This window comes from Exiguobacterium sp. s183 (assembly GCF_018617655.1).
Lineage (GTDB): Bacteria > Bacillota > Bacilli > Exiguobacteriales > Exiguobacteriaceae > Exiguobacterium > Exiguobacterium aestuarii_A.
Genome location: NZ_JACSKN010000001.1, coordinates 343,380 through 458,722, shown reverse-complemented (window position 1 = coordinate 458,722; position 115,343 = coordinate 343,380). Strand labels below are relative to the sequence as shown.

Below are 115,343 nucleotides of genomic sequence, written 5' to 3'. Positions count from 1 at the left end.
CGTATCGATGACGAGGGGCGTCTGTTGATGATCGTATAGCTTATAGGCAACAATCTCATTGTTGAATAGGTCGATGATCGTGGAGAGGTACTTCGTCGTGCCTCCGTATTGGATGTAGGTGATGTCCGTCATCCACTTCTTATTCGGTCTACTGGCAGTGAAGTCTCGCTTGAGAAGGTCAGGGGCGATGACGATACTCTCACCCTGAGACTTCCATTTTCGTTTGGGTTTGATCCGACACTGGAGATGGTGCTTCTTCATGATTCTCTGTACGGTGTTCCGGTTTGCTGCCAATTCATAGGTTTGTTCTAACAGGGCCTTTATCTTTCGATGTCCATATCGATACTTTGTAAGCTTATATACTGCGACGATTGTTTGCTCTAGCACCGAAGGGTGCTTCACCGGTTCTCTGGCCCAACGGTAATAGGTTGCCCGCGGAACGTCTATCACACGTAGGATTGTCGTGACTGTATATTTGCTCCTCAGGAGCTCTACAACCTTTAGGACTACTTCTTTCTCAACTCTCTTTCGATCTCCATGAATTTTTTTAAGATTTCGTTCTCCGTCTTCAGGTGGGATAGTTGACGCTCTTTCTTGTCATCCTCGCTGGCGGAATCAGGACCGAGTCCGTAGGTGTACTGCTTACCGATCGGTTGGCCGAATCGATAGATTTCATTGGACCGATACCATCTCATCCATGTGTGAATCTGGAATTCATTTTTGATTCCGTGCTTCTCCATAATCTCTCTAGTCGTCAACTCACAACTTAGTTTGTCTCTCACCACTGCCCACTTCACTTCACTTCACTTCACTTCACTTCACTTCACTTCACTTCACTTGAATATACGTTTTTGCCCACGCAAAAACACCTCCGATGCCAGCACTTTTTTAAAGTGGACCACTGCGAAGGTGTTTTTATATTGTCTCAAAAATTTAGGTTAGCCCAAAGTTAGATTTTTTTATGTCCAATTTTTATGGGGCAGTTCACAAGAATTTGAGCTTTTTCATAGAATTAAATGATTTTTCTAAGGTGTTTAACTGTCTCTATCAACTTTTGTACAGCTAGCGATATATTTTATACGTCTTTTATTGGCGAGAGACGCCGCTTGATTTCGTTGATAGACAAGTAAAGCGTATAATTCCCGTATTCAAGAATCGAATTTAGAAAGAGATTCAGTTCTTCCTGAGATGTCACTTTTATTTTTAGGTGGTAACATCCTTCTCCTGATACACGATGGGCTTCCACTACTTCTTGGCGCTCGTTTAGAAATTGAATATACTTCTCATGATTGGACATTTTCATAATGCTTACAATATTGAAACCGATGAAGAAGATATTCGTTATTCATGATTCATCACACATGTGAAATATTTCGCTGAACGCTTTTATGCTGGAAAAATATTGAATGAAGAATCCGATCAACTATTTGAACAGATTGCGAACATCTACCCAAAGGCCATGAATGGTTCATTCAAAGTACGGGACTACCTTAAACAGTTGCACGGTGTGACAATTCCTAATGAGGAAATAGCTTATCTAGCCGTTCATATTCATCGACTGACAACTAATATGGATTTGAATAAACAATAACTTTCTTAATTACCTGGTTCTTTTTGACGAAGACCAGGTTTTTTCTATACTGAACAAAAAAATATCCATTTTTTATAATCGAGCAGCTACAGGCCGCATGACATATGTGTGTTTTTCACCACTGATTCGATTTCTTTAGGTCGGCGTGACGGGCTCCTTTAATAACTTTTTCAGAAAAGATAAAAGGAAAGAACAACTTTGCTCTTTCCTACAATTTCTAGCCCAGTGTTAGTAATTATTTATACATCGCACGTCTTCATGCTTGGTTTGGGGATGACAGGGTTTCTGTGGTTCGGATTCCGCTACAATCCAACGCCCTCGGCTGAATTGAATCCAAAGGACGATCGCCTTAAAGATGATGTCTAGACCGATGGCGATCCACACTCCTGCAATGCCCATCTGCATCTGAATCGCCAATACATATACTGCCCCAGTCCGGATCACCCACATACCGATCGTGGTCAGATACATTGGAAACTTCGTATTGTTCGCTCCTTGGAATCCACCGGTCAATACAAGGACGACTGCTAGGAAAGGCTGGAAGACCGCTGCTATTTTTAACGCGACATCGATGTCTTTGATGACTTGGGGATCGTCGGTGAAAAGTGAACCTGCCCATCCTCCGAAGAAGAATAAGACGACCCCGAATAAGGACATGAAGCCCATCGCCATGAACGTGCTCAATCTGGCATATTCTTTGGCGGTCTCGTGGTCTCCCGCTCCGATGTTGCGACCGACGAGAATGGTTGCTGCTGTCGCGAAACCATATGCCAACATATAAGAGAACACCTCTAGATTCCCTGCAATTTGATGCGCGGCGAAGGTGTTCGTCCCGAGTAGCACGATGAATCCGAAATACACGATCTGTCCGGCTCTCATGACCAATCGCTCGATAGCCGCCGGGCTTCCAAGGTTCACGAGCTCCAACTGGTGTTCGAGATCCGGTCTCCAGAAATCTTTCCTGAAGGCGATCACTTCCGTCTTACGAATATAGTTCATCAATAAGAGCGTCCCGACGAGCCGGGCGATGACGGTCGCGAGTGCCGCTCCGACGAGACCAAGTTCGGGAATGATCCAAAAACCGAAAATCAACATATAGTCGAGCACAATATTGACGACATTGATGACGATGCTTACCTTCATCGGTGATTTTGTATCTCCCGCACCTCGTAAGATACTACTGAGCACAAACATCAATGCCATCACGATCGATGGGATCCCGACAATTTTGAAGTAGATGCTACCAGCTTCTAAAACGTCATTCTCCACCCCCATCAACCGCAGGAGAGGCTCAGCGAAAAATAGCGTCACGACCCCAAAGGTCACCCCGACCACGACAGATAGGACGATGGCCTGCTGCGCGATATGTCTCGCGCGCTCGATTCGTTCTGAGCCTAAGTTATTGGCGACATAAACGTTTACTGCCACACCGATTGCCATAAAGACAGCAAAGTAGATGGCGAGGATGGCATTCGTCACTCCTACCGCTGACACTTCTGCTAGGCCGATTCTTGAGACGAACAGCGTATCGACAAATCCGAGCAACGTTTGGAAAAAATTCTCGGCAATCGCTGGTAACGCGAGTAGAAGGATGAATTTCATCTTGGTTTTTCGATCACCATGAGTGTCCAGCCGCTCACTTTCTATCATCTGAGTCCTCTCCTTCGAAAATTATGCTTACAACGATTACAGGAAAGCGACCCAACGAGGAACCATGGGTCGCTCATGGTCAATCTGAGACACGAATGACGAAAGGATAGGTGTGCACAGTCCCATGGAACTGGAATTCGGCCCAGACCTTGTATAGGCCAGGTTTATGGAAGACCGTCTCAAATTCCGTCGTATCATGAGAAGAAGGATGCACATGGATAAACTGTTCTCCGGCTTCATCCAAGATGACGACATGACCAAGTGCTCCAAGGTATGGCTCCGGGTTACTTTCTTTGGTGTCATAGCTGAAGACAGTCGGGACATGCGCTTTTAAAGAGTCAATCGACAGCTCGACGGTATGACCTTCGATCGTCTTCGTCAGACTCTCATCCACTTTAAGTGACGATTCGATAGAGGAAGAGGAATGATGATCAATCTGTAAGTGAACCGGCTTCACTTGATATGCCAGTCCCTTAGGCTGAATATCCACGAAGAGTTTATACGCCCCTGCCTCAAGTTGGACGGGGTGCTCGAATCGACCCTCACCCTTTTTAAACGGATGGAGGTGTCGGTACTCAGTTAGGTCTTCGTTCACGAGAATCAAATGGAATTCCTTTTCATGGCTGACTTCGAGTTCCGGGGCTTGCTGATGTTGATCCTTTAACTCGATACTGATTTTCCCGAATTCATATTTAGCTTTTACAGACACTTCATTTCCCGTCAAGTTCTTCATATGATGATGTCCATGGTCTTTCACGTTTAACACTCCTTTGTGTAGTCCTTGATCGCACCGTCACTCGACCTCCATTACTTGCAGCAAGAACAGCCGATTTTAACGGTCGCCTCCGTTACCTCGTAGCCAGTCTCTTGAATTGCGGTTTCAATCTCAGAAAGTGTGAGTTGGCTTTCATCGAACGTCACGTCCACCTCTCCCGCCGAAAGATTGACCTTCACTGATTCAATACCCGCTAACTTTCTAACGTGTCCTTCAATCTTATTGATACAAGATCCACAAGACATACCCGCTACCTGAAATGTTGATTTTTTCATTATATGTTCCTCCTGATTATTTAATTACCATACATGGGTAGGGTGTAAAAGTATCGATTTTTTTACACCCTCGCCACCTTATGTTCGTGTCCCTCATTGCGCGACACGCTTTCAACAGGTTCTGAGAGTGAGCTATCGTTGCTTATCGTAGCAACGTTAGAATCTCTTCTTTGTTGTTCTCGAAGCCAACAAAGTACTTCACTACTCTTCTTTTTCTGAGCATCCCTTTTTTGTAGAAGACAAACAGTGGTACGATTCGATTCCCTGATATCGCTACCATTTCTTGTTCAAGGTCAAGGTTCACACCCACATCTTTGTTCACATAAGAAACTGAGATTGTTTTTAAGTATTTTTTGGCATCCTGACAATCTGAACACGTCGGACGCGTGTAAAGTTCGAGCTGTAGATCTCTATCCATCCCAATTCCTCCTTTTATTTAATCATCGAAGGCTGGAATCGTTTCAAACGGAGTGCGTTCACCAGGACCGAGACTGAGCTTAAACTCATGGCCGCTCCAGCAAGAATCGGGTTCAATAAGGGCCCACCAAGTAGATAAACAATCCCCATTGCAAACGGGATACCCATGACATTATAGGCAAATGCCCAAAACAGGTTCTGTTTAATATTGCGGATGGTTGACTTGCTCAATTCGACAGCTGTAGGTACATCCATCAAATCGCTTCGCATCAAGACGATGTCTGCAGATTCGATCGCAACGTCAGTACCCGAACCGATCGCGATTCCGATGTCTGCTTGGGCCAAGGCTGGTGCGTCATTGATTCCATCACCGACCATTGCGACCTTCTTCCCTTCGGCCTGTAACTTCTTCACTTCGTTCGCTTTGTCTTCAGGTAACACTTCACTCAGTACCCGATCGATCCCGACCTGTCTCGCAATCGCCATGGCCGTACCTTTGTTGTCTCCGGTGATCATGGCTACTTCGATACCCATTCGTTGAAGTTTCTGAATGGCTTTACGACTGTTTTCTTTGACGGTGTCTGCGACAGCGATGATCCCTGCGATTTGTTGGTCAATCGCGATATACATCGGCGTCTTGCCTTGGTGTGCGAGTTTGTCTGAAGCGCCTTCAAGGACATCAAGTGAGATGCCGCGGTCTTTCATCAATTTTCTGTTTCCGGCAAGCAAGACTTTTCCGTCGATCAGTACTTCGATCCCGTGCCCTGGGATGGCTTCAAAACGATCGATATCCATGACACGCATCATTCTGTCCTCTGCCGCTCTTACGATTGCTTCGCCCAATGGATGTTCAGACCCTTTTTCAGCGGAAGCGGTCAAGCGTAACAACTCATCTTCTTGATGTCCATTCCCTGTCACGATATCTGTCACTTTCGGTTTTCCTTCAGTGATCGTCCCTGTCTTGTCGAACACGATCGTCTGGACTTTATGGGTCGTCTCCAAGGCGCCGCCACTCTTGATCAACACACCATTCTCAGCACCTTTGCCCGTACCCACCATGATTGCTGTTGGTGTGGCCAAACCTAGTGCACAAGGGCAGGCGATGACCAGTACTGAAATCGTGATCGTCAAGGCGAAGAGGCCGGTCTGACCGCCTAAATACCATGCAATTCCTGAAAGGATCGCGACGACGATGACAATCGGTACAAAGTATCCGGAGATGATATCGGCCAGTTTTGCGATAGGAGCTCGAGAGCCCTGTGCATCCTCGACCAATTTGATGATTTGAGATAGCGCCGTATCCTTACCGACTTTCGTGGCTCGGTATTGGATGATCCCGTTCTTGTTGATGCTGGCACCGATGACTTGAGCACCCACATTTTTTTCAACAGGGATACTTTCACCGGTCAGCATGGATTCGTCTACAGACGTATTACCTGATAGAACCACGCCATCCACCGGAATCTTCTCACCAGGCTTTACGATAATCGTGTCGCCGACGATGACTTCGTCGATTGATACTTCTAACTCTTGTCCGTTGCGGACGACCTTTGCCGTCTTAGGTGCCAGTCCCATCAATTTTTCAATCGCTTCGGATGTTTTACCCATCGACCGGACTTCAAGATATTTACCTAATGTGATCAGCGTGAGAATGACTGCGGCTGTCTCATAGTAGAGGCTATTCACGTATCCCTCATAACCTGAGAGGATAGCCATGGTAGCACCGACGCTATAGAAGAAGGCTGCGCTCGTCCCTAGTGCGACAAGTGAATCCATATTCGGATGCCCTCGGAACAATGTCTTAAATCCGACGGAGAAGAATTTCCATCCGAATAACATCACTGGGATGGTCATCATGAGCTGCAAGACAGCGAACAATTCTGGGTTCATCGTTGGATGCAATGCCATCGGTAGGGGTAGGCCGATCATATGCCCCATCGCCACATAGAGTAATGGAATCGTGAAAATCGCCGACCATACAAATCGGTTCCACATCGATTGAATTTTTTTCAGTTTCTTTTCTTTCTCGGTATCTTGACTATCCGCTAATTCTTGATCTTCTCTTGCCTCATATCCGGCGTTTGCCACCACTCGGATGACATCTGATACAGTCACCAGCTGAGGATCATATCGAATGACTAATTTTTCTGTCGCCAAGTTCACATTCGACTCAGTCACACCCACCATTTTCCTCGTGGCCTTCTCAATCGTCTGCACACATGAGGCACAAGTCATCCCTGTGATGACAAATGATCTTTGCTCGGTCTCGGTTGAGGCCTTGTAGCCAGCCTTCTCGACGGTCGTCTGAATATCCAGCGGCGAGATTTTCGTCTCATCGTAATGAATGCTCAATTTCCCAGTCGCTAGGTTGACGTTGGAGGTCACTACGCCAGGCAATTTTTTTGTTGCTTTTTCAACTGTCTGAACGCAGGACGCACAGGTCATCCCTTCCACGGCAAATGTCTTACTCTCCATATCGTCTTACCTCCATTATTATTGGGCTGATTCGACTTCGTAACCGACCTCGCCCACAACTTCTTTAAATTCATTCACATCTAGTCGTGTTTCATCGTACTTCACTTTTGCGATGCCTTTCTTTAAGTTGACTTTCGCACTTTCAACCCCATTCAGACCTTCAAGTGCTGACTCGACTTTGTTGACACAATGAGCGCATGACATACCTTTAATCGTTAAAATCGTTTTTTTCATCTTGAGTCTCCTCCTATTCACTACATTCATGACATCATTTCAAACTCAATGTCTGGATCCACAAGAATGGTCCTGACATCTGCATTGACCCGGGGTACAGGTGCATGGAATGTCCTCCACCGCTTCACTTTCCTTCATCTCAAGGATTTTTTTGAGATTCTCGATATCCTGTACACTCAGTGTCGCCTGTGTGATCATCGTTCCGATTGTGTTCCCGACATCCCTGTCACAGATATGATCGAGTAGATCGTGTAACGTCTCTCTGATGACGTCACCTTCAACGACGTTCGCGGAGTAGATGAATTTCTTCCCCTCGCTCTCGGTTGAGAGCATCCCTTTTTTCACGAGCCTTCCAATGAATGTCTTCGTCGTCGCAGGCTTCCAGCTCATCTTCTTTTCCAATACCTCGATGATTTCTTTACTGGTCACGTGCTTTTGGGCCCAAACGACACGCATGACTTCCCATTCTGAATCCGTGATTTGTTTTTCGACATGTTCAGCCATTTGTCTAACCTCCAATTTTAAGTTTACAATCGTAAACGTTTTATTTGTTTTCAGTTTACATTCGTAAACGTCGACTGTCAACCATTATGTTTTTGGGTTCGCTATTCAGTCTTCATTGGCTATATTCTTGTCTAGAAAACGCATCTGGATATCCTTCAGCAACGCTTTCAAATAGTAGTGCGAGCTGACGGCATCCCGGGCACCAATCGGCGGTGAACTTTAAGACTACAGGCTGCGTAGAGTGATTAACCATTTGCAAATCAGATAATTGAAATTTCGAAAGCATTTTTTCTCCTCTCTTTTCGTTTACATTTGTAATCGATTTGAGTTTACGAATGTAAACGTTATTTGTCAATCTATATATTCGTGTTCATTTTGTATGTTTTTTATTTTGATCTCATACAGCTTTAAATTGTTAACTACTGTCATCTCTTATATGATGTAATAAAACATAGTAGGAATTGTCTTAAGCGTTTTGTTGCTTAGTCGCTAGGATTAAATAGATGATTCGACTACTAGCTTACTATTGAGACATTCTCATAAGTAAAAAGTGTAGGAAGGTATACATTTCGACGTCGAAATGTATACCTTCCTACACCACAAAGTGCCAGTTTATGAGTGATTTTTTTTATAACAACTTGTATTTAAATGATTTAAATATAGGAACTACATATGCTGTATACAAAATAATAACCAAATGAGGGATTAGAATTGGAATCAAACGAGACCAAGGTGACGTCATTCCGCGTGTCACAAGAAGTGAAAGAACATATTCAGCGTTTAATGGAGCAACGTCAAATATCAACCAACCAATTATTCGAGCAATTAATATCATTGGCCGATAAACAGTCACCGGACCCCTTAGTCGTCAAGGAGAACGAATCACTCGAAGCAGCACTGAATCAAGTGCTTGCCCTGTTCAATGAACGAGCCTCTCGACTAGAAACGCAACAAAAAGAACATGAGCGAATCAACGCGCGATATAAAAATACCATTCATGACCTTGAACAAAGCGTAATTGCAGAAGCTGAACGACTTCAAGAGGAGTATGAGCGAAAGGTGTCGTCACATGAAATTGCACTCACTCAATTACAAGATCAAATCAACATGTCCGCACGAAGAAGTTCATTCTCAAGCTCCATTTGCTGGATACGGCGCTTAAGCTTCTCTTCTTCGCTTAGTTCGTCCTCTGGCTTCGTACGCCCACGGCGGTCCACGAGCGCCTCTGCCCCGCCCGTGTCATACTTTTTGATCCAGCCATAGACCTGGGCATAGGACACCTGAAATTGTTCCGCGGTCTGCTGGTAGTTGCGTCCATTCTCCAAACAATATTTCACGATCTCAAGGCGCTCTTCGAATGTAGTTTTTCTTCCTTTTGTCATAGCTCGATCCATCCCTTTTCTCGAATCTGTTAACTCGCTATGACTAGTATACTTCTTAATCCATTTACGAAGAACAGACCAATTACTGATCTGATACTTGGAGAGTACCTCCATTCTAGTGAACCCATCGAGATAGTCGCGGACGGCCGCGATTTTCAGTTCCTTGGTGTAAGATTTCCATGCCTTCGATTCCTTCAACGCATCGATCCCACCGGTATCGAATTTCACTTTCCACACCTGGAGGGTGTGCTTAGAGACGCCATGAGCCTCCATGATTTCCTTCCAAGTATATGTTTCTTCTTCCATCATGCGCAGCGCACTCAATTTTTGTTCGATCGTATGCCGACTTCTCGCCATAAAAAACACTCCCCAATAGAATAAACAGATTTGTTATTTCATCTGTCTACCTATTGGGGAGCATATCAATGTGGGCAGCGGGGCTTGGCGTTATTCTGTTATGCTGATACCATTTGGAACACCTTTCACTTCGATCGTTTCGATTAACTTGTTTTGCCCTTTGTCGATGATTGACACTGTATCTTCAAACATATTGGTTACATATACTTTCTTATTGTCCGGACTGGTTACGACTCCGTGCGCCCCTTTTCCGGTTATAATTTCAGCAGTTGCTTTCCTTAAGGCAAGTTCAATCACTGTGACGGAGTTAGATGGAGCGTCTTTTGTACCCTGGTTTGCCACATAGGCAAATTCATCATTTACATCAACATAAACCTGTGCCGGACCCACACCAACTTCGATTTTTTCAACCTTTTCAGTCTCAAGGTCCACTACAGCCAACGCATTTTCAGCATTTAAAGTGGCCACAAGGGTTTTTCCATCCGATGTGACACCTGCAGTAACGGGAACTGCACCGACTTTGATCCGTTTTTCTTCCTTCATCGTTTCTAGGTTCACCACACTGACTGTGTCTTCTCCCATGTTCGCAATATAAGCCTTCTGGCTATCGGCTGAAATCCTGAATCCATGAGGGCCTATTCCTGTCTCTACCGTATTGACAACCTCGTAGCTTGCCATATCTATGACAGAAATATTGTTATCCTCATTATTCGTCACGACCGCAAAGTTCCCGTTCTCAGTAAATACGATGTGGGCAGGGTGATTTCCTACTTCAACTTCCTTGATTAGTTCATCACTTTCCACATCAAAGAAAAGCGCTTTTCCACTATTCCCCTCTCCGTGGCCGCCCTCTTCTTCATGGCTTTCATCCTCTTCGTCATGGCCGCCTGTTTCCGGTACAAGGGTTGCACCAATGATTTTTCCATCTGGAAATACTTGGACATTATGAACAGAACCTTCCAGCTTAATCGTATTTATAATTGTGTTGGTTGCGGCGTCAATTTTGGAAATGCTTCCACCTTCATTTGCAGTATAATAATATTGGGCAGCTGTTTTCCCAGCCATTTCTTCAGTATTCTCCCCTTCTTGCTTCTCATTTTCTCCCACTGCTACAACAAGCTCCTTTTTGTTGGGGCCTTCATCAACTGCATTGTTGCCTGAACTACATCCTGCTACTACAACTCCCAGAACTCCCAGCATTAATAGAAAAATAAATATACTCATTTTCACTTTATTCATGTAAAGCTCCTCCTTTATCAATGTAAGGCAATCATAACAGCTGATTTTTGTATCAACTGTGATATATTTCACTTGGCAAATAAAAGGTTTTTAAAATCGTACAATTTGTTGAAATCCATTAAAACTGCATATTCTGCCTATAAGATAGAAGGTTTTCAAGTCATAAAAAAAGAACATGGCCTGCATTAGGGGCTGTTCTCTAGGGGATATTTGTAGTTGCTCATTTAAAGTAAAGACCAGCCAGTCCGGCGGCCGTAACTACTAGTGATCAGAAAATAAGGAAAGCGAACGGCGAGAGTTTTTTTCTTCCTTGCTTTTCCTTTTGATTCGAACAGCATGCCATAGAGCACCTCCATTCACTTTTTCCGCTTTTCCCTCACCATAGGGCTGAGAATGGTAATACAAACATTTTTATCCTCGATAAAGGATTCAAAAACATCCAACGACCTTGGTGGAGGCCCTCCTACATTGATTCCCTGCTCATCATACTTGCCTCCATGACATGGACAATAAAACTCGACTCCTTCATTTTCCTTCATGGACACTTCTGCGTTTCCTGCTGCACAGCCCAGATGTGTGCAGATAGGTGACATAATTAACAGAGAATTATCCTCCTTGTTTTTATTGATATACAAAAACCCTTCCATTTCCTGTTCAACCCACGCATCCTGAACCGTTGTTTTATAAAACACTTTTTTGGGAAAGTCACCTTTCTCCAGTTCACTGAGCGGGCCCAGGCTGGCCATTGCACTAGTATCCACTTTCTCTCTATTGCTGCACGCAGATAAACTGAGGGAAGAACTGATATAGCAAATAGACCCGCTGCTCCTTTAAGGAACTGGAAATGAATGTTCCCCTATTCACCTTCTCCATTTTAACCACCCTCCTATTTAACTTTTAATGTTAACCCTTAAGTTTGCAGAAATTTCATGCTTTCTAAAATATAGGCTTGGTTAAATTATGGAGATTCTGTTAACTTTCATATTTTAACTGCGAAAATGTAGTGAATGAGCTATTTTAATCATTTTTATCCATACTTTCTGCAAAATTTTTTACTATTGTTAGGATGAAAAACAACAGGAGGTATGGTTATGAAAAGAAAATTGCTTGCTTTGTTTGCATTTGCTGTCCTTTTCCTTGCTGTCCTTTTCCTTGCTGCCTGTTCCAGCCAGCAGAGCGGTGATATGGAAGGCATGGATCATGGAAATACGAAAAAGGAAGAAGGAACTAAAAATAAGGTTAATCCTGAAAAGGTTGATGGTGCTCAAACTGTAAGTTCCGAGACACTTACAGGGAACGAATTTACCATTGTTGCCAAAGAAGGAACACATCAGTTGAATGATCGTGTCAGTGTTAATGCCCTTGCTTTTAACCGCTCCGTTCCCGGCTCCCAGATAAGGGTAAAACAAGGGGAAAAAGTCAAAGTGAATTTGAAAAACGAACTTTCTGAACCGGTTTCCATCCACTGGCATGGAATTACTGTTCCAAATGAAATGGATGGAATTCCGGGGGTAACCCAAAATGCGGTTCAGCCTGGTGAGTCCTTCACTTATGAATTTACGCCTGAGAATCCGGGAACCTATATGTACCATACGCACCAAAACGCTGTAGAACAAATGGATAAAGGCCTCTATGGGGCCATTATTGTCGAGCCTAAAGAAAAAACTTATGATCGCGACTATACCTTGATGCTTGATGAATGGATGAGCAATCCCGAAGAGGAAAGCGCCGAAATGGAAGGTATGGAGCATAATAATATGAATAACAATAAAGAAGCAGAAGGCGAAAGCAACATGGACCACAGCAATATGAGTTCCGAAGCAGGCAATGAAGAAGAAAGCAAAATGGAGGGCATGGATCAAGGCGGCATGGGCGGCATGGGCCATGACATGAGTGCTTATGATATCTTTACGATAAACGGTAAAAGTGGGGATAGCATTGAGCCGCTGATGGTGAAAGAGGGAGAAAAAGTCCGCCTCCGTCTGGTCAATGTGGGTTTTATGTCCCACAAAATCCATTTGCATGGACATAAATTTAAAGTGGCTGCCATTGATGGGCAAGAGTTGAATGAACCACAGGAAATTAAGGACCAAGTAATCTCTATAGCACCAGGCGAGCGTTACGATATAGAATTTACGGCTGATAACCCTGGTGAATGGTTCATTGAATGCCATGGTGACATGGAAGGCACAGCAGGCATGAAGACTCTAATCAAATATGAAGATACAGAAGGGTCCACTGACACTTCTAACCAGGAAATGCAGCTCCCAGAGTTTAACTATATGAATTACGGTGTGTTTGAAGATGCTGAGTTCACACTCGAACAGGATTATGATGTTGAGTATACAATGGATCTTAATACAAAAATGGATGGAGAGGGGCAAGTATTTACCATCAATGGAAAGAACTTTCCTGAGACAGACAATATTAATGTTAAAGAAGGAGATCTTGTAAAAGTTACTTTAACCAACAGTTCGATGATGGACGACCACCCAATGCATTTGCACGGACACTTCTTTCAAGTCCTGAGCAAAAACGGCAAGCCGGTTGAAGGCTCTTCAATCATTAGGGATACCATAAATTTAAAACCGGGAGAAGAAGTTGTCGTAGCATTTAAGGCAGACAATCCTGGTAACTGGCTATTCCATTGCCATGATTTGCATCATGCTACAGCCGGTATGGTAAATATGGTGAAGTATGACGGCTTTACACCAAGTTTTACACCAGATCCGGATGCAGGCAATAAGCCTGAATAACAGGGAGATACTGCCTAAGCCCTCCTTGGGCAGCTATCCTTTCATAATAAATCGAATGAAAGGGCTGAAGTATGGCCATTTTAAAGAAAATCACAAAAAACGGACAGGTTACCATTCCCAGTCACATTACCAAATCAATAAGAATCAAAAATGGAGCATATGTGTTTATTTACGAAAAGAACCGCCGAATCATTATTAAAAAGACCCATCACGATAAGACCTTAAATCAATGCATATTTCGAAATGGCCGATTGTCCATCCCCATTGAACTAAGAAAGCAGCTGGAAATCAACCCAAGCACTCTACTTTCAATTGAAGCATCTTCAGAAGAACAAATGATTATAATTAAAATATCGGAGCAAGAACAACCTTTATGCAGTTCGATTTAAATCTGATTAAAGCATTAAGGAGAGGTTTTTAAAACACACAAAAACAGGCCCGCATCTACAACTGCGCAGCCTGTTTTTTGATTTTCTATAGTCTGATTAAGATGCCATTTTTCGGCATGCTTCTGCACACTTAAAGCATGCTTCCGCACATTTTTGGTTTTCACCCAACATACTTCGCCTATTTAATCGAGACACGTGCATTGTGCTCGGTAATTTAAATAACACCCTGTTCTATGGGCAACTTAGATGCTTACAGTCGCAATATGTCATTTAGGTTAGCTTCATATAGATCTGCCTTAATGAGTATTGCCCCGCGTAGGTCAGCCTTGGTTAAATCAGCGAAGCGTAGATTAGCATCAACTAGGTCGACATAGCTTAGATTCGCTTCAACTAAATTAGCGTCACTTAGATTAGCACCGCTTAAGTCAGCGCGCTCGCCACCTACTTCTTTGATTAGCCATTTTCTATGCTTAGTTAGGATGTCACTGAGTTGCGAAGGGGTCAATTGCTTCATTAGTGGTTACTCCTATAATTTTATCGTGATACACACTGATCACATCGAAGAGAATTGCTTTTTTGTCACAGTATCTCAACAAAAAACAGTAAATACCCATATGTTGAAGGTTAGACCTTCTCGATAGGTCCATTATAGTCGATGCGATAGTATCGATAGAGAGGAATAAAATACTTTCCGAATGAAAAGACCATGCCTCTACTGCCTAAGAAAAAATCATCCACACACACCTAACTATTGAGCAGCTACTCCTCTATCATGTCTGATCCTTTTCAATTTTTATCTACCGTTTCCTAATATCTATATTTATGTGATTTACATCTCGCTTAACAACTCCTCAACCATTCATAAGAGAAAAAATGTATACATGTATACCCATCGACAAGTATACATGTATACATTTTGAAATAATCAGTTATGTACTTGAAGCATGTTCGTATTGAAGAAGACCGTCATCTGTTTCAATCGTTCTCCTTCTCTCACCTCACAAAGGAGATCCATGCTTACTAACTCAAATACCCCAGAATCGATGTCCATCCGTTCAGGAAGTCTTCTAAGCAATACCTCTTTCGTCTCTTCAATCGTTTGCTGGTCCAATGTGTGACTCATTTGAATCATCCTCTCCTGTTGATAGCTCAACAATACCTTGAATCTGACCTCTCAACATCTCGGCTTGTTTAAAACAAGCCCAGGGCTTACGTAGGAAAAACGGTCATTTTCACCAAACACGCACTCTTTTTTCATTAATCCAAACATCGCAAATACACATTCATGAATAGACGGAACAACGTGATTTCTTTATGCCTTTGACTTCTCACCAAAACCATTTGTTTTCGCCACGCGACAACATTCCTTTTCCCGGATCCGAATTCTGGATTCAGGCGAGAGCATTTCCCTGGAGATGGACTTTTAAATCTAAAAGCACAATAACAAATTTATAGTAATCCCTTTATCTATTTAGTCCGAAATATGTGTACGAACCCATAAAAAAGAAAAAAAGACTTGGAGCGAACGAATCGCTACAGGTCTCCTTTTTTCTCTTAATCTAACGGGTTACACGCCAATCCCGAACCTTTTTACCAACTTTGCTTTTTCCACACCGCTTTTGGGCTATTTTGTTTATACGTAGTCACAACGACTTTCCCTGCTTTATCTAATACCAGTGTTGTTTTGGTCGGCGAGTGGTACAAAATCTTCGCGCCTGTGTTTTTATCTACGTACTTCGTTCCATATGCCATTGCACTGGCAAATTGTCGTTCAGTAATCCCCCGTTGTCCTGCTCGTTCTGCAGCATGTTTAGAAATCTTTTTAACCGCTTGCTTTCCTACCCACTGTCCAACTAAGCGAACTACAACTGCAATGATGATAGGCGCGAGCGGAAGCGCCATTACTTGGAAACCCGGATCTTTACTATGTTCAGATTCAATCAAACCTAATTCTGCATTATCATAGTAGATTCGAGCATCAAATTCTTCAAGTCCCTCGTGGTAATCAACAACATATTGTTCGAAATCGAGCTCGCTTTCGTCTTGCATGGCATAGCTAACGTTAGGACCGATTACACCGAACAAAAATACAGTTAAAATAACTCCAGTAATCCACTTGTACATACGCTTACTCCCTCTTATTCATATGTCTCATACATTTTTGAAGCAATAAATTCAATTTCATATGTTTCACCAAGCTCTTGTTTCAAGCGTTTAGTAAGGAATTCACCTTCACTATTATGTTGTTTCTCCTTGACCTTTCCGTCTGTAGTGAGTGTATCGGTTTCCCAGTCCACCCATTCCCCAAATCGACTAACCCAGTCATGAAAATCTTGCTTCAACGAGTCAGAAATCGGAAAGACGTCCAATTCCACATTGTAGTGGCAAACTGCACACCAGATCGGGTCCGCCCCAATATCCGCTTCTACCTTAATACGTTTTAAATCTTCACAATTACAAATGTTTTTCACCGATCGATTACCTCCTTAACTCTAAGTACAACCTTTCATTTTACGATTAATAAAATGTACATTATTTCCTGAAAATCCTTTTCTTGTTGGCGTCGATTTTACTTTCTCATACTCTACTCACCTCTACAACACCGATTTTTAATTTCAATAAAAATGAATAATTGGTCGTATCATAAATTCAAAAATACTCATAATAATCATATTTTTGGACGTTTATCGGGATATCTTCAAATCTAACTTTTTACTTCGTCAATAAGTGTATACCTATATGTAATCTAACGATCACACTTTTTCAGTCATGTATTTAAAATAAAACGGTAAGCGCCAAGTCTGTCTATCATCAAAAAGACGAACCTGACATGTACTACGTCAGACTTATAAAACGACATGAATCGCTACAAACTACGACCATGCTGATGCAACTGATTCCCCAGGATCATATCCACCGAAAATGCGATCACAACTACCATAAACACTACTGCGAAGAAAGAGACCATTAGTCTGCATCACATAAATTCCTCTAACGGTTGCACCCGTAAACTGGCCACTTGTTGATCAGATAGGCAGATCTACGTAACATTTTTCAGTTTTATGCCAGACAGAGCGCCGCTTCAGATCAAACGAAATGCATATCGTGTCAATTTAACTAGAGGGCATGATGGTCTCATTATCTACATTCCTAAAAAAGCAGAACTTAAGGAAACCTGGCATACATTTAAGGATATCTTACGCATTCCAGAACTATAAAAAAGAATGTCGCTACATCACATGCAAGGTTCTTTTTTATATACACCATACTAGAATTTAAGTGTAAACATTTCGACGTCGAAATGTTTACACTTAAGGTAACATGGTTAATATAGACGATGTTAAACTTTGTTCTAAATCTTCACACTGAACAAACACAATTATTCCTCCGATCCATCAATACCAATAAATACAATGGAGTTATCTACTTTTATCAGTGTCGTACATTATGAATTTAAGCGCTTTTGGAATTGAACATTATAATTTATAAGCCATTTTGATGACCTCCTACAAGTTGTAAACATCCTATTTGTACATCTTAAATTTCTATATACAGATTCCATGTCAATTCAAATACGAAATTGAACCAAAACCATATGATATACTAAAAAAAAATACCGTGGAGTAAATAGGATATGGCCTCAAACGAAACAAAAGTAAAGTCATTTCGTGTCTCTGAAGAAGTAACAGAACATATTCAACGTTTAATGCAAGAACGACACCTAACGACGAATCAATTGTTTGAAGAATTCATTCAATTAGCTGATAAACAATCACCAGACCCATTAATCGACGAAGAAAATGGTGTACTTGAAACTACACTTAATCAGATTACTTCACTCTTTCAAGAACGAGCGCTTCGCTTAGAGAAGCAACAAAAAGAAACTCAACGTATGACAATTCAATATACCGAAACGATACGAGAACTCGAAGACAGTGTTGTGAAGGAAAGTGAAGAGCTAAATCTAGAGTATGAAGCTAAAGTCATGCATCACCAGGAAGAGCTAGAGCAACTTCAACAGCAATTGGACCAACTACACACAGATAAACAAGACTTACTAAATGCACTAGAGACGGAGAAACAATTAGCGAAAGAGGAGCTAAAGGTTCATAAAAAGATGATTTTTGATTTGGAAGGAACCATTCGAAAATTAGAAGAGAGCCAAAAACAATTAAATCGCCAAAACCAAAGTTTAATGGATGCTGTAGATGAATTGAAAAGCAAAACGCGTCGGAGTGATCAACTCGAAGAAGAGAATCAAAAACTTCACTTAGAAGTGCAACTTCTTCGACGCGAGAAAGAAGCTTTTGAACATCGACTACAAGAACAGGTAGAGCTTGCTGTTCTTCGGGAGCGAAATCTTCAACAGAACAATTCTTAATTAAAAGGGCCGAAGAGAAGTCACATATTGACTATTTCTTCGGCCCTTTTAATATATAGACTGCGCTCTTTTAAAATAGATAGTTGCTTTTCTTAGGTTTTTGGGACTTCTAACTGGTTAGGCTTCATAGAATCCGCGTCTTCCCCCCATTTATATAAAAAATGACCCACCGTGGTCCGCATTTTAAAGAGGCGTGGTGGGTTCTATTACATCAAACATAGCAAAACACGTCAAAATTGTATAGCTAGTAGAGGGAACTTACTACAATTGTTTTTAGAAAAATCACTCATGCTTTGATCTCTCAATATCAATTTTCACACGAGAAATATACATATTTCTCGATACCCATCAAAAATGAACGAAAAGACTCTTTACTTTTCCGGATCCGATTTCTAAACCTAGGAAAGAGTAACGTGTATCATTGATCCTGTAAAACAAAAACATGTGTTTTCTTCTTTTAGTAACACATAAAAAAGCACCCAATCTACGTCACAAGTTGACGCAGATTGGGTGCTTTTTGTCCTGATGATACAACATCGTATTCAGATCTTATCAATGTGTTGATCGAATACAGTTAAATCATGAGGACGAATCGTCTTGAAAAACTTTCGAATCTGGCCCCTCTTCACGACTTCATATCGCTTCAAATGTATACAAAAGTCTAGGAGGGTATGCTGACGTATGAGTGTTTCCTGTTCCTCTTGGTTTACGATGTACAATTCAGCATCTGTGATGACCTCTCGAATATCCGTGTCATCGCTACATATCAACCCAGCGCTCATCAATCTCGCGGCAGCAAGACTATGCATTTCGCCCAAGTCACTCGTATGTTTGAGTGGCCGACCTTCTCTTTTTTTCTTTTCATCCAGTTGTTGGAATGCCAGGCGAACTTCCGTCAGATAAACGAGATAAAGGTCATATAGTTCATCCGTCGCGATCGATGCTTCCGATTCAGGATCGAATAGCACCCACTTCCCATCATGGATGAACGTGTCGACCCTTTCTCTTACCGAAGATGTCTTCAGTTCATTCAATACCTCTACATGGATAAGGACTTGTTTATAGAGACTATTGATCCAATCGAAAACATCGGCTTGTCGAAAACTTGCCGCATGAATGATGATGTTCGCATCGATGAACACCGGCTCCTTAATCATGGGCAGTGTCCTTTTGAAGACGACTGATTTCATCTTCCTGTAACGCTTGAGCCAACTCAGGTCGATAGACAGAGAGTTTATTGGCGGCGCTCAACCGTGTCATTCGATCTTCTTCTACTGCTTTGACGACTACTTGTTCATAGGCTGGAAATGATTCGAAGCGTTGAGCTTGATCCAGTGGACTCGGGGCAATCCCTAGTCTGCTTCGTTCCTCGCGCCAATCGGATTCCTGTTCACTTAAGTCAGTGAATCGATAATTGAGCTCTCGGAGTCGTCTTACAACCGATACGTATGGCACTTGGGCCATATCTGCCAAATAGATGATGGCAGACTTCGTATCATATCCATCCCTCAGCTTTTCCCAGACTTCTTTTGTCGTACTCTTCGGCAACATGATCGCAGCGGCGAATCGATCGGCTGCCCTTTCGTGATCGAATCCATCGACTTGCCACTCGCTTGCTTCAGACAAGTGCCATAGTTCATGAGCCGCGGTAAAGTAACGCATGCGCAGCGGTTGGTAGGAGTTCAATGCGATGAATTCTTCTCCTGACATATGCTTGATCGCGACGCCGTAATATGAGTCGTCCTCGACATATTGAAAGATGAGGTTCGCACGTTTGGCCAATACCTGCTCAATGTAAGCGCCAATAAAGACGTGACTGTCAATGACTTGCTCTAAAAAATCTGATGCAAACGCCTCTGCAGTATCTTCCGCAAATTTTGTAGATGGCTTCATCGTAAATCACTCTTCAGACCGACGTAATCTTCTATCGCAAATTTAAGGCGTTCAAGTTCCATTTTGGACCGCCGATTTGAAAGGGACCCGCGCAACTCGACAGTCATGCGTTCTTCTCTCATCGAAGCATCAGTTGTCAGTTCGTTGACCGATACACCCAATGCCTTGGAGATAGCAACGATACGTTGGGGTTGGATGACCCGGCTCTCATTCAACATATGACCGACCAATGCCTTGCTGACGCCGATTTCTTGAGCTAACCATTGTTGCGACTTTTGATTATCCTGTAGCCACAATTTTATATTGTTTGCGATAATTGTGTTTGAGTTCATAACGACACCTTCCTTCAAAGCAATTATAGCACTCGTTGTAGTCGACTACAAATTTAACTATATTAATTAGTATGTTTAATAGTTGATTGCTTAGAAGACATCGGAACCAAACGCACAAAAAAAGAATCTCTATAAATAGGATTCTTAAAAAAATCAGCATATATTCTTTCAAATTGAGTTTAAAAATTATTATTCATTCGAATTAAACCATTCAATTTGTATGTTCTCCAAATAAAAAATTAATGAAAGGATTCTATCAGCATATGCATTGATAAATAACTCCATTGTTCAAAAAAGGCATTACGATGGCAGAAATTGCGCAATTGATCGAGAAAATGTATGGGCATCATTATACGCCACAAACGATTTCAAACATGACAAAAGCGGTCTCAGAAACGGTGGATGCGTTTAATAATCGTCCCTTGCACAATCGCTACGTATGCGTGTATTTAGACGCGACATATATTGCCGTGCGTCGTGATACGGTGTCAAAAGAGGGCGTCTATATTGCGGTTGGTATTCGTGAAGATGGCTCTAAAGAAGTGCTTGGCTATACGATTGCCCCAACAGAATCGGCTTACAACTGGCAGGAGCTACTACAAGAGCTCAAAGACAGTGGTGTAGAAGACGTACTTTTATTCGTATCAGACGGCTTAAAAGGCATGGCAGACGCTGTGTTCAATGTGTTTTCAAAAGCAAAATATCAAGTGTGTCTTGTCCATGTGGCGCGCAATATTCTGCATAAAGTCCGTGTAGAAGATCGCAAGGAAGTGTGCGAGGATTTTAAAACGATTCACCAGGCAAAGGACGCCGAAGCAGCGAAAACAGCGCTTGAGACGTTCTGCGAAAAATGGGGAAAATCGTATAAAAAAGTCACACAAGGCTTACTCGAAAACCCGTATTTACTGACGTTTTACGGCTTTCCAAAGGCGATTTGGCGAAGCATCTACTCGACGAATTTAATCGAGTCGTTCAATAAGCAAATCAAAAAATATACAAAGCGCAAGGAACAGTTCCCGAACGAAGAATCGTTGGAGCGCTTTTTAGTGACGCAGTTCGAGGACTATAATCAACGTTTCGCCACACGTTGCCACATTGGCTTCAATAAGGCCCGTGCGGAGCTAGAAGAGATGTTTGAGCAGCTGCACGAACCGACAAACTCAAATCAACACTTCGAACAAGTACAATTGAATACACAGGTGATGAGCTCCTTGAACGGGTGAATCGTCATTTACACAAAAATATTGACAGTACCTATGATATTTCGTAACATTTTATATTTTTATTGATTTACAATATATAATCATCACTTTATTCGATAGTTTCTATTCTGCCTATTCAATGATTGTGCAGGTTGTCGACTCTCAAAATTTCTGTATGAAATGTGCCAACAGACATCGAGTCATAGATTGACTCAATATGTACCAACATTTTAGAGTTTCTAGTTTTTCGTCCGACAGTTAGATGAACAACTAATTTGTAATGTCATCTTGGGGCGAATATAGCACGTCTCAGGAAGAACGTCTGAAGAAGAAGGGAATTGATTTTAGAGTCGAGGACGAAAAGATTTACATTAAAGAGAAAAATTTAGACAAAGTAGCATCATGTTGCAGTTGACTTTACAGTTTATTGATTGATGGATTATAAAATTCAGCGCAGCACTCAAACGTGAACACAAAAAACTTTGACGCTTTCCCTCCGCCAAAACGGGAAACGTCAAAAACCCTGAATGAGCACTTTTTATCAAGTGTCTATCATTCAGGGTTCAGTTCAATCTCCTGGAGCGGCCATTTTTTACTTCGCGCCTTCGACGTTCATATGCTTACTACGAAGTTGTCCGCATGCCGCATCGATGTCTGTCCCGTGCTCGAGACGAACACCAGTGTTGACGCCACGCTTTTTCAAGATGTCGTAGAACGCCATGATGTCCTCAGGCGTGCTTCGCTCATATTGGATGTGCTCGTTGACCGGGTTATATGGAATTAAGTTGACATACGACTTGTCTTTGATGTCTTCAATCAAGTCGGCGAGTTCTTCCGCATGTTCCGGTAAATCGTTTACTTTCGAGAGCAGGATATACTCGAACGTGATTCGTTTGTTCGTCTTCTCGACGTAATAGCGAATCGACGGCATGAGTTTATCAAGCGGGAACGCCCGGTTGATTTTCATGATGCGAGTACGTAATTCATCATTCGGCGCATGCAGAGAGAGCGCCAAGTTGATCCGTAAGTCGAGGTCTGCGAACTTATAGATCTTATCCGCGAGACCACTCGTCGATACGTTGATCTTACGCGGAGCGATTGCGAGACCACGCTCATCTTTGACGACACGCAAGAAGTCGACCAAGTTGTCGAAGTTATCGAACGGCTCGCCGATACCCATGACGACGATATGGCTGACACGGTCCCCTTCGCCCTCTTCATCGAGGAAGTGTTGGACGGTCATGATTTGCTCGACGACCTCACCAGCCGTCAAATCACGAGTCTTTTTCAGCAAGCCGCTCGCGCAGAAGCTACAGCCGATGTTGCAACCGACCTGAGTCGTCACACAGACCGAACGTCCGTATTTGTGACGCATGAGCACCGTCTCGATGTAATGCCCGTCATGTAATTTAAGTAAGAATTTGACCGTTCCATCGCCCGCTTCTTGTTTGACGAACAGTTTTTGTGTCGAGATGACGTATTTCTCAGTTAAGTAATCGCGTACTTCGTTACGGACGTTTAGCGCGTCCATCGATTTGACTCGATCGATGTAGAGCGAGTCCCAGACTTGACGTGCGTGGAAGGCACCATATCCAGCTTCCGTGCACTCGTTTGTGAGCTGATCGAACGTCAACCCGTATATAGATGATTTCATTCTAACCTGTCCTTTCTCTAATCCGCATACGTACCATTGTAGCGGACGTCAGAGACGGGTGCAACTTACGAATAATCTGGAGGCGTCGGTCGTGTGACGAACTGTTCAAACGCATAAGCGACACGAATCAAATCTCGTTCCGCAAAGCTCGTTCCCGTGAACGATAGACCGAACGGGGCCCCGCTCTCTTTTCGTTTATAAGGGACCGTGATTGTCGGATGTCCCGCTTTCGCAGCCATGTCATAGTTCATGTCATGTGGCAGGACGATCGCGTCCAGTTTTTGCGCTTTTAATAGCTCATCCATTCCGTCCACTTTTGCGAGATGAACATCATCAATCCGTCGGTCGAGATAACTAGCTTCGACGAGACGCCCTGAACATGAATCCGATTGTTCAAAGAGGGTCTGCCCGTGCGGAATCGCTTCGAGGTGGTCCGCGTTCCATTCGATCAAGTCGGACAGTGTCTTAAATGGCACGGTTGTGTTCGCAAGATACGCCTCAATCCCAAGCTTGAATTCATCAAACAAAATATCTGCCTGTTCTAATGCCGTATGTTTCGGTAACGTGATTTCGACGAGTTCAACCTCGGCTTGACGCAACAATCGAAGTGCCTGTTCATACAAATCGACTTCTTCGTCTGAAATAGTTGGCTTGATAAATCCGACACGCATACCGACGGCTTGACGGACATCGAGACATGTCACATAAGGCGGTCCGATTGGAGTTTCCCATGTCGCAGGATCAGTCGAATCTTCACCACACATTGTCTGTAAGGCAACGACCGCATCACGGAGGGTACGCGCCATCGGTCCAGCCGTATCTTGAGAACGTGAGATCGGAATGATTCCTGAACGACTAATCAAGCCGACGGTCGGCTTGATTCCGACGATACTATTATGCACACTCGGGTGTACAATCGAGCCGCTCGTCTCAGATCCGACGGCAAGGAGTGTCAGGTTCGCCGCAACCGCCGAAGCCGATCCAGAACTCGATCCCCCGACATCTAATTGGTCGCCATAAGGGTTCTTCGTTTGTCCGCCAACAGCACTCCAACCGTTCGGCATATCTTCCGTTAAAAAGTTCGCCCACTCGGACAGGTTCGCTTTTCCGAGAATGATTGCCCCGTCAGCCCGTAATCGTTTTACGAGCTCGGCATCTCGACCTGCAAAATGATGTCGCATGGCGGCGGCACCTGCTGTCGTACGCATCAGACCGGCTGTCTCGATATTGTCTTTAATTAAGACGGGGATACCGAGGAGCGGTTTGCGTACTCCTTTTTTATAGGCCCGTTCTGCCGCCTCTGCCTCGAACAGGGCGTCCGGATTCACCTGGATGACGGCATGAAGTCGCTCATTATATGCAGCAATCCTTCCAAGGTAATACGCGGTCACGTCTCGTGCCGTGAATTGTCCTTCTTTATACCCACGATGTGCACGTTCAATCGTCAGCTCATGTAATTGGATTTGTTCCATCCTACATTCCTCCTTTATCTCTCCCACTTTATTCGTGCTCTATGCCTGATTTCCTTTTCGTATCGCCAAGTCTATGTGTTCTTGTTACACTTAAGAAAAAACAGGAGGTTCCTATGACGCGCTCCTACGTATTCGTGTTGCTCGCCGTATTCGGTCTATTTTTCTTGCAGTTATACGGAGAAAATGTGCCGTATGGTCCGTTCATTTCGATCGGGTTGATCGGATTCATCATCGTCTTGACGATTTTTCAGTTGAAGCGAAAACCGAAGCATTGACGAAAGTATTTTGAGGGTGGTATGATGCTCTCACCAACTACATATCGATATCAAGAGTGAACGAGAGATCTGGCTCCATGACTTCACAGCAACCTGCCACAGGCAAGGTGCTACGACCAGCAAGGGAAACCTTGGACGATATGACGAGAGCGCTCATGTCATCCGACGTGAGCGCTTTTTTGTTGAAATACGATTTGGAGGGAACGACAAGATGGAAAAAGCAACATTTGCAGGTGGCTGTTTTTGGTGCATGGTAACACCTTTTGAAGAACTACCAGGGATAGAAGGAATCGTATCCGGCTATATGGGCGGACAGATCGACAATCCGACGTATGAAGAAGTTAAAACGGGAACGACTGGTCATTTAGAGGTCGTTCAAATCACGTATGATCCATCTCTGTTCTCATATGAACGTCTCCTAGAACTCTATTGGATCCAGACAGACCCGACCGATGACGGTGGGCAGTTCCAAGACCGTGGGCCTCAGTATGCCCCAGCCATCTTCTATCACACGGAGAAACAACGAATCGCGGCTGAGGCGAGTCGAGACGTATTAGCAGCAAGTGGTCGTTTCACGGCACCGATTGTCACAAAAATCACTCCGGCGACGACATTCTTCGAAGCGGAAGAGTATCACCAGGATTACCACAAAAAGAATCCAAAACACTATAAAGAAGACCGGGCCATCTCAGGACGGGACACGTTCATCGAAGAGAACTGGACCGAAACCGTATAACGGTCATCAGACGCGGATTTTAGCATCCGCGTCTTTTTATAAGCCCAATAATCGGGAAAAGGCTATTAATGGTTCATACATCCGAAAAGGAGGACTCATACATGAAAACAAGTACGAAACTCATCATCAGTGTGATCGGCGTAGCCGTAATCGCCGTCGCCTGGTGGCTCATCTCACCGCTTTTCTTGACAGAGACAGTCGATGAAGGACTACCACCGACAGCTGTTGAGACGCCTGCTTCAGAAGAAGAAACAGAGGAAGAGACAACTGAGACACCGGAACCACAACCGAGTCAAACCGAAGTAGCGGGTGTGTTCATGGACGGGGAGAAAAATTATGAGACGACGGGCACGATTCGCTCCGTCGAGGCAGAAGACGGGACGTATCTCCGATTTGAAGAGTTTGAAACGACGAACGGACCTGATTTATTTGTCTATTTGACGAAGCCAGGACAAGAGACGTCCGAAGGGATTCGACTTGGAGCACTTAAAGGGAATACAGGAAACCAAAACTATTTAGTTCCGGCAGATGTCGATCTGTCAGAATATAGCACCGTAGTGATCTGGTGCCGTGCTTTTAGTGCGACGTTCGGGACGGGTGAATTGAGCGCGTCGAATGAATAACTGATATCAAACAGCCTGGACGTTTGACGTCCTCGCTGTTTTTTTGTATTAGAAAAATTATTTCTATCAGTTCTATCTATTTATTCATGCAATTCACGTGTTACAATATGGTAAAGTATGGAACTTTTTATAAGGAGGGTTTTTATTTGACTTCACATCAATCGACGTCATACAGCTCATATTTTTGGAAACGGTTTTGGATTCTTTTTCTGCCGATCGTGACGATTGGGATTTTATCTGAACCAATGATTGTAGAGAACACGTTTAAGAGTCTTGAAGATATCGGCGAGTTTGTTTTCTACTCGATATTCTATATTGTTGTAATCGGAGGCTTTACTGCGTTTGCCATTTCTTTCGTATGGAGAAGAAAATGATTGTTCCAAAATTGATGGTAGCCTGTTTATCTTCAATTGTTCTGAGTTTTTCTCTTCCAGTCTTCATGCCTGTGTTTGAAGATTTTACTTATTTTCAGAATGTTTTTATGTATGTGTTTTATGCCTCACCTATTATTTTCACTTATGGAATAATGACCTCTATTTTTTCGGAGTTTCTAAGTCAACGTATGACATTCAAAATCAAAAAAATAACTTCATTTTTGATGCACTTGATGTTTGGTGCCTTTTTCGTTTTCCCTTACGGCCTTATATTCGATTTGTCAGTATTTACAGAAGGAACCATTAATTTTGCAACTGTAATGGGAGTGTTTAGTGCTTTTATCTTTTTTGTGATAAATGAATTCATCCTTTTATATGTAAAAATGAAGAATCGATCTTAAACTATCTATTAAAATTTTCTCTAATAATTGATATCCTACAGAAACTTCAAACTGTCATACACCCTCTTTAAACTTAGAGTTTTCACCCTTTATGTAATGAGTAATTTTGGATGTTTATAATGACAATCGGTAGAATCCATATCAACTTCAACATGGACCCTGCCGATATTTAGTTTAAATTATTCGACCTACTTATTAGATCCATTCGCATATCGAGTGAAATTATCGAGAATTGCCTGCCAGCCTTGTCGTTGCAATTCAACCGGATTCATCGATTCTGTATCAAATACCTCGATCACTTTCGTCTGATTCCCTTCTGAAGCAAATGAAATTCTAACTCTCCGTTCATCGTCAAGACGATACTGAATAAGCTCATTTACTTTAACTTCTTCATACACTCCTTCAAAATCAAAGCCCATGCTTTGATCTTTTGCTTCCATCCGACTTCGAAATTTCCCGCCAATCCGTAAGTCGTTTTCCGCTTCGGTCGTATGCCAATCGTCAGACGCATGATTCCATTGTTTAATATGATCTGGGTCTGTCCACAGTTTCCAGACAGTGTCGATTGGTGCATCGACGACCGTTGATATCGTCACAACGTTTGATTCCATGATTCGTTTCCCCTTTATTCTACATTTTTCTAATCAATCACGAATGCGCTGCCCCTCCTATATGACGAACGCAACATGAGATTACTTCCCTATCGGTCACATCATCTCCTGCTCTCCCTTAATATCGGTAATCAAAAAAACCCTGAATGGCACGCTAGCACGAGTGCGCATTCAAGGTTCTTATCATTTCATCATTGAAATTTAGCTTTTGGCAATCCCAAGCATAAATCCGGCAACGACAATCAAGCCGATTCCCATAAAGACATAGACGCGTTCCTTTGTCGTCTTCTCCTCTTTTAAGAGATAGATCCCACCGAGTGTCGCCACAACGACGTTCAATTGAGATAAAGCGAAGGAAGTCGCAATCCCCACTTCTCCGCTCGAGACGAAGAGACCGAAGTTCCCGATTCCCCAGGCAATCCCGGCTAAAATATTCTTGAACGTACGTGGATCGATTTTCTTCACGTCCTTCTCACGGATACTGAAGAGAAGTGCTGCGATGAACATCCCGACCGATTGTGGAAGAATCGCGGTGATGCCTTCTACTTCAAAGTAGTTCGTCAAGACCGCATACGTGACGTAACCGATACTTGAAACGAATAAGACGAGTAACCCCTTTTTCAACGCACCGGCGCTATCTTTGTCTTTTTTCTGTTGATACGAAGTCATGGTCGCCCCGATGATAATCAAGACAAGCGCTGAGAACCCTAACCATAGCTCTGTCGTCGTCTGCCAGTCCCCGAGAACGATGACCCCAAAGAGAGACGTCCCGACGAGCTGCATTCCCGTACTGATTGGCATCGCTTTGGAGACGCTTAGGATTTGGAACGATTGGAACTGCAAATATTGACCGAGCGCCCAGAACGCCCCTGAGATAAATCCGGTCACGATGGCGAGTGTCGTGAACTCCGGTCGGAATACGAGGGCAATCACGGCCGCCATGATCATCGCCCCAATGGTCGTTCCGATTAACTGCTGAATCGGTTTTCCTCCCACTTTCGACACGATGAGTGGAATACTTCCCCACATGAGTGCCGGTAAGAGTGCCAAAAGAATCATTTCCATAAAGCACACCTGCTTTCTTAATATAACGTCTAACATGAAATTCCCACGTCTCCAATTTTATAAACCTAAATTGAAAAAGAGAATTGCCATGTCGAATACTACGATGATATAATGATTTCGAACGGGGCATTAGCTCAGCTGGGAGAGCGCTACGCTGGCAGCGTAGAGGTCAGGGGTTCGAGCCCCCTATGCTCCATTAATCTGTCACATCTCTTAAGAGATGTGACTTTTTTATTGATGCTCGGCGATTCAACCCCTTTGTGAACGGGTAATGAAAGATAGACTTTTTCATATAAGGGGGAATTTTGATGGAACGAACATCTGTAGAAGAAACATTGGCGAGCGTAATTGAATGTATGCGCGCATGCAACCATTGCTTCTCAAAAAGTTTACAAGAAGAGGATTTACACATGTTTACCGAATGCATTCGACTGACACGAGAATGCTCAGACATTTGTACGTTGGCTTTAAATGCCTTAGAAACAGATTCGGCCTTCTCTAAACCAATCGTTGCCTTGTGTGCTCAGGTATGTGATACATGTGCCGTCGAATGTGGCCGTCACTTGCATGACCACTGTCAGGCTTGTGCAAAAGCGTGCGAGCGCTGTGCCGAAGCTTGCCGTACCCTCGTCGCCGCTTAAGCACGACATTCGTCTAACTTTCTGTTAGACTTTTTTTATTGCAAAAGAAAGAAGGTAAATTATGAATCATACCATTCTCGCTCTCGATGTGGAGACCGCTAATCGAGATAGCCGTAGCATCTGCTCTGTCGGGTGGAGCATCCTGCAAAATGGAGAAGTGATTGAAACTGATCAACGACTCGTCAATCCAGAGGAAGACTTTGATATGGGGAACATACGGGTTCATGGCATTCGTCCGAGTGACGTATGGGATGCCCCTGCGTTACCGGAAGTACTTGCCTCTCTTTACCCGATTTTACGAGAAGTCGACCTCGTCATCGCACATAACGCCTCATTTGATATGGGTGCCTTAAGAAAGGCAATTTTGAAATATGATCTATTCGATTTCCCTACAATTGAGTACGGGTGCACTGTCAAATTGTCACGTAAACTGTACCCTGGACTCCCGAACCACAAGTTGAACACGATGGCAGAATATCTGAACGTGCCTTTTATTCATCATGATGCAGCAGAAGACGCTCGCGTATGCGCTCTACTCATGCGTGATATGATGCAGAAAACCGGCATTACAAGCCCGAGAGAGCTACATCGCTATACGTCCGTCAAAGCAGGAACACTCGCATATTAAACCGGTCATGAGCCCATGACCGGTTATTTTTTGAAAATCCATCGTTTTTGGACAAAGTAACTGACAAAAAAGAGAAAGCTGTCGACGATAATTTTTAGGATGACTTCTCCTTGCCTAAATAGAAGAAAAAGAAGATAGACCAACAATGCCGAGGTTGCCATCTGGACAACGACGAGCGAAAAATATTTGGAAAGTGATCGTCGCGCTTTTGAATGAAAGACGACTTTCCGATTGACGAAATAATTGAATAGAGAGGAGATAATTCGAGCGATGACCGTCGCGATGACGACATGAGCCGTATCGAAGTACGGTGATAATAAAAAGATAAAACCTGCATACATCCCAACGTCAACAAGAAATGAAGCGACGGACGATGCCGAATACATCAAAAACATACGATAGATTAAAATCGAATCTAAAATCGGTCTAAAATGGGATGAAACGTTTTCGTTTTCATATACCGTCTGGATGGTCGTCTGTTGAATCGGAACCTGTAACCGCTTTGTGAACGTCAGCATATTCATCTCGAACTCATATCGATTCCCCGGAATGTCAATCAGTTGTCGTGCGTATCGCATCGGGATGGCACGAAGTCCTGTCTGAGTATCTTTTAACTTCAATCCACTCCCGATCAACATGACGAGTCGTGTCGCCTGATTGCCGAATCGACTTCGGAGCGGAATCTTATCCCCACTGAAGTCACGGCAACCCATGATCAGATGATGCGGCTTACTCACCCCCTCCTCATACACATTGACGACGTCCTCAGGTAAATGTTGTCCATCGGCGTCAACCGTGATGACACCTAACTTGTCGGGATAGGTCTCTGCAATATGCTGTAGTCCAGTCTTCAGAGCTGCCCCTTTTCCTTGATTCTGTTCGTGCGTTAGCACTTGGTCAACAAATGATGCCACCTTTTCAAATATGCCTACCGTCGACTCATCACTACCGTCATTGACCACAACGATGGTCGAAAACCCGCTCGCCCTCAGCCTTTCCACGAGTGTGACGAGTGCATCGTCAGGGTTGTAGGCCGGAATCAAAATCGTATACGCTTGGCGTGTTTCTACTTCTTGCACTTGCATCGCCACCCCTCCTTCAATTCCCTTATACCCGAAGCAACGGATTCGCATTCTCAAAAAAAAAATGCACCAGTCCTGAGACTGATGCATGAACTCACCCGATGAAAATCAAGTACGACGAAACAAAGTACACGACAACGACGAGAAGCGAAGGAATGACGTAACGTACCTTCGACGTGACATTTTGTCGGAGAATGCTATACATGACGAGAACCGATAGAATCGTAATCCCGACCGCCGACACAAGGTGTGACGTCGATACGTCTGCCAAAATCGAACCATTACGATAGAAGACGTCCGACATGGCGATAATGAGCATGTTAAAGATGTTACTTCCGAGAATCGAACCGAATGCCAAGTTGACGTTTCGAAGCTTGAGCGCCATGAACACGGCAACCGCCTCAGGTAATGATGTCGATGCGGCAATCAAAAAGCTCCCAACGAAACTAGAACCGAGTCCCGTGACGACGGCAATTTGGTCTCCCGTGATAGAGAGTGCGGTCCCGGCTGCCATGATGACGACTGCCGCAATCAAAAATCCGAAACCAGCTCGTTTCAACGTGATATCTTCATACTTACTAACAACGACCTCTTCTTCCACTTCATGCTCAGCGACCGGCTCTTTCGGTTGCTTCCCGATATAATAAATCCCTATACCGTAAAGAATGGCAATTAGAAGTGCATCGACACCGATTCCGATAAACGTCATATCGACACGGACAATCAAGGCGACCAATGTCGTCACGGTCAGCAGAAGACCAAGTCCTGCCGTGTATAGATGATCACGGCTCGCATAGTTAAAGAGTTGCTTTTGACGGAAATACAAATCGAACATCGCTAAAATAAAAATATTGAACAAGTTAGACCCGAGCATGTTTCCGATAGCGATGTCTGGGTTATCAATCATGACTGCCGATATACTCGTCGTCACTTCAGGTAGTGACGTCGCTCCTGCCAACAAAACGGTACCGACGAGCATCCCGCCCATTTTTGACTTTTCTGTCATGACATCGGCGTAGGTGGACAACTTGATTGCGGCATAGACCGTGATGGCCGCAGCTAATAAGAAATAAACAAATACCATTTTTTCTCCTCCTTGGGTAAACAAAAAAGACCCTTTTATGGACGCCAAAAACGCCCATAAAAAGGTCTTGCGGACTTGTAAAAGCTCGATGGACCGAGTGCATGCGCACTGTAATGACGACCCATCGACCACGATCGTGGTCGCTACTCCCCTTTTTATCTTCCATTTGACTATAGCATGAACCTGTCTAGTTGACAATCGAGCGACGCATGATCGTGACAAAATCCGATGCGTCCATAGCCGTCCGATAACCAAGTTCTTGCATCGCGGCTAACTGAGGCGGTGGCATCGGATAAGTCCAACCCGCTCGCTCTAGTTGCTGTCGAAACGCCTCAATCTCTTCATCATTCACAGCCGTACGAGCAACAATTTCCTTCAATTCATATGCGGTTTGACAGAGTGGTGCCGTCTCTTGGACCCATTCATCATCGATAAAATGGGTGAGAATCGATTCAAAGAGTCTTGTCACTTTTTGATCTTTTGTATTTTTTTGTCCGTAAAATAAAGAATGAAGCTCCTGTTCATACAAACCGATGAGATCTGTTGAGCTACGAAACGGTTCGAACGCATGTAACAACTGATGATAGTACCAAGACTGATCTCGCATCGGACGTTTGAAACGTTGCCACACCGTCATCCCTTCCATCTCTAAATCATAGCGGATGGAACGAAGATTATGTAGCTTATCTGCCACGAGGAGTGCGACCTCATCGAATTGAAGAGATGAGATGTGCTCAAGAGTCATCTGTTTTCGTTGTTCCCATGTCTGATTACGGTTCTTCTCAGAAACGGCAAGTACAAGGCGTAATACGTCCGGACCAAATTTAGTCAAGATTTCTTGAGAATCCGTTTTCGTATCCTCAATTAAATCATGTAAGAGTCCAGCTGCAACGACCGTTGGTGGTTGGTGGTCCGTTTCGAGCAACAATGCAACCGAAAACGGGTGTGATAAATATGGAATCGATGACCCTTTCCGGTGCTGCCCTCCATGACGAATCGATGAAAAGCGAAGCGCTTCTTCTACAAGCGGGTTCATGGCAATTCCCCCTTCTTCCGGATGAAAACTCTTCTAATACATACCCGGAATTAGGCACAAATAACCTAATACCTTTCTTAAATTAGGTATATAGTCTTATCATTCTTCATAAATCATTTTCTTCGTCATCCCACCATCGACGACGAGATTGTGACCGTTAACAAAGTCATTGTTTCGGTCAATCAGATACCGTACCGCTCGGAAGATGTCATCCGGTTCGCCGACACGGCCAGACGGATGCTGACGATGGTCGACTTCTCGTAACGCTTCGTCTGATGTATGAATCCAACCCGGGCTAATCGCATTCACGGTTACTGGTCGATCACTCAATGAGATGGCAAGCGAATGGGTCAAACCGACAATCCCGCCTTTAGAGGCCCCATACGCATCCCAGTGTGGTTCATTTTGCAGAGCACGTGTCGAGGCCATATTGACAATGCGACCATATGACTCATCTTTGTTTAATTCCAAAAAGTATTTTGCACAAGTAAACGTTCCTACTAAATTAACGTCGATGACTCGTTTGAACGTATCGATTTCAAGTTCGTCAATCGGTTTGACGAGTGAGGCGACCCCCCCGTTGTTAATCAACACATGAGCATGTCCAAAACGTGACTTTACGTCTTCGAATACCCGCTTTAGCGCTTCGGTTTCCCCAAGATCAACTTGATAAAAGGACACCCCTTTTATATTCGGGTCTTCACCAATGTCCAATCCCACAACTTCATATTGATTTGCGAACGCATTAGCGAGCGCATAGCCAATCCCTTGCGTGACACCTGTAATAATCATAATGTCTTTCATCTGTTCATCCCTCCTAGAAGAGTGTATACCCGAATGTGGGTTACTCAGTCCACAGTTTACGATTTGAGGTCGTGATCACACTTGCCCCAGCGGCAAGGGCTGCATTCACTTCTTCCATCGTCTCAATCAACCCTCCTGCAAAAACAGGTATACCGGTCATTTCCTGTACTCGGCGGATATACTTCGGAACAATTCCTGGAAGGACCTCGATGTAGTCTGGTTTTGACCGTTCAATATGTCGGATGCTCTTATCCAATGATGTCGAGTCAATTAAAAACAACCGTTGTACTGTCAACACATGATTTTGTTTTGCCCGTACAATCACGTTCCCTTTTGTCGATATGATTCCCAACGGTCGATACGTTTGACAGACATACTCAGTCGCAAATTCATCCGCTTTCATTCCTTGGATTAAATCCATATGAATAAAGACTTTTTTCTGATGCTTTTCTAATAATTTAAAAATAGGTTCTAATCGACTCATATGAATTTCAAGTAAAACTCCTATTTCAAGTTCACTCGATAAAAATCGTTCTAAATCGCGCATATCACGTATCGCCGGCAAGATTGATTGACCTTGTATCATCCGATATTCCTCCTGTCTTCTTCCCATTATGCCGACAGCTATTTTCATAAATCAAGGTTTACTAATTCAATATAGCGGGAAAGTAATGTTAACTTGTTGTAGAGGGGGATTTTAGTATGGTCAATGAAGTTACTGTAAAAGTTGAGACACCGACACCGGAGCAACATCAGTCGTTGCGTGTGAAGGCGGGGATGCCTCGACGCTCAGATGAAAGTACGGTCAAAGGACTCAAGAACACGCTATTTGGGGTCTGTTTATATTTAGATGATGAGATTGTCGGGATGGGGCGTGTCGTTGGGGACGGCGGAATGGTCTTTCATCTAGTCGACATCGTCGTCGATCCAGAATGCCAAGGACTGGGTCTTGGTAAATTAATCATGGAGAATTTAATGGAGTGGATTCTAAAAGAGGCAGATGAGACGGCCATTGTCAGTCTAATTGCCGATATTCCTGCGGATGGCTTGTATCGTCAGTTCGGCTTTGATTATTCACGTCCAGAATCAGTCGGTATGGAGTATCAGTGGAATCAAATGGAAAGGTAACACTTCTAGGTAAAGGAGATGACTTATGGATGGATTGAACATCATCGTGTTGCTCGGACTGGCGCTCACGCTTATCTCCGTCTTCAGCCTCCTGATTGAACGTCTATACTTTCCAAGCATTTTAGCGTTTATCGCCATCGGTGTTGGGGTCGGTTTTTTCTGGGACGGAAACGAAGTATTCAAAATTGCCGGTGAAATCGGAATCATCCTTTTATTTTTCCTGCTCGGGTTAAAGTTTCCGTTACGCGAATTGTGGAAGCGAATGCGAAAAGTTTGGAAAGCAGGCGTATTAGACATCGTCCTATCGTTCGGCGTCTCATTCGGAGTCGCCTTGTTGTTTGGATTGGACTTTCCGCGCGCCTTCTTAATTGGTGCCGTTCTATACGCGACGAGCTCTTCGATCTCAGCGAAACTACTTGAGCGCCACTCCGAAAAACATGAAGATATTAAAGAATTCGTCCTAGCTCTACTTATTTTTGAAGATATATTCGCACCACTTTTATTGACGATTGCGCCATTCATCATTCAAGAGGAACCGGTCGCCATGACAGATATCGGGAAAGTATTCTCAGGATTTCTGATTTTCGGGGTATTATTGTTTATCGGATCGAGCTTTGTGTCGAAACAACAGAAGTTCTCGAAACACCTTTTACGTCAGGATGATGCGAGTATCGGGCTTATCGGACTCATTCTCTTCTTCGCCGGAATCGGTATGGTATTTGGTCTATCTGAGATTTTAGGAGCGTTTATTGCCGGAATCATGCTTGCGGATTTCCATGACGTTCGTCCGCTCAAACGTTTGACGGTCCCCGTTCGTGACTTGTTTCTCCCAATCTTTTTTATTTCATTCGGAATTTCAATCAACTTGGAGAAAGGTGTCATCGTTAACACCTTATTCTTTGTCTTGATTGTTTGGGGCGTCTTGTCGAAGTGGATTGTCGGTCGCGTCGGAGGAAGAATTTACGGGTTATCTCGTGTCCAGGCGAATGAGGCGGGGTTTTCTCTCGCTCCGCGTGGTGAGTTCTCCATCTTGTTTACCGCCCTTTCAAACGGGGCCATCAACTTGTTTGTCGGTCTTTATATTTTCGTGTCAGCCATTGTAGGAATCATTTTATTTCGATTCTCGGAATACTTGGCCGAAAAGACGGAAAAGACGCTTACAAAAGTATTACCAGAAAAGAAAAATGAAGAGTGAACAGGCGAACCGAATTTTCGGTCCGCCTGTTTTATCCTCTCATTCATTCTTACACTGTCTTTTTAGCATGTCGTTTTTTTCGCCAGATGAGGTATCCGATCACACTAACGAGCAACAGACCGTAAATCGTATAAGAATAGGCATCTAGGTAGGCAAGTATATCTTGCCAGTTCTCACCGACTTTCATTCCGATCAAGACCAAGAATGTGTTCCAAATCGCTGTTCCGGCAGTACTGAGAAGCAAAAACTTTAAGAATGGCATATTCGACATACCTGCCGGGATTGAGATGAGGCTTCGAACGACCGGCATCAATCGCCCAAAGAAGACCATCCACCCTCCGTATCGATCGAACCAAGCATCTGCTTTTTTGACATCGTTAATATCAAGCCGAATCCACTTCCCATATTTCTTCGTCCACTTTTCAATCTGTTCGACATCGAATAAGAGACCGAGTCCATATAGTAAAACTGCCCCTAAAATAGCTCCGACCGTCGAAGCTACAATGACGAGTGTAATCGACAAGTTTGTCTTCACAGCGAAGAACCCACCAAATAACAAGACTACTTCAGAAGGAATCGGCGGAAAGACGTTCTCAATGAAGATCATGAACGCGATTCCTATGTATCCGTATTGTTCGATTATCGAAATCATCCAGTCACTCATATCGCTGCCTCCATTCCCACACATTATACCCATCCTGTTTAAGGGATAACCACTGAGACATGCTACACTTATGAAAAAAGGAGTTGATTGATTTGGAAGAATTATTTCGTTGTCCGTGGTGCGGCACTGATCCACTCTACGTCCGCTATCATGACGAGGAATGGGGCAAACCTGTCCATGATGACCAAAAACATTTTGAGTGTCTGACCCTCGAGAGTGCACAGGCTGGACTCAGTTGGATCACGATTTTAAGAAAGCGTGAAAATTATCGCTCCGCGTATTCAAATTTCGATGTGAACGAAGTAGCTCGTTTTTCGGAAGAAGATATCGAAAGATTGATGACAGACAGTGGCATCGTCCGAAACCGCCGAAAAATCGAAGCATCCGTCAATAATGCGAAACAGTTCATCAAACTACAAGAAGAATACGGTTCATTTGATTCATACATTTGGTCATTCGTTGATCATGAACCTATCGTGAATGAATGGAATCGACTGGAGGATGTTCCTGCAACGACGGAACTGTCTGAGCGATTGAGTAAAGACCTGAAACGACGCGGGTTCAAATTTTTAGGGCCGACCACGGTGTATGCCCACCTACAAGCGACCGGCCTCGTCAATGACCATCTCGTCTCTTGTGCATTTCGATAAGTTAAGACCAGCTATCAAAAAAATCTTTACATCTCCCCTATTGTTGTGACAATATTTTGACAAAGTGATACTCTATCACTGAAAACGTTTTCATATTTTTTATCTTTCGGGGGGATGTAGATGAACGGAATTTTAGTGTCCATTGTCGTATACATGGCACTGATGGTCTTACTTGGGATCATCGCGTATCGAAGAACAAGCAGTATTGGCGATTATATGTTAGGTGGGCGGGCACTAGGTCCCGGTGTCGCGGCTCTATCTGCCGGTGCGTCTGACATGAGTGGATGGCTCTTAATGGGATTACCTGGTGCGATGTACGCAACCGGGATCTCAAGTGGATGGATTGTCATCGGGTTGACAATCGGCGCCTATTTAAACTGGTTGTTGGTCGCTCCAAGATTGCGCATTTATTCCTACATATCGGATGATGCGATCACGATTCCAGATTTTTTTGAGAAGCGTTTCAAAGACTCAAAAGGGTTGTTACGTTCCTTTTCTGCGGCCGTTACCCTCATCTTTTTTACGTTGTATGCGACGAGCGGGTTCGTTGCAGGTGGTCGACTATTCAATGCCGTCTTCGACATTGAATTCGTAACGGGTGTCATTATTCTCGCTTCGATTATCATTTTGTATACGTTCATCGGCGGATTTTTAGCCGTTAGCTGGACAGACTTTGTTCAAGGACTCATCATGCTATTCGCACTCATTTTTGTACCGGCAATCGCTATCATGGCGACAGATGGTGTGTCGAACGCATTAGATACGGTCCGGGATATCGATGAAGCGTTACTCAATCCATGGACGGGACAATCGCTCATTGGAATCATCTCTTTATTTGCGTGGGGTCTCGGTTATTTTGGTCAACCACACATCATCGTTCGTTTTATGGCAATCGGGAAATTGGAAGACATAAAAACGGCACGTCGTATTGGCATCTCATGGATGGTCTTCACCGTCGTCGGGGCGATGGCGACCGGATTGTTTGGGCTTGCCTACTACACGCAACAAGGGCTGACAATCGATAATCCTGAAAATATTTTTATTAACCTATCGGATTTATTGTTCCATGACCTGGTGACCGGGGTATTGTTGGCAGCTTTACTCGCTGCGATTATGTCGACGATCTCATCACAGTTACTCGTCTCATCTAGTGCAGCAACGACGGACTTCTATCAAAAATTCTTCCGTAAAGACGCTGGAGACCGTGAGCTCGTCATGGTCGGTCGAATCACTGTTATTCTCGTATCGGTCGTGTCAATTGTCCTTGCGCTCGATGCAGATGATACAATTTTGAACCTTGTCGGTTATGCTTGGGCAGGATTCGGTTCATCGTTTGGACCGCTCATTCTATTTAGTCTTTTCTGGAAACGGACGACTCGTCAAGGCGCCCTTGCCGGGATGTTGACTGGTGCATTTGTCGTCATCCTTTGGAAGAACTATGCTGCTTCATTGTTTGGAACGTTCGGAACGCTCTATGAGATGATTCCAGCATTCTTCCTGTCTGCACTCGCCATTTATGTCGTTAGTTTGATGACGCCTCCACCAAGTGAGGTCATTCAACGTGAATTCGACCAAATGCGTGACATGGTGAAAGAACATATTAAATAATCTTCTCGGCAGGTCTTCTTGACCTGCCATTTTTATGTACAAGGAGTTTTATAGATTTTTAACGAATACTATATATATTGAGATTAATTCCATTTTGAAAAGGAGATTTTTGATGAAACCCTTTAAAACCATCTCTCATCTCACATTCGCTTCAGGCCTAATTCTATTATTCGGTTGTGGTCAATCTTCATCGACAAATCAAGAACGCCCAGTTGAAACCGAAGAGCCAATCGTCGAGACACCTATAGAAGAGCCTCCTTCCGAACCTGAGCCAACCGTCACGACGGCATCCATCTATGCTATTGGTGATGTATTGCTACACGATTCGGTATACAACGCAGCCCGTGTCAATGACGAATATGTTTTTGACCCTTCTTTCGAACAAGTCGCACCGATTTTAGAACGAGCGGATCTCGCAATCGCTAACCAAGAGAGTATGATTGGCGGGAGCGAAATCGGGTTATCGAGCTATCCGGCTTTCAACAGCCCATTCGAGATTGGCGATGCTTTGCAACGTGCCGGAATTGATTTAGTCACGACGGCGAACAATCATACGCTAGATCGCGGGGTTCGTGCGATTGAGAATTCGATTGGTCACTGGAATGAAATCGGAATGCCTTACACCGGTTCCTTCTTATCTTCTGAAGATAAGGCAAACATCCGTACATTGACCGCGAACGAGATTTCCTTTTCCTTTTTAGCCTATACGTACGGAACGAACGGCGTGATTCCAAAACAGCCATACCACGTCAACTATATCGACCTCGAGCAAATGCGCCCTGAAATCGAGAAAGCAGAACAAACTACCGATTTGACCGTCGTATCCTTACATTTTGGAACAGAATACGAAACGTTACCGAACGAAAGTCAAACTGAGCTTGCTCAAACTCTTTCAGATCTCGGCGTCGACATCATCATCGGTCACCATCCTCATGTCCTACAACCACCGAAGATGCTTGAGGGAGCTGATGGCAATCAAACATTCGTCGTGTATTCACTCGGTAACTTCCTATCTGGACAACAAGGCGATGATCGCAATACGGGTGGAATCATTGGGATTGACGTCGTCAAAACGACGAAAGACGATGTTTCAACGTTCGAATTAAAAAATCCGATGTTTTATCCAACATTTACACAGAAATCATCAGAAGGACATTATGAAGTCGTCCCGTTAAAATCAGCAAAACCAGAGCTCTTCTCCCCTGTCAGCGAACATATGTCGCAATGGTTACCAGGGCTTACAATCGAACAATGATGACCACGAATATCTTTCGTGGTCATTTTTATTTTCAAAAAAAGGTTGCCACATTGTGTATTATCCCTTACACTAAGTCGTATATTTATAAATAAAAATTAATAATTATTCATAAGGGGTGCTTACATTTTGAAACAGAAACTCGTATTGGCTTACTCAGGTGGACTTGATACATCGGTTGCAATCAAATGGTTGGATGAACAAGGATATGATGTCATCGCGGTATGTTTAAATGTTGGGGAAGGAAAAGATTTAGAGAAGATTCAACAAAAAGCGATGAAAGTCGGGGCTAAAAAGTCAATCGTCATCGACGCTGTCGATGAATTCGTGAGCGACTTCGCACGCTACTCGATGCAGGCACATACGTTGTATGAAGGTGTATATCCACTCGTATCTGCTTTATCACGCCCACTCATCTCGAAAAAGTTGGTCGAAGTGGCACAAGCAGAAGGCGCAGTCGCTGTGGCCCACGGCTGTACAGGAAAAGGAAACGACCAAGTTCGTTTCGAAGTGTCCATCCATGCACTCGATCCATCACTTGAAATCGTTGCACCGGTACGGGAATGGAAATGGTCACGTGAAGAAGAGATTGCATACGCGGCAAAACACAATATTCCAATCCCAATCGTTCAAGAAGAACCTTTCTCTATTGATCAAAATATTTGGGGACGGGCGATTGAATGTGGCATTTTAGAAGACCCTTGGGCGGCACCGCCGGAAAGTGCTTATGAGTTAACAGCAGCACTTGAAGATACACCTCATGAACCGACTTATATTGAAATCGAATTCAAGAATGGGGTACCGATAGCCATCAATGGGAAGAACCAATCGTTCACAGATATTTTAAAAGAGTTGAATATCGTCGCCGGGGCGCATGGTGTCGGTAAAATCGACCACATTGAGAACCGTGTCGTCGGCATCAAATCACGTGAAGTATATGAGGCTCCTGGCGCCATGACGCTGATCACGGCCCATAAGGCCCTTGAGGCATTGACACTCGTACGTGAAGTGGCTCATTTCAAACCAATCGTCGAACAAAAATTGACTGAGACGATTTATAACGGACTGTGGTATTCACCTCTCACAAAAGCACTACTCGCATTCATCAATGAGACACAACAGACTGTCACAGGTACCGTTCGGATGAAACTCTTCAAAGGCCAAGCAATCGTAGACGGTCGTAAGTCACCGATTTCACTATATGATGAGGAGCTTGCGACATATACTTCGGCGGACACGTTTGATCAACAAGCCGCTGTCGGATTTATCAAGCTTTGGGGCTTGCCGACAAAAGTTCAGTCAGAGGTATTGATGGAAAAAGGAGCGTTCATTCATGAGTAAATTATGGGGAGGGCGTTTTGAAAAGACGGCCAGTGATTGGGTCGATGCGTTCGGCGCCTCGATTGAATTCGACGCTCAACTCGTCCTTGAAGATTTAGAAGGTAGCATGGCACATGTAATGATGCTCGGAGACCAAAACATCCTTTCAAAAGAGGAAGTCACTCAAATCCTTGAAGGATTACAACAACTCAAGCAGAAGGCCATCGCTGGCGAGTTGGCGTTCGAAGTATATCATGAAGACATCCATATGAATTTAGAGGCTTTGCTTCATGAAGAAATTGGACCGGTTGCCGGGAAAATGCATACGGCACGTAGCCGTAACGATCAAGTCGCGACAGACATGCATCTTTACTTGAAAGAACGTGTGAAAGAAGTGATTCAATTGATTGAATCACTTCAACGTGAGTTGCATGCACACGCTTCAGAAAACGTAGAGACGATTATGCCTGGCTATACGCACCTCCAACGTGCACAGCCAATCTCTTTGGCACATCACTTACTCGCCTATTTTTGGATGCTCGAACGCGATAAAGAACGCTTCTCAGACAGTTTGAAGCGAATTGACTGGTCTCCACTTGGAGCCGGTGCGCTCGCTGGGACGACATTCCCGATTGACCGAGCCCGTTCGGCTGAACTTCTCGGTTTTGATCGCGTCTATCCGAACAGCTTAGACGCTGTGAGTGATCGTGATTTTATTCTCGAATTTTTGTCGAACGCATCGATGCTTATGATGCACCTCTCACGCTTTTGTGAGGAGTTGATTCTTTGGGCTAGTGAAGAATACCGCTTCATTACTGTGTCCGATACATTCTCTACCGGATCGAGTATGATGCCACAGAAGAAAAATCCAGACATGGCTGAACTCGTACGTGGAAAATCGGGACGCGTCATCGGAAACTTGATGGGATTGTTGACGCTTATGAAAGGACTTCCGCTCGCTTATAATAAAGATTTGCAAGAGGATAAAGAAGGCATGTTTGACACGGTTAAGACTGTTCAAGGCTCACTCAGCATTATGGCCGGGATGATGAACGAATTGACGTTCCATCCAGACACGATGAAGCAAGCAACAGAGCGCGATTTTTCAAACGCCACTGAACTTGCTGATTATTTGACGGCTAAAGGTATGCCGTTCCGTGAAGCGCATGAAGTAACTGGGAAACTCGTCAAATACTGCGTCGATGAACGCTTATATTTACGTGAACTCCCAATGTCTGTGTTCCAAACACATTCTGACTTGATTGAAGAGGATGTGTATCACGCTTTGACCCCTGAACAAGCGGTCGCGCGTCGTAATAGTTATGGCGGTACAGGCTTTGATGCCGTTCGCGAACAGTTGAAAGAAGCTTCGGCATGTATGAATGTCATACCTTCTTCTTAATGACCCTTGTCTCAGTATGATTGCTGAGACGAGGTTTTTTTGTTGACCTAGACTCAAGAAATGACTTGCCAACTCTATAAACTCATGTTAACTTTTATATTGTTAACGTTAACTGAAAAGGGGTTTACATATGAAGATTCAAGACATGACTCAAATTGCCTTCGGGGCAGCACTCATCGCAAGTATCGGTTTCATCGAAATACCGATCGGACCCGTTCCGATTACCCTTCAAACACTGGCCATCATGACAATCGCCGGCGTATTCGGTGCACGAAAAGGATTTTTGGCAGTCATCGTCTACCTCCTACTCGGCTTGATCGGCCTTCCCGTACTGAGTGGTCAAGGAGGTCTTGCTCCCTTCGTTGGACCAACCGTCGGATATTTAATTGGATTTCCAATCGCCGCTTTCTTCATTGGCTGGTTCAGCGAGCGCCATCGCTCCTTCCCAGCATTGATTGGCTACAACTTGTTATTCGGTTTGGGGCTTGTATACCTACTTGGAAGCATCGGACTCGAGATCGTTCTCGGTATGTCGTTCATTGATGCGCTCAAGGTGAATATCCCGTTTATTCTTGGAGATTCACTCAAAGCCGTACTTGCTGCGATCTTAGCTGTGAAAATTTCTCAAAACGTTCAAGTTCGTCGTTCCTTAGCATCTTAAACGTTCGAACGTTTCGCCCGTTTCCATATGTGGAATAAATGAAGTATGGAAGGGGGTGTCCCTATGAGCGACTCGACGTTTAAAAAACGCTTACAAAAAGCGACCCACTTTTATCAACGCTCTGACAAAGGGCAACGTCAAGGAGTTGACAAGTCGTCTCATGAGAAACGTGACACAGAAGCATTTGAGCGCAGACTCCGCGAAGCAAAAGCGAAAGTTGGAGAGATTCAAGAAAACATTGACCATATCGCTAGACGTTAAAACCCCGTCCAAAGACGGGGTTTATTTTTTGCGTGGTCGAATGATGAGCGTGATGATAAAGAGAAGCGCTAGTGTGACAAGTAATATAAGTGAGGCTGTATTCCATCCGACTAAATTGAGCGCCACACTAAATGCGACCGTGACATAAAATCCACCTAATGCTTTTTTGACATGTTGCGAACTGAAACGTTGCAACTGTTTGGCTCCAAACGGAGATCCAATCATCGCACCTGCGATTAATGCGAGTCCATGCCAGTAATTCGTTTCAGCACCTGCCACGGCATAACTGATTACGCCTGATATTACGATGAGGAGAGCTGCTGAAATACTCGTTCCGACCGCTCGTTTCATTTCAGTGTTCAGTAGCTTGACTTGGAGCGGCGTCAATACAAAGCCCCCACTTACCCCCATCAAAGAAGAGATAAATCCTGCAAAGACACCGATGATCCCAAGTCGTGGTACAGAAGCTGTCCCGACACTCCCTTCGACATGCTGTTTCGACCGGAAGAATGAAATCGCAAAGTACGTAAGTAACGCAATGTAGACGAGTGAGATGATCAGTGTCGCGCCGTCCACCCCTTCTAAGTAAAAGACGAGCGGAGTGGCAATCCAAGTCCCGACAATCCCGAACACACCAATCCATAACGCGTGTGACACGTTCACGTTTCGTAAACGAATGTGCGAGATTGTCCCTGCCGTCGTCGAACCGAGCGTCAACATGAGACTAAGTGCAATCGCCGCACTTGCTTCATAACCGAAAACAAGGAGGAGTGGCGTGAGCAAGATGCCACCACCGATTCCGAAGAAGCCGCTCAATATCCCGATCAATGTACCGAGCAAGAGAAACTGTAATAGTTGTAATAAGTCCATTTTGCACCCTTCTTTCATTGTTCTCGTTTGCAATCATATCAAAAAGGGGCCCAATTGCGCCCCTTTGCTCACAATGATCGTTCTAGAAAATCGAAAATCTTTTGACGGTATTCGGTCTGGAATGATTGATACGATCCGACATGACCATCGTTTTCCGTCACCCATAGTTCGACACCATCCTGCGCGCTCGCAAGCTTTTCACTTTCTGAGACAGGAATCGCATCGTCTCCTTTACTATGAATCAATAAAATCGGTGCCTCGATTGATTTGATATCTTGAATCGGTGAAACAACATCCGCATCCAGTCCAGTGAACCAAGGGGTCACTGTCATGATGACGGGTGTGAATGGAACGTTCGGGAGATCACTCCATACGGGGAGATTTGTCTCAAGGTAGTTCCGTAAATCACTGAACGGACTGTCTGCGATGACTGCGGCTACCTCAACATCATCTGCCGTAGAGAGGGCCGTCGCCGCTCCCATAGAAATTCCGTAAAGTACAATCGGACCCTCTGATCGACCTTTTGCGTATTGGATGGCAGCTTGTAAGTCTGATTGTTCTTTCGCACCGACCGTTACCCGATCTCCTTCTGAAATCCCAGAACCACGAAAATCGAACGTTAAAAATTGATATCCTTGCTCATGAAACTCGGGAATCAACTCTTTTAACGGGAGATCTTCTTGTTCTCGGTTCTTTCCATACCCATGAGCAAATACGATTGTCGCACGTGGCGTAGGATGGGGAATCCACCACCCATACAAATCATGCCCTTCTTCTGATTGAATGGTCACGTTCTCATACTTCAATCCAAGTGACTTCGGCGTGTACGTCAACGTCTCTCGCTCAGGTGATGTTAATTGGTCACCGATATGTGCCGAGATCCCGCCAATTGCCAATCCGGCCACCAGTAAGATGACTAGAGTCGCAATACTCAACAGTTTCATCCAACGATTCATCTATTTCTTCCCCTCGATTCTACATTCATTATCTTAACCAGCTTCGAAGTGCGATGAGCGCATGTTGCACTGGCTCCCATGTATTAGCTGGAATCAAATAGCACGTCGCATCATTGATGGTAAACATATGAACATCTTTCTGTTTGACGATATTTTCACCGATTGCACCAAACGGATCACTATTTACATCTGTATGTTCAAACGTTCGCCACACACGTTCGCCTTGTTCGATTACAGCACAACCGAACATTTTTGTAGGACCATCAATCCCATACTCCGCATAGTGCCAGAGTGTCGTTGCTTCAAGTGGCGACCCGAGATGTAGAACACGTGCATTTCGTTCAATCATTCGCTCGATTGGTGAACCTGGACCGAAGCCAACGTCAATCGAGTGACCAGACACAATTGTTTTTGCCTCTTCACCCCATGCCGCGACTGACCACATCGGATGTGCACTTCGATAAACGTTCGGATAGTTCCGAAACAGTTCGGGGACACGCCCCATCCCACGGGTTGATGTCTTTTCTTTTTCATAAGGCGGCATTTCGGCACGAATCGTCTGCCACCACTCAACCGGAACAGGTGGTGCCTCCCATTCAGCCGGATCTGAATTGTCTCCGGTTTGGGTCGCCATCATAAGAAGTCCTGATGGTCCCACCACTTCTTGCAGTGCCTCGATTACAGTCTGCGCACCACCACATACCCATCCGAGTTTTGAAAGCGAGGTATGAACAAATAAAGACTCTCCTCGTTGAATTCCTGCTTCTTTCAAATGATTGATGAGACTTGACTTCGTCACCATCTGTTTCATTTCGATCACTCCACAATCAGCTGGATCGTTGACCCGCTTCTAGATTTTTTCACTTCGATTCGGGCATCGACGCGATCTTTCAATTCTTGAACATGACTGATGACCCCGACAAGTCGACCTGTCGCCTGAAGCGACATCAATAATTCGATTGCCTGGTCTAAAGATTCGGCATCAAGCGTCCCAAATCCTTCATCGATGAGCATCGTTTCAAGACTCACACCCCCGCTCAACTGTTGCACCACTTCTGCTAATCCAAGCGCGAGTGAGAGAGACGCTTTAAAACCTTCCCCTCCGGAAAGGTTTTGTACACGGCGTGATTGACCGGTGTACGCATCGAATACGAGAAGTTCAAGTCCGGACTTAGCATTCCCTTTTGCCGTCTCCACTTTTCGCTCTAGTCGAAACTGACCGCTTGTCATCTGGTCCAAATGAATGTTCGCCGCATGTAAAATCTGGTCAAAGAACGCCGTTTGTACATATGTTTCAAACGTCATCTTTTGCGGATTGATGCCTTTTCCGGTTTCTGCAATCAATTTGATCGTTTCTAACTTTTGTTCTTCTCGCGCTGTCTCCTTACGAAGTGTATTCCACTCGGAAACGATTTGCCGATGTCTAGACAAGGCTTCTTGTGAGGTGATGAGGTGTTCTGATGCTCGCTCGTATAGTTCCTTGGCTTCGTTCACCTTCGTTTCAATCAACTGAAGGTCAGGTTGTGCTACATTTCCTAATTTCCCCTCAATCATCTGGATGCGGTGTCTTAACCGGACGCCTTCCTCTTCTTCACGTTGTAAGTTCTCGCGGATATTCGCACGCTGATCGATTCGATCAGCTAGTTGTTCGTACCGCTCTTTGTTCAACTGTGCGACTTCTAATTGCTTATTCCAGGTCGTCTTTTGTGAATCGTATTGCTCCATCGCCTCAGCGAGTTGTTGGCGCAATAGAGTAAGTCGCTCTTCTTCTTTCCACGTTTCCTTTTTGACGATTTCAAAGTCATGGTCGAACGCTTCAATTTTTTTCGTAAGTATGGCGAGACGATGTTGTCGATTTGTCCGCTCGGTCTGTAACTCTTCTAATGTTGTTTCCTCTGTTTGACCGAGCGCGTTCAGTTTTTGCTGTATCGCTTCGAGTTCTGTGAGGACACGTTGACGTTCTTCAAATTGGTTACGTCGCTCTTCTTCAAGTTGTCTCATTTCACTGGTTAATTGACGAAGCGTTCGTTCATTCTCGAGACGCGTTCGCTCTTCACGTTGTAGACGATCCATATGCGCTTGCCATTTCTTGACTTCTTCTGATAATAATCCATCCACCTGAATATCTTTCGAAACCTCATCAAATTCTCGTCGTGCCTCTTCAAGCTGAGAATGGAGCGAACGATAATCGGATCTCGCTTCAATCAATTGAGTCGTCAATTCCTCAAGACGTGCCTTAGCCTCCCCTTCTTCTTCCATAGATTCAAGCAAGTCTTCGAACTGTGGGACATCATGGTGACGTGAACCACATACAGGGCAAGGCTCACCTTCTTGAAGGGTTTCACTCAGTTGTTTTGCCGCATTCATTTGTTCTTGTTGATTGTACTTCGCCATCACTTCTTGCTGGATGGCATGCAGTCGCTGCACTTCTTTTCCGGACCGCTCACAAGTGGCGAGCTGATTTGAAAACTCATTCACCTTCGTCTCAAGTTTGACCAAATACATCAATCGGTCGACATGTCGCTCCGCATCAACTGCACGTTCTTCAGGTTCAATCGACAACGTTTTCACTAATTGTTGTTCGTGGACTTGAAGTTCTTGGAGTCGAGCCTCTTTGGAAAAGGTGCTTAATTCCGTCGCACGCTTCATCAATTGTTCACGTAATGTTACGTATTCTGCCCGCTCTTTCATTCGGGGTAACATCTCATCAATTAACCGAAGTCGTTCTTGAAGGGATAAGATTTCTTGTTTATTCTCTTCAATTGCAGATTGCTGCTCAGATATTGAAGATTGCTTTTGTTGTAATTGTTCGAGTTTTTTAGAAGATGCTTGTTCTTCCGTCGTCAGTTGATGAACATGTTTCTTCATTTCTAATAATCGGTCATAGACTGGACGAATGTTCGCTGCTGCCTCTAATTGTCGCAACAACTCATGACGTTCGTTTCGTTCTGTCTCGCCTTTTAAAAATAAATCAAGAGCTTGCAAGGTTTCTTGCTGTTCTTGAAATAAACTGACAAGCGCTTTCGCTTGTTCTAATTCGGTACGCGCCTGTTCGAGCTTCTTCGAATGATCCTGTTTCTGTTCTGTTGCGGACTCAACAGTTGTAATCAAACGTTGTTCGCGCTCGTCTAGCCACTGATAGATTACATCAATCGATTTCGTCGAAATTTCTTCAATCGCTTCATCTTCGAGCTCTAACAACTTAAGTCTTGTTCGTTCGACTGCCCATTCAACTTGTTTCCGGTATGTGCTGAGACGTTCTGCCCACTTCTCCTGGAAAGCACGATACGCCTCCGTCTTGAAAATAGATTGCAAGATTTGTTGTTTCTCATTTGAGTTCGAATCGAGCAATTGTCTAAATTGGTTTTGAGGGAGTAACAAGATTTGACTGAATTGTTCATATGAAAGTTGTAAAATCGACTCGACTTCCTCTTGAACCTCGTTCACTTTTGTCGCGATCGGCTTCCAACCATCCTCCCATTCATAAAGAACGGCCTCATGTGGGATCGGTGTCTTGTTTTTCGGGTGAGGTTGTTGAGGTTGTCTCACGATTCGATAGTGGTCACCGCGAATCGTAAACGAAAAGTCGACCTCCGTCTTCAACTCAGGTTGTGCGAATTGACTTCTGAAATCACTCGCATTGCGCAGCGTCCCGCTGGCCCGTCCATATAATGCGAACGTCATCGCATCAAAGATGGTCGTCTTCCCTGCACCCGTCCGACCACTCACGACAAACATCGAGCGACCAACTAATTGTGTGAAGTCAATCGTTTCTCGTTCCGCATACGGTCCGAATGCTTGAATCTTCAATTCGACCGGTCTCATCTGACATCACCTTCTTCAATCATTTGTTTGACGGCATCCGAGGCCGTTCGGTCGTGTACAGCTTCAAAGAACTGTAGATACACCTCTTCGACGGATTGTCGTTCTAGCGTTTCCCGTTCAAATGTGGACGTCTGTTCTTGGCGTCGTAACAGCTCCAGTTCAAGATGAAGAATATTTGGATAAACGGTCCGAAGCTTTGCCATTGGATCAAAAAGTGCTTTGTCATCGGTCAACACGATTTTCAAATAATCATCGGTTTGTTGTTGTTGATAAAACGAAGGTGCGAGTAACTCATCCAACGTTCCTGCGAGCTGTCTCATGTCCCGTTCTGGCGTCAACGTTCGACGTCTACGCTTCCAGTGTCCGTCCCATTCCAAAATATCTACCGATTTCTCATGATTGACCTCAGAGAAAGAATATTTCATGAGAGAACCACTGTATGCAATCCGTTCTGAATGGATTGCATCACGATTATGTAGATGTCCAAGAGCCGTGTATGAGAACGGGTCATAGAGCCCTTTCGCGACCTGTCCGGCGGTACCGACCGATAACTGGCGCTCCGAGTCGGTCTCAAGTCCTCCTGCGACAAAACTATGGCCCACTGAGACCGCATTCTTCTCAATCGGTCCATATGCTTCAATGACAGCCTCTAATGCGTCATGGTGCGTGCGAATCGTTTCGTTTCCTAGTATGTGCCGAACACGTGCCGGCTCAAGAAACGGGATTGGGTAAAACGGAATTCCGGCCACTTCAAGTGGACCAGCATCTGGGTTTAATTTACCGATGATATGTAATCCTACTTGTCTCAACAATTTTGAACTATATTCGAGACGCTCCGCTGAGTCATGATTTCCCGCGATAGCGACGACCGGGATTTCTCGCTTCAACACCAACTCTCGCCACATCTCATCGAGCAAATCGACAGCCTCGACGGGTGGGACGGCCCGGTCATACAAATCACCTGCAATGATGACTGCATCTGGCTTCTCCTCATCGACGATTTGTAAAAACGAATGGAATAAAATATTTCGCTGATCTTCTGTCATATGACGACCATGAACAATCTTACCTAGATGCCAATCGGCCGTGTGAATCCATTTCATCACGTATCACCTCTCTTTCTTATTCTAGCATGACTCAATCGTTCGATTCGACGTCTTGACACCCGATTTTGAAACAGCGAAAGTAAAGAGAGAGGAGGTTTGTTCAAAATGAATTCATCGACGTGGAAAACGTTTTTCCAACTTTTTAAAATCGCGAACCCTCCTAAAGGATTGTTTGTGGGAGCTATTCTGATTTCGCTTCTTCAAGCCGTCGCATCGCTAGCGATTCCACTCATCCTGCAACGTGTCGTTGACCGTTGGAGTAGTGACCTGTTGACGCCTGAATGGATTGCATATTTTCTCTTTGCCTTTCTCGTCCAGGTCATCACGAGCGCGTTATCGATTTACTGGCTACATATTGTTGGTCAACGTGTTGTCGCCAATCTTAGGACGACATTGTGGGACCACCTCATCAAACTGCCCATCCCTTTTTATGATGGGATCAAATCGGGAGAACTCGTCTCCCGCTTGAACAATGACACAACGACGCTGCAACAGCTGTTGTCCGAGCAAAGTGTCCGCTTGTTGACCTCTTTCGTCTCGGTCATCGGTGCCGTCGCCATCTTGTTCACGCTCGATTGGCAAATGACACTCGTCATCTTGTTTTCAGTGCCGACGACGCTTGTCATCGTCATCCCACTCGGCCGAAAGCTTCGAGTGATTGCAAAAGAAACGCAACAGGAGCTCGGTAACCTGTCCGGATTCTTTGCGGAACTGCTCGGTGAAATCCGTCTCGTCAAATCGCAGGCGACAGAACAAATGGAAGTGCGGACCGGGAAAGTGAAAATCGAAACGTTGTTCGATTATGGAGTGAAAGAAGGACGAATTCAAGCCATTCTCATCCCTCTCCTTAACGTCACGTTGACGGGGATGTTGATTGCCATACTCGGATTTGGAGCGTATCGTGTCTCGACAGGGGCCTTATCGACGGGTGAACTACTCGCATTCATGCTCTATGTATTCCAAATCATCACTCCTCTGATCACCATGAGTGAATTTTTGACGAGACTACAAAAAGCTCGTGGCGCAACTGAACGAATCGCTGAATTATTAGATGTCCGTCCTGAACCGTACAGCACATATCAAGAATCCATCGAGCAGGCTGACCTCTCTTTCGAGAATGTGACCTTTCATTATGGGACGGAACCCGTTCTTCAAGGACTCTCTCTTCACGTTTCACCTGGCGCAACGACCGCCATCGTCGGTCGAAGCGGCGCCGGCAAAACAACACTTTTTTCGCTCGTCGAACAATTTTACACACCAACGGAAGGATCAATCCGGTACGGTAATCGCGATATTCAAACATATGCCCGGGATACATGGCGTCAAATCGTCGGTTATGTCGCTCAAGACTCTCCCGTCTTGTCGGGTTCTGTTCGGACAAACATCGTCTATGGTCTTCAACGTGAAGTAAGTGATGCAGAAATCAAAGAGGCGTGTGAAATGGCAAACGCATGGTCATTTATCGAAGTGATGCCGAATCAGCTCGAGACGGAGATTGGAGAACGTGGTATTCGCTTGTCAGGTGGACAACGACAGCGTCTTGCGATTGCCAGGGCATTGTTACGTAATCCGCAAATTTTACTCCTCGATGAAGCGACGTCGAGTCTGGATTCAGAATCAGAACGCGTCGTCCAGGAAGCGCTCGATCGCCTGATGGTCGGGAGAACCACACTCGTAATTGCCCATCGCTTATCGACCGTCAGACATGCCGACCAAATCGTCGTGTTAGAAGATGGACGCATCAGCGGGATTGGGAAACATGAACAACTTTTAAACGAGAATGCTCTTTATCAGCGTCTCGTCTCACAACAATTACTAGGAGGACAATCTACATGAAAACAATCGGGTTTATCGGTCTCGGGGTCATGGGCCAATCCATGGTACGAAATTTGATGAAGCATGGTTTTGACGTAAAAGCTTATACGAGAACGAAAGAGAAGGCTGCCTCGCTATTAGAGGAAGGTGTAGTATGGTGCGAAACGATTCAAGAGGTATGTCAAGATGCTGATGCCGTCATCACCATCGTCGGTTATCCATCAGATGTTGAGTCAATTTATTTCGGGGAGGGAAATATCCTCGACTCGGCAGAACCAGGTACGCTCTTGATTGATATGACAACCTCTTCTCCGAAACTCGCCGAACGAATCGCCGAAACGGCCATTGAACGGAGTCTTCTTCCGCTCGATGCACCGGTCACCGGTGGAGATATTGGTGCAAAAAATGGGACGCTTTCCATTTTGGTCGGTGGCGGAGAGTTCGCCTTCAATAAGGCAAAACCTTTATTCGAAGCAATGGGACAGTCCATTGAGCGGATGGGATATGCCGGGAGCGGACAATATGCGAAACTCGCCAACCAAATCGCCATTGCCGGAACGATGATGGGGAATGCGGAGATGTTCGCGTTCAGTAAACGAGCAGGACTTGTCCCCGAAGCGCTCATCCGTACGATTCGTGGAGGAGCAGCCGGTAGCTGGACGCTTGAAAACTTGGTTCCACGGATGATTGTTGAAGATTATGCTCCAGGTTTCTTCATCAAACATTTTATTAAGGATATGACACTCGCCATCGAGAGTGCAAACGAACTTCAAGTGAAATTACCTGGACTCGAACTCGCTCATCGACTCTATTCGATTCTCGAAGAAAATGGATACGGGGAGAACGGAACACAAGCGCTCATCGAGTATTACCTTCATCAAGACGTTTGAATCATGCCGTTTGTGGAATTAGTAGGAGTGAAGGAGGCGATTTTCGTGCCATGGAACATGAAAGACTATCCTGAATCACTGAAAAACTTCGATCCACTTGTAAAAAAGAAAGCCATTGATATTGCGAACGCACTGCTCGCACAAGGCTATTCTGAGACGAAAGCGATACCAATTGCCACTGAACAAGCGAAAAAGTGGCATGCGGATGCGTCTGAACAAGAAAAACAAGATTTTGAAGACGCCCCTAACCCGAAAAAGACAGATCAGCATTGAACGTAAACAACCGGTCGGATTATCCGACCGGTTGTTTTGCGAGATATGACGCCTTCATTTCTAGATAGAGACCTGAAATCGCCGTCTGTAAGTAAGGCGTGACAAAGATGTAAGCGAGTCCCCCAGTAAGAAGGACGAGCGCGTACCATCCGATAAAACTTGCGAATAGCTTTAACATCGTCTGTTTATGCCCTTTCATCATCAAACGACTCTTTCGCATAGCTTGGAACGCCGAGAGATCTGGTTCTTCCCGCATGATGAACGGTGTGATGCGATACGTCAAATAAAACCAGACGCCAGGCACAATTAGGAATAACATCAACACGTTCAGTCCTAAATAAAACACCGCGTAATAAATCACCGCTCGTGAATACTCTTTCAGGGAGCCGAACGCTTCAATCAATAAGCCGAACTTAGGCTTCTCGTCTTTAGCGACCTGAAGAAACACCCAATTCTTCCCGAGCTCGATTGGAGCGAGAAGGACTGTCGCCCCATACAATAGTGCCACAGAAGTCATGAGAACTTCAGGGTCATTCGTTGATAGGTCTAGACGTGTCGTGATCATCGCCTGAATGACCATGACGGTCAAAACGACGAGTAATGATATGCCCCATTTTCCAGAGAGCATTCGAAGCGCATATTGTTTGTAAACGGAAGATTGCATGAGTTCACCTACACTTTGTATTTTCTTTCATTATAGCAAAAAAACAGTCTTTCGACTGTTTTCCGCTTTGACTCATCCACGAAGTTGTTTAAATTTATCCCCATCCAACTGTCCGTTTGTTCGTACGCCATTCCCGACGTGTACCATGTCGACGTTGAGTCGTTCCTGTAAGGATGGCAAAGTTTCTGTCGTGATGCCGGCTCCAGGCAAAATAGTCATCTCTGCTTGCTCGTTCAGTCGGATCAATGTTTCGATACCTTCTAATGCAGTGTTCGCACCGCCTGATGTCAATAAGATATCGATTTCTGGGAAATCATTTAAGACATCCAGCGATTCAAATACATCACGCGACGCGTCGAAGGCACGATGGAACGTTAGTGCCATCTCACCTTTATGTTTGATGACTTCTCCTAAAATCCGCTCATCGATTGCCCCGTCTTTTGTCAATGCACCAAAGACGATTCCATTCGCCCCGAGTTCACGGCATAGACCAATGTCTGCAAGCATTGTTTCCACATCATCTTCGTTGAAATGGAATGAACGTGTATGAGGTCGAATCATGACATGTACCGGGATGGATACGTGCTCGATTACATTCCGAATCGTCCCGAAACTTGGCGTGATCCCGCCATTCTCCATATCTGCAATCAGCTCGAGTCGATCTGCCCCGAGTTGCTCCGCCTCGATTGCTTCAGATAACGTTGTGACAATCACTTCTACTTTCATACAATCGCTCCTTTTACGGCGCGAACTTCCAGTCCACGCCATGTTCGGCTAAGACGCCTTTAAATTCTTGTGGTTCCGGAAAATCTGAGATAATTGCCGTCACCTTTGAAAAGTCGCACACCCGATATCTTTTTTGTTGGTTCAACTGGGTATGGTCGGTTAATAAGAATGTCTCGCGACTTTGCGACATCACCGATTGTGTGATACTAGCGAGTCCGAAAGCATCGCACGTCAAACCAAGGGTTGAATCGACCCCCTCAACAGATAAGATGGCAAGATCAAACATATAGGTTTGGAGTTGTGCGAGAACTTGTTCGCCCGTCGTCACGAGATGTTTCGGATCGATTGTACCACCTAACAACTGGATCTCGCCACCGAGCACACCTTTCGCCCGTTGTTCAAACAACGCTTTGGCGACCGTTAGAGATGGTGTGACCACCGTCACATTTCGTCCTCGTAAACGAGACGCCACTTGTTCGGCCGCAACCCCATGACCGATATAGAGTAGCGTATCGTCCGGAATCAATTGAAATGCCGTATACGCGATACGGCGGATCCCATCCATGTTGGCGATGACAATCGGCTGAAAAGACATGCTCTGATGAAGAACCGCACCCCCGTAAACACGCTTGATACGATGCTCTTTCTCTAGTTCTTCTAAATAACGTCGAATCGATTCCCCTGATACATTCAATCGCTCAATCAATTCGCTCGTCTTCACTTTTCCTTCTCGTTCGATCCACTCGACAATTTTCTGTTTACGTTCTTCACCGATTAAAGACACGTCCCTGCCTCCTCCACTAAAATCTTTCCTTTTCTAGTGTAACGAACGCATGTAAATTTAACGTAAATTGAAAGTAAAGAACGAGCAAATCCAACATGATTTTGCTTCTTTTTTATGTAAATCAACAACAATGCACAAAAAAGGTACGTCTTGATCGGACGCACCTGAAAGAAATTAAGATTTATGCTTGCTTTGAAAAAGTGGGACTTTCGGTTCTTTCCCGGCTCGTATTCGTTGCCAGTTGGTACGATGTTTAATGATGATAAACAGGGCCAATGGAACGATGACAATCAGAGGTAACCAGTCTTTCGTCAATATACTGTAAGTCGTTGCCGTCACGAGACCTACTACAGCGGCAGCCATCGAGGAGAGGGATACCATACGTGAAATGAGGAGAGTCACAATAAACGTGCCGACGACGACAAAGAAGAACCACGGAAACGCCGCTAAAAGTACGCCGCCGCTCGTCGCGACTGATTTTCCACCTTTAAATTTCGCAAAGATCGGATAAGAATGTCCAATGACTGCCGGAATCCCGGCAAGAAGCAGACTCATCTCACTTCCGAATAAGAGTGGTAACAAAGCTGCGACTAGTCCTTTCCCCATGTCACCGAGTAAAACAAGGATCCCCGCTTTTTTGCCGAGAACACGAAACGTGTTCGTTGTACCTAAGTTGCCGCTCCCATGTTCGCGAACATCTACTCGATAACCGAGCTTGCCGATGATGAGCGCAAACGGAATCGCACCAAGTAAATAGCTTAAAATGATAATGATGATTTCTGTCATAAATGGCATCGCAATTCCCCTTACTTCATATATTCCGCAATATATCGATCATATGGCTGATTCAATGCGTGCACTGCTTTCGCATGTTCAGTACCGATATAACGTAAGTGCCACGGTTCATACATATAGCCGGTCTCTTTCTCAAACGCTTTTTGATAGCGAATGATAAAGCCATACTCGTGAGCATGTTCTGCTAGCCACTTTCCTTCAACCGTTTCACCAAGGCTTTGTGTGAGTTGATAATTGACAGAAGCACTCGAGACGTCAATTGCAAGACCTGTTTGATGTTCAGAATGTCCAGGTGGAGCGGAGTATTTCATCGCTTGCTCTTTGCCATCCCGTTCAACGTAAGCATTGAATAGCGTCACTTGATAACCGTATGAACGAAACGCACTCGTCCCTTTCAAATCGATACCAGACGCTTTTGCGTTCTTCATCAACTCTTCAATCGCACGTGCTGCCTCTTTTCGCATCTTCCGACGCTCACCGACCGCTGAATCGACAAAATCGATGTTGACCTCAACTAAGTCGCTCGGCTGATAATTAGCCGGCAATGCAATTTGCTTATTTACGAGAATCAACTCTTCTAATTCTAAGTTTGCGACACCATCGACTTCAATCGGTTGGACAGGTGTAGTCGGTTCTTCTGCTGCTGGCGGTGTCGGCTCAGCTGGTTGTTCTTCGACTTCCGGTTCAGACTCAGTTGTTTCTTCGTCTGTCGGTGACTCGGTTTCCACTTCCTGATTCGAGGTCGGTTCGTTTGGTTCTGTTTGTGGTTCATCTATTGTTGATGACTGTGTTGTTGGTTCTTTCGGTTCAACTTGCTCGTTTGTCGTACAACCGGCTAACATGAACGTCAAGGCGCCGCAAACCATCAAGACTGATGGATAACGCATGCGATTTTCCCCTTTCTAGATAACAAAAAGTACCGTCAAGATATGATACCATACTGACGGTACGAAGACAGAAGATTCTTAGACAGGATTCATGACGTTCATGTACATGTCATGCCATTTCGGGAACTCTCGATCGAGACGAATCGGTTTGAAATCTCCTCGTTTGACGACAACATGAGTCGTCTTGGCTGTTCCCACGAGTTCACCATCTTGGTTCGTCAACTCATAGCCATAAATCGTTCTGATTTTTGAGTATTGGTCGACCCATACGCGCACATGAACCGTATCGCCAAACGTTACGCTTCGCTTGTAATCCATCGATACGTTCGTCACCGGCGAAACGAAACCCGCTTCTTCCATGTCTTTGTATTCGACACCGAGCTGACGTAACAGTTCGGTGCGAGCAATCTCTAGGTATACTAAATAGTTGGCATGATAGACGATTCCCATCATGTCCGTTTCTTGATATCTAACTGGGATTTGAATCGTATGCATTGAATCATCCTTCTTTCCTGCTACTAGTGTATTATAGTTTACTCTTAATATCTACTACTAATAATTGTTGGAGTGAGGTCTCATTCTCTTTCTCCGACATGAGTCGGTACGATTGACGAGCGATTGACTCATCGATCACAGACAAAGCAGTCCGTGCATTTGCATGTTTGATTTCACTCAATCGAATTGATAAAGCTTCAATCGCTTGTTCGTCCAGCTCGTATCCAAATTGGTTCGCATAGTTCACAGCAATCTCGACTAGTTGTTCTTGCGAATAATCTTCAAAGTGAATCGTGCGTTTCATGCGACTACTTAGTCCAGGGTTCGATTCAATCAACCGCCGCATCGGACCTTCATATCCCGCAAGGACGACGACAAGGTTCTCTCCGTGTTTCGGCATTTCATCCACGAGTGTATCGATTGCCTCTCGACCGTAGTCATTCGCCCCACCATTCAGGCTATATGCCTCGTCAATGAGTAATACACCACCGAGTGCATCACGAATTGCTGCTTTCGTTTTTTGTGCGGTCTGTCCTACATAGCCACTGACCAAATCCGCTCGACTGACAACGTTGACATGTCCACGCTTCAAATAGCCTGTACGCTTCAACATTTGAGCATACAGATATGCAAAAGTGGTCTTACCCGTTCCACTATTCCCCGTGAGTGTCATATGAAGTTGGATGGGTGCCGTCTTCAGACCGAGCGCTTTTCGTCTCTTTTGGATGTTCACGAGTGCTTCAATCTCTGCCAATTGTGCTTTAGCATCGTCCATACCGACAAGGTCGTCCAACGATGCCGGGCTCGCATCCTCCTCGGGTTGATCAAAGTCTTCTTCGGTCAAAAGCGCCATCTCGTCTAGAGGGGCATCTGCACCGAAACGAGATCCTTTTTTAAACATCGCATCGAGTAAGATGTTATGAACGGTTCGCGCATTCCCGAACGTCGAATCGACGCGTTCACGGTCAATCCGTGTCAGAAGTGACCGTTTTGCTTCCTCCGTCAACACGTAATTATTTTCCTGTGCCACTTTTTCACCGATAGCGACTAATTCCTCATCCCGATAGTTTGGCAACTCGTAGTGATTCGATTCTGGGAATCGTGAGCGTAAACCAGGGTTCGCAAGTAGGAAATGACGCATTTCTTCTGGATAACCCGCCAGGATGACGACAAACTTCCCGGCATATTCGCCGCTCGTCATCGCTGCGACGAGCGTGTCGATTGCAGCTTGCCCATAGTCACTTCCGCTTGCTTCCTGACGTTTTAGTGCATATGCCTCATCGATGAACAGGACGCCACCTTCTGCTTCTTTGACTTTATTCATCACTTGTTCTTCCGTCTGTCCGACATATGCGCCGACTAGACTTGAGCGGTCTGCCTCAACGAGATCAGGACGACTGAGCAGGCCAAGTTCAAAGTAAATCTCTGCCATGAGTCGAGCCAGCGTCGTTTTCCCGGTTCCTGGATTACCTGTAAACACGAGATGAAGGGAGGGTTGGTGCTTTGATGAAAACCCTGCTTTTTCTCGTTCTTTTTGGAAGAGTAGGAAGCGATACCATGCTTTTACACGGTCCTTAATGTCATCTAGACCGATCATTTCCTCAAGTGATTCGATGGCGCTCGAGCGTGTCTCTGTTTTACGTTCCGGCAACAACTCACAGATTGTATCGAGACGCTCTTTGACGAGCACAACGCGTTCACCGAAGCGGCGAAACGCTTCTCGACTGAAGTAGTTCCCTTGCATCGATGCGAGCAAAGATGCCGTATCGTCCTCTAACGATGCGACTTCCTGCATCGCCTCGATGATTGCCTCGAATATCTTCTCGAGTTGCCCTCGCCATTCGGAATCCCGTAAATCAGACTTCGCCGACTCCACTTCATCGTGAAGCCTGTCGAGTTGGTCGAGTAGCGCAGATGTTTTTGACTCGTATTCCGTCAAAATTTGTACTTTCATCGAGGCGTAATCCGCTTCGCGAAGTGTCGGCCAATCGATTTGGAGCGCTTGTTTTGAACGACGCAACTGCTCGTTCAATTGAAACAGACGTAATTCCGGAGGTAACGCATTCATCGACTCTAATTCTTTCACCCAGCGGTTCAATAACGGGTCCATCGACTCCTTCTGCTCGAGTCGATGTGTAGCGAGCAATGTCAATGAACGAATCAATTCCTCTTCATGCCCAGTCGCACGTGACCAATGCGCATAAGATAAGAGCGCCGCCTCATTGATCTTTTCTCCAGCTTCCCAGTTCGTCAAATCCGTTTGAACTTGTTCAACTTGAATTTGTTTCATTCTGTTCTCCCTTTCAGACGACAAGGGAGCTGACATGATGTCTGCTCCCCATCGGATTATCTTGATTCAAAAGACGTCATCCGAATCGAATGGAATAACTTTCCGTTATTCCGCGATTCTGCCGCAAGCAAAATCCGTTCGTTCGCATCGACATAATATGTGACTGACTCTTTGTTTTCTTCTTCACTGAAAATGGATGGATAATTTTGAACCCACTCTTCCGGAACCGTTTCAGCCGATTCAGACTTTACATAAGCTTGCGCTGTTCGACCGACTAAATCCGTCTCGCCCTCACTCGATCCGAGCGTGCCATCATCTAGCCATTTACGAATCTGTTCATTCGTGGCGCGAGATAGGAATGGATGCGGTGCGACCGCTCCAGAACTCGTCTCTTGTCGCAAGACCTCTTCTCCATCTGGATTAAACTCCAAATACGTTTCTCCGTCCCATTCTGCTTTGGCGCCCACGTTTGGCCCCATGACGACTTCTGAGACAAAATGTCCGTTTTCATCATACGTGACAAGATACTCTCGTTCTTCGAGTGTTTCACCTTCTTTCGGAAGTTTTCGCTCTTGATACCCAATCACGACATTTGAGTAGAACGGTTCAACTTTTTCTTCCTCTTCACCATTCAGATTCATGAGTACGTAAAAATTATAAGCGAGTAATGCTCCGACAATGAGGATGCCGGCCAAAATGACCCAGCTCAACCTTTTTTTTATCTGTTGTTTCATAGCCTATCCTCCTCGTTTCTTCACTTACTATCCTACACTAGCTAAGAGGACAAGCAAAATATTTTTAACCGAAAAAAGGGTCTCATACGAGACCCCTCTAAATTATCCTAATTGATCTTCATCTTTCTTCTGTGCTTCGAGCCACTTGTCTCGCTCATCCGGTTCATCGGCCAAGTCTTTGAACAAAGCGATGATCATAAAGACGAGAACGAAGATGAATGGGAAGGCTGCGAGAATCGCAACAGCTTGCAGGGCATCCAACCCACCAGCGTAAAGAAGCACGGCAGCGATAGATGATTGGATCACACCCCATGTCATTTTAATACCCATCGGCGGGACAAGCTTCCCGTTTGAAGTAAGCATACCGAGTACATATGTCGCTGAGTCAGCAGACGTGATAAAGAATGTCGAGATTAGGAAGATTGCGACAATACTGAGTACTGACCCAAAACCACCAAACGTCTCGAATAACGCGAACAGTCCGACTTCTGTACCGATTTCGTTCACTTGTCCAATCAAGTCGTATCCACCGAACAAGTCAGCCCAGATAGCTGAGCCACCGAAGACGGAGAACCATAAGAGTCCGAACGATGTTGGGACGAGTAAGATCCCGATAATAAATTCACGAATCGTACGGCCTTTCGATACGCGTGCGATGAACGTTCCGACGAATGGTGACCACGAGATCCACCATGCCCAATAGAAAATCGTCCAGCCATTGATCCACTCACGTTCAACCGGCTCGAATGCGGCCGTACGGAAACTCATACCAGGAAGTTGTTGCAAGTATGTTCCGACGGTTTGTGTGAATAAGTCGAAAATGAACGCTGTCGGTCCGGCGAACATCGTCGCGACGAGTAAAACGATTGCCAAGAAAATGTTCGTATTACTCAAGATACGAATCCCTTTATCAAGACCCGTTGAAGCGCTGATCATGTAAAGTACCGTTACGACAGCAATGATGATCAACTGTGTCACGAAGGCGTTCGGTACCCCAGGGATGAGATAATGAAGGCCACCGGCAATCTGTTGAGCACCAAAACCGAGTGAAGTCGCTACCCCGAATGCCGTCGCAATGACCGCAAGAATATCGACCGTTTGTTTCACAGGTTGTTCGTATCGGTTATGGACGAGCGAACCGATTGTCTCCCCAATCGTCGCAGGGCGCCCTTTTCTAAACGTTGAATATGCGATTGCGAGTGCGATCATCGCATAAATTGCCCAAGGGTGGAAGCCCCAGTGGAAGAAGGCATAACGCATCGCAGTACGAGCGTCACCTTCAGGCGTCAAAGAAGAGAACGGTGGTGAATGGAAATGAAGAAGTGGCTCTGCTGCTCCCCAGAAGATGAGTCCAATCCCCATTCCGGCACTGAATAGCATGGCGAACCATGACAAGTAACTGAATTCAGGTCGGTCCGTATCTTTCCCGAGACGAATCGATCCATAGCGGGAAAAGATTAAAAAGATAGCGACGAGTAAAAATCCGGTCGCACTTAACAGGTAGAACCAACCCATTCCGTTTGAAAGCCACCCTTGTAACGTGCTCGTTACATTCAATAGGCTAGCATTTCCTAAAATGCTTTCGGGAAATAATCCCCAGATTGTGAATAAGCCAGTTATGATTGCAGAAATGACGAACACAGGCGTCACACGGCTTTTCCGTTCCATAAAATCACTCCTATTTAATTTTCTATTTTCATATACGTTTTCCACCCTAACATACTTTTTAAACAAGTCTCAACCCCAACTGTCTCTAAATGTGTCATTTACTGAAAAATAGATAGGTGTCTTGTCAAGAAGACGTTTTCCTCGGTTCGAGCGAGACAATCAACGTCTCATCCACCACATAATAAGGTCTTTTTGGAAGTGTTTTTAAGTAACCTTCCTCTCGAAGTCTTGTCAAATCTAGTTGCAGTGCATTTTCAAATTTCCGCAATGGCAATTTTTTCTCTTGATCCATATATAAGTCTAGGGCACGCTGTACTTGGTCCATCTCATAGATGACATCACGCTCTTCTTCCGGAACGATATGAAACGTCTCTTTCGACATATAGAAACGCTGCTTCGGGATTCCGGACAAGTGATGCTTCAATCGTTTGGTGTCAATCTCCTGTGTGTCATCTAGTAGGACGGTTCGATTTACGCCCTTTGGCAACGTCTGTTCATACTCGTGAATCGCATGACGTAATTCAGGTAACGAGATGTCGATTTCTCGATCAGGCTCCACCTCTTTTTGCTGTGTCAAACGCTTCCACCAACTCATACTCTTCTTTTCTTCCCGCTCCATAAGCACACCCCTCCCTGTCTTCCTGTTCCCGATTCTTTTAAAACTTTCACCATAAATTCGCATATTCATGAAAAAAACCTTCCTTTTTTCAAAGGAAGGTTTAATAAGCCGAAGCTTATTTAAGTTTGTTACGGAGAACCATTTGCAAGATTCCACCGTGACGGTAGTAATCAATTTCAACTTCAGAGTCGAAACGTGCGATGACTTTGAATTCTGTCACCGTTCCGTTTTCATGTGTCGCTTTTGCGTTCAAGATATCGCGTGGACGTACAGACTCATCGACTTGGATATCGATTGCTTCCTCACCAGTCAATCCGAGTGACTCTGCTGATTCACCCTCTAAGAATTGAAGTGGAAGTACACCCATCATAACAAGGTTTGAACGGTGAATCCGCTCGAAACTTTGTGCGATGACCGCACGAATGCCAAGGAGGTTTGTCCCTTTCGCAGCCCAGTCACGAGACGACCCCATTCCGTAGTCGTTGCCAGCAAGGACGACAAGTCCAGTACCTTGTTCTTTATACTTCATCGCAGCATCGTACATCGGCATGATCTCACCTGTTGGCCAGTAAGTCGTGAATCCACCTTCTGTACCTGGTGCGACTTGGTTGCGGATGCGAATGTTGGCGAACGTACCACGCATCATGACTTCATGGTTACCACGGCGTGAACCGTAAGAGTTGAAGTCAATTGGCTCTACCCCTTTAGAAAGGAGGTATTGACCAGCTGGTGTCGTCTTCGAGAATGATCCCGCTGGCGAGATGTGGTCAGTCGTGACCGAATCCGCGAACTTCCCGATGACGCGTAAGCCATTCAATGCATGAACTTCGCCCGCTTCTGGTTCGAGTTGTTCGAAGAATGGTGGGTTTTGGATGTATGTCGACTCATCTGAGAAGTCATACAAGTTACCTTCTGGAACGTCTAGCGCGTTCCAACGCTCGTTACCAGTGAAGACCGTTTCGTATTCTTTACGGAACGCTTCTGGTGACACGACGTCTTGTACGACCATCTTGATTTCATCGTTTGATGGCCAGATGTCTTTGAAGTACACTTCATTTCCATCTTTATCCGTACCGAACGAATCGTTCATGATGTCGAAGTTGACTGATCCTGCAAGTGCGTAAGCGACGACGAGTGGTGGTGACGCCAAGAAGTTCGCTTTCACGAGCGGGTGAACACGTCCTTCAAAGTTACGGTTCCCAGAAAGGACAGAAGATACGAGCAAGTCGTTCTCCGTGATTGTTTCTTCGACTTCACGGTCAAGTGGACCCGAGTTTCCGATACATGTCGTACAACCGTAACCGACTGTGTTGAAGCCGAGTTCATCCAAGTAAGAAGTCAAGCCAGCTTTGTCAAGATAGTCCGTTACGACTTTCGAACCTGGTGCGAGTGATGTCTTCACGTATTTCGGAACAGTCAAGCCGCGTTCTACCGCTTTCTTCGCAACGAGTCCGGCACCGACCATAACGTAAGGGTTCGACGTGTTCGTACAGCTTGTGATGGCAGCAATCGCGACATCTCCTGTGCTCATGTCGACGGCACCGTCTTCATAGTTGACAGTCGCCTTCTTCTCGAGTTCAGAACGGTCAAGTCCAAAGCCGCTATTCCCTGCTGGAGCGCTCAAGCTATCGATGAACGATGTTTGAACGTCTGAGAGATTGATTCGGTCTTGTGGACGTTTTGGACCTGCTAGTGAAGGTTCAACTTTTGACAAGTCGAGCGTCAATACTTTCGTGAACGTTGGATCAGCTTGGTCTGGCGTGTAGAAGAGATCGTTCGCTTTTGAGTATTCTTCAACGAGTGAGATCAATTCTTCAGAGCGACCAGTGGTACGCATGTAGTTCAATGTTTCCGTATCGACTGGGAAGAATCCACATGTCGCGCCATATTCTGGAGCCATGTTTGCGATTGTTGCACGGTCAGAAAGTGGCATCGTGTGAAGCGACGGTCCGAAGAATTCAACGAATTTCCCGACTACCTTTTCATGACGGAGCATCTCTGTCACGACGAGTGCTACGTCTGTCGCTGTTACACCAGGGTTCACTTCACCGATGATTTTTACACCGACGACTTCTGGCACTGGGAAGTACGATGGTTGACCGAGCATACTTGCTTCCGCTTCGATTCCTCCAACGCCCCATCCAAGAACACCGAGTCCGTTGATCATCGTTGTGTGCGAATCCGTTCCGACGAGTGAATCTGGATAAGCCACAGTACCTGATGCATCGTTTTTCTCGAGGACGACAGATGCCAAGTACTCTAAGTTTACTTGGTGAACAATCCCCGTTGCAGGTGGTACGGCACGATAGTTGTCAAACGCCGTCTGAGCCCAACGTAAGAACTTATAACGCTCTTCGTTACGTTCGAATTCAATGTCCATGTTTTTCATCAATGCGCCAGCGAAACCGTACGCATCTACTTGAACAGAGTGGTCAACGACGAGGTCGACAGGGATTTCTGGGTTGATTTTGTTCGGGTCTCCACCGAGGTCCGCCATCGCTTTACGAAGTGAAGCAAGGTCTACGACCGTCGGTACACCCGTGAAGTCTTGAAGTACAACGCGTGCCGGCTTGAACGGTACGTCAATGTCTTTCGAGACGTCGGCAGTACCCCATTTTGCCAAGTTCTCGACATGTTCTTTTGTAATCGCGCGACCGTCTTGTTGACGGAGTACCGATTCGAGAAGTACGCGAATCGAATAAGGTAAACGGCTGATGTTCGTTAACCCTTCTTCTTCTAACTTTTTCAATCGATAAAAATCATACGATTGCCCGTTCGCCTCGAACGATGTCCGAGATGCGAACGCGTCTAAAACATTCGTCTGTTCCATTGCAATTTCCCCCTTTTTGAAAGCGCCGACCACACGACAATGCGTAATCGCTTACTTTTCACATATTTATCATAATACAAGTATAGCGTGACGTAAAATACATTCCGTCACAAATTAGTCATAAGTAAAACTTATCAATTCGTTCAAAAGGGGATAAACGACAAAAAAACACCTCAAAACTGAGGTGTTTACAAATTATTCTTCTGTTCCAATCTCTTCGTTGACATCTAAAGCCTCGACGAGAGTCAAATCGTCCGCATGACGTTCAGCGAACCGCTCATACGTAAACTCGTTCGCAAACAGGAAGACCGGACGTTCCCAGCGGTCAGTGACGAGCATGTTCCGTGAGTCTTGGAAAGGTTTTAATGCTTTCAATTCTTTATCTTTTACCCAACGTGCAACGCTGTATGATACAGGTTCCATCCGGATGTCTACGCCATACTCATTGTTCAAACGATATTCAAACACTTCGAACTGGAGTTGGCCGACCGCACCGAGATAAATCTCATTGTATTCATTGCGATAAACTTGGATTGCCCCTTCTTGCGCGAGTTGCTCTACACCTTTGTGGAAGTGTTTCGACTTGAGCGAGTTGACTGGTGATACTCGCATAAACAACTCAGGTGGGAAAGTCGGCAATGCTTCAAAGGCGATCTTTTGCTTCGATGTCGTGATTGTATCCCCGATTTGATACGTACCTGAATCATAGATCCCGATGACATCTCCTGCGAACGCTTGGTCAACCGTCTCACGATCGTTGGCCATGAGCTGCGTAGACTGGCTCAATTTGATTTTCTTGCCTGTTCGTGTGAGTGTGACGTCCATTCCACGCTCGAACACACCTGAACAGATTCGAACGAATGCGATGCGGTCACGGTGCGCCGGGTTCATGTTCGCTTGAATCTTAAAGACGAACCCACTGAAATCTTCTGATGTCGGATTGATTGGACCGACGTTCGATTTACGCGCCTCTGGAGCTGGAGACATCTCCAAATAATGATTCAAGAACGCAGTCACACCGAAGTCAACGAGCGCCGTTCCGAAGAATACGGGCGTCAATTTACCGCTTTGGATCGCGTCTACATCAATCTCATTCCCTGCTCCGTCGAGTAGATCGATTTCATCGCGAAGATTCGTCAAGTTCTCTTCAGAAAGATGGTCACCGAGCACCGGGTCGTTTACTCCGTCCTCACTTAGTTGAAGGGTCGACTTGTCTCCGCGGAATAAATGAACTTCATTTTTCATCCGGTCATAAACACCTTCGAACTGCATCCCGCTGCCGATCGGCCATGTGATAGCAACTGAAGGCATGCCGAGCACTTCCTCAAGTTCTTCCATCAATTCAAGCGGGTCTTTGGCCTGACGGTCCAATTTGTTCATGAACGTAAAGATTGGAATACCGCGCATACGACAAACTTGGAATAGTTTCTTCGTCTGCGTCTCGATCCCTTTCGCGGCATCGATGACCATGACCGCACTGTCGACAGATGTCAATACGCGATACGTATCCTCACCGAAATCGTTGTGCCCAGGTGTATCCATGATCGACACGACTTTGTCTTGATAGATGAATTGCATGACAGACGATGTAACCGAGATTCCACGTTGTTTCTCAATTTCCATCCAGTCTGATTTGGCGTGTTTTGAATTTTTACGCGCTTTGACGGTACCCGCTTCACGAATTGCACCACCGTGCAAAAGTAACTTCTCTGTTAATGTCGTCTTACCCGCATCCGGGTGAGAGATGATGCCGAATATTCGACGTCTCTCGACTTCTTGTTTCAATTGGCTCATATACGATAGACCTTTCCTTTCTCGACTCACTTCATGCTTATTCTCGTAGCAACGCTATCTATTCTAACGAAATCGATTGAGTTCGTCTATCCTAACGAGACGTACGCCTTTTGCAAATGGATTCTTTTTTGTATACTAACGATGACAGTAAGTGAATGTATAGAACGGGGGAAAGACGATGCCAGAAAACTTGATGATGTATTTCATTGTATTCTGGGGATTCGTCATGATTGGACTCATGACGATTGGCGGGTACTTCATGTTTCGTAAGTTTTTAAAACGAATGCCGAAAGAAGACGGGCGTTCCCTTTTAGACATTGAGGATGATTATATAGAGAGAACACGTCACTTATGGACGCCGGAAACGCGGACTCTGTTAGATCGACTCGTTTCACCGGTTCCAGAACTATTTCGAGACGTCGCCATCCGAAAAATCGCAGGCAAAATCGGTCAGTTTGCCCTCGAATCTCGTGCTAAGAAGATGACGACCGAACTCGTTGTAAAAGGATATATCGCTGCAACGCCGAAGCGAGACCACAAATTCCTTAAAAAAGCGCTAGCCGAAGAACAAATCGACTGGACACCTTACGAACACTATTTTCAGCAGTAGACTCTTTCCATCCAGGTTAGAGTTTTTTTATTTTGTCGAATTGTGCATTTTGCCTATTGGGTCGAAAGTACCTTTTCTTCCAATTTTAATTATATAGACATAATGTTCAATATTTAGACAATATTGAAAACGCTTACAATAAATTGGTATGACCAATATTACAATAGTATTAGTGAATTCGACATGAAAAAAAGGCATGACTCCTCTCATTTTCACACCGCATAATGGATTTATCTTACAGCTTAGGAGGGATTTTATGCATGACGTGACGCAAGTTACTCAAACGACCAGTAGTCATTCCGCTCAGTCGATTACAGAACACGAGACGTTCCATCAATTGATGCGTGAAAAAAATCGTTTTATCGTTCCCGCTATCATCTTCTCACTTATTTTCTATTTCACGCTCCCTGTTTTGACAAGTTACACAACGATCTTGAATACAAAAATTGTTGGTGACATCACTTGGGCTTGGGCGTTCGCCTTCTCCCAGTTTATGATGACGTGGACACTGTGCGTGCTCTATAGTCGCCGTGCCCGGCGCTTTGATGCACTCGTGAGACAATTGAAGGAAGAGGTGAAATCATGAACTGGACAGCAATTGCCCTCTTTACCGCCATTGTCGGTCTCACCCTTGTCATTACATATTTCGCCGCTAGAAAAACGAAAACCGCCAGTGATTTCTACACGGCGGATGGTGGGTTGACTGGTTTCCAAAACGGTCTCGCAATTGCAGGGGACTATATGTCTGCGGCTTCCTTCTTAGGGATTGCAGGCATGATCGCACTCGCTGGATTTGATGGCTTTTTCTATTCCATCGGCTTCCTCGTTGCCTATCTCGTTGTCCTCTATCTCGTCGCGGAACCGCTCCGTAATCTTGGGAAGTATACGATGGCCGACATGATTGCCGCCCGTTTCAATAAGCCACGCGTGCGCGGTGTCGCGGCGATGAATGCCATCGTCATCTCTATTTTTTATATGATTGCCCAGCTCGTCGGGGCCGGTGCACTGATTGAACTATTGCTCGGTATCCCGTATACGACAAGTGTCGTTGTCGTCGGGATATTGATGACGGTCTACGTCGTATTCGGAGGCATGACGGCGACTTCATGGGTACAGATCACAAAAGCCGTCCTATTGATGATTGGGACAGCCATCATCTCATTTCTCGTCTTTGCACGATTCGATTTCTCAATCATGACGATGTTCAATGAAGTGAGCAAAGCCACACCGCTCGGTAGTGACTTCTTGAACCCAGGCAACAAATTCAAGCTCCCGCTCGATACGATTTCGTTAAATATGGCACTCGTACTCGGTACAGCTGGTCTTCCACACATCTTGATTCGCTTCTTTACCGTCAAAGATGCACCGACGGCAAGACAGTCGGTCGTATATGCGACGTGGATCATTGGAGCGTTCTACATTTTGACAATCTTCTTAGGTTTCGGGGCAGCAGCTTTTGTAGGACGAGACGCCATTCTCGCCGCGAACCCTGCAGGTAACATGGCGGCTCCTCTCCTTGCGCAAGTACTCGGTGGTGACCTCTTGTTCGCCTTCGTGGCAGCCATCGCATTCGCGACCATTCTAGCGGTCGTCGCCGGGCTCGTCTTGTCAGCCGCATCTGCTTTCGCTCATGACTTCTATGGTCACATTATCCGGAAAGGGGAAGCGACAGAGAAGGAACAAGTAAAAGCCGCCCGGATCGCTTCTGTGGCCGTCGCTCTCGTCTCGATGGGACTTGCGTTCTTCGCTCAATCGATGAACGTAGCGTTTCTCGTGTCACTCGCTTTTGCTGTTGCAGCAAGTGCGAACTTACCAGTCATTCTCTTCACGATTTTCTGGAGACGCTTTAACACAGGTGGTGCAATCTGGGGAATGGTCGTCGGTTTGTTCTCTTCTTTAATTTTGGTCGCAATCAGTCCGAACCTTTGGGCACCGGACGGGTCAGCCATTTTTATTGGAGAAGCACTTTTCCCACTCTCGAACCCAGGAATCGTCTCAATCCCACTTGGCTTCCTTGCAGCCATCATCGGTACGCTCGTCACGAAGTCCGACGAAGCCGCCGGAAACTACGAACGGATTCTCGTCAAAGCAAACACGGGAATCGATTCGGAGACGGAAGTGGCTGTCACAAAAGAATCGTAATTAAAAATGGAGCGGCCATGAGCCACTCCATTTTTACGTGATTGCAATTCGTTTATACTTTTGATACATCGCGATTCGCCATGGGACGATCATCCCCCAGGCAATCAAGTAGAACAATCCACCTGTTGAGAAGATATCGACTTCATGACCGACCCAAACTTTCATTGCCGTACGAATCGCAAGTAGCGCGAACACGACGATAAAAAATGCTTTTGAGCGTGACAAGTATACTTCTCCGTCCCGTTTTTCGAAGTTTGACGTTTTGATGAGGAACAGACTAAAGATTAGCCCGACCGCTAACGCCTCAAGTACTTCGACCCACGATAAACGAAATGCGGGAATCAAGAACTGAATCATTCCGGTCGTCATCGCAAGTGGTGGAATTAAGATTTTTTTTGCATTCGTCGGTTTCGCTGATGCTTTCACACGCACGAAACTCGCCACGATACCCATCAATAACGCAACGAGAGTCGACGCCCATAACATTGACATCTCGGTCAACCCCTTAAAATCCGGTGAATCCGACAAGTTCGCTCATCCAAGCAGCGAAGCGGTTCATCCCGTCAAAATATAATAATACGCCGAATGCCATCATCAAATAGCCGCCGACTTTTGCAACTTTTGCACTGTTACGTGCTAAGTACTTGATCTTGCCTACAAACGCGACCATCACTAAGAATGGAATCGCAAAACCGATGACATACGCCAACATATAACCGAGACCTTGGCTCGGATTGGTTGCCGCAAGTGCAATCACACCTGCTAAAATCGGACCCGTACACGGCGTCCATCCCGCAGCAAAACCAATTCCGATTAATACGGTTCCAAAATAGCCGCTCTTTCGCTCGCCAATGTCCATCTTCTTTTCGCGCATCATAAATTGCGGTTGCCATAGACCGGCCAAAAAGACGCCGAACACGAAAATTAAAATGGCGCCGAACATCCGCAAACTATCTTTATACTGGATGAAGACGTCTGCAATTAACGAAGTCGATAATCCAAGCACGAGAAAGACAATCGAAAAGCCGAACAAGAACGAAAACGTGTGGAACCAAGCTGTACGCTGTTTCAATCCTTCATTTTTTAATTCAGATACGGAAACCCCTGTAATATACGAGAGAAACACTGGATATAACGGGAGCGTACATGGTGACAAAAACGATAAGACGCCCGCCCCAAACGCGAGCCATAATGTGACTTCCATGACGATTTCCACCTTTCACGACCATTATAGCGAAAACCTATTTAAATTGCTCGAATCTTTTCTTTCAGAGCGAAACATCATTTTGTAATTTTTGAAATGGAAATGAAACTTGTCATCTGTAAACGTAGGTGCTAAGATTTGGATATTCTAGTTCGCAAAATTCTAATTTACATGATGGGGGAACGAACGTGGCAGTCACCGCAGCAGATACACTACACCAGGCCATTGAACAGAAACGTGATGAACTGTATAAAATCGCGTCAAAGCACACTTGGACCTCACCAGAAGTCATTCTGGTCAGTCAAGAACTTGACTCTCTCATTACTCGTCATGTCCTATCAAAGCATAAAAAAGATCAGCATTCAAATTGACCTTGATGGCTCGTCACTCTCCGTGGCGAGCTTTTTTTCCATGGAAAAAGGACACCCGTATAGGTATCCCTTCCAATTCAAGACATCAGACGTTGTCCAGACTGTAATTCATACATTTTTTTGTACAGACCGTTTTGCTTCAATAACTGTTGATGATTCCCACGCTCCACGATTTCTCCACGATGCAGTACCAAAATCAAGTCTGCATCTTGAATCGTTGAAAGACGGTGAGCGATGGCGATCGTTGTACGACCACGTCGCATACGGTCGAGTGCCGTCTGTACGCGTTCTTCCGTCTCGGTATCGATTGAACTCGTCGCCTCATCGAGAATGAGTACTTTTGGATTACGGGCGACCGTTCGCGCAAATGCGAGCAATTGTCGCTCACCGCTCGAAAATGTCGCTCCACGCTCTCCGACAACATGACCGTACCCGGCATCTAATTTCTCGATGAACGTGTGTGCCTGGACAAACTCAGCGGCTTCACGGGCACGTTCTGAATCGATATTTGGATTGAATAACTTTAAATTTTCTTCAATCGTCCCAGTGAATAGAAACGGATCTTGTAGCACCAGTCCGACTTGTTGACGAAGCTCTTGCTCTTCAAATTGTTCGAGTGGCTGTCCGTCAATGGTGATGTGACCCGAGCCATATGGATAAAAGCGGGTCAACAAGTTGATAATCGAACTCTTCCCGCTACCCGTATGACCTACGAGCGCAACTGTCTCACCAGGTTTTGCAACGAATGAGATTCGCTTCAACACGTCGACATCCCCGTCGTAGCTGAACGTCACATCCTCGAACCGTACTTCACCTTCTGTAATCCGAGCCTCGCCCGGCAATTGTTTTCCTGGTGCCGGCTCATCTGTATCCAAGATTTTAAAGACACGGTCTGCCGACACGACAGCTTGTTGAAATTCACTCAATCGCTGCATAATATCGAGAACTGGTCGGAAGATCCGTTCGATATAGCTGATGAATGCGTAGACGACCCCGACCTGTACTTGCTCACTCATCGAGAGCACACCGTAATATCCGAGTAGACCAATGATTGAGAAAGCAAGAAGGAGCTCGATGATTGGACGTAGCAACATACTGTCGAGCTTTAAGTTCCGATATCGTGCCTCCTGGTGCGCCTCATTCGTCTCTTCGAATTGACGGATGAGCCGCTCTTCTTGACGAAATTGTTGAATAATCCCCATGCCGTTGATTGACTCGTTCAACTGGGCATTGAGTTGTGACAAAAGGTCCCTCACTTGTGCGAAATATTTCGTTGAAAAACGACGATATGCCCAAATGATGAGCCAGAAGAGCGGCAACAAGACGAGCCCCATCGTCGCTAGTGGCGGTTCTAATATGTATAGGAAAATATACGTCCCAATCAATTGAACAGCCGACTGGACGAACGTACTCATCACACCGACGTACAGTTCTTTGACCGCCTCGGTATCATTCGTAATCCTTGATACGAGGACGCCCGCTGGTGTTCGGTCAAAATAGGCGAGCCGCATCCCCATGACGTGGCGGAAAATATCCATTCGTATGTTTTGGACAATCTTCAACGCAATCTTTTGAAACGAAATCGACTGCAGATAATCAAACACGATTGCGGATACATGAAGAACCATATAGACCGCGAAGAGTGCGATGACCCAGTTCGTCGGGTAGACACCTGGCGTGACGAACTCATCGATGAACACTTTGATTAAAAACGGACCGGCCAACTTGGCGCCTGTCGCAATCAATAGGAAGACGAAGGCGATACTGAGCGACTTCCCGTAACGTGTTGCATAGCTGAGCAGCCGTTTGATGACTTGCCATTCTTGAACATCATGCTTCATCGTGTCCACCCCCTTCTACAATCGCCTCAAGTTGTTGACGATCATACGTCTCTCGGTACCAGCCGGCTTCTTGAAGTAATTGGTCATGACGCCCACGTTGGACGATTTTGCCGTCTTCAATCACGAGAATCTCGTCTGCATGTTCGACAGCAGATAGTCGATGCGCCACGATCACCCGTGCTTGTTCAGGATTTCCGACACGGAAGTGTTCGATGATCGACTCCTCTGTCTTCGCATCCACGGCAGATAGCGCGTCATCCAAAATCAAGACGTCTGCTTCAGTCATGAGCGCACGCGCGATGGAAATCCGTTGTTTCTGCCCACCTGACAACGTCACACCGCGTTCCCCGACAAGCGTCGCGTATCCTTCCGGTAGCCGGATGATATCCTCATGCACCTCAGCGACTTTAGCCGCCTCGATAATCTCTTCCATGCTCGCATCGGGTCTTCCGAAAGCGATATTGTTCGCAATCGAATCGGAGAACAAGAAATGATCTTGTGGTACGACGGCAATTTTGTCCATCAATAACGATTTTTTCACTTGGCGAATATTGATGCCTCCGATTTTAATCTTTCCGTCTTTTACATCGTACTCACGGGTCAACAGACGGACAATCGTCGTCTTACCCGCACCTGTCCTCCCGACAATGCCGATCGTCTTTCCGCGCTCAATCCGAAAATGGACATCACGGAGTACAACGGTCTCGTCATAGGCGAAATGTTGCACATCGACTTCCACTTCTGAATGTGCAAGTGTCGTCGCTGCCATTCGGTCATCTTGAATCTCCGGTTTGACGGCGAGCATTCTTTCGATTCGATCATACGATGCCCGTCCACGCTCGACAATGTTGAATAGCCAACCGAACGCCAGCATCGGCCACGTCAACAGCGCCAAATAGGCTGTGAAGCTGACAATTTGTCCAATCGTCAATTCACCTTGTTCAATCAAGACGGCGCCATACCCGACCGAGAGGATGTAGGACAAGCCAACAATCCCAAAGATAGTCGGATCATATAACGCATCAATTTTGGCGACTCGTACGTTTTTTGCCATGACCTCACTCGATAAGTTCTCAAACGAGTCGACATCTCGGTTGACTTCCCCGGTCGACTTTAAGACACGAACTCCACTGACACTTTCTTGTACTTTGTCATTCAATTCTGAAAATGCCGCTTGGGCGACGCCAAATCGGCTATGTAACATCTTCCCATACCGAGTCGTCAGAGCGACCATGATTGGGAGCGGAAGCAAGGCAACGAGCGTCAGCTTCCAACTGATTGTTGTAATCATCGTAATGATGACGAACGTCCCCAGCGTCACGCTATCGACTAGTGTCAATATGCCCGCCCCTGCCGTCATCGATACGGCTTGTACATCATTCGTCGCGTGGGCCATCAGGTCGCCGACACGTGACTTCTTGTAAAATCGTTGATCGAGATCGGTAAAGTGCCGATACAGTTGGCTACGTAACATTCTTCCTAGTCGAATCGATGCACCAAAAATGAAATAGCGCCAAAAGAAGCGGGCAACATAATTTCCGATTCCAACTGCTGCGAGACCCCCTAGTAACATCCAAAGCGTATTTGACGAAAGTGAATCACGATTGATTTCGTCGACGATTCGGCCGATGATTCGCGGTGGAATCAATTCTAGCCCTGCCACAAATATGAGTAAGACGATGCCGAGTGCATACGTCCTCCACTCGAGACGTAAAAACCAAGATAATTGTTTAAATACACGAATATGAAACGCCCCCTTTGTCTTTATATGAAGATTATTCATTAATCGTAGCGAAAGTTTGTTCGATTGTCTAACAAAAAGAGGAAATAAAAAAGCACTTCGGTATCCGAAGTGCTTTCATGATTGATTATGATTTCTTTTCGTTTTTCATCTGCACGTTCATGGCGCGCATCACTTGGTTGACTTTCTTCTGTGATGGCTTTTGACCCATTTGCATCATCAACGTACGAATCATATCTTCATTGATTGGCGGGTTCTGTTCAAGGTAGTTCATCATGTATTTACGCGCGATAAAGAATCCGATCGCGATACCCCCGATGAGTGCTGCCACGACAAGAAGAATCCAGAATAATGTACTCAAGGCTTTACCTCCTCTACCATATGAAACATCGTTTTTTACTATACACTAAATTGACCAACTTCGCTAGTCGTCCAGAAAAAAAGTGACGACCAAACAAATGGTCGTCACGAGAATTTCGAATTCGATTAAAGCGATTTTACTGCATTGACGACGTTGTCGACTGACATGCCGTATTCTTTCATGAGGAGATCCCCAGGTGCAGATGCCCCGAACTTGTCGATTCCGAGTACTTTTCCACCGAATCCTACATATTTGTACCATCCAAGTGTCGCACCCGCTTCAAGTGAGACACGTTTCGTGATTGAAGATGGAAGAACAGACTCTTTATACTCAGCAGATTGTGCTTCAAAGAGTTCCCATGATGGCATCGATACGACTGCCGCATTCACGCCTTCAGACGCAAGCTGCTCACGCGCTTCAACGAGGACGTGTACTTCAGAACCCGTACCGAGCAAGAGGACGTCTGCATCTTTCGATTCACCTGCAACGACGTATGCTCCTTTTGCTGCCGTTTCAACCGATGTGCCTTCGAGCTCTGGCAACGCTTGACGTGTCAAGACGAGGAGTGAAGGTGTCGTTTTCGATGTTACCGCTTGTTTCCAAGCAGCGATTGTTTCTTTCCCGTCTGCCGGACGAAGAACAGAGAGGTTCGGCATCGCGCGGAAACTCATCAAATGTTCAACTGGCTCGTGTGTCGGGCCATCTTCACCAACTGCAATTGAGTCGTGTGTCAAGATGAACGTTGACGGAAGTCCCATGAGTGCAGCAAGACGAACTGCCGGGCGAAGGTAATCCGAGAAGACGAAGAATGTCGCACCGTATGGAAGGACGCCACCGTGAAGAGCCATTCCGTTTACAGCTGCTGCCATTGCGAACTCACGTACACCAAACCAGATGTTACGTCCAGCTGGATCTTCATCGAAGTCCACTGCACCTTTAATCATCGAGTTGTTTGAACCTGCAAGGTCAGCAGATCCACCGAAGAGAGTCGGTACTGCTTTTGCGATTGCGTTTAAGACTTCACCGCTCGTTTGACGTGTTGCTTTTTTCGAACCAATTTCGAATGTTGGCAACTCGCTGTCCCAACCTTCAGGAAGTTCGTTGTTCATCGCACGCTCGAACTGTGCACCGAGTTCCGGGTGCGCCGCTTTATATGCTTCTACGAGTTCGTTCCAGTTTGACTCATATTTCGCACCAGGCTCGACAACTTTCTCGTTGAACAAGTCGTATACTTCGTTTGGTACGTAGAATGACTCGCCTTCCCATTTATAGAACTGTTTCGTCAATTCGATTTCAGCATCTCCAAGTGGAGCGCCGTGCGACGCCGATTTACCTGATTTGTTCGGTGAACCGAATCCGATGACCGTTTTCACTTCGATCAATGTCGGTTTTGACGTCTCAGCTTTCGCCGCATCGATTGCTTTTGCGATTGAATCGATATCTGTTCCGTCTTCGACACGAATGACTTGCCATCCATACGCGTTGAAACGATCTTCTACGCTTTCAGAGAACGATTTGTGAAGATCGCCATCGAGTGAGATATCGTTTGAATCGTAAAGAACGACGAGTTTACCGAGCTTCAAGTGACCAGCGAGTGATGCTGCTTCTGCCGATACACCTTCCATTAAGTCTCCGTCTCCGCAAATCCCGAACGTATAGTGGTCAACGACGTTGAACTCGTCGCGGTTGTAAGTCGCTTCTAAGTGCTTCTCTGCCATGGCCATCCCGACAGCCATTGCAATCCCTTGTCCAAGCGGGCCCGTCGTCGCATCGACACCAGCCGTATGACGGTACTCTGGGTGACCAGGAGTCTTCGAGTCCATTTGACGGAATGATTTAAGGTCGTCCATCGACAAATCATACCCAGACAAGTGAAGGAGCGAATACAAGAGCATCGATCCATGACCTGCCGAAAGTACAAAACGGTCACGGTTGAACCAGTTTGGGTTTTTCGGGTTGTGACGCATTTTGTCTGTCCAAAGTGTAAACGCCATAGGTGCAGCACCCATTGGCATCCCTGGGTGACCAGAGTTCGCTTTTTGGACCGCATCAATTGAGAGCGTCCGGATCGAGTTAATCGCTAATAATTCTTTAGTAGTTGTTTCCACTAATTTCATCCTCTCTGTGTTAAGAAGGTTTTCTACCCGTCATATTTTATCACACTCATTCGTGTGTCACAACTAATTAATTAGTATAACACATTTAGTGAAATCGTTTCCTTCAATTGCCTTAAAAAAACCGCAATCCGTTCGTCTGATGACCGTTCGTGTATAACAAAAATGCACATCCTATACGAAATAGGATGTGCATTCAGCATCACTCGCCACGATAGCGTTTTTGATCTTCTTTCAATTTCTCTGGGGTGACGTCATTTCCATCTGGATCGACGACTTTCATCCCCATCATTTGTGATTTGAACGATTGACGGAACGCCTTCAAATATTCTTGACGCAAGTCTTGTTGTTCGTTCATTTCTTCTTGAGACAGTCCTTCTGTCTTCGCTTTGTTGGCGAGGAAATTGATTCGCTCCAATTGTCCTGGTGCTAACATCTGACTCGCCCCCTCTCTAGTGAATTTGTTCTTATACTTTACAAAATCAGAGAGGAAGAATCAAGTTTCAGCTACTGACTGGTGCTCGAGATACCGTCGATTGACGGTCGCTTTCGACACTTCATAACCGAATCCACGGAGGGTTGCCGCAATCTCAGCAAACGTCAACCCGCGCTCGCGCAGTTGGATAATCTCCTCAATCGGCACTTCGATTCGATGTCGCCCACCTTGATCATTGTTTTGAATATTGCGCTGTGGGTTGAATCCGTTGGCGACGGCGCGGCGCATCCCGCGAGAAATTTTAGCGTTGTGAATTTTACGTTGGTACTCTTCCACAACACTTACAATCTCTAAAACCATTTTTTCGGCATCGGAAACGACATAGTCCGACGTCGATTGCATCGTCAGCAACCGAACGTCATGCTTCATCAATGTATGCAAGATGGCAATCTTGGCATTTCCTCGTCCCAAGCGACTATCGTCCGTGACAAGTACGGCATCCAAATCAGACATCGACACATGGTCAAGTAAATCAAGGAGCCCCTGTCGATTCACTTCATATCCACTCTCTTGCTCCGTGATGATCTCTATGACTTCTGCCCCTAGTTGCGAAGCCAGACGCTGCAATTCATCGACTTGCCGACTGAGTGATGTCTCTTGGGTTGACTTGTTCGTCGATACCCGACAATAGATGACGACTCGCATCGCATCACTCCCTTTCATCGCATTCATTCCTTACGATACACAGTTCAAGAACGGTTCGCAATGATCAACATTCACTCAGCGGCATACCATTTTGTTTTTCGTTCATGATGCTCTTCTCGCTCTGCCATAATTTGTGCTTCGAGTGATTCCGCTTGGACATAAGCGACTTCTTCTTCAATCGTACGTTCCTCCATAGTGACGACTGGTTCGACTACTGCCGGTTCCCCTCGCATCTCCCCTGCCAAATAAAAAGCGAACATCCCGACCAAGAGCATCCCGACTAAAATGATTCCGTTAAGTGTATCTTTCATGATTGCATTGCCTCCTGTATAAGAATATATGTTCGTTAGAACGTTTGTTCGTTTATCTGTTCTCATCATAAAACAAGAACCCGTGTTCGGTCAACACAAAAAAAACGAACGAATGTTTGTACGCTCATGTGTTCTTGTGTTACACTAGACACATAAAGAATAGGATGCGTTTGCAGGTTATTCGATTACATCGAGGTGAACATAATGAAAAAAATGTCAGCGCGACAACAACAGATTCTTGATTTCATCAAAGACGAAGTTCGGGCAAAGGGATATCCGCCTTCTGTTCGTGAAATTGGAGAAGCCGTCGGCCTTGCTTCTAGTTCGACCGTACACGGTCACTTAGATCGTTTGGAAAAACGCGGGTTGATCCGTCGAGACAAGACGAAACCTCGCGCGATTGAAATTTTGACTGAAGATATGCCGGCAATGGAAGAGCAAGAGTCCGTCATGTACGTACCGGTCATCGGGAAAGTTACCGCCGGGACACCGATTACCGCCATCGAGAACGTGGAAGAACACTTCCCGCTCCCGGCACATATCGTCGGTTCAGATAATGTATATATGTTGTCCGTTTCCGGAGATTCGATGATCAACGCCGGAATTTTGGACGGGGACCGCGTGCTCGTTCGTCAGCAAAGCACCGCCGACAATGGAGAGATTGTCGTCGCTATGACCGATGAGGGCGAGGCGACTGTGAAACGGATTTATAAAGAAGCTTCAAAAGTCCGTCTTCAACCGGAAAACGATGAGTTGGAAGCAATGTATTTTGACAACGTCTCGATTTTAGGGAAGGTCATCGGTGTATACCGGACGATTCATTAATGGCTAGTGGCAAGACCCATACCCGAACGAATCTCGTGGCAACCGGCGCACTTGCGGTTGCCACGCCTTTTATTGACATCGATATCCCGTTCGCATTGATCATCGGTGCGATTATTGGTACACTCTGGCTCTCCCCGGACCTTGACTTAAAATCAGATGCCTATTACAGATGGGGTCCACTTAAATTCATGTGGCTCCCATATGTGAAGCTCATGCCGCACCGTTCGCTCTTTTCGCATTTACCTGTTTTGAGTGATCTGATTCGGATTGCGTACATCGGCTTCCCACTCATTCTGCTTTTGCCTTTCACAGCATATGAAACAGAAATCCGGTCGTGGGTGGACGTACACGGCATGTCGTTCTTTTTAGGACTTGTATTTGCAACGACCCTGCACACGACGCTTGACTATACATCGACATTCTTCAAGAAAGCATTCTGAACAATTTAAAGGACCACCTACCGATTTTTCGCGGAGGTGGTCTTTTTTTACAGACGAATTCGCAACACATTAGGGTATTCATAACATAATGTATTGAAGTATGCATTCATTTTTCCAATCCGATAATTCTTGTACTCAAATCATCAAGATACTCAGATGCCATTCCCTTATAGTCGAATTATGAAGGAGGTGATGATGTTGGTAGAAGCGCTAAATGAGTTAATGGAACATATCGAACAGCAATTGCCCGAAGAAATTTCAGATTCTGACATCACAAAAATCACCGGGCTCTCTGCCCACCATTTTAAAAGAGTGTTTTCGTATATGTCGGGAATGACATTGACTACTTACATCCGAAATCGCCGTCTATCGATTGCGAATGAGGAATTGATTCATGGTTCTAGCGTGACAGATGTTGCATTTCGATATGGCTACCATTCGATCGAAGGCTTCTCGAGAGCATTTCGAGAGTGGTCAGGATTCTTGCCTTCCGAAGTCATGAAGAATCATATTCAAAAGTCGTTTCCTCGCTTCACGTTTTATATCGATATCAAAGGAGGAACATCAATGGAATTCAAAATAGAAGAGAAAGACGCATTTCAAATCGTCGGTGTTTCAAAACGTGTCCCTGTTCAGTTCGAAGGGATAAATCAAGAAATTGTGGCATTAGCACAGTCTATAAGTGAACAACAGCGTATGCATATGCGTGAAATGGGAAATCTTTACCCGAACCATGTACTAAATGCATCGTTCAATTTCGATGATGGTCACTTAGAAGAAGAAGGATATTTGACCCATATGATCGGGTTCGCTACGACAAGAGAAGATGTATATGATGACCTAGAACAAATCTCAATTCCGAAAAGCTTGTGGGCTGTCTTCCCGAATTGCGGTCCGTTCCCACAAACGCTTCAAGAAACGATGGCTAAAACCTACGCAGAATGGTTACCATCTTCCGGATATGAACTTCAAGACTTACCAGGGATTTCATTTAGTAAAATTGAAATGGGTTATGAGAACGTCTATAGCGAAGTTTGGGTTCCAATCAAGTCAAAAGAGGATAAACAAACATAACAATAACGAAATCAATTGAGCGACCCTACACTTAATATTGCAAATAAAGAGCACGGAATGATCTTCAGCTGAAAGTCATTCCGTGCTCTTTTTTTGCATATCTCTTCTATTAGTAGAGCGTCATGTACTGATCGCGTTCCCACTCTGTTACTTGCATACGGAACATATCCCACTCGATTTCTTTCAATTCGAGGAAGTGTTCGCCGATGTGCTCACCGAGTGATTCCATCACGACTTTGTCCGCACGAAGGACTTCGAGTGCGTCGAAGAGCGTTGCCGGAAGATCGTCAATCCCGTTTGCTACACGCTCTGGTTTGTCCATCACGTAGATGTTGCTGTCGATTGGTTTTGGTGCATTCAAATCTTTTTCGATTCCGTCAAGACCTGAAGCCAAGAGGGCAGCAAGTGCGAGGTACGGGTTCGCTGCTGGGTCAACCGAACGTACTTCGATACGAGTCGAAAGACCACGTGCTGCTGGTACGCGTACGAGTGGTGAACGGTTGCGTGCGCTCCATGCAACGTAGCAAGGTGCTTCGTAACCAGGTACGAGACGCTTGTAAGAGTTCACAGTCGGGTTACATACTGCTGTGAACGCACGAGCGTGCTCCAAGATACCAGCTGTGAACGCGCGAGCTGTGTCTGAAAGTTCCATGTCGCCATTTGGATCGTAGAAGACGTTTGTGTCGCCTTTGAAGAGTGACATGTTCGCGTGCATTCCTGAACCGTTTACTCCAAAGAGTGGTTTTGGCATGAATGTCGCGTGAAGACCATACTTCGCTGCGATCGTCTTAACAACGAGCTTGAACGTTTGAATGTTATCTGCCGTTGTGACAGCATCTGCGTATTTGAAGTCGATTTCGTGTTGTCCTGGTGCAACTTCGTGGTGTGATGCTTCGATTTCAAAGCCCATGTTTTCAAGTTCGATGACGATTTCTTTACGGCAGTTCTCACCGAGGTCAACTGGCGCCAAGTCGAAGTATCCACCTTGGTCGTTGAGCTCAAGTGTCGGACGACCTGATGCGTCTTTCTTGAACAAGAAGAACTCTGGCTCTGGTCCAACGTTGAACGCTGAGAAGCCAAGTTTTTGCATTTTCTCAAGGTTACGCTTGAGTGTACCACGTGGGTCACCACTGAATGGTGTACCGTCTGGGTTATAAATATCACAAATTAAGCGAGCGACTTTTCCGCTGCCATCTGTCCACGGGAAGACAACCCATGTGTTGAGGTCTGGATATAAGTACATGTCTGATTCCTCGATGCGGACGAATCCTTCGATTGACGATCCGTCAAACATCATCTTGTTATCAAGTGCTTTGTCCAATTGGCTGATCGGCACCTCGACGTTTTTGATTGTTCCGAGGATATCCGTGAATTGAAGACGAATAAAGCGTACGTCTTCCTCTTGTGCGATGCGTTTAATGTCTTCTTTTGTGAACGTTTTTCTGGCCATGGTAAAATGTCCCCTCTCACATTGTGTAATGGTTGATGTGTGCGGCGTTATCGATAAAAACGTGAAAGCTCGCCTTGAATGAGCGACGTCTTATTGAAACGACCGGCTTCTTGAAGCTGTGTTTTCAACAAATGATGTAACTCTTTTTCCGAAACCTTTGGTGCTTCATTGACTGGTGCGGCCGGAGCAGACGTTTCCGCTTCTTTTTCACCTTCTTGCTCTAACATGTGGCGAATTGCCGCCAAATTAAAGCCTTGGTCAATGTAATCCTTGATTGCGAGTAGACGTTCGACATCATTAAAGGAATAAAGCCGTCGTTTCGATTCCGTCCGACTAGGCGAAATCAGACCCTGTTCTTCATAATACCGAATCTGTCTACCAGTCAGTTGCGTCAGATCTTGGACGATTCCAATCGGAAACAACGGGTTGGAGCGACGAAATTGATCAGCCATCCTTACCCCTCCTTTTCTGTCTCACAATGTGAGAATAATACATGACAACAATCCTGTCAATAGATGTTAAGAAAGTTAACATGACAGAACGGTTACAAATGTGCTTGTTGATTTTGGTCGTTAAATTCGACCAGTCCTTTATCGTGTAATTGGCTCAACGCCAACATAAGCGCGACTTTCACATGAGCATACGTCAGACCACCTTGAACATACGCTGTGTATGGCGCTCGAAGCGGTCCATCCGCTGACAACTCGATCGATGAACCTTGAATGAACGTCCCTGCTGCCATGATGACATCATCTTCATATCCAGGCATATAGGCCGGAACGGGTAACGCATGAGCGTTTACCGGTGATGCCATTTGGATGCTTTGACAAAACGCGATCATCTTTTCACGGTCGCGGAACGTCACCGATTGAATCAAGTCCGTTCTCGGAGTCGAATAGTGTGGGTCAGTCTCAAACCCAATCAACGATAAAAGGCTTGCCGTCAAGTGTGCCCCTTTCAATGCCTGTGCGACAGTATGAGGAGCCATATAAAAGCCCTGATACATTTCTTGAAGCGAATAGAGCGACGGTCCAGCTTCACTCCCGATACCTGGAGTCGTCATCCGGAACGAACAACGTTCAATCAGTTCTTTCGTCCCTGCGATATAACCTCCCGTCTTCGCCAATCCGCCCCCTGGGTTTTTGATAAGAGAACCCGCCATCAAGTCTGCACCGACGTGAGTCGGTTCGATCGTCTCGACAAATTCACCGTAGCAATTGTCCACGAACACATACACATGCGGATGCGCCGCTTTGATACGTTCGATGGCAAACTTGATTTCCTCGACTGGAATGCTGCGACGATTCGCATATCCTTTCGAGCGCTGAATCCCGATGAGTTTCGTCTCTGGACGAATCCGTTCGATGACGCGGTCGATGTCGATTTCGTGTTCCTCTTTTAATTCAACAGTGTCGTAATGGACACCCAGTTCTTTTAATGAGCCGCGACCGTCTCCACGAATGCCGACGATTTCCTCGAGCGTGTCATATGGCTTCCCTGTGATATACAGCAATTCGTCACCTGGTAGGAGGACACCGAACAAGGCAATCCCGATTGCATGTGTACCCGAGATGATTTGCGGTCGGCATAATGCGAGCTCTGCTCCGAACACGTCTGCATAAATCGACTCGAGCGTGTCACGACCGAGATCATCATATCCATACCCCGTCGTCGGATTAAAATGAAAATCCGATACTTTGTGCTTTTTAAACGATTCGAGAACACGATACTGGTTGAACTCAGCCGTCTCTTCAATCTTCTCAAAAAATGGTTTCACTCGTGCCTCGGCCTTTTTCACATACGGCGCGAGTGCATCATAATGTTCAATCTTTTCTTGCCACATACTTACACCTCAAATTGTTTTAGCGTCGCATATAGACGCGTGTCTTCTCTCATATAACCTACCAACTCGACAGAACCGTCATCCAAGAAGTTTTCTTCAAGACGATACATCGCTTCTTTGGAAGGGTGGTAATGTTCAAAAGCCGTCACCGGCAAGACGACGTGGACTTTTGTTAAAATGTCCGAGATTTTATCTTCGAGTGCACCAATCAACTGTTCGATATCTTCTGATGCGATCGCAGAGATCAACAGCGGTCCACCGACGAAGTCTTCTGTGAGCCGGTCTTTCTTATTATATACCTCGAGTTGTGGGACCTCACTCGCACCGAGTTCTTCCAATACCGCATTCGTCGTATCGATTTGGTTCAAATAATGTGGGTTCGATGCATCGATGACGTGGAGGATCAAATCAGCACCGACCACTTCTTCCAAAGTCGAACGGAAAGCGGCAACAAGTTTCGTCGGTAAATCACGAATAAATCCGACCGTATCGGTAATCAGCACTTTTCCACCGCGTGGAAGTTCGAGTTCACGCGTCAACGGGTCAAGTGTTGCGAACAACTCATCCTGTTCATACGTATCTGCATCCGTCAATCGATTAAAGATTGTCGACTTCCCAGCATTCGTATACCCGACGAGCGCGACCTGGAACACGCGATTTTCTTTCCGACGTTCCCGGTAGCGATCTCGGTGTGCGACCGTTCCTTCGAGTTGTTTCGTAATCTCATCGATGCGACGCTTGATGTGGCGACGGTCCGACTCAAGTTTTGTCTCACCCGGTCCACGAGTCCCGATTCCACCACCGAGTCGCGAGAGCTGTGTCCCTTGTCCGATGAGACGTGGTAGTAAATAGTTCATCTGCGCAAGTTCGACCTGCAATTTCCCTTCGCGCGATTGCGCACGGCTCGCAAAGATGTCTAAGATGAGCTGCGTACGGTCAATCAGCTTCATGTCATCCGGGTCGTTCAAGGCGATGCGAATGTTCTTCGACTGCGCCGGTGTCAACTCGGCGTTGAAGATTAACAAATCCGGCTCGAACTGTTCGACGAGCATCGCGAGCTCCTCAATTTTCCCTTTCCCGATAAAGGTACGACGGTCGACTTGTTGACGTTTCTGGTCGAGTCGTGCGACGACTTCACCTTGCGCCGTGTCCACGAGTTCGACGAGCTCGCCCATCGACTGTTCATATGTCCAATCATCGACATTCGGTAACTGACAGCCGACGATGACAACTTTTTCACGTTCTATCATGTAATCCCTCATTCCATAAAGTCTCACCTTTCATCTTACCACGAATCAACGTATAGAGAACGTCCGTTTGTGGTAGGATAAAAGAAGAAGGAGGCTCGACCATGACGAAACGTAGAAAAGACTATCCGCTCCCGGAATTTATCGAAACATACTTGTATCATCTCGGAGCAAGCGGCCGTCAACCCTCGACGCTAAAACGATATCGCTACGACTTGATTGACGTGCATAAATACTTTCACGACCACAATGTCGAACTGAACGAACCGACGGACTGGTTAGACGTCCCCATCGAATCGTGGAAGACGTTTGTGAATGACTTTTTAATCGAAGAGAAGCACTATCAACAGGCGACCGTCGCTCGAATCGTCACGGTCATCAATAGCCTGACCCACTTTTTAAATCCGCTTCGGAAGAAGATGCTTGCCTACTCGCAGCCGGCACATACGTTATCCATCGACCAAATCGCACTCGAGTCTGAATTCAATCGTCTTGTTCATACGATTCGTTCGACGAGGGGCTTGAGCGAGAATCAGTTGCAAGCCCATCCTTATCTTGTCAATCGGAACGAACTGATTGTGACGCTCTTCTATAAATACGGCTTGCGCGTCCATCATATCATTCGTTTACGTATGAGCGACCTGCACCTGGCTGATCACACCTTTGACGTATATGATCGTCTCGGGAACCAGTTCACGTTGAAGCTTTCGCAAGAGGACCAATCGTTACTCATGAACTATTTGGCCGACATTCCGACGCCGGTACGGCCACGCTGGTACTCGGAAGATCCAGTCTTCGTCTCATTCGATTTCGCGCGGATGACGTTCCGCTGGGTGTATGCGAAGAATCAACCGAAGCAATTGACGATCGTCATGATCACGAAAATGATGCGACAGCTAAACGAGCGGAGCGGACTCGCACGTTCGGTCACCCCGTCAATGCTTCGAAACGCCCATGTGTTAAAAACGTATGCAACCGATATGACTCCATCTGAGCGAATGAACGTCACGTGTATGCATAAAGAATCTTCCTTACGTCGCTATGAACAGGCGTATGAAGAATTCGGTACTGAATTCTTCGAGTCAGACGAAAGACCCGCCCTCTCGTGAAGGACGGGTCTTTGTCATGTAACTCAAGGATCTAGTGGAAAATACGAATCCACTTCTCTTTCAGTTCCATAAGCTACAATGATTTCTCTACTTTCCGGAGTTAAGAAAACCTCCATCTAAGATTTTAACAATACCTACATGATTCTCAGCAACTTCAAATTGATCGTTAGAATCATCATATAACTCAATATAATATCTCATCTTCTATTCTCCTCGTCATTGCCATCCAAGTTCAATTCGACCAATTCTAAGAATGAGTCCCGCAATTCATTCTCTGTATCTTGTGAGTCTAGCAGTAACTTAGGCTCGAGCTCACTATCATTTAATGTGGAACTTCCGTCAATAATCCCTAGCATATGAGAGACTGTATCAATCATGATTTGTTCCATCATCTTTAATAAGATTTCCTTTTCTTCTGGATTAGAGTTTTGATATAAATTCCAAAACGCATCCATGTTTGAATCCACTTCTACCGTCTCATACATTTCTTTATATTCATCAATTCCGTCTCTGATCACCGTTTAATAAATCGCCCTAACAAATTCTTGATTCACGTCAGTCATTATTCCCTCTCCATTCATCCCGCAACAACCCATAAACAACATGATCAACGTAACGGTCATACAGCCATTCTGCATCTCGAATGACCCCTTCTTCTTTAAAACCGAATCGTTCCGGAAGTGCGCGACTCTTCAAATTCTCTGTCGCGACCCGGATCTCAATCTTATTTAATTTAAGGTCTCGGAACCCATACTCGATGATGGTCTCGAGCGCTTGACTCATGATTCCTTTACCTTGAAACTCTTGACTAATCCAATACCCAATGGTGCCGCAATTGATTCCACGGTCGATTTCGTTAAATCCGATTGTCCCGGCAAGCGTTCCTTTATAGATCACAGCAAAAGATTTTGGGAATCCACCCGTCTCAATCAGTCCTTTAATTCGTCCTTCTATGTTCTTCTTCGAGTCTTCTACTGATTCGATATAATCAAGCCAACCGAGCCACTCTCGCAGATAAAGCTTCGATGCCATCGTCAGTTCAAACAGTGCGTCTGCATCTTTTACATTAAACATTCTAAGTGTGATATCGTTATTTATTTTATAATCAAGCATATGGACCCATCCTTCTCAGTCATCAATTGATGTTTTTTCTTTTTATACGTCACTGCAATCTTAATTGGGTTGATGACATGTGCACTTAGTCTTTCAAACGTAGCAATTAAGCTAGATTGATCAATGTCCAACTCAAAAATCTCTTGTATGTATGAGGTTTGCCAACTCGCTCCAAAAAACCACTTGAAATGTTCTCTATAGTCCCAACCGTCACTTGATCCGACGATATATAACTCTTTTTCATAGAATTGCGGTAGAAGCACCAGTTCTTCTTGATTCCCGTCTGATAAGATACAGATAGACCCATTCGGCATTACTGCCTGTTGAAGGTTCATGAACCCTTCATTTCGAGCAGAACACTCCATGCCATAATGGTAGTGGCTGTCCTTCACCTCGTTCGGGGCGTATACCTGTTCAACTCCAAACCGATAAGCTAATTCTCTTCGATTCGAATCTGGCTCGATTGCATCAATCTTTTTCACACCATAATAATTTCTTAAGTAATATGTTGCGAGTAAACCCATCGTCCCCAATCCAGAAACAATGACCGAATCGGTAGAGGATGGCACTAATTTTCTAACCCCTTTCGCTGCATCACATGACAAAATCGCTAGCAACGCCGTTTTATAATCCACTTCCGGTGGAACATAAAACGCTTTCTGTGCAGAGACGATCCCGTATGTTTGTTGTCCATAAAAAGCAATCACCCGGTCGCCAACATGGAGTGTCGTAACATCCTCACCCTTATCTACAACCCTTCCATAACTCTCATATCCCACTTTACGGGGATAGTCCGGACTCGAATCAGTCAAATCCGTTTCGTCATATTGAGGAAGCTCTGCCCCAACACTAATGGCGGTAGCGATGGTTTCAATCAAAACTTGATCTGCTTCAAGAGCAGGTACTCGTGTTGTAACCCACTCCAACTTCTTTTTACCTACGAGTTTCAAAGCTTGTTGAATCATTTCACCCTCTTAATATTAACAATTGCGACCATATGACAAGTTTACAGAATTAATCAAATTTTGTATAATTATTTTCATATTATTTTGTAAAGAGGTGTAAATGTGTAAAAACGATTCGTCCACCCTACCTAATTGAATAGATTCGGAGGAGATTTGTGATGAAATCGTTTTATACACTGCTCGTTAGCCAATGGCTCGCCAACATTGGCGATGTCCTATACATCGTCGCGCTCATTGCCTCGTTGTATCAACAAACCGGTTCCGCTTTCATGGCGGCCAGCTTCCCGATTGCCGTGACTGCCGGTATGACACTCAGCGGACTCTTTTTCGCCCGTATCCTCAGCCGCTACTCGCTAGGGAAAACGCTCGTCCTGTCACAACTGATGAAGACAGTCACCCTTTTTCTCGTTCTCTTCACGGATTCGATCCTTGTTCTTGGACTTGTCGTGTTGATCGCTTTCCTCGATGGGTTCGCACGTCCCATCCAAGCGTCATTTATCCCAAGATTGACGACGAATCGTCAACAAGCGAACAGCCTCGTTCAAGGGTCTAATCAGTTCATCCAGCTCGCCATGTGGCCGCTCGGGACGATGCTTGTCTCTTTCACCTCGAGCGCTCTCGCGTTAATCGTCTCCCTCGTTCTCTTCGTCCTTTCCACGATTGTGACAATTTACTTCGATCAATCGCTTGCGGAAGACGTCGTCGATGATGGAACGGATGACTCGATTACCTTATGCGCTAGTCTTACTTATGTAAGAACGTCACCATTCGCCCGTCGTGTGACATGGTTTGTGACGTATGAATCATTTGTCAGCACGCTCTGGATTTCGGCATTACTTCTCGTCTATCTCGAGCGACATCTACAAGTCGATACGGGCTGGTGGGGGACGCTCAACGCAGCATTTTTGATTAGTATGATTGCGGCGAGTGCCTATCTATATCGGTCTCGACGAGCGCTATCGTTACCGTCGACCACTATCTTATCCATTGCCGCCGCCATTTTGTTCGGCATGACTGCACATCTCGCGTTTGCAATTTTGGCGTTAGTGATTCAAGGCGCAGCTACACAAATCCGCATCATCCAGACGAACACCGCCATTCAAGAACAGATCCCGACTACACAGCTCCCTTACGTATATAGTGTGCAACAAACGGGATACGCACTCGCATTCAGTGTGGGGAGTTTGTTTTTCGGTCTTCTCGCGGACGTACTACCAATTGATTCGGTTTACCTTCTCGGAGCACTTTTGACCCTTCCGTTGATTTGGATCGGACGATTAACTGAACAGTCCATGCTAACCGTATCATCTGTATAAGCAACAGGCGCCTTCTCAAAGAGAGGGCGCCTTACTTATAGAATTTCCCACCGAAATATATGGTTGGACTCCCTTTTCGATGACAATCGAGTGAAATCACTGATTCAATATTCAATATAGAAAGCGTGATGATTTCTAGAACTGAGTTCAGACCGCAAATATGATAGTGCGTGAACGGTGTTGAATCGTCATGTATCAACTCCCAAAACGAGAAACGCGTTCGTTTCAAAAAATCCAGGTATCCAGATTGCTTGAATCGTTTGATTTGCGAACCCTCGAGCTCATCTGACGGTTCATCCATGATTCCATCCGCAAACGACTCTTGTATGACCTCCATATAGATGACGTCTTCAAAACATAGTTTTACATTGATCACTTTTCGCTGGGAATGAACCCCACCAACTTCGACCCGTTCACGGAATGTCCTGTTTCGCTTCCTCTGGTGATCGAGTAACTGTAATTGAAAAGTAAGGCGGCTCGATCCTACATCATGTTGAAAATCAAACACATGCATCATCCCGTGATAGAAGAATAAATCTTCGAACTTCATTGTCATCGCCCCTTTTAGTCAATTTCGTATTGAAATACTCCGACACCATCGCCACGTTTCAAATCTCCTAAAATAAAAAGTGACAGAATGCTTGTCTCGGTCTCAATCAAAAATCGAAAACCTTCCAACTCATCACTCTCCTCAATCATCGTAATCAACTGAAGGAATTCACCTTCACATACGTTTTGAAGATGACAGGTCATCATATACTCATTCGACCACATCCATTTTCCGTAATGTTCGACACTATATTCACACTTTGTCACATCTGCCCATCCCTTGAGATCAGATAGAAATCGATTTTTCTTCAAAACTGCCTGAAATGAATTGACGTTTAGTGATTTGAATAGGTGGGAGAGGAATGAGGGAGATGACTGAACTTTTGGCAACCCGAATTCCCTCCATTGACTATCCGATGATAGTTTATACAAGTCTTCACTCTTTAGTGAATAAGAATCAGGATCATGAAAGTCGCGACTATTAGCACATAAGAAATCAACAGCCGAGATACTTTGTTCATTTGGATAATCGACTTGTGCATGTGTTGAATAGATTGCACGATGATACGGATCATACAACAAGAAAAGTCGCCCCTCTATATACACGCCCAACGGCAAGGTCAAATCAACGTACTGAAGTCGTCCTAATTGTGACTTTGTGACAATCACGTCAAGTTCACAGTAATCTGTTACTCGATATGAACCGACAGGCAATCGACTCAAATAGTCTGTTTTCAATGTGAACAGATCCATTGTCTGAAATGAGTTCACCCTTAAATGCTCAACGTTTATTTCATCAAAATTCAATTTGGATTCCCCTTTCTTACAATGGAATAGACAAACAGTATCGATACATATCGTATACTAAAAGAAACAAATGATCGGAGTGATTCTCATGTCGAAACTTTCACAGGAAGAAATCCTTGAATTACTAAGTACTCTAGAGTCTCGCTTTACTGCGAACGTTGAACGTCATCGTGACGTTGTCTGGTCAGACGTATTGGAAAGAATTCAAGTTAATCAGGACAAGTTGGCTACACTCTCCTTGATGGAACAGACAGGAGGCGAACCTGATGTGATTCGTCTCGCAAACGGAGATCTCGCTTTTTGCGACTGTTCAGTTGAAAGTCCAAGCGGTCGCCGGAGCCTCTGTTATGACGAACCCGCTCTTGAGGCACGTAAGAAAAACAAACCCGCCGGAAGTGCGGTCACCTTGTCTGAACAGATGGGAATAACCCTTTTCGACGAAGAAACATACCGACATTTACAAACGCTCGGTCAATTCGATTTGAAGACATCGAGTTGGATTCTGACACCGAATGAGATTCGTCAAAAAGGCGGCGCCCTGTTCTGCGACCGCCGCTATGATCATACCTTTGTCTATCACAATGGTGCAGATTCTTATTATGCGGCTCGAGGATTTAGAGGAATACTCATGATTTAAGCAAAGCATTGCGCTTTGCTTCTTTTTTATTAGAAGAACCAACTAAAGAGTTTCGGAATATATATGATGAAAAATAAACTAATAGGAATCATTGCAAGTAATCTTAACACCGACATAGTTCTACTTTTTAACTTCCGAGAGTAGAACAACAATGCACCGAACGTAATCGCATTCGCTGTTACATTTGGTTCTTCTATGTTGTTCTCAATCATTTGCATAAGAAAAGCTTTCCATCCTGGAAAGGATTCAAGGGCGAACGATTCACCGAAACTCGGTGTAAGATTGTATTTCAACCTCACTAACCAGGCTCCTATATAAACAGAGATGAATAAGATTGCATAGGACATGAGGGCGAAGTTCCACAATTTCTCTTTCCAACCCTCACTCCGAAAGTAAAAGACATACATCACAATCATGACGCTAAAGATCACATTTATGATGAATGGTGGTGAAATCGTTAGAATGGAAAACGTCTCTCGATTTAACACTATTCCCACTTGAAATATTTCTTGCTGAAACATAGCCTTTCCTCGCTTTTTTGATTTATAAAAATTCAATGATAATACGGTAATTGAAATATTTAATAATAAGCTACATTTCTCTTTTACCCGAACTATGCTCTATCTGAATATACTCGATTTCGTGTACAAATCCATCAAAAAACTGCAGACAAATCGTCTGCAGTCCTCGCTTATGCGCGTAATGTCACATTCAATTCTTCTGCGACTGTTTTGAACGCCTCGAGTGCGCGTTCAAGGTCATCTCTTGTGTGCTCCGCTGTGACGATTGTACGGATACGGGCTTTACCGCGTTCGACCGTCGGGAAAGCGATGCTCTGTGCGAATACACCATGCTCTTTCAGTTTGTCCGAGAACGTATGCGCGAGTGTCTCTTCACCAAGCATGACCGGTGTGATCGGTGTCGTCGCATGGCCGATATCGAAACCGAGGTCACGTAGACCGTTCTTGAAGAACTCCGTGTTCGCCCACAATTTTTCGAACAGTTCTTCTTCCTCTTTCATGACACGGATTGCTTCACGGTTCGCCGCTACGACTGCCGGTGGATGTGATGTCGAGAAGAGGAACGGACGACCTTTGTGGATCAAGTAATCGCGTACGTCTTGTGAACAGGCAACATACCCGCCTAAGACACCGATTGCTTTCGAAAGCGTCCCGACCTGTAACGCGACACGTCCGTCTAAACCGAAGTGGTTGACCGTTCCGCGACCATTCTTCCCGAGAACGCCAGATGCGTGCGCATCATCGACCATGACCGCAGCGTCATATTTCTCGGCGAGTTCGACGATTGCCGGAAGCGGTGCGATGTTCCCGTCCATCGAGAACACACCATCCGTCACGACGAGACGTGTCCGATAATCTTGTGTCTCTTTTAACGCTTTCTCCAAGTCTTCGAGGTCGACGTGCTTATAGATACGACGTGCCGCTTTCGTGAGACGAATCCCATCGATGATTGACGCATGGTTGAGCGCATCACTAATGACGACATCTTCCGGTCCGAGAAGTGCAGACAAGACCCCAAGGTTCGTCGCAAATCCTGATTGGAAGACGAGTGAGGCTTCCGTATGTTTGAACTCGGCGAGTTCGCGCTCAAACGCTTCGTGCATTTCGAACGTACCAGCAATCGTACGAACTGATCCTGTTCCTGCCCCGTACTCTTCGACCGCTTCAATCGCTGCCTGCTTCAAACGTGGATGGTTCGCAAGTCCGAGGTAGTTGTTTGATGACAGCTGGACGAGTGACTTCCCGTCGATTGTCACTTCGTTCCCTTGTGCCGATTCGAGTGGGACAAGCTTACGGAACGTCCCCTGTTCTTTCATCTCATTGATTGCTTCTGTAATATGTTCAAATGCCATGTTGTTTCCCCCTTTATGGTAATAAGACGACTTTCCCACATTTCCCTGCCCGCATGAGTTCGAATCCTTTTTCGAATTCCTCGAGCTTGAAAACGTGCGTGATGATTGGTTCGACATTCAACTGACCCGTCGCGAGCATCGTCGAAACTTGGCCCCACGTCTCATACATCTTCCGTCCCGTAATTCCTTGGACACGGACACCTTTAAAGACAACATCTCTCGTGAGGTCGATGGCGACCGGACGAGCCGGGAGCGACAAGACGTTGACATCCCCGCCTGCCGTGACCATTTTGAACGCCTGATCAATCGCAATCGGATGACCGCTCATCTCGCAGACAACATCGATTCCGTCTCCATCCGTCTCCCGTTCAATTAATTCGAGCGGATTCTCTTCTAAGCTATTGATGACGACATCTGCCCCCATCTCTTCTGCGAGCTTTAAGCGATACGGATTGACATCAATCGCATAGACGCGACTCGCACCAGCTGCTTTGGCAACGCCTACCGCCATGAGTCCGATTGGTCCGCATCCGACGATGGCGACCGATTTGGCAGACACGTCACTTGCTAGCACCGTGTGTACCGCGTTTCCGAGCGGTTCTTGAATGGATGCCAATTTGGCTGGCATCGTTTCCGGGTTTACCCATAGGTTCTCTTCAGGCATAACGACGTATTCTGCAAAACAACCTTGCGTGTCCACACCGATGATTTTTGTATTTTTACAGATGTGATACTGTCCACGCAAACATTGTTTACACTGATGACAGACGATATGCGTCTCAGCGGATACGGTCTGTCCGATTTTGATGCGCTTCGTCCCTTCCCCGAGTGCCACGACTTCTCCCGAAAACTCATGACCGAATACATACGGTGGTTTGACGCGGCTCTGTGACCATTCATCCCACTCATAGATATGAACATCGGTCCCGCAAATCGATGTCGCTTTGACTTGAATGAGTACTTCTCCAGGTCCTGGCGTTGGAACTGGTACGTCGACCAGTTTTGCCCCAAAACCGGCCGTGTGTTTTTGAATCGCTTTCATTACTGGTGTCGTTGTTTCCTTCTCTGTGGTTGACACGAGTTGTTCCATTGAAAACGTCCCCCTCTTGTCTCTTATGATCGAACGATACGTTCTTTATCATCTTGTCATAAAATGACGAAACTGAGAAGACGGAACGTCCATTTTCCACAAAAAAAGAGGAGCCATCCGCGCCGATGGCTCCTCTTCACAAGAATAGGACCTATGTCCCGACCGCTCATCGTGGCTCAATGATGAGCTTGATGGCAGTACGTTCCTCTCCGTCAATCATAATATCGGTAAAGGCTGGAATGCAAATTAAATCGAGACCGCTTGGCGCGACGAAGCCTCTGGCGATCGCGACGGCTTTGATGGACTGATTCAGCGCACCTGCCCCAATCGCCTGTATCTCACACGTTCCTTTTTCACGCAGCACACCCGCTAAAGCACCCGCAACGGAGTTAGGGTTCGATTTTGCCGAAACTTTGAGTACGTCCATTCTTGTTTCCCCCTCGGGTAGGTTGTTCAATCAAACCAGACGGTCTGATCATCTAGGTGTATTCGTTCAATTTTTGTCGCTCGTTTCGTCTGATCATCGATTGTAATGAAAACTCCATTAAGTTGTTCCCGTCCCTCGGCAACTTCAAACCGAACTGGGAGTTGTGTCATAAATTTTTTTAAAACAACGGATGCATCCATGCCGAGTATCCCGTCAAGTGGACCCGTCATCCCGACATCGGTAATATATGCTGTCCCGTTCGGCAAGACACGTTCATCTGCCGTCTGTACGTGCGTATGCGTACCGACTACGGCTTGGGCACGCCCGTCTAGGTGATAACCCATCGCAATCTTTTCACTCGTCGCCTCAGCATGGACATCGACGAAGAGGGCGTCGACTTCATCACGCACTTCTTCGACGAGCCGGTCAACGGTACGGAACGGACAGTCAAGGGATGGCAAGAAAACATTACCCATGACGTTGATGACGGCCAATTTCTTTCCGTTTTGTTTTAACTTCATTATCCCGACTCCAGGTGTCCCGTCCGGATAGTTTGCTGGACGGACGATCCGGTCGGCATCGTCGATCCAATCAAAAATGTCACGGTTATCCCACGTATGGTTCCCCATCGTCACCCCATGGAAGCCGAGCTCTAAAAACTGTTGATAAATCTTTTTCGTAATACCGCGCCCATTTGCCGCATTCTCACCGTTGACGAGCATGAACGTCGGGTTGTATTTGTCTTTCAATCGACCAATCTGATTGCTCAAAATATCTCGTCCGGGCTTCCCGACGACATCACCGATAAATAAAATTTTCATATAAAATCCTCCCTCAAACAGAAAAAGCGGAGAAATTCTCCGCTTTGTTTACTTCGCATAATCGACGGAACGTGTTTCACGAATAACCGTCACTTTAATTTGTCCAGGATAATCGAGCTCATCCTCGATTCGTTTACAAATATCGCGTGCCATCTTACCGGCGACGACATCGTCGACGACGTCAGGGCGAACGATAATTCGAACTTCACGTCCCGCTTGAATCGCATACGATTTCTCGACACCTTCAAACGACTCACAGATTGACTCGAGTCGTTCGAGACGGCGAATGTAGCTTTCTAGCGTCTCTTGACGAGCTCCAGGGCGAGCTGCCGACAAGGCGTCAGCTGCTGCGACTAGTACTGCAATCGTCGATGTCGCCTCGACGTCCCCGTGGTGGGAAGCAATCGAGTTGATGACGACCGGATGTTCCTTGTACTTCGTTGCAAGCTCTACTCCGATTTCGACGTGACTGCCCTCGACTTCGTGGTCGATCGCTTTTCCGATATCGTGCAAGAGTCCAGCTCGCTTCGCGAGTGTGACGTCTTCCCCGAGTTCGGCTGCCATCATCCCGGCAAGATGTGCCACCTCGACCGAGTGAGACAAGACGTTCTGTCCATAACTCGTACGATAGCGCATGCGACCGAGTGTCTTGACGAGGTCTGGATGGAGTCCGTGAATACCAGCTTCGAAAGTCGCTTCTTCTCCGTACTCACGAATGCGCTCATCGACTTCACGACGAGACTTCTCTACCATCTCTTCAATGCGAGCCGGGTGGATGCGCCCGTCTTGAACGAGTTTTTCGAGCGTCATTTTGGCGATTTCACGGCGAACCGGATCGAAACCTGACAAAATGACCGCTTCTGGCGTGTCATCGATGATGAGATCAATTCCAGTCAACGTCTCGAGCGTACGGATGTTACGTCCTTCACGCCCGATGATGCGACCTTTCATCTCATCACTCGGTAAGTTGACGACAGATACCGTCGTCTCCGCGACATGTTCAGCAGCGTATCGTTGCATCGTGAGAGATAAGAGGTGTTTCGCTTTTTTATCCGCTTCTTGTTTTGCTTTTTGCTCGATTTCTTTTTGAAGGAGAGCAGCATCGTGAAGCGCTTCCTGCTTCGCTTCGTCCATGATGATGGTACGTGCTTCATCTTTCGAGAGGGCTGCCACGCGTACAAGTTCTTGACGTGCCTCTTCGTATAAGTCCTCCACTTTGCTTTCGAGCATTTCTGCTTCACGTTTGCGTTTTTCGAGCCCGCGCTCCTGTTCATCTAGCGAATCTTCTTTCCGCTCGAGCATATCTGCTTTGCGGTCGAGAAGCTCTTCTTTTTGAACGAGGCGATTCTCTTTCACTTTCTGGTCTTCGCGACGTTCACGCAATTCTTGTTCCGTCTCATTGCGAAGTTGAATCATCTCTTCTTTTACTTCAAGCCGTGCTTCTTTTTGCATCGCTTCCGATTGTTGTTTTGCTTGTTCTACAATCTTAGTCGCTTCCGTCTCGGCACCTTGAATCTTCGCTTCGGCGATCGATTTACGCACAAAAAAACCTGCAACAAAAGCTATCGGCAAAAGGAGGATCAGAATAAGCCAGTATAGCCATTCCATCATGTTCACCTCCCTTTCGCAAGGTTATTTTATTTTTTTAATAAGTGAGTAACGCAGGCAAGCCCGCGCATAACTTTATTGTACTTATTTAAGAGAGAGAATGCAATGCACGGACAGGATAGAACTACCAATTGCCTAAAAATTATACTAAAAAAATCTCACTCGGATGATTCCGAGTGAGACCATGTGCTTATTCGTCATCAAGAAGTGAGAGAACTTCGTCGTCTTCACCTTCAACTGTGACTGTTTTTTCTCCGTTCAAGCCGTAGTGATCACGAATTTGACGCTCCACTTCGGCCGCGATGGCTGGATTTTCTTTCATGTATTGTTTCGCATTTTCACGACCTTGACCGAGACGCTCCTCGTTGAACGAGTACCACGCACCGCTCTTTTGAACGATATCGAGGTCTGCACCGATGTCGATGAGTTCCCCTTCACGTGAAATCCCTTCACCGTACATGATGTCGACTTCCGCCGTCTTGAATGGTGGTGCGATCTTATTTTTTACAATCTTGATCTTCGTACGGTTCCCGACCATATCTTGACCTTGTTTGAGCGTTTCTGCACGACGTACTTCGAGGCGTACTGAAGAGTAGAACTTCAAGGCACGACCACCAGGTGTCGTTTCCGGGTTACCAAACATGATTCCAATTTTCTCACGAATTTGGTTGATGAAGATGACGATTGTTTTCGATTTGTTCGTTGCACCAGACAATTTACGAAGTGCCTGAGACATCAAACGAGCTTGAAGACCGACGTGCGAGTCTCCCATCTCCCCTTCGATTTCGGCTTTCGGTACGAGTGCCGCAACCGAGTCGACGACGAGGATATCAACTGCTCCCGAGCGAACGAGCGCTTCAGCGATCTCGAGCGCCTGTTCCCCTGTATCTGGCTGAGAGAGCAACAACTCATCGATGTTGACGCCAAGATTTTTAGCATACTTTGGATCGAGCGCATGCTCGGCATCGACGAACGCAGCTTGACCGCCACGTTTTTGAACTTCTGCAATCGCATGAAGGGCAACAGTCGTCTTACCTGAAGATTCTGGTCCGTACACTTCAATGACACGACCGCGTGGATATCCACCCGCACCAAGTGCGACGTCGAGGGCAATCGACCCAGAAGGGATGACCGATACTTGCTGGTCTGTATTTTCACCAAGGCGCATAATCGAGCCTTTACCGAATTGTTTCTCAATTTGGCGTAATGCCATTTCTAACGCTTGTTTACGATCACTCATAGATAAATGAGCCTCCTTTAATTGATACTTTCATTATACGTGAACATATAGCGATACACAAGTTTTTTACGAACATTTATTCGCCTTTTTTAATTCGTTGTATGAGGGCCCATAGTCCATCTTTTGCAGCCCGCAGCCGAACGACGTTACGTTCTTGATGCGGATAAACACGTTCGATGACCTCGATTCCATCCGGTGTTTTCACCCCGATGTAGACCGTACCGACGGGACGCCCTGAATTTGAGGTTGGTCCAGCTTCACCGGTGAACGAGAGCGCGTAGTCCGCATTCGTTTGTTTAACTAATCCATCTACCATCTCATAAGCAACTTCTTTTGAGACGACTGAGTGCTGTTCAATTGTATCAAGAGCGACCCCTAAATACCTATTTTTTAGCTCATCTGAATAGGTAACGACTCCCCCTAAAAAGACAGCCGATGCTCCTGGAGTCGATGTGATCATCGATTGGACTTCTCCTCCTGTCAATGACTCAGCAATTGCCAGTGTTTGGTGATGACGTGTCAATGATTGCACGAGGTATGAGGCAATCGTTTCATCATCTGACCCGAAATAATACGAACCGACACGTCGTAAGATTTCATCTTTCATTTCTTCAATCATCAGTCGTGCAGCCGTATCATCTACCGCCCGAGCACTGATTCGAAGTCTCGCTTCTCCTGTCTCAGCATAAGGTGCGACAGTCGGGTTAGACCCGTTCAACAAGTCTTTGACGGCATCATCGAGTGCCGATTCTCCAATTTCATAAAATCGTAACGATTCTGAGACGAGCGTCGCGCCTGAAAACTTTTTCGGAAACGTCGCATCGATGAGCGCCCGCATCTCGCGTGGCACACCAGGAAGTAGCATCCACGTCGTCTCCCCTTCAATCCACATACCTGGAGCCAGACCGACCGGATTTTGTAAAACGTCCGCACCTGACAAGACGTCCGCCTGACGAGCGTCCCCTTCATTCATCTCACGGTTACGTGACTGAAGAAATTGTTGAATCGTGTGAAACGCCTCTTCGTCTCGAACAATCGGGCGTTCGAGCAGATCAGACAAGACTGACTTCGTGACATCATCTGCCGTCGGTCCAAGTCCACCCGTAACGATGACAAGGTCTGAACGACGACGCGCAATCTCGAACGTCTCCCGCATTCGTTCCGCGTTATCCCCGACAACTTGATGATACAAGACCGAGACACCGTATTTCGACAGTTGTTCCGATATGTAACTCGCATTCGTATTGACGATTTCTCCTAAGAGCAACTCGCTTCCTACCGCAATGATTTCGGCTCGTTTCATCTTATTTCCTCCTCGACTTCAAAAAAAAGACGAGCTAGATCAACCAACTCGTCTTTGTCGACTTACATCGACTTCACAATAATCTTGTAGTTTTGTGCGAAATACTCGGCACCTGAGTAAATCGTGAGTGCGAGTGCCAACCACATCGCCCATTCCCCAAACGGGATGCCGACATAACTGAAAATCGGGTTACCGAATAGGAGGAAAATGATAGCGAACAGTTGCACCCATGTTTTGGCTTTGCCTGACTTACCCGCCGCGACGACAATCCCTTCGTCGGCAGCGACAAGTCGAAGACCCGTGACCGCAAACTCACGAGAAAGAATCACGACAACGACCCACGCAGCCACGAGGTCCATCTCGACGAGCAACACGAGCGCCGCTGTCACGAGTAGTTTGTCCGCGAGCGGGTCCATGAATTTCCCAAAGTTCGTGACCAAGTTGTGTTTCCGCGCCAAATGACCGTCCAACCAGTCTGTAATGGCCGCGATGGTAAAGATGACACCAGCGATAAATTGGTGTAGCGGGATCTCAGCACCTAAAAAGGCAATGTTTCCCCAATCAAAATCAACAGCGAGTAAGACGACGAATACGGGAATCAACACCACGCGTAACATCGTCAATCGGTTAGGTAGGTTCATGTAGAACGCCTCCTCTTAGAAGGAGAGTCGACTTATTCTGCGTCGACTCTCTTTACAAATATATTTTGTGTGACCGGAGACTCTTGAAGCTCGAGCTCGCGACCGTTGACGACGATTTTCTCAACACCTGCGATGAGTCCGATCCGGATTCGTAACGTGTCCGTTTCAGCATCTTCAATGACAATCGGATTCTGTTTCGATTGGTTCGGATATTCAGGCGCAAGGAACGGACCTTCAAGTGATGTATCACGAACACCGACATATGAAGCTGGCGATTCTTTCACATAAATCTCGGTCGATAGTTTATCGCTCGTAGCGAGTTCATACGTGATGTCTGCCCCGTTCGATTCCGTTACCGCAATTGGACCGGATTCCGCTGGCGGTTCTTCCTCAGCAGGTTCCTCTGATACCGGTTCTTCCTCGGCTGGTTCATCCGCTGGGACATCCTCGTTCTGGTCGAGTGTGACATTTGAACTCGGTGGTTCAGCCGGACTTGCGTCTTGTCCACCGAAGTCGATGCTTCTCACGGCAAAATAGATTGCTGTAATGAGCAAAAAGACGGTAAGGGCGAGAAGTACTTTCGGAACCCATCGCGATACTCGACTCGTCGACTCGGACGCTTTGGAATACGTCTTTTTACGAGAAAGTTGAACGGATGGCTGTGCTTCGATTTTTGGTAGATCTTTTGCGTAAGTCTCATACAATTCGTCCACATCGAGACCGAGTGACTCCGCATACGTTTTAATGAACGCCCGTGCATAGAAAGAGCCAGGGAGATTTTTGTAATCACCTTCCTCGATCGCGATGATATAGCGCTTTTGAATCTTCGTCGTCTGCTGGATTTGGTCGAGCGTCAATCCGCTCTCCTCACGCTTTTGTTTCAAAAAAGTCCCTAGTTCTGTCACAGGGGTCCACACCTTCCATTCACATAATTATTCAAACCATTCTGACTCACGATGCGTTTCTTGTGGGATGATAATCGTTTCATCCGGATTGTTTCTCAATTCAATAATATAATCAAAGTCTTCGTACACGCAATCGGTGTTTCGGACATAAAGGTCAGGGTGTTCAATGACCTTCACGGCAGGCAACCGCATGACCTCACGGATCAGTTGACGATGTCGCTCGTCCATCGTACGCGTAGAGACCGCTCCATCGATTATGTATACATGATCGCCTTCCCGCTCTTCTTCAAACAAAGAGGTTCGAACCGTCTGTTTCATGAGGGTCGATGACAAGAACAACCACCGTTTATTCGCACACACACTGGCTGCGACGATGGATTCTGTTTTCCCAACGCGCGGGTTCCCCCGTACGCCAATCAATAGATGACGTTCTTCTTTCATCAGTTCTGCTACGAAATCAACAAGAATCCCTAAGTCTTCTCGGACGAAACGGAACGTTTTCTTATCATCGCTGTCGTGGTCGATGTAACGACCATGTCGAATCGCTATCCGGTCCCGTAATTTCGGGCGGCGCAATTTGATGACTGCGATGGCTTCCATACGTTTTAAAATATGCTCGAGTCGATGGACATGATCTGCAGCCGGAGCTTTGAGCAGCATGCCACGACGTTGCAGGTCGACTCCATTAATGGTGACGATGGAGATTTGAAGCATTCCCATGAGAGACGCGATGTCTCCGAGGATACCCGGTCGATTTTGACACAATTCATATTCGAGATACCACTCTTCGAATTTATGTTCCATCCCGAACCATCCTTTCGAGCAAATTCGCTACCTTGCCTATTTTAAATTATTTTAGAAGAATTGAAAAGAACTCGTTTATGCATCTTGATGAGATCATTGCCAACCGCCATCAATGCGTAATACTGTGCCGGTCATATATGAAGCATCCGATGAGCATAAAAAACGGATCGTCTTCGCCACGTCTTCAGTGGTACCAAGACGCCCAAGTGGAATATCATCCATCACGGTTTGTTTCGACTCTTCTACCGTATCATTCATCGGCGTATCAATCCACCCTGGTGTGACCGCATTGATTCGAACATTGAACGGTCCTGCTTCACGCGCAAACGCTTTGACGAAACCGAGTTGTGCCGCTTTGACCGTAGAATAGAACACTTCGGCTGCTGCCCCGACTTCACCCCAAACGCTTGAGACGACGACAATATCTAATGGATGGTCATACGGTTTACACGCAACAACTGACTGAATCAATCGAACCATGGCGCGTACATGCACCTCGTAAAGTCGATCCAGCTCATCTACCGATTGGTCGACGACGAGACCGTGTAGCGCGTGACCAGCGACGTAGACGATTCGATCAACGGTATCGATTGACGACACCCACTTCTCTACTTCTGCTCGGTTCGATAAGTCACCTATAATCAGTTCAGCCTGTAGCTTCTCAGTCTCCATCATTCGAGTAAGTGTCTCACGACCTCGATTCGCATGTAGCAAAAGCTCATCCTCACGAAAAGCGAGCGAGACGGCACGTCCAATCGCGCCGCTCGCTCCGACAATCAACGTCTTCATGGCTTTTTGACAACGCACACCGTGCGTTGCTCACTTCGGAACAATCGTACGTATGCTTCGTGAAGTTCATCTAATGTGATCGCATCGATCAAATTCGGAATCTCGAACAAGTTCCCGTCATTGAGTGCATACCGTGAGAACTGGTTGGCGATAAACTCTGGCGAATTCAGTGCTTTTAAAAATTGTCCCTGCATCATCCGCTTCTTACGATTGAGCGTCTCTTGATCAAGATGAAGTGGGCGCTCCAACGCACCCGTGACACGTTCGACAAAGGCATCGACATGGGATGTTTCCATCGATAGTGCGGCGAAGGCGAACGTCTCTTCAGACGTATAATCAAATGAGAATGCATCATCGATTAGCCCTTCTGCGTACAATTCCGTGTAGAGGGGTGCTGTCGTATCGAAGAGCGCGTGCATGAGGAGTTCCACCGTCAACTCTTGTTTGAGACCGGCTTCTCCAGCTTGTGGGACATCTTTATAGCCAATCATCACTTTCGGAACCGAGACATCCATCTCAATGACCCGTTCTGACAGACGAACCGTGGTCGGCTCTTCCACCGTCTCACGTGCGCTTAAAGGTGGCGCGTCAAATGATTTAGCTGCCTGATTGTCACGAATCAATTCAAGCATCTCATCCGGTTCGATGTTCCCGACGACGAACAACGCCATGTTGCTCGGATGGTAGAATGCCTGATGACACGTATACAAATCTTCTGCCGTGATTTTTGAGATTGATTCGATTGTTCCGGCGATATCGATTTTGACGGGATGCGTCTCATACATCGCTTCAATCAATCCGAAATAAAGACGCCATCCCGGATTATCTTGATACATTTGAATCTCTTGACCGATGATGCCCTTTTCTTTCTCGACTGACTCTTTCGTGAAATATGGTTCTTGAACGAAATTGAGTAGCGTTTGAACGTTTTCCGGCACGTTCGATGTCGCCCCGAACAAGTATGCCGTCCGCGTGAATGAGGTAAAGGCATTCGCTGACGCCCCTTGGCGACCGAACTGTTGGAAGACATCGCCATCCTCTTTTTCGAACATCTTATGCTCTAAGAAATGTGCGATTCCATCCGGCACCTCTACCCAATCCTCTAATTTGAAGCGACGGTCAATTGAACCATATTTCGTCGTGAACGTCGCGAACGTTTTCTCATATCCAGTCTTCTTCAGCAAATACACGGAGAGGCCATTGTCGAGAACGTGGTGATGTAATGTCTCTCCGACGTTTGGGAAATCTAGTTTCATGCTTCTCCTCCTTTCAGACAGTAAACTGCTTCAAGCGAAATTTCATTCGCAAGCGCGATGACATGGTCGCGTGTCGTACTCTCGATGATTGCCATCTCTTCATCGAGTGAAAACGGGCGTATGTCTGCACCACTCATCCATCCAATCAACTGACGAGGGCTGTCTCCGAGTTGGCGACGTTGGTGGAACAACATTTCTTTCGTCTGTTGTAACGTCTCGTCTTCGAACTCACCCGCCTGAAGTGCTTTTAATTGCTCTTCGATAATGTGTTCGGTCTTTTGTTGATTCGATGCATCGATCCCCGCATACACGAACAGTTTTCGACTGAGCGAACTGTATTGTGACGCGGCGTAGTAGGCCAAACTTTCTTTTTCACGGACGTTCATGAACAGCTTCGAGTGCGGGAACCCACCGAATAATCCGTTCACGACTTGCATACGGATGGCATCTTCTGTCCGCGGATCGACGTCAATCGCGTAGGCGAGATGAAGTTTACTTTGCTTGATGTCTTGATGCTCTTCTAAGCGTTTGAACTCACCACGACTCGGTTCGGGCAGACGTCTCGGCTGACGCGTCCCGAGCGATTCGAGCGGGTTAAATGCCTGTTCGACTTGTTGACGGTCGACATCGCCGACGACATAAATGTCGACACGATCGTTCTGAATCATCGATTGATAAGCATTGAAAAGTGATTTCGGCGTGACGTGATCGAGCTGTTCGAGCGTACCGAGAGACGGGATGGCGAGTTCGCCTCCGAGCATCTCTTGCAGGCGCTGTTGAGCGAAACGCATCTTGTCATCATAGACTGACTCGATTCGCTGACGCTGCAATCGGCGTTCTTGCTCCACGATGAGCGGTTGGAACGCGCCATCATAGACATTCGGACGAAGTAACACTTCCTCCAGTAATTGAATGGCCTGACTCAAGACGTCTTCACCGACAAGATTGTCATTAACGACTTCGAGTTGAAATTGAATGACATGCTCTTTCCCAATTTTTGATGCGCCTGCATACAAGTTTGTATCATATAAATCTTCTAGCGGTGTGTGAAATAACTCAATTGATGGATAAGCTTCTGTCGATTTTTCCATAATGAATGGAAGCAGTGCCCGATCTGCCACCGTGTCCTGAGACAGCGGGGCCGCAAACGAGACGAGGCAAGTCGTCGTTTTAAATTTTTTGGTCGGATAGACCGAATAGTGCAATTGATGTTGGAACTGTTCGATTCCTTTCATCAGCCGATCACTCCTTTTTTCGTTTTGGTTGAAACACGGCAGCGCCGCGTGCATATTCTTGGTCCGGTACGCCTGCGACAACATTCGCATATCGTGCGACCGTGAAAAGATAGTCACTCAATCGGTTAAAATATGGAAGTTGTCGGTCGGCGACACCGAGTGCGGTCAAATCTCGTTCGACACGACGGCAAACGGATCGCGCCACATGCAGGCTCGCCGCTGCGACACTTCCTCCCGGTAAGATGAAACGCACAAGTTCTGGACATGATTTTTCCCATTCGTCCATCCATTGTTCAAGTTCCGTCACAATCGACAAATCGACCGTTTTCGGGGGCACGTCCGTATACATCAGCTCCGAACCGAGGTCAAACAAGTCGTGCTGAATCTTCGTCAGCTGTTCCCGGAGCGACGCGTCGGTCTGTTGCGCAATCGCTAATCCGATATGACTGTTCAATTCATCAAGATGCCCCATCGCTTCGATTTGAGGATGATGTTTGTCGACACGGCTACCAATCAGTGATGTTTCACCCGTGTCGCCCGTGCGTGTATATCGCTTCATTCGGCTTCCCCCTTAAAATGCCACAAATGGTGACTCAGACGAGTCACCATTATGAGATATGTGGTTGTTCAAATGGTAAGTAAATGTCAAACGTCGTTCCGACACCGAGTGTGCTCGATACGCTGACCGTTCCATGGTGGGCATCGATCACATTTTTCACGATGGCTAAACCAATCCCGGTACCGGTCTTCGACCCGCTTGTCCGTGCTTTGTCGGCTTTATAGAATCGCTCAAACACGAACGGCAAGTCCTCTTTCGGGATCCCGTGTCCTGTGTCGGACAGTCGAATCTGCAACCCATCAGGCATCTCGGTCGCCTCAATTCGAATCTCTCCTGAATCGGTATGGGCGATGGCGTTGCCGATCAAGTTCGTGAATACTTGCTCGAGTCGGTCACCGTCTGCTTCAATCTGTCGATGCGGTACGTCCGTCTGTAATCGAATCTCTTTTTCAGATGCCATTTGATTGAACTTTCTCATGACACGTGGCAAGAAATCACCGATATCGAATGAACTGAATTGCATCGTTTCTTTACCCGATTCGATGCGGGCCAAATCAAGTAAGTCGTTGACAAGTCGCGCAAGTCGAAGAGATTCGTCATAAATGATTGACGCAAACTCTTTCGTCGCCTCGTCACTTTCTGTCATCCCGTCGATGATTGCCTCTGAATAACCTTGTAGCGTCACGAGCGGTGTCCGAAGTTCATGGCTAATGTTCGCCACGAAATCGGTCCGCATCTTATCGAGACGGTGGCTTTCAGATGTGTCGCGAATGACGACGACAGCTCCTTCGAAATCATCCTCCCCGACGAGCGGCGTGACCGTCAACGTATAGTAACGGTCATCTTGTTTCACTTCAATCGTCTTCTCAGCCGTCCCTTCCATCACTTCTTCATACAGTGACAGAACGACTTCATGCGGCTGACCGTCTTGAAGCAACGGACTAGCCTGTGGATTGGTGACGATCACGTTTGCATGACGGTCGAGCGTGATGACACCGTCCGCCATCGAACGAAGAATGGAGGCAAGTTGCAGACGTTCTCGGTCTAACGCATCGACATATTTCGCCAGTTGACTGCTCATCGCGTTGAACGAGGCGGCAAGTTCTCCAATTTCGTCTCGAGTCTTCGTCTCAAGACGCAAGTCGAATTGTCCTTCCCCCGTCTTATTGACCGCATCTCGCATCGCTCGGAGCGGCGCCGTGATCCGCGTCGATAAGAAGAAGGCGAACACGGTCGTCACGATGATGGCAGAAGCAACAGTCCAAAAAATGATTGTTCGTGCACCAGCGTTTGCACTCGAAATCGCATCGAGTGGTTCAAGTAAGTAGAGTGTATATTGTCCGGTCGATAACGAAAACGTCGTCCGGTAGGCAAGAGCAGCTTGGTCATCAAAAGAAGAGAAATTACCGATGGCCGTCTCTCCGACTGCCTGATAGGTTTCCCAATCTTGACGTTCAAGTTCAACCATCAGCCCGTCCACTTGATTCCCGAAATTTGAACGCGTGGTCCCGTTTTCTAAAATATAGTTCGCACCATATACTTCGATGATTTGATCGATCGTCTGGGACGTGTCACCTTCATTCAACAACACCGACTGAACCTGTCCGCCAAGTTTGGCAAGGTGACCACGTTCTTGGTCGATGTGAAAAGAGTTGAAAAATTCAAGCATCAATACCGAGACGATGAATAAAATGACGCTGACCAAAACGAGAATCGTCAGCCACAGTTTCGTGACGATGCTGTTTCGACGAATCATCATTCACTAGCAGCTTCGAACTTGTACCCGACACCCCATACAGTCGTGATCATATGAGCCGCATCTGGTGAGACGCGATTCAATTTCTCACGAAGACGTTTCACATGCGTATCGACGGTCCGAAGGTCTCCAAAAAATTCATAGTTCCATACTTCTTTCAACAACTGCTCGCGAGAAAAGACTTTATCGACCTGCTTCGCAAGGAAAAACAGCAATTCATATTCTTTTGGTGTGAGGGCAATCTCTTCTCCGTCGACCGTGACACGGTGCGCATCATTGTCAATCGTCAAGTGCGGGAACACGATCAAATCTTTTGATTTCTCACTCGTCTGCATAAACTTAGTCGAGCCAGAACGACGAAGGAGTGCCTTGACGCGAAGAACGACCTCACGCGGACTGAACGGTTTCACGATGTAATCGTCCGCCCCGACTTCAAATCCTTGGACACGATCAATCTCTTCACCTTTCGCTGTAAGCATGATGACCGGTGTCGCTTTCGTTTTCCGGAGTTCTGTACACACTTCGACTCCGTCCATTTTCGGCATCATCAAATCAAGTAAGATGACGTCGTATTCGTTTTCAAGAGCGAGAGCGAGTGCCTCTTCTCCATTGACCGCTTCTTCAATCACATACTGTTCACGTTCTAAGTACATTTTCAAAAGTCGGCGAATTCTCTCTTCGTCGTCGACTACTAAAATCTTCGTTTTCTCAGCCATACCAGAAACCCTCCTAAGACCCATTACGAGTTGTAGCGAATGTTGCACAATTGTGAACATTCCACTCCCTGCCATAACTATACCACTCTATTATTTCGCTTCACAACGATGATTTGATGGACCAAATGAAAAAGAAGTCACAATTGTGACTTCTTTCGCGTCATGCATATGAATGTAGACCGGCGATGACTAAGTTGACGAAGACGAGGTTGAACATGATGATGGCAAATCCACCGACACATAACCAAGCCGCTTTCGTTCCTGTCCAACCGCGCTGGATGCGCATATGCAAGTAATAAATATAAATGAGCATCGTAATGAGGGCCCATACTTCCTTTGGATCCCAACCCCAGAAGCGGTTCCATGCAATCTGTGCCCAAATCATCGCAAAGATGAGACCGCCGAGGATGAAGACCGGCAATCCGATTGCGACCGAGCGATAGCTGATCTCATCAGCAAGGTCGAGGTCGACCTTTTTCGCAAGCGGTTGAAGCGCTTCAGCAATGCGTTTTCGCAAAATGACGAAACGGAGCAACGCATAAATCACGACACCACCGATCACCGACCAGATGAGCGTGTTCAACTTGAGTGTATTGATCCAATTCGGCAACTCAAGTGACAAACCGCTCGCTCCTGACAAGAGCTGTGCCCCTTCTGGTACGAATAGGATTGGCATGAAGTATTCATACGTCTCGACTTGACCGCGGTCATTCGTGAATTCGACGACACCACCGGCACCGATTCCTTTGAAGAGCATCGACACGATGATGAACCCGAGTGTACACATGAGAACGAACATCGTCACTTCAAGCCACGTCCGTGACTTAGACTGTTCTTTCATCGATGTCTCATTCAATAAGAAAATGAGACCTGACGCAAAACTGATGGCCAAAATCCCTTGTCCGAGCGCTGCCGTCGTAACGTGGATTTTTAACCATACACTGTTGAGTGCCGGAATGAGCGGTGCGACCTCACTCGAGAACATCGAGGCGAAAGCAATGACGAGTAACGCCACTGGCATCGCGAACAATCCGAGTACATCATTTTTATAAATCCCGTATACGACGAGGAACCCGAGCACCATCATCATGCCGAAGAACGTCGTATATTCATATAAGTTTGATACCGGCGCATAGCCGACACCTGCCCAACGCATAAAGAAATATGTCATTTGGGCGATAAATCCGATAATTGCCAAGATGAAGGCATACTTCCCATAGGCGACACGGTTGACGTTTCGATCCTTACGCATACCACTAACGACAATCGTAAAGAGAACCGTCGAGATCGCGTAAAGGAAGAATGCGATAAACAGCATTCGGCTGCTCCATTCAATCCATTCCATCAAGATTCCCCTCTTTCATTTGTTGACTCGTTCTCCGGCTTCGAAGTAAATCTCGCCTGATCTTCCCACATCGGTAAACCGGACTGTTCTAATAATGGCGAAACCTCTCGACGGAGCGAGGACGGGTTTTTGTTCGTAAAGCCTGCAACGAGTACCTCATCTTCATGACGACGAATCCAGACACGGCGGTGTGGCCAATACATACCCATCACAATTCCAATCATGAAGATGGTCGCACCGACGATCAGAATCGGGTACGTCGAGTCACTCTTCACTCGAAGACCGCTCGTGCTTGCCATTTCTGTACCTGCAAACTGGACATCATAACGGTTCTCTTCATCGGCGACGTTGAGACGAATACCGACTAAGTTTGATTCCGTCTCGCCTTCAGGTGATTCGATATTGAAGAAGAAGGCAGGATTCAGTGCACGTGGTGATTTCGTGTTCGGTTGTCCATCCTTCACCTCAAAATCAGGATACAAGTCTTTCAACGTGACCGTGACCCCGTCTAAGTCATACGACTTTTCCGGATTCTCGAGGTCGACTTTAAACGGTCCATACTCGTCACCTGTCTGTTTATCGGCAAGCATGAACGACATCGACAAGAATTCCGGTCGACTTGAATATTGCTCTTGATACACTTCATATTTTTCAAACTTAAACGGGTGGTTGACTTTCGTCGAACCGACATCGACTTGTTCGAGTTGCGGCGATCCGTCCTCGTTCGTTCCCGTCTTCTTAAATAATGTCAGTTCCGTCTCATAGTTTTTTGGAACGGCTCCGGCTTTTTCAATGGCAGCTGCGAACTTCGCATCTTCCTCATTGTTCTCCGGGTCATACATTTCAAGAATGAACTGGTCGTTCCGTAAATAGTATTCCCCATCTGTCGCCTCTAGTGAGACCGTATCTCCTTCACGAACCCACTCGAGCGTATCCGTGTGGAATGCCGGGAACACGCGGAGCATCGCCCCGAGGAAGAAGATGACGAGGCCGACGTGGTTCACATATGGACCCCAACGACCGAAACGGTGTTTTTCAGCCAATAAGGCATCTCCGTCCCGTTTGACACTGTACCGTTTTTTCTTGAGCGACACTTCCATTTCATCGATTTGAGCGTCTGTTCCTTCGCCTTGTCCGAAGAGGCGTTGTCCTTTCATAAAGCGCTCTGTCCGTCTAACCGGCTGATTCTTTAGCGCTTTATAGAGCGGGACGCCACGGTCAATCGATACGACGATGAGCGAGAGCGTCAACATGACGATGAGACCGATATACCACCATGACGTATATAGGTTGTGGAATCCAAGTGCATAATAAATCGAACCTGGCGTCCCATATTCCTCCAAGTAATATTGCTCTGGAGGTAACTGCTGTGGGATATACATTTCTTGAGGGAAGATCGTCCCGATTGCCGAACCGACAATAATCAGCGCAATCAACCATAATCCCACTTTGACCGATGCGAAGAAGTTCCACACCCGGTCAATGACCGATTTAGGACGACGCTTCGACCGTAAATCAGCGCCTTCGTATTTCATATCTAGCATCTGTGCGTCCCCCGTTCGCTTACAATGACTTCTCGGCTAGCTCCATCAATTTCTCTTTCGTGAGTTCACCTTCATATTTTTCAATTACGTTTCCTTCACCATCGATGACGAATGTGACAGGTAAATTATAAATGCCATAGGCTTTCTCGACTTCACTCTTCGTGTCCATCAAGATCGGATAATCGAGACCGACACCGAGGTCGTTCACAAAGTTATCGACGCGAAGCGGCGTCTCACCGACGTTCACCGCCCAAAAATCGACACCCATGTCTTGGAGTGTTGCGTAATTCTCCTGTACGACTGGCATTTCTTTCTTACAAGGTTCACAGAACGTACCCCAGAAGTTGAGAAGCATTCCTTTTCCTTCGTATGTGTCACGTTCATAAAGGGTCGTACCGTCGAGTGTGACGAGTTTGAAGTTCGGTGCCTCGTCCCCTGCCTCGATGCGTCCGTCATTACCAGCTTGGTCGAACAATTGCATGACGGTGATGGCTCCCGCAAAGAGAACGACCGTCATAATCATCAAGCGCCAAAATGACCTCTTTTTCTTTTTCGCGACCGCTTGTTCCATGCGGTCGTCTTTGTTTTGATCTTTTGTCATCGTTTTCACACCATCCTTCAGTTGCTATTGTACTGAAAAAACATTAAAAACGCACATTAACAGACTTTTTTCATTTTTTTGTCACACAATTTACACAATCAAAAAAATCATCCTATTTCAGGACGATTTTTTGTTGTTATTTTTTCTTCTTTTTGCCTCGTGGTTTAGGTGGAACCGTCGGATTCGCGAGTTCACGAAGCTTGCTGATCTCTTTGTGTGAAAGTTCACGCCAGTCGCCGGTATTGAGACCGTCGAGCGTCAAGAAACCGAACTGTTCACGCTTTAGTTTGATGACCTCAGAACCGATTGCTTCGACCATGCGACGGATTTGACGATTGTGTCCCTCCGAGATAACGATCTCAAGGATGGCCGTGTTCTTTTTCTGGTCGACAGACTTCATTTTCACTTTCGCACTACCCGTTTTGAATCCATCATCGAGCTGAACACCTGACTCTAGTTGCTTGATTGCCAAGTAAGAAGGGATGTTCTTCACTTTTGCCACATAGCGCTTTTGAATCTTATATTTCGGATGCGTCATCATGTTCGAGAACTCTCCATCATTCGTCAAGATGATGAGCCCTGTCGTGTTATAGTCAAGACGTCCGACCGGGAAAACACGTGCCCCTGGTGGCACGAGATCCGTGATCACTTTACGTCCTTTATCGTCTTCTACCGTCGACACATAGCCGCTCGGTTTATAGAGCACGTAGTAGACATGCTCTTCTTGCTCGATTTTGACGCCATCGACCTCAATCTCTGACTTCGGTCCGACTTTCGTCCCGAGTTCACGTACCACTTTTCCGTTGACGCGGACGCGACCATCCAAAATCATTTCTTCCGCTTTACGACGCGAGGCGACCCCCGCTTGTGCGATTACTTTTTGCAAACGTTCCATATGATTAATCCTTCTCCAATCTCTCTTCTTACTTCGATGATTCCTGACCGAAGAACAAATCGCCTTCGTCTGTCAGTTCATCCTCAAATGTTAATGGTGGTAATTCCTCGAGCGAGTTAAATCCAAAGTGGTCGAGGAAATGCTCTGTCGTTCGATACAACTTGGCACGACCAATTGTTTTAGCACGACCAGCTGATTCGATTAACCCTTTTGATAATAGC

At 45.8% G+C, this 115,343-nt stretch carries 117 protein-coding genes, 1 tRNA gene, 2 pseudogenes and 1 riboswitch (2 of these 121 cut by a window edge); of the genes and pseudogenes, 33 read left to right on the top strand and 87 right to left on the bottom strand.

The features are described from left to right. Both KNP62_RS02375 and KNP62_RS02370 read right to left on the bottom strand, forming a co-directional pair. Positions 1–543, bottom strand: the 5' portion of a protein-coding gene (locus KNP62_RS02375; protein ID WP_353047514.1) for an IS3 family transposase. 339 nt of this gene lie to the left of the window's left edge; only the first 543 of its 882 coding nucleotides appear in the window; its start codon is at positions 541–543; its stop codon lies beyond the left edge, outside the window. 532 nt (positions 544–1,075) lie between these two features. Beyond that, on the bottom strand, positions 1,076–1,297 hold the full coding sequence (locus tag KNP62_RS02370) for an Lrp/AsnC ligand binding domain-containing protein (protein WP_251125598.1): 222 nt from the start codon (positions 1,295–1,297) through the stop codon (positions 1,076–1,078). Positions 1,298–1,363: 66 nt separating this feature from the next. On the opposite strand from KNP62_RS02370, the gene KNP62_RS15560 reads away from it, so the two are divergent. Beyond that, entirely contained in the window at positions 1,364–1,591 is a 228-nt protein-coding gene (locus KNP62_RS15560; RefSeq protein WP_353047502.1) for a PRD domain-containing protein, read from the top strand. Positions 1,592–1,819: 228 nt separating this feature from the next. On the opposite strand, the gene KNP62_RS02360 is transcribed toward KNP62_RS15560, so the two are convergent. From KNP62_RS02360 to KNP62_RS02310, 11 genes and pseudogenes are all read right to left on the bottom strand, one after another. Beyond that, the gene (locus tag KNP62_RS02360; protein WP_214782725.1) at positions 1,820–3,241 is read right to left on the bottom strand and encodes an MATE family efflux transporter; all 1,422 of its coding nucleotides are present in this window, start codon (positions 3,239–3,241) and stop codon (positions 1,820–1,822) included. Between the two features lie 79 nt (positions 3,242–3,320). Continuing rightward, on the bottom strand, positions 3,321–3,998 hold the full coding sequence (locus tag KNP62_RS02355; RefSeq protein ID WP_353047501.1) for a hypothetical protein: 678 nt from the start codon (positions 3,996–3,998) through the stop codon (positions 3,321–3,323). A gap of 50 nt (positions 3,999–4,048) precedes the next feature. Beyond that, the gene (locus KNP62_RS02350; RefSeq protein ID WP_214782722.1) at positions 4,049–4,291 is read right to left on the bottom strand and encodes a heavy-metal-associated domain-containing protein; all 243 of its coding nucleotides are present in this window, start codon (positions 4,289–4,291) and stop codon (positions 4,049–4,051) included. A 142-nt stretch (positions 4,292–4,433) separates the two neighbouring features. Then, complete coding sequence (locus tag KNP62_RS02345) at positions 4,434–4,709, bottom strand: glutaredoxin family protein (RefSeq protein ID WP_029336165.1); 276 nt, start codon at positions 4,707–4,709, stop codon at positions 4,434–4,436. A gap of 14 nt (positions 4,710–4,723) precedes the next feature. Beyond that, positions 4,724–7,183, bottom strand: coding sequence for a heavy metal translocating P-type ATPase (locus KNP62_RS02340; protein WP_214782719.1), 2,460 nt, complete (start codon positions 7,181–7,183; stop codon positions 4,724–4,726). 18 nt (positions 7,184–7,201) lie between these two features. Continuing rightward, positions 7,202–7,417 carry a heavy-metal-associated domain-containing protein gene (locus tag KNP62_RS02335; RefSeq protein WP_029336168.1) on the bottom strand — a complete coding sequence of 72 codons (216 nt, stop codon included), beginning with the start codon at positions 7,415–7,417 and terminating at the stop codon, positions 7,202–7,204. Positions 7,418–7,462: 45 nt separating this feature from the next. Then, a complete protein-coding gene (locus KNP62_RS02330; RefSeq protein ID WP_214782716.1) occupies positions 7,463–7,921 on the bottom strand; it encodes a CopY/TcrY family copper transport repressor in 459 nt (152 codons plus the stop codon). Between the two features lie 112 nt (positions 7,922–8,033). Further along, positions 8,034–8,174, bottom strand: coding sequence for a thioredoxin domain-containing protein (locus KNP62_RS15710; RefSeq protein ID WP_353047513.1), 141 nt, complete (start codon positions 8,172–8,174; stop codon positions 8,034–8,036). Positions 8,175–9,024: 850 nt separating this feature from the next. Beyond that, positions 9,025–9,660 (bottom strand): annotated as a pseudogene (locus KNP62_RS02320) (transposase); the annotation flags it as partial. Positions 9,661–9,750: 90 nt separating this feature from the next. Then, a complete protein-coding gene (locus KNP62_RS02315; protein WP_214782713.1) occupies positions 9,751–10,899 on the bottom strand; it encodes a YncE family protein in 1,149 nt (382 codons plus the stop codon). Positions 10,900–11,255: 356 nt separating this feature from the next. Next, the gene (locus KNP62_RS02310) at positions 11,256–11,645 is read right to left on the bottom strand and encodes a QcrA and Rieske domain-containing protein (RefSeq protein WP_251125558.1); all 390 of its coding nucleotides are present in this window, start codon (positions 11,643–11,645) and stop codon (positions 11,256–11,258) included. Positions 11,646–11,990: 345 nt separating this feature from the next. Between KNP62_RS02310 and KNP62_RS02305 the strand changes: the two genes are divergently transcribed. Together KNP62_RS02305 and KNP62_RS15705 are read left to right on the top strand one after the other, a co-directional pair. After that, positions 11,991–13,655, top strand: coding sequence for a multicopper oxidase family protein (locus tag KNP62_RS02305; protein ID WP_214782710.1), 1,665 nt, complete (start codon positions 11,991–11,993; stop codon positions 13,653–13,655). Positions 13,656–13,726: 71 nt separating this feature from the next. Then, positions 13,727–14,044, top strand: coding sequence for an AbrB/MazE/SpoVT family DNA-binding domain-containing protein (locus KNP62_RS15705; protein WP_214782707.1), 318 nt, complete (start codon positions 13,727–13,729; stop codon positions 14,042–14,044). Between the two features lie 96 nt (positions 14,045–14,140). Here the strand turns inward: KNP62_RS15705 and KNP62_RS15700 are convergent, their stop codons facing one another. The 5 genes from KNP62_RS15700 to KNP62_RS02275 all read right to left on the bottom strand — a co-directional run bounded on the left by KNP62_RS15700 (position 14,141) and on the right by KNP62_RS02275 (position 16,515). Then, on the bottom strand, positions 14,141–14,215 hold the full coding sequence (locus tag KNP62_RS15700; RefSeq protein WP_353047512.1) for a four-helix bundle copper-binding protein: 75 nt from the start codon (positions 14,213–14,215) through the stop codon (positions 14,141–14,143). A 79-nt stretch (positions 14,216–14,294) separates the two neighbouring features. Next, a complete protein-coding gene (locus KNP62_RS02290) occupies positions 14,295–14,558 on the bottom strand; it encodes a pentapeptide repeat-containing protein (protein WP_214782701.1) in 264 nt (87 codons plus the stop codon). A gap of 411 nt (positions 14,559–14,969) precedes the next feature. After that, complete coding sequence (locus tag KNP62_RS02285) at positions 14,970–15,167, bottom strand: hypothetical protein (protein ID WP_214782698.1); 198 nt, start codon at positions 15,165–15,167, stop codon at positions 14,970–14,972. Positions 15,168–15,634: 467 nt separating this feature from the next. After that, entirely contained in the window at positions 15,635–16,168 is a 534-nt protein-coding gene (locus KNP62_RS02280) for a DUF4258 domain-containing protein (RefSeq protein ID WP_024127825.1), read from the bottom strand. A gap of 14 nt (positions 16,169–16,182) precedes the next feature. After that, the gene (locus tag KNP62_RS02275; RefSeq protein WP_024127824.1) at positions 16,183–16,515 is read right to left on the bottom strand and encodes a hypothetical protein; all 333 of its coding nucleotides are present in this window, start codon (positions 16,513–16,515) and stop codon (positions 16,183–16,185) included. A gap of 1,163 nt (positions 16,516–17,678) precedes the next feature. Between KNP62_RS02275 and KNP62_RS02270 the strand changes: the two genes are divergently transcribed. Next, positions 17,679–18,425, top strand: coding sequence for a hypothetical protein (locus KNP62_RS02270; protein WP_214782696.1), 747 nt, complete (start codon positions 17,679–17,681; stop codon positions 18,423–18,425). 542 nt (positions 18,426–18,967) lie between these two features. Here KNP62_RS02270 and KNP62_RS02265 read toward each other — a convergent pair. From KNP62_RS02265 to KNP62_RS02255, 3 genes are read right to left on the bottom strand one after another with little or no spacing between them, the layout of a single operon-like run. Continuing rightward, positions 18,968–19,582 carry a hypothetical protein gene (locus tag KNP62_RS02265; protein WP_214782693.1) on the bottom strand — a complete coding sequence of 205 codons (615 nt, stop codon included), beginning with the start codon at positions 19,580–19,582 and terminating at the stop codon, positions 18,968–18,970. Further along, positions 19,575–20,318 carry an ImmA/IrrE family metallo-endopeptidase gene (locus KNP62_RS02260; RefSeq protein WP_211781090.1) on the bottom strand — a complete coding sequence of 248 codons (744 nt, stop codon included), beginning with the start codon at positions 20,316–20,318 and terminating at the stop codon, positions 19,575–19,577. The genes KNP62_RS02265 and KNP62_RS02260 overlap by 8 nt, the downstream gene beginning before the upstream one ends. Next, on the bottom strand, positions 20,315–20,650 hold the full coding sequence (locus KNP62_RS02255) for a helix-turn-helix domain-containing protein (protein WP_214782690.1): 336 nt from the start codon (positions 20,648–20,650) through the stop codon (positions 20,315–20,317). Before KNP62_RS02255 ends, KNP62_RS02260 begins: the two co-directional genes overlap by 4 nt. Before the next feature lie 284 nt (positions 20,651–20,934). Here KNP62_RS02255 and KNP62_RS02250 point away from each other — a divergent pair. Continuing rightward, a pseudogene (locus KNP62_RS02250) lies at positions 20,935–21,789 on the top strand (IS256 family transposase); the annotation flags it as partial. 655 nt (positions 21,790–22,444) lie between these two features. Here KNP62_RS02250 and rlmN read toward each other — a convergent pair. Both rlmN and KNP62_RS02240 read right to left on the bottom strand, forming a co-directional pair. Beyond that, positions 22,445–23,506: a dual-specificity RNA methyltransferase RlmN gene (gene rlmN / locus KNP62_RS02245; protein WP_074033152.1), complete on the bottom strand. Its 1,062-nt coding sequence runs from the start codon at positions 23,504–23,506 to the stop codon at positions 22,445–22,447. 65 nt (positions 23,507–23,571) lie between these two features. After that, positions 23,572–24,978, bottom strand: a complete 1,407-nt coding sequence (locus tag KNP62_RS02240) for an amidase family protein (protein WP_214782687.1) — start codon at positions 24,976–24,978, stop codon at positions 23,572–23,574. 113 nt (positions 24,979–25,091) lie between these two features. Here KNP62_RS02240 and KNP62_RS02235 point away from each other — a divergent pair, with 113 nt between their 5' ends. The 3 genes from KNP62_RS02235 to KNP62_RS02225 all read left to right on the top strand — a co-directional run bounded on the left by KNP62_RS02235 (position 25,092) and on the right by KNP62_RS02225 (position 26,612). Then, positions 25,092–25,253: a hypothetical protein gene (locus tag KNP62_RS02235; RefSeq protein WP_198930001.1), complete on the top strand. Its 162-nt coding sequence runs from the start codon at positions 25,092–25,094 to the stop codon at positions 25,251–25,253. A gap of 44 nt (positions 25,254–25,297) precedes the next feature. Further along, positions 25,298–25,397: riboswitch (SAM riboswitch) on the top strand. A gap of 67 nt (positions 25,398–25,464) precedes the next feature. After that, entirely contained in the window at positions 25,465–25,989 is a 525-nt protein-coding gene (msrA, locus tag KNP62_RS02230; RefSeq protein ID WP_074033154.1) for a peptide-methionine (S)-S-oxide reductase MsrA, read from the top strand. Positions 25,990–26,090: 101 nt separating this feature from the next. Further along, complete coding sequence (locus tag KNP62_RS02225) at positions 26,091–26,612, top strand: DM13 domain-containing protein (protein ID WP_214782684.1); 522 nt, start codon at positions 26,091–26,093, stop codon at positions 26,610–26,612. Between the two features lie 963 nt (positions 26,613–27,575). Here KNP62_RS02225 and KNP62_RS02220 read toward each other — a convergent pair. Continuing rightward, entirely contained in the window at positions 27,576–27,998 is a 423-nt protein-coding gene (locus KNP62_RS02220) for an SRPBCC family protein (RefSeq protein WP_214782680.1), read from the bottom strand. A 201-nt stretch (positions 27,999–28,199) separates the two neighbouring features. Next, positions 28,200–29,063: a GRP family sugar transporter gene (locus KNP62_RS02215; RefSeq protein WP_214782678.1), complete on the bottom strand. Its 864-nt coding sequence runs from the start codon at positions 29,061–29,063 to the stop codon at positions 28,200–28,202. A gap of 123 nt (positions 29,064–29,186) precedes the next feature. On the opposite strand from KNP62_RS02215, the gene KNP62_RS02210 reads away from it, so the two are divergent. From KNP62_RS02210 to KNP62_RS02200, 3 genes are all read left to right on the top strand, one after another. After that, positions 29,187–29,259: transfer RNA gene (locus KNP62_RS02210), tRNA-Ala, on the top strand. Positions 29,260–29,371: 112 nt separating this feature from the next. Further along, positions 29,372–29,704, top strand: a complete 333-nt coding sequence (locus KNP62_RS02205) for a four-helix bundle copper-binding protein (RefSeq protein ID WP_074033158.1) — start codon at positions 29,372–29,374, stop codon at positions 29,702–29,704. Positions 29,705–29,765: 61 nt separating this feature from the next. Then, on the top strand, positions 29,766–30,332 hold the full coding sequence (locus tag KNP62_RS02200) for a 3'-5' exonuclease (RefSeq protein ID WP_214782675.1): 567 nt from the start codon (positions 29,766–29,768) through the stop codon (positions 30,330–30,332). Between the two features lie 23 nt (positions 30,333–30,355). On the opposite strand, the gene KNP62_RS02195 is transcribed toward KNP62_RS02200, so the two are convergent. The 5 genes from KNP62_RS02195 to KNP62_RS02175 all read right to left on the bottom strand — a co-directional run bounded on the left by KNP62_RS02195 (position 30,356) and on the right by KNP62_RS02175 (position 34,924). Further along, positions 30,356–31,417 carry a bifunctional glycosyltransferase family 2/GtrA family protein gene (locus KNP62_RS02195; protein ID WP_214782672.1) on the bottom strand — a complete coding sequence of 354 codons (1,062 nt, stop codon included), beginning with the start codon at positions 31,415–31,417 and terminating at the stop codon, positions 30,356–30,358. A 91-nt stretch (positions 31,418–31,508) separates the two neighbouring features. Further along, entirely contained in the window at positions 31,509–32,498 is a 990-nt protein-coding gene (locus KNP62_RS02190; protein ID WP_214782669.1) for a sodium:calcium antiporter, read from the bottom strand. A 187-nt stretch (positions 32,499–32,685) separates the two neighbouring features. After that, positions 32,686–33,534 carry an HD domain-containing protein gene (locus KNP62_RS02185; protein WP_214782665.1) on the bottom strand — a complete coding sequence of 283 codons (849 nt, stop codon included), beginning with the start codon at positions 33,532–33,534 and terminating at the stop codon, positions 32,686–32,688. A gap of 99 nt (positions 33,535–33,633) precedes the next feature. Beyond that, complete coding sequence (locus KNP62_RS02180) at positions 33,634–34,338, bottom strand: SDR family NAD(P)-dependent oxidoreductase (RefSeq protein WP_214782662.1); 705 nt, start codon at positions 34,336–34,338, stop codon at positions 33,634–33,636. 40 nt (positions 34,339–34,378) lie between these two features. After that, positions 34,379–34,924, bottom strand: coding sequence for a glycerol-3-phosphate responsive antiterminator (locus KNP62_RS02175; RefSeq protein WP_214782660.1), 546 nt, complete (start codon positions 34,922–34,924; stop codon positions 34,379–34,381). A gap of 116 nt (positions 34,925–35,040) precedes the next feature. Between KNP62_RS02175 and KNP62_RS02170 the strand changes: the two genes are divergently transcribed. After that, entirely contained in the window at positions 35,041–35,466 is a 426-nt protein-coding gene (locus KNP62_RS02170) for a GNAT family N-acetyltransferase (protein ID WP_214692631.1), read from the top strand. A gap of 25 nt (positions 35,467–35,491) precedes the next feature. After that, entirely contained in the window at positions 35,492–36,661 is a 1,170-nt protein-coding gene (locus KNP62_RS02165; protein WP_214782657.1) for a cation:proton antiporter, read from the top strand. A 49-nt stretch (positions 36,662–36,710) separates the two neighbouring features. Here KNP62_RS02165 and KNP62_RS02160 read toward each other — a convergent pair whose 3' ends face one another. Further along, the gene (locus KNP62_RS02160; protein ID WP_214782654.1) at positions 36,711–37,325 is read right to left on the bottom strand and encodes a DedA family protein; all 615 of its coding nucleotides are present in this window, start codon (positions 37,323–37,325) and stop codon (positions 36,711–36,713) included. Positions 37,326–37,417: 92 nt separating this feature from the next. Between KNP62_RS02160 and KNP62_RS02155 the strand changes: the two genes are divergently transcribed. From KNP62_RS02155 to KNP62_RS02125, 7 genes are all read left to right on the top strand, one after another. Continuing rightward, entirely contained in the window at positions 37,418–37,975 is a 558-nt protein-coding gene (locus KNP62_RS02155; protein ID WP_214782651.1) for a DNA-3-methyladenine glycosylase I, read from the top strand. 120 nt (positions 37,976–38,095) lie between these two features. Next, a complete protein-coding gene (gene putP / locus KNP62_RS02150) occupies positions 38,096–39,583 on the top strand; it encodes a sodium/proline symporter PutP (RefSeq protein WP_214782648.1) in 1,488 nt (495 codons plus the stop codon). Positions 39,584–39,695: 112 nt separating this feature from the next. Continuing rightward, entirely contained in the window at positions 39,696–40,838 is a 1,143-nt protein-coding gene (locus KNP62_RS02145) for a CapA family protein (RefSeq protein WP_214782645.1), read from the top strand. Between the two features lie 126 nt (positions 40,839–40,964). After that, complete coding sequence (locus KNP62_RS02140) at positions 40,965–42,179, top strand: argininosuccinate synthase (RefSeq protein ID WP_214784047.1); 1,215 nt, start codon at positions 40,965–40,967, stop codon at positions 42,177–42,179. After that, on the top strand, positions 42,172–43,560 hold the full coding sequence (gene argH / locus KNP62_RS02135) for an argininosuccinate lyase (protein ID WP_214782642.1): 1,389 nt from the start codon (positions 42,172–42,174) through the stop codon (positions 43,558–43,560). The genes KNP62_RS02140 and argH overlap by 8 nt, the downstream gene beginning before the upstream one ends. A 130-nt stretch (positions 43,561–43,690) precedes the next feature. After that, positions 43,691–44,221 carry a biotin transporter BioY gene (locus tag KNP62_RS02130; protein ID WP_214782639.1) on the top strand — a complete coding sequence of 177 codons (531 nt, stop codon included), beginning with the start codon at positions 43,691–43,693 and terminating at the stop codon, positions 44,219–44,221. Between the two features lie 63 nt (positions 44,222–44,284). After that, a complete protein-coding gene (locus KNP62_RS02125; protein WP_214692645.1) occupies positions 44,285–44,482 on the top strand; it encodes a hypothetical protein in 198 nt (65 codons plus the stop codon). 21 nt (positions 44,483–44,503) lie between these two features. Here the strand turns inward: KNP62_RS02125 and KNP62_RS02120 are convergent, their stop codons facing one another. From KNP62_RS02120 to KNP62_RS02100, 5 genes are all read right to left on the bottom strand, one after another. Continuing rightward, a complete protein-coding gene (locus KNP62_RS02120) occupies positions 44,504–45,352 on the bottom strand; it encodes a sulfite exporter TauE/SafE family protein (protein WP_214782636.1) in 849 nt (282 codons plus the stop codon). Positions 45,353–45,420: 68 nt separating this feature from the next. Continuing rightward, on the bottom strand, positions 45,421–46,308 hold the full coding sequence (locus KNP62_RS02115) for an alpha/beta hydrolase (protein ID WP_214782633.1): 888 nt from the start codon (positions 46,306–46,308) through the stop codon (positions 45,421–45,423). Positions 46,309–46,336: 28 nt separating this feature from the next. Continuing rightward, a complete protein-coding gene (locus KNP62_RS02110) occupies positions 46,337–47,119 on the bottom strand; it encodes an AAC(3) family N-acetyltransferase (protein ID WP_214782630.1) in 783 nt (260 codons plus the stop codon). Between the two features lie 5 nt (positions 47,120–47,124). After that, positions 47,125–50,133, bottom strand: coding sequence for an SbcC/MukB-like Walker B domain-containing protein (locus KNP62_RS02105; RefSeq protein WP_214782627.1), 3,009 nt, complete (start codon positions 50,131–50,133; stop codon positions 47,125–47,127). After that, positions 50,130–51,236 carry an exonuclease SbcCD subunit D gene (locus KNP62_RS02100; protein WP_214782625.1) on the bottom strand — a complete coding sequence of 369 codons (1,107 nt, stop codon included), beginning with the start codon at positions 51,234–51,236 and terminating at the stop codon, positions 50,130–50,132. Before KNP62_RS02100 ends, KNP62_RS02105 begins: the two co-directional genes overlap by 4 nt. A gap of 108 nt (positions 51,237–51,344) precedes the next feature. On the opposite strand from KNP62_RS02100, the gene KNP62_RS02095 reads away from it, so the two are divergent. The 3 genes from KNP62_RS02095 to KNP62_RS02085 are packed head-to-tail and all read left to right on the top strand — an operon-like array spanning position 51,345 to position 54,217. After that, positions 51,345–53,075 (top strand): ABC transporter ATP-binding protein, encoded by a 1,731-nt coding sequence (locus tag KNP62_RS02095; protein WP_214782623.1) that lies wholly within the window; start codon positions 51,345–51,347, stop codon positions 53,073–53,075. After that, entirely contained in the window at positions 53,072–53,944 is an 873-nt protein-coding gene (locus KNP62_RS02090; RefSeq protein ID WP_214782621.1) for an NAD(P)-dependent oxidoreductase, read from the top strand. The genes KNP62_RS02095 and KNP62_RS02090 overlap by 4 nt, the downstream gene beginning before the upstream one ends. 45 nt (positions 53,945–53,989) lie before the next feature. Beyond that, on the top strand, positions 53,990–54,217 hold the full coding sequence (locus KNP62_RS02085) for a DUF2188 domain-containing protein (protein WP_074033180.1): 228 nt from the start codon (positions 53,990–53,992) through the stop codon (positions 54,215–54,217). Positions 54,218–54,236: 19 nt separating this feature from the next. Here KNP62_RS02085 and KNP62_RS02080 read toward each other — a convergent pair whose 3' ends face one another. From KNP62_RS02080 to KNP62_RS02025, 12 genes are all read right to left on the bottom strand, one after another. Continuing rightward, positions 54,237–54,881: a DUF975 family protein gene (locus KNP62_RS02080; RefSeq protein ID WP_214782620.1), complete on the bottom strand. Its 645-nt coding sequence runs from the start codon at positions 54,879–54,881 to the stop codon at positions 54,237–54,239. Between the two features lie 72 nt (positions 54,882–54,953). Then, positions 54,954–55,607: a copper homeostasis protein CutC gene (locus tag KNP62_RS02075; protein ID WP_214782618.1), complete on the bottom strand. Its 654-nt coding sequence runs from the start codon at positions 55,605–55,607 to the stop codon at positions 54,954–54,956. Between the two features lie 13 nt (positions 55,608–55,620). Then, positions 55,621–56,391, bottom strand: coding sequence for a DeoR/GlpR family DNA-binding transcription regulator (locus tag KNP62_RS02070; RefSeq protein ID WP_214692672.1), 771 nt, complete (start codon positions 56,389–56,391; stop codon positions 55,621–55,623). A 174-nt stretch (positions 56,392–56,565) separates the two neighbouring features. Further along, complete coding sequence (gene plsY, locus KNP62_RS02065) at positions 56,566–57,186, bottom strand: glycerol-3-phosphate 1-O-acyltransferase PlsY (RefSeq protein WP_445236746.1); 621 nt, start codon at positions 57,184–57,186, stop codon at positions 56,566–56,568. A gap of 11 nt (positions 57,187–57,197) precedes the next feature. After that, positions 57,198–58,073: a M15 family metallopeptidase gene (locus KNP62_RS02060; RefSeq protein ID WP_214782616.1), complete on the bottom strand. Its 876-nt coding sequence runs from the start codon at positions 58,071–58,073 to the stop codon at positions 57,198–57,200. Positions 58,074–58,151: 78 nt separating this feature from the next. Next, complete coding sequence (locus KNP62_RS02055) at positions 58,152–58,568, bottom strand: acyl-CoA thioesterase (RefSeq protein WP_074033186.1); 417 nt, start codon at positions 58,566–58,568, stop codon at positions 58,152–58,154. 31 nt (positions 58,569–58,599) lie between these two features. Beyond that, positions 58,600–60,858, bottom strand: coding sequence for an AAA family ATPase (locus KNP62_RS02050; RefSeq protein WP_214782614.1), 2,259 nt, complete (start codon positions 60,856–60,858; stop codon positions 58,600–58,602). A 56-nt stretch (positions 60,859–60,914) separates the two neighbouring features. Continuing rightward, positions 60,915–61,592 (bottom strand): hypothetical protein, encoded by a 678-nt coding sequence (locus tag KNP62_RS02045; RefSeq protein WP_214782611.1) that lies wholly within the window; start codon positions 61,590–61,592, stop codon positions 60,915–60,917. A gap of 102 nt (positions 61,593–61,694) precedes the next feature. Beyond that, positions 61,695–63,260, bottom strand: a complete 1,566-nt coding sequence (locus tag KNP62_RS02040; protein ID WP_214782608.1) for a BCCT family transporter — start codon at positions 63,258–63,260, stop codon at positions 61,695–61,697. Positions 63,261–63,384: 124 nt separating this feature from the next. Continuing rightward, a complete protein-coding gene (locus tag KNP62_RS02035) occupies positions 63,385–63,879 on the bottom strand; it encodes a DUF3939 domain-containing protein (RefSeq protein ID WP_214782605.1) in 495 nt (164 codons plus the stop codon). A gap of 115 nt (positions 63,880–63,994) precedes the next feature. Further along, positions 63,995–66,709 carry an aconitate hydratase AcnA gene (gene acnA, locus KNP62_RS02030; RefSeq protein ID WP_074033191.1) on the bottom strand — a complete coding sequence of 905 codons (2,715 nt, stop codon included), beginning with the start codon at positions 66,707–66,709 and terminating at the stop codon, positions 63,995–63,997. 195 nt (positions 66,710–66,904) lie between these two features. Continuing rightward, positions 66,905–68,503, bottom strand: coding sequence for a peptide chain release factor 3 (locus KNP62_RS02025; protein WP_214782603.1), 1,599 nt, complete (start codon positions 68,501–68,503; stop codon positions 66,905–66,907). A gap of 178 nt (positions 68,504–68,681) precedes the next feature. On the opposite strand from KNP62_RS02025, the gene KNP62_RS02020 reads away from it, so the two are divergent. The 3 genes from KNP62_RS02020 to KNP62_RS02010 all read left to right on the top strand — a co-directional run bounded on the left by KNP62_RS02020 (position 68,682) and on the right by KNP62_RS02010 (position 71,255). Beyond that, complete coding sequence (locus tag KNP62_RS02020; RefSeq protein WP_074033193.1) at positions 68,682–69,113, top strand: DUF2621 domain-containing protein; 432 nt, start codon at positions 68,682–68,684, stop codon at positions 69,111–69,113. Between the two features lie 256 nt (positions 69,114–69,369). Continuing rightward, positions 69,370–69,699, top strand: a complete 330-nt coding sequence (locus tag KNP62_RS02015) for a DUF485 domain-containing protein (protein ID WP_214782600.1) — start codon at positions 69,370–69,372, stop codon at positions 69,697–69,699. Beyond that, the gene (locus KNP62_RS02010) at positions 69,696–71,255 is read left to right on the top strand and encodes a solute symporter family protein (protein WP_214782598.1); all 1,560 of its coding nucleotides are present in this window, start codon (positions 69,696–69,698) and stop codon (positions 71,253–71,255) included. The genes KNP62_RS02015 and KNP62_RS02010 overlap by 4 nt, the downstream gene beginning before the upstream one ends. Before the next feature lie 33 nt (positions 71,256–71,288). Here KNP62_RS02010 and KNP62_RS02005 read toward each other — a convergent pair whose 3' ends face one another. Together KNP62_RS02005 and KNP62_RS02000 are read right to left on the bottom strand one after the other, a co-directional pair. After that, positions 71,289–71,741: a CcdC family protein gene (locus tag KNP62_RS02005; RefSeq protein WP_214784042.1), complete on the bottom strand. Its 453-nt coding sequence runs from the start codon at positions 71,739–71,741 to the stop codon at positions 71,289–71,291. Positions 71,742–71,760: 19 nt separating this feature from the next. Beyond that, positions 71,761–72,459 (bottom strand): cytochrome c biogenesis CcdA family protein, encoded by a 699-nt coding sequence (locus KNP62_RS02000; protein ID WP_012726450.1) that lies wholly within the window; start codon positions 72,457–72,459, stop codon positions 71,761–71,763. A 188-nt stretch (positions 72,460–72,647) separates the two neighbouring features. Between KNP62_RS02000 and KNP62_RS01995 the strand changes: the two genes are divergently transcribed. After that, positions 72,648–72,830 (top strand): aspartyl-phosphate phosphatase Spo0E family protein, encoded by a 183-nt coding sequence (locus tag KNP62_RS01995; protein WP_074033196.1) that lies wholly within the window; start codon positions 72,648–72,650, stop codon positions 72,828–72,830. A 77-nt stretch (positions 72,831–72,907) separates the two neighbouring features. On the opposite strand, the gene KNP62_RS01990 is transcribed toward KNP62_RS01995, so the two are convergent. The 7 genes from KNP62_RS01990 to KNP62_RS01960 form a co-directional block, all read right to left on the bottom strand. Further along, positions 72,908–74,671: an ABC transporter ATP-binding protein gene (locus tag KNP62_RS01990; RefSeq protein WP_214782594.1), complete on the bottom strand. Its 1,764-nt coding sequence runs from the start codon at positions 74,669–74,671 to the stop codon at positions 72,908–72,910. Then, positions 74,661–76,415, bottom strand: coding sequence for an ABC transporter transmembrane domain-containing protein (locus KNP62_RS01985; RefSeq protein WP_214784039.1), 1,755 nt, complete (start codon positions 76,413–76,415; stop codon positions 74,661–74,663). The genes KNP62_RS01990 and KNP62_RS01985 overlap by 11 nt, the downstream gene beginning before the upstream one ends. 124 nt (positions 76,416–76,539) lie before the next feature. Beyond that, positions 76,540–76,773: a YneF family protein gene (locus tag KNP62_RS01980; protein ID WP_012726454.1), complete on the bottom strand. Its 234-nt coding sequence runs from the start codon at positions 76,771–76,773 to the stop codon at positions 76,540–76,542. A 125-nt stretch (positions 76,774–76,898) separates the two neighbouring features. Continuing rightward, the gene (gene tkt, locus KNP62_RS01975; RefSeq protein WP_214782591.1) at positions 76,899–78,890 is read right to left on the bottom strand and encodes a transketolase; all 1,992 of its coding nucleotides are present in this window, start codon (positions 78,888–78,890) and stop codon (positions 76,899–76,901) included. Positions 78,891–79,089: 199 nt separating this feature from the next. Beyond that, complete coding sequence (locus KNP62_RS01970; RefSeq protein ID WP_031423491.1) at positions 79,090–79,323, bottom strand: DUF896 domain-containing protein; 234 nt, start codon at positions 79,321–79,323, stop codon at positions 79,090–79,092. A 60-nt stretch (positions 79,324–79,383) separates the two neighbouring features. After that, a complete protein-coding gene (locus KNP62_RS01965) occupies positions 79,384–80,028 on the bottom strand; it encodes a YneB family resolvase-like protein (protein ID WP_214784035.1) in 645 nt (214 codons plus the stop codon). Positions 80,029–80,099: 71 nt separating this feature from the next. After that, positions 80,100–80,339: a hypothetical protein gene (locus KNP62_RS01960; protein ID WP_214782589.1), complete on the bottom strand. Its 240-nt coding sequence runs from the start codon at positions 80,337–80,339 to the stop codon at positions 80,100–80,102. A gap of 204 nt (positions 80,340–80,543) precedes the next feature. Between KNP62_RS01960 and lexA the strand changes: the two genes are divergently transcribed. The 3 genes from lexA to KNP62_RS01945 all read left to right on the top strand — a co-directional run bounded on the left by lexA (position 80,544) and on the right by KNP62_RS01945 (position 82,678). Beyond that, positions 80,544–81,164: a transcriptional repressor LexA gene (gene lexA / locus KNP62_RS01955; protein WP_074033201.1), complete on the top strand. Its 621-nt coding sequence runs from the start codon at positions 80,544–80,546 to the stop codon at positions 81,162–81,164. Then, positions 81,164–81,604 (top strand): metal-binding protein, encoded by a 441-nt coding sequence (locus KNP62_RS01950; RefSeq protein ID WP_214782586.1) that lies wholly within the window; start codon positions 81,164–81,166, stop codon positions 81,602–81,604. Before lexA ends, KNP62_RS01950 begins: the two co-directional genes overlap by 1 nt. A 198-nt stretch (positions 81,605–81,802) precedes the next feature. Then, positions 81,803–82,678 carry an AraC family transcriptional regulator gene (locus KNP62_RS01945; RefSeq protein WP_214782583.1) on the top strand — a complete coding sequence of 292 codons (876 nt, stop codon included), beginning with the start codon at positions 81,803–81,805 and terminating at the stop codon, positions 82,676–82,678. 109 nt (positions 82,679–82,787) lie between these two features. Here KNP62_RS01945 and glnA read toward each other — a convergent pair whose 3' ends face one another. The 4 genes from glnA to hflX form a co-directional block, all read right to left on the bottom strand. Beyond that, complete coding sequence (glnA, locus tag KNP62_RS01940) at positions 82,788–84,128, bottom strand: type I glutamate--ammonia ligase (protein WP_214692727.1); 1,341 nt, start codon at positions 84,126–84,128, stop codon at positions 82,788–82,790. 47 nt (positions 84,129–84,175) lie between these two features. Then, complete coding sequence (locus KNP62_RS01935; RefSeq protein WP_074033204.1) at positions 84,176–84,580, bottom strand: MerR family transcriptional regulator; 405 nt, start codon at positions 84,578–84,580, stop codon at positions 84,176–84,178. 92 nt (positions 84,581–84,672) lie between these two features. Further along, the gene (locus KNP62_RS01930; protein ID WP_214782581.1) at positions 84,673–85,971 is read right to left on the bottom strand and encodes a methionine gamma-lyase family protein; all 1,299 of its coding nucleotides are present in this window, start codon (positions 85,969–85,971) and stop codon (positions 84,673–84,675) included. Between the two features lie 2 nt (positions 85,972–85,973). Further along, a complete protein-coding gene (gene hflX, locus KNP62_RS01925; RefSeq protein ID WP_214782579.1) occupies positions 85,974–87,221 on the bottom strand; it encodes a GTPase HflX in 1,248 nt (415 codons plus the stop codon). 101 nt (positions 87,222–87,322) lie between these two features. On the opposite strand from hflX, the gene KNP62_RS01920 reads away from it, so the two are divergent. Continuing rightward, on the top strand, positions 87,323–88,327 hold the full coding sequence (locus KNP62_RS01920) for a tyrosine-type recombinase/integrase (RefSeq protein ID WP_214782577.1): 1,005 nt from the start codon (positions 87,323–87,325) through the stop codon (positions 88,325–88,327). Positions 88,328–88,524: 197 nt separating this feature from the next. Here the strand turns inward: KNP62_RS01920 and KNP62_RS01915 are convergent, their stop codons facing one another. Genes KNP62_RS01915 through KNP62_RS01905 form a run of 3 tightly spaced genes read right to left on the bottom strand, consistent with a single transcriptional unit; the run spans position 88,525 to position 90,405 of the window. Continuing rightward, positions 88,525–88,845: a transposase gene (locus tag KNP62_RS01915; RefSeq protein ID WP_251125554.1), complete on the bottom strand. Its 321-nt coding sequence runs from the start codon at positions 88,843–88,845 to the stop codon at positions 88,525–88,527. 37 nt (positions 88,846–88,882) lie between these two features. After that, entirely contained in the window at positions 88,883–89,440 is a 558-nt protein-coding gene (locus KNP62_RS01910) for a GNAT family N-acetyltransferase (protein ID WP_214782576.1), read from the bottom strand. Then, the gene (locus KNP62_RS01905) at positions 89,422–90,405 is read right to left on the bottom strand and encodes an alcohol dehydrogenase catalytic domain-containing protein (protein WP_214782574.1); all 984 of its coding nucleotides are present in this window, start codon (positions 90,403–90,405) and stop codon (positions 89,422–89,424) included. The genes KNP62_RS01910 and KNP62_RS01905 overlap by 19 nt, the downstream gene beginning before the upstream one ends. A gap of 158 nt (positions 90,406–90,563) precedes the next feature. On the opposite strand from KNP62_RS01905, the gene KNP62_RS01900 reads away from it, so the two are divergent. After that, entirely contained in the window at positions 90,564–91,721 is a 1,158-nt protein-coding gene (locus tag KNP62_RS01900; RefSeq protein ID WP_214782572.1) for an MFS transporter, read from the top strand. Positions 91,722–91,752: 31 nt separating this feature from the next. Here KNP62_RS01900 and KNP62_RS01895 read toward each other — a convergent pair whose 3' ends face one another. Both KNP62_RS01895 and KNP62_RS01890 read right to left on the bottom strand, forming a co-directional pair. Next, positions 91,753–92,271 carry a hypothetical protein gene (locus KNP62_RS01895; RefSeq protein ID WP_214782570.1) on the bottom strand — a complete coding sequence of 173 codons (519 nt, stop codon included), beginning with the start codon at positions 92,269–92,271 and terminating at the stop codon, positions 91,753–91,755. A 14-nt stretch (positions 92,272–92,285) separates the two neighbouring features. Beyond that, positions 92,286–93,041, bottom strand: coding sequence for a hypothetical protein (locus tag KNP62_RS01890; protein ID WP_214782569.1), 756 nt, complete (start codon positions 93,039–93,041; stop codon positions 92,286–92,288). Positions 93,042–93,165: 124 nt separating this feature from the next. On the opposite strand from KNP62_RS01890, the gene KNP62_RS01885 reads away from it, so the two are divergent. Continuing rightward, positions 93,166–93,714 (top strand): DUF4256 domain-containing protein, encoded by a 549-nt coding sequence (locus KNP62_RS01885; protein ID WP_214782567.1) that lies wholly within the window; start codon positions 93,166–93,168, stop codon positions 93,712–93,714. Positions 93,715–94,405: 691 nt separating this feature from the next. Here the strand turns inward: KNP62_RS01885 and KNP62_RS01880 are convergent. From KNP62_RS01880 to scpB, 21 genes are all read right to left on the bottom strand, one after another. Continuing rightward, positions 94,406–95,587, bottom strand: coding sequence for a glycine C-acetyltransferase (locus KNP62_RS01880; protein WP_214782565.1), 1,182 nt, complete (start codon positions 95,585–95,587; stop codon positions 94,406–94,408). A 13-nt stretch (positions 95,588–95,600) separates the two neighbouring features. Beyond that, positions 95,601–96,677 (bottom strand): L-threonine 3-dehydrogenase, encoded by a 1,077-nt coding sequence (gene tdh, locus KNP62_RS01875; protein ID WP_214782562.1) that lies wholly within the window; start codon positions 96,675–96,677, stop codon positions 95,601–95,603. A 166-nt stretch (positions 96,678–96,843) separates the two neighbouring features. Continuing rightward, positions 96,844–97,104, bottom strand: a complete 261-nt coding sequence (locus KNP62_RS01870; protein ID WP_012726477.1) for a stage V sporulation protein S — start codon at positions 97,102–97,104, stop codon at positions 96,844–96,846. 26 nt (positions 97,105–97,130) lie between these two features. Further along, a complete protein-coding gene (locus KNP62_RS01865) occupies positions 97,131–97,925 on the bottom strand; it encodes a TIGR00282 family metallophosphoesterase (protein ID WP_214782559.1) in 795 nt (264 codons plus the stop codon). A gap of 48 nt (positions 97,926–97,973) precedes the next feature. Then, entirely contained in the window at positions 97,974–99,536 is a 1,563-nt protein-coding gene (gene rny / locus KNP62_RS01860; RefSeq protein ID WP_214748227.1) for a ribonuclease Y, read from the bottom strand. Positions 99,537–99,723: 187 nt separating this feature from the next. Further along, positions 99,724–100,773, bottom strand: coding sequence for a recombinase RecA (gene recA / locus KNP62_RS01855; RefSeq protein ID WP_074033216.1), 1,050 nt, complete (start codon positions 100,771–100,773; stop codon positions 99,724–99,726). A gap of 76 nt (positions 100,774–100,849) precedes the next feature. After that, a complete protein-coding gene (locus KNP62_RS01850) occupies positions 100,850–102,076 on the bottom strand; it encodes a competence/damage-inducible protein A (RefSeq protein ID WP_214782556.1) in 1,227 nt (408 codons plus the stop codon). A 62-nt stretch (positions 102,077–102,138) separates the two neighbouring features. After that, entirely contained in the window at positions 102,139–102,717 is a 579-nt protein-coding gene (pgsA, locus tag KNP62_RS01845; protein WP_214692781.1) for a CDP-diacylglycerol--glycerol-3-phosphate 3-phosphatidyltransferase, read from the bottom strand. 32 nt (positions 102,718–102,749) lie between these two features. Then, complete coding sequence (locus tag KNP62_RS01840) at positions 102,750–103,622, bottom strand: helix-turn-helix domain-containing protein (protein ID WP_074033219.1); 873 nt, start codon at positions 103,620–103,622, stop codon at positions 102,750–102,752. A 27-nt stretch (positions 103,623–103,649) separates the two neighbouring features. Further along, the gene (locus KNP62_RS01835; RefSeq protein WP_012726484.1) at positions 103,650–104,426 is read right to left on the bottom strand and encodes a YmfK family protein; all 777 of its coding nucleotides are present in this window, start codon (positions 104,424–104,426) and stop codon (positions 103,650–103,652) included. 93 nt (positions 104,427–104,519) lie between these two features. Next, on the bottom strand, positions 104,520–105,233 hold the full coding sequence (gene ymfI / locus KNP62_RS01830; protein ID WP_339962712.1) for an elongation factor P 5-aminopentanone reductase: 714 nt from the start codon (positions 105,231–105,233) through the stop codon (positions 104,520–104,522). Beyond that, positions 105,212–106,471, bottom strand: coding sequence for an EF-P 5-aminopentanol modification-associated protein YfmH (gene yfmH / locus KNP62_RS01825; protein ID WP_214782553.1), 1,260 nt, complete (start codon positions 106,469–106,471; stop codon positions 105,212–105,214). The genes ymfI and yfmH overlap by 22 nt, the downstream gene beginning before the upstream one ends. After that, positions 106,468–107,706 carry an EF-P 5-aminopentanol modification-associated protein YfmF gene (yfmF, locus tag KNP62_RS01820; RefSeq protein WP_214782550.1) on the bottom strand — a complete coding sequence of 413 codons (1,239 nt, stop codon included), beginning with the start codon at positions 107,704–107,706 and terminating at the stop codon, positions 106,468–106,470. The genes yfmH and yfmF overlap by 4 nt, the downstream gene beginning before the upstream one ends. Before the next feature lie 7 nt (positions 107,707–107,713). After that, positions 107,714–108,265, bottom strand: coding sequence for a cob(I)yrinic acid a,c-diamide adenosyltransferase (locus KNP62_RS01815; protein ID WP_214782547.1), 552 nt, complete (start codon positions 108,263–108,265; stop codon positions 107,714–107,716). Positions 108,266–108,314: 49 nt separating this feature from the next. Then, the gene (locus KNP62_RS01810; RefSeq protein ID WP_214782544.1) at positions 108,315–110,024 is read right to left on the bottom strand and encodes an ATP-binding protein; all 1,710 of its coding nucleotides are present in this window, start codon (positions 110,022–110,024) and stop codon (positions 108,315–108,317) included. Further along, positions 110,021–110,737: a response regulator transcription factor gene (locus tag KNP62_RS01805; RefSeq protein ID WP_026825821.1), complete on the bottom strand. Its 717-nt coding sequence runs from the start codon at positions 110,735–110,737 to the stop codon at positions 110,021–110,023. The genes KNP62_RS01810 and KNP62_RS01805 overlap by 4 nt, the downstream gene beginning before the upstream one ends. Positions 110,738–110,897: 160 nt before the next feature. Continuing rightward, a complete protein-coding gene (gene ccsB / locus KNP62_RS01800; protein WP_214782542.1) occupies positions 110,898–112,082 on the bottom strand; it encodes a c-type cytochrome biogenesis protein CcsB in 1,185 nt (394 codons plus the stop codon). Next, complete coding sequence (gene resB, locus KNP62_RS01795; RefSeq protein WP_214782539.1) at positions 112,082–113,626, bottom strand: cytochrome c biogenesis protein ResB; 1,545 nt, start codon at positions 113,624–113,626, stop codon at positions 112,082–112,084. Before resB ends, ccsB begins: the two co-directional genes overlap by 1 nt. Positions 113,627–113,645: 19 nt before the next feature. Next, entirely contained in the window at positions 113,646–114,227 is a 582-nt protein-coding gene (locus tag KNP62_RS01790) for a redoxin domain-containing protein (RefSeq protein ID WP_214782536.1), read from the bottom strand. Between the two features lie 136 nt (positions 114,228–114,363). After that, on the bottom strand, positions 114,364–115,122 hold the full coding sequence (locus KNP62_RS01785; RefSeq protein ID WP_074033228.1) for a pseudouridine synthase: 759 nt from the start codon (positions 115,120–115,122) through the stop codon (positions 114,364–114,366). Between the two features lie 28 nt (positions 115,123–115,150). After that, on the bottom strand, positions 115,151–115,343 hold the end of the coding sequence (scpB, locus tag KNP62_RS01780) for an SMC-Scp complex subunit ScpB (RefSeq protein ID WP_214782533.1). 377 nt of this gene lie beyond the right edge of the window; 193 of the gene's 570 nt are visible here — the last part of the coding sequence; the start codon falls outside the window, past its right edge; the stop codon is at positions 115,151–115,153.

Coding starts and splice junctions, on each gene's coding strand:
- KNP62_RS02370 (WP_251125598.1), bottom strand. CDS start 1,297: ATGTCCAATCATGAGAAGTATATTCAATTTCTAAACGAGCGCCAAGAA.
- KNP62_RS02360 (WP_214782725.1), bottom strand. CDS start 3,241: ATGATAGAAAGTGAGCGGCTGGACACTCATGGTGATCGAAAAACCAAG.
- KNP62_RS02350 (WP_214782722.1), bottom strand. CDS start 4,291: ATGAAAAAATCAACATTTCAGGTAGCGGGTATGTCTTGTGGATCTTGT.
- KNP62_RS02345 (WP_029336165.1), bottom strand. CDS start 4,709: ATGGATAGAGATCTACAGCTCGAACTTTACACGCGTCCGACGTGTTCA.
- KNP62_RS02340 (WP_214782719.1), bottom strand. CDS start 7,183: ATGGAGAGTAAGACATTTGCCGTGGAAGGGATGACCTGTGCGTCCTGC.
- KNP62_RS02335 (WP_029336168.1), bottom strand. CDS start 7,417: ATGAAAAAAACGATTTTAACGATTAAAGGTATGTCATGCGCTCATTGT.
- KNP62_RS02330 (WP_214782716.1), bottom strand. CDS start 7,921: ATGGCTGAACATGTCGAAAAACAAATCACGGATTCAGAATGGGAAGTC.
- KNP62_RS15710 (WP_353047513.1), bottom strand. CDS start 8,174: ATGGTTAATCACTCTACGCAGCCTGTAGTCTTAAAGTTCACCGCCGAT.
- KNP62_RS02315 (WP_214782713.1), bottom strand. CDS start 10,899: ATGAATAAAGTGAAAATGAGTATATTTATTTTTCTATTAATGCTGGGA.
- KNP62_RS02310 (WP_251125558.1), bottom strand. CDS start 11,645: ATGGCCAGCCTGGGCCCGCTCAGTGAACTGGAGAAAGGTGACTTTCCC.
- KNP62_RS02305 (WP_214782710.1), top strand. CDS start 11,991: ATGAAAAGAAAATTGCTTGCTTTGTTTGCATTTGCTGTCCTTTTCCTT.
- KNP62_RS15705 (WP_214782707.1), top strand. CDS start 13,727: ATGGCCATTTTAAAGAAAATCACAAAAAACGGACAGGTTACCATTCCC.
- KNP62_RS02290 (WP_214782701.1), bottom strand. CDS start 14,558: ATGAAGCAATTGACCCCTTCGCAACTCAGTGACATCCTAACTAAGCAT.
- KNP62_RS02285 (WP_214782698.1), bottom strand. CDS start 15,167: ATGAGTCACACATTGGACCAGCAAACGATTGAAGAGACGAAAGAGGTA.
- KNP62_RS02280 (WP_024127825.1), bottom strand. CDS start 16,168: ATGTACAAGTGGATTACTGGAGTTATTTTAACTGTATTTTTGTTCGGT.
- KNP62_RS02270 (WP_214782696.1), top strand. CDS start 17,679: ATGGCCTCAAACGAAACAAAAGTAAAGTCATTTCGTGTCTCTGAAGAA.
- KNP62_RS02265 (WP_214782693.1), bottom strand. CDS start 19,582: ATGATTAAGGAGCCGGTGTTCATCGATGCGAACATCATCATTCATGCG.
- KNP62_RS02260 (WP_211781090.1), bottom strand. CDS start 20,318: ATGAAGCCATCTACAAAATTTGCGGAAGATACTGCAGAGGCGTTTGCA.
- KNP62_RS02255 (WP_214782690.1), bottom strand. CDS start 20,650: ATGAACTCAAACACAATTATCGCAAACAATATAAAATTGTGGCTACAG.
- rlmN (WP_074033152.1), bottom strand. CDS start 23,506: ATGAAATCATCTATATACGGGTTGACGTTCGATCAGCTCACAAACGAG.
- KNP62_RS02240 (WP_214782687.1), bottom strand. CDS start 24,978: ATGGAACAAATCCAATTACATGAGCTGACGATTGAACGTGCACATCGT.
- KNP62_RS02235 (WP_198930001.1), top strand. CDS start 25,092: ATGACGCGCTCCTACGTATTCGTGTTGCTCGCCGTATTCGGTCTATTT.
- msrA (WP_074033154.1), top strand. CDS start 25,465: ATGGAAAAAGCAACATTTGCAGGTGGCTGTTTTTGGTGCATGGTAACA.
- KNP62_RS02225 (WP_214782684.1), top strand. CDS start 26,091: ATGAAAACAAGTACGAAACTCATCATCAGTGTGATCGGCGTAGCCGTA.
- KNP62_RS02220 (WP_214782680.1), bottom strand. CDS start 27,998: ATGGAATCAAACGTTGTGACGATATCAACGGTCGTCGATGCACCAATC.
- KNP62_RS02215 (WP_214782678.1), bottom strand. CDS start 29,063: ATGGAAATGATTCTTTTGGCACTCTTACCGGCACTCATGTGGGGAAGT.
- KNP62_RS02205 (WP_074033158.1), top strand. CDS start 29,372: ATGGAACGAACATCTGTAGAAGAAACATTGGCGAGCGTAATTGAATGT.
- KNP62_RS02200 (WP_214782675.1), top strand. CDS start 29,766: ATGAATCATACCATTCTCGCTCTCGATGTGGAGACCGCTAATCGAGAT.
- KNP62_RS02195 (WP_214782672.1), bottom strand. CDS start 31,417: ATGCAAGTGCAAGAAGTAGAAACACGCCAAGCGTATACGATTTTGATT.
- KNP62_RS02190 (WP_214782669.1), bottom strand. CDS start 32,498: ATGGTATTTGTTTATTTCTTATTAGCTGCGGCCATCACGGTCTATGCC.
- KNP62_RS02185 (WP_214782665.1), bottom strand. CDS start 33,534: ATGAACCCGCTTGTAGAAGAAGCGCTTCGCTTTTCATCGATTCGTCAT.
- KNP62_RS02180 (WP_214782662.1), bottom strand. CDS start 34,338: ATGAAAGACATTATGATTATTACAGGTGTCACGCAAGGGATTGGCTAT.
- KNP62_RS02175 (WP_214782660.1), bottom strand. CDS start 34,924: ATGATACAAGGTCAATCAATCTTGCCGGCGATACGTGATATGCGCGAT.
- KNP62_RS02170 (WP_214692631.1), top strand. CDS start 35,041: ATGGTCAATGAAGTTACTGTAAAAGTTGAGACACCGACACCGGAGCAA.
- KNP62_RS02165 (WP_214782657.1), top strand. CDS start 35,492: ATGGATGGATTGAACATCATCGTGTTGCTCGGACTGGCGCTCACGCTT.
- KNP62_RS02160 (WP_214782654.1), bottom strand. CDS start 37,325: ATGAGTGACTGGATGATTTCGATAATCGAACAATACGGATACATAGGA.
- putP (WP_214782648.1), top strand. CDS start 38,096: ATGAACGGAATTTTAGTGTCCATTGTCGTATACATGGCACTGATGGTC.
- KNP62_RS02145 (WP_214782645.1), top strand. CDS start 39,696: ATGAAACCCTTTAAAACCATCTCTCATCTCACATTCGCTTCAGGCCTA.
- argH (WP_214782642.1), top strand. CDS start 42,172: ATGAGTAAATTATGGGGAGGGCGTTTTGAAAAGACGGCCAGTGATTGG.
- KNP62_RS02130 (WP_214782639.1), top strand. CDS start 43,691: ATGAAGATTCAAGACATGACTCAAATTGCCTTCGGGGCAGCACTCATC.
- KNP62_RS02125 (WP_214692645.1), top strand. CDS start 44,285: ATGAGCGACTCGACGTTTAAAAAACGCTTACAAAAAGCGACCCACTTT.
- KNP62_RS02120 (WP_214782636.1), bottom strand. CDS start 45,352: ATGGACTTATTACAACTATTACAGTTTCTCTTGCTCGGTACATTGATC.
- KNP62_RS02115 (WP_214782633.1), bottom strand. CDS start 46,308: ATGAATCGTTGGATGAAACTGTTGAGTATTGCGACTCTAGTCATCTTA.
- KNP62_RS02110 (WP_214782630.1), bottom strand. CDS start 47,119: ATGAAACAGATGGTGACGAAGTCAAGTCTCATCAATCATTTGAAAGAA.
- KNP62_RS02105 (WP_214782627.1), bottom strand. CDS start 50,133: ATGAGACCGGTCGAATTGAAGATTCAAGCATTCGGACCGTATGCGGAA.
- KNP62_RS02100 (WP_214782625.1), bottom strand. CDS start 51,236: ATGAAATGGATTCACACGGCCGATTGGCATCTAGGTAAGATTGTTCAT.
- KNP62_RS02095 (WP_214782623.1), top strand. CDS start 51,345: ATGAATTCATCGACGTGGAAAACGTTTTTCCAACTTTTTAAAATCGCG.
- KNP62_RS02090 (WP_214782621.1), top strand. CDS start 53,072: ATGAAAACAATCGGGTTTATCGGTCTCGGGGTCATGGGCCAATCCATG.
- KNP62_RS02080 (WP_214782620.1), bottom strand. CDS start 54,881: ATGCAATCTTCCGTTTACAAACAATATGCGCTTCGAATGCTCTCTGGA.
- KNP62_RS02075 (WP_214782618.1), bottom strand. CDS start 55,607: ATGAAAGTAGAAGTGATTGTCACAACGTTATCTGAAGCAATCGAGGCG.
- plsY (WP_445236746.1), bottom strand. CDS start 57,186: ATGCCATTTATGACAGAAATCATCATTATCATTTTAAGCTATTTACTT.
- KNP62_RS02060 (WP_214782616.1), bottom strand. CDS start 58,073: ATGCGTTATCCATCAGTCTTGATGGTTTGCGGCGCCTTGACGTTCATG.
- KNP62_RS02055 (WP_074033186.1), bottom strand. CDS start 58,568: ATGCATACGATTCAAATCCCAGTTAGATATCAAGAAACGGACATGATG.
- KNP62_RS02050 (WP_214782614.1), bottom strand. CDS start 60,858: ATGAAACAAATTCAAGTTGAACAAGTTCAAACGGATTTGACGAACTGG.
- KNP62_RS02045 (WP_214782611.1), bottom strand. CDS start 61,592: ATGAAACAACAGATAAAAAAAAGGTTGAGCTGGGTCATTTTGGCCGGC.
- KNP62_RS02040 (WP_214782608.1), bottom strand. CDS start 63,260: ATGGAACGGAAAAGCCGTGTGACGCCTGTGTTCGTCATTTCTGCAATC.
- KNP62_RS02035 (WP_214782605.1), bottom strand. CDS start 63,879: ATGGAGCGGGAAGAAAAGAAGAGTATGAGTTGGTGGAAGCGTTTGACA.
- acnA (WP_074033191.1), bottom strand. CDS start 66,709: ATGGAACAGACGAATGTTTTAGACGCGTTCGCATCTCGGACATCGTTC.
- KNP62_RS02025 (WP_214782603.1), bottom strand. CDS start 68,503: ATGAGCCAATTGAAACAAGAAGTCGAGAGACGTCGAATATTCGGCATC.
- KNP62_RS02020 (WP_074033193.1), top strand. CDS start 68,682: ATGCCAGAAAACTTGATGATGTATTTCATTGTATTCTGGGGATTCGTC.
- KNP62_RS02015 (WP_214782600.1), top strand. CDS start 69,370: ATGCATGACGTGACGCAAGTTACTCAAACGACCAGTAGTCATTCCGCT.
- KNP62_RS02010 (WP_214782598.1), top strand. CDS start 69,696: ATGAACTGGACAGCAATTGCCCTCTTTACCGCCATTGTCGGTCTCACC.
- KNP62_RS02005 (WP_214784042.1), bottom strand. CDS start 71,741: ATGTTATGGGCGTCGACTCTCGTTGCGTTATTGATGGGTATCGTGGCG.
- KNP62_RS02000 (WP_012726450.1), bottom strand. CDS start 72,459: ATGGAAGTCACATTATGGCTCGCGTTTGGGGCGGGCGTCTTATCGTTT.
- KNP62_RS01990 (WP_214782594.1), bottom strand. CDS start 74,671: ATGAAGCATGATGTTCAAGAATGGCAAGTCATCAAACGGCTGCTCAGC.
- tkt (WP_214782591.1), bottom strand. CDS start 78,890: ATGAAATTAGTGGAAACAACTACTAAAGAATTATTAGCGATTAACTCG.
- KNP62_RS01970 (WP_031423491.1), bottom strand. CDS start 79,323: ATGTTAGCACCAGGACAATTGGAGCGAATCAATTTCCTCGCCAACAAA.
- KNP62_RS01965 (WP_214784035.1), bottom strand. CDS start 80,028: ATGCGAGTCGTCATCTATTGTCGGGTATCGACGAACAAGTCAACCCAA.
- KNP62_RS01960 (WP_214782589.1), bottom strand. CDS start 80,339: ATGAAAGATACACTTAACGGAATCATTTTAGTCGGGATGCTCTTGGTC.
- lexA (WP_074033201.1), top strand. CDS start 80,544: ATGAAAAAAATGTCAGCGCGACAACAACAGATTCTTGATTTCATCAAA.
- KNP62_RS01950 (WP_214782586.1), top strand. CDS start 81,164: ATGGCTAGTGGCAAGACCCATACCCGAACGAATCTCGTGGCAACCGGC.
- glnA (WP_214692727.1), bottom strand. CDS start 84,128: ATGGCCAGAAAAACGTTCACAAAAGAAGACATTAAACGCATCGCACAA.
- KNP62_RS01935 (WP_074033204.1), bottom strand. CDS start 84,580: ATGGCTGATCAATTTCGTCGCTCCAACCCGTTGTTTCCGATTGGAATC.
- KNP62_RS01930 (WP_214782581.1), bottom strand. CDS start 85,971: ATGTGGCAAGAAAAGATTGAACATTATGATGCACTCGCGCCGTATGTG.
- hflX (WP_214782579.1), bottom strand. CDS start 87,221: ATGATAGAACGTGAAAAAGTTGTCATCGTCGGCTGTCAGTTACCGAAT.
- KNP62_RS01920 (WP_214782577.1), top strand. CDS start 87,323: ATGACGAAACGTAGAAAAGACTATCCGCTCCCGGAATTTATCGAAACA.
- KNP62_RS01910 (WP_214782576.1), bottom strand. CDS start 89,440: ATGCTTGATTATAAAATAAATAACGATATCACACTTAGAATGTTTAAT.
- KNP62_RS01905 (WP_214782574.1), bottom strand. CDS start 90,405: ATGATTCAACAAGCTTTGAAACTCGTAGGTAAAAAGAAGTTGGAGTGG.
- KNP62_RS01900 (WP_214782572.1), top strand. CDS start 90,564: ATGAAATCGTTTTATACACTGCTCGTTAGCCAATGGCTCGCCAACATT.
- KNP62_RS01895 (WP_214782570.1), bottom strand. CDS start 92,271: ATGAAGTTCGAAGATTTATTCTTCTATCACGGGATGATGCATGTGTTT.
- KNP62_RS01885 (WP_214782567.1), top strand. CDS start 93,166: ATGTCGAAACTTTCACAGGAAGAAATCCTTGAATTACTAAGTACTCTA.
- KNP62_RS01880 (WP_214782565.1), bottom strand. CDS start 95,587: ATGGCATTTGAACATATTACAGAAGCAATCAATGAGATGAAAGAACAG.
- tdh (WP_214782562.1), bottom strand. CDS start 96,677: ATGGAACAACTCGTGTCAACCACAGAGAAGGAAACAACGACACCAGTA.
- KNP62_RS01870 (WP_012726477.1), bottom strand. CDS start 97,104: ATGGACGTACTCAAAGTTTCGGCAAAATCGAACCCTAACTCCGTTGCG.
- KNP62_RS01865 (WP_214782559.1), bottom strand. CDS start 97,925: ATGAAAATTTTATTTATCGGTGATGTCGTCGGGAAGCCCGGACGAGAT.
- rny (WP_214748227.1), bottom strand. CDS start 99,536: ATGATGGAATGGCTATACTGGCTTATTCTGATCCTCCTTTTGCCGATA.
- recA (WP_074033216.1), bottom strand. CDS start 100,773: ATGAGTGATCGTAAACAAGCGTTAGAAATGGCATTACGCCAAATTGAG.
- KNP62_RS01850 (WP_214782556.1), bottom strand. CDS start 102,076: ATGAAACGAGCCGAAATCATTGCGGTAGGAAGCGAGTTGCTCTTAGGA.
- pgsA (WP_214692781.1), bottom strand. CDS start 102,717: ATGAACCTACCTAACCGATTGACGATGTTACGCGTGGTGTTGATTCCC.
- KNP62_RS01835 (WP_012726484.1), bottom strand. CDS start 104,426: ATGGAACATAAATTCGAAGAGTGGTATCTCGAATATGAATTGTGTCAA.
- yfmH (WP_214782553.1), bottom strand. CDS start 106,471: ATGAAACTAGATTTCCCAAACGTCGGAGAGACATTACATCACCACGTT.
- yfmF (WP_214782550.1), bottom strand. CDS start 107,706: ATGAAAGGAATCGAACAGTTCCAACATCAATTGCACTATTCGGTCTAT.
- KNP62_RS01815 (WP_214782547.1), bottom strand. CDS start 108,265: ATGAAGCGATATACACGCACGGGCGACACGGGTGAAACATCACTGATT.
- KNP62_RS01810 (WP_214782544.1), bottom strand. CDS start 110,024: ATGATGATTCGTCGAAACAGCATCGTCACGAAACTGTGGCTGACGATT.
- KNP62_RS01805 (WP_026825821.1), bottom strand. CDS start 110,737: ATGGCTGAGAAAACGAAGATTTTAGTAGTCGACGACGAAGAGAGAATT.
- ccsB (WP_214782542.1), bottom strand. CDS start 112,082: ATGGAATGGATTGAATGGAGCAGCCGAATGCTGTTTATCGCATTCTTC.
- resB (WP_214782539.1), bottom strand. CDS start 113,626: ATGCTAGATATGAAATACGAAGGCGCTGATTTACGGTCGAAGCGTCGT.
- KNP62_RS01790 (WP_214782536.1), bottom strand. CDS start 114,227: ATGACAAAAGATCAAAACAAAGACGACCGCATGGAACAAGCGGTCGCG.
- KNP62_RS01785 (WP_074033228.1), bottom strand. CDS start 115,122: ATGGAACGTTTGCAAAAAGTAATCGCACAAGCGGGGGTCGCCTCGCGT.